We start from the raw sequence: 115,343 nt of genomic DNA on the forward strand, positions 1-115,343 counted from the left end.
GCGACGAGCCCCAGCGAGGAGCGCCCGTCGAGATCCCGGCACCCGAACGCCCCCGGTGCCCCGCGCTGGTTGAGGTGCGAGCGAAGCGAGCCTCGAAACCCCAGACGGCCGAACGCCCTCCGGTGGGAACGGGAGGGCTCCCGGCTCACCGGGTCTCGAGGCTCAGGCCTAGCGGCCTTCGCACCTCGACCAGCGGTGTGCGCTGGTTGAGGTGCGAGCGGAGCGAGCCTCGAAACCCCAGACGGCCGAGCGCCCTCCGGTGGGAACGGAGGGCTCTCGGCTCACCGGGTCTCGACGACGCTCGCTGGCGCTCGCTGCTCGACCAGCGGTGCGCGCCCGACCCACCCGCCGGGGTGCCGCGCCGCCGGCACGGAGGCGGCGGAGCGACGGCGTCGTTCGGCACGTAGACGGCGGCGTGGCGCCGCAGCGAACGCCAGGGCACCGCAGGGCAGAGTCCGGCGACACGGCAACGAGTGCCGAACGACGCCCGGCGCGCAGCAGCCGCAGTGCCCCACACCGCGCGGCACCCCGCACCCCCCACCACCACAGTCAGCACCCCATCGAGCCCCGTCCGCGGAGTCACCACCGACGGCGGGCGTTCGCCCACCGGGTCAGTACGACTTCGGCAACCCCAGGGAGTGCATGGCGACGAAGTTGAGGATCATCTCGCGGGAGACGGGCGCGATCCGGCCGGCGCGGGAGGCGACGAGGAGGCCGGCGACGCCGTACTCCTGGGTGATCCCGTTGCCGCCGTGGGTCTGCACGGCGCGGTCGGCGGCGTCGCAGGCGGCCTCGGCGGCGGCGTACTTCGCCATGTTGGCGGCCGCGCCGGCCCCCAGGTCGTCGCCCGCGTCGTAGAGGGCGGCGGCCTTCTGGGTCATCAGCCGGGCCATCTCGATCTCGATGTGGCTCTGGGCGAGCGGGTGGGCGATGGCCTGGTGGGCGCCGATGGCGTCCTTGAAGACCGTGCGCTCCTTGGCGTACGACGTCGCCTTGCCCAGCGCGTAGCGCGCGAGGCCGGTGGAGAACGACGCCGCCATGATCCGCTCGGGGTTGAGTCCGGCGAACAGCTGCACCAGGCCGCCGTCCTCGTCGCCGACGATCGCGTCGGCGGGCAGCCGGACGTCGTCGATGAAGACCTGGAACTGCAGCTCGGGGCTGACGATCTCCATCGGGATCGGGCGGTACTCGAAGCCGGGCGCGTCGGTCGGCACCACGAACAGCACCGGCTTGACCTTGCCGGTGCGAGCGTCCTCGGCGCGCGCGACGACGAGCACGTTGTCGGCCTCGTCGACGCCGGAGATGTAGATCTTCCGGCCGTTGAGCACCCACTCGTCGCCGTCGCGGCGGGCGGTGGTGGTGATGTTGTGGGTGTTGGTGCCAGCGTCGGGCTCGGTGATCGCGAACGCCATCGTGCCGGTGCCGTCGCAGATGCCGGGCAGCCAGCGCTGCTTCTGCTCCGGGGTGCCGTAGCGGCTGATGATGGTGCCGCAGATCGCGGGGCTCACCACCATGAGCAGCAGCGGGCATCCCTCGGCCGCGAGCTCCTCGCAGACCGCGGCGATGTCGCCGATGCCGCCGCCACCGCCGCCGTACTCCTCGGGGATGTTGATGCCGAGGTAGCCGTTGCGGCCGATCTCGAGCCACAGCTCGGTGGTCTTCTCGCCCGCGCGCGCCTTCTCGGCGAACCACTCGCGGCCGTACTTGCCCGCCAGCCGGGCCACGGCCTTGCGCAGCTCCTGCCGCTCCTCGGACTCCGTGAACGTGCCGCTCATGACTCTGCTCCTTCGACCACTGCGAGAACCTCACCGGACGCGACCTGCGCACCGGGCTGGACGTTGACCACCGCGACCGTGCCCCGGGCGGGCGCGCTCACGGTGTGCTGCATCTTCATCGCCTCGAGCACCAGCACCGGCTGGCCGGCCTCGACCTGCTGGCCGGCCTCGACGGCGACGCTGACGACGGTGCCGGGCATCGGCGCCAGCAGCGAGCCGCTGGCCACCGCGTCCGCCGGGTCCACGAACCGGGGAGCGACGTCGAGGCGTCTATGGCCTCCGGGCCAGTCGACGTCGACGGCCGGGCCCACCACCGCGACGTCGTAGGTCGTGCGCACGCCCTCGCGCTCGAGGACGACCCGGTCGGGGCCGGCCGCGACGACGGTGAACCCGTCGGCGCGGTAGCCGTCGCGGCCGCCCCACCACTCGACGACCGTCTCGGTGTCGTCGCCGTGGAACGTCGTGCGCTGGGGCGCGGAGGCGACGTTGCGCCAGGCGACCGGGGCGCCGTGCTGCACGGTGCGGGCGACCCGGCCGCGCTCGGCCAAGGCCAGCGCGGCGGCCACCGGCGCTCCCGGGTCGTCGGCCGGGGCCGGCGGCGCGAAGTCGTCGAGGAAGGCGGTGCTGACCCGGCCGGCGACGAATCCGGGGTCCTCGAGGATCGCCACCAGGTGGTCGCGGTTGGTGCGCACCCCGTGGATGCGGGCCCGCCGCAGCGCGGTGACCAGCCGGCGCGCGGCCTCGCCGCGGTTGCGGCCGGAGCCGATCACCTTGGCCAGCATGGCGTCGTAGTGGGTGGTGACCTCGTTGCCGGCGGCGAACCCGGTGTCGACGCGCACCCCCTCGCCGACCGGGATCTCGAACGCCGTGAGCACGCCGCTCTGGGGCTGGTAGTCGCGAGCGGGGTCCTCGGCGTAGAGCCGCACCTCGATCGCGTGCCCGTCGGGCCGCTCGGGGTAGCGCACCTCGGAGGTCTCGCCCTCGGCGGCGCGCAGCTGCAGCTCGACCAGGTCGGTGTGGAAGACCAGCTCGGTGACCGGGTGCTCGACCTGGAGCCGGGTGTTCATCTCCAGGAAGAAGAACTCGTCGCGCTCCTCGTCGAGCAGGAACTCCACGGTGCCCGCGCCGACGTAGCCCACCGTCTCGGCGGCGGTCTCGGCGGCCCGGTGGAGCCGGTGTCGCGTCGTTCGGGACAGCCCCGGCGCCGGGGCCTCCTCGACCACCTTCTGGTGGCGGCGCTGCAGCGAGCAGTCGCGCTCGCCGATCACCGCGATCCGGCCCTCGGCGTCGCCCCAGACCTGTACCTCCACGTGGCGACCGCGCTCGACGTAGCGCTCGACGAAGACGGTGCCGTCGCCGAACGCCGACGCCGCCTCGGCCTCCGCGCGCTCGACCTCGCCGGGCAGGGCGGCCAGGTCGCGGACGATCCGCATCCCGCGCCCGCCGCCGCCGGCGGAGGCCTTGACGATGAGCGGGAGGTCGGCCTCGGTGGCGTCCTCGGGGTGGATGCTGCCGAGGACCGGCACCTCGGCGGCCGTCATCAGCCGCTTGGCCTCGACCTTGGAGCCCATCTTCTCGATGGTGCGCGGGTCGGGGCCGACCCAGGTGAGCCCGGCCTCGACGACCGAGCGCGCGAAGTCGGCGTTCTCGGAGAGGAAGCCGTAACCGGGGTGGATCGCGTCGGCGCCGGCCTGGCGGGCGGCGTCGAGCAGCAGGTCGCCGCGCAGGTAGGTGTCAGCCGGCGCGACGCCCGGCAGCCGGACGACGAGGTCGGCCTCGGCGACGTAGGGCAGGTCGGCGTCGGCGTCGGAGTGGACGGCCACGGTCTCGATGCCGAGGTCGCGGCAGGTGCGGAACACCCGCGACGCGATCTCGGCGCGGTTGGCCACGAGGAGCCGCTTGATCATGACGGGCACCTTTCTGCGGGACGGGCTCCGGACGGGCGCCGCGGCACCGGCGGTGGGGGAAGTTGCGCTAGCAACTGTCTCGAGACCCCCGCCGGCCGAACGCCCTCCGGCGCTGGTTGAGGTGCGAGCGGAGCGAGCCTCGAAACCCCCGCCGGCCGAACGCCCTCCGGTGGGAACGGCAGGGCTCCTGCCTCACCGGGTTTCGAGACAGGACTTCGTCCTTCCTCAACCACCGGTGGTTGAGGAAGTTGCGCTAGCAACTGTCTCGAAACCCCCGCCGGCCGAACGCCCTCCGGTCCCCACCGGAGGGCTCTCCCCTCACCGGGTTTCGAGACGGGACTTCGTCCCTCCTCAACCACCGGTGGGTGGCGTTTCGTCCGACCCGACTCCAGCAGCGGAGATCGCGGGCTCACGGGCGGAACACCCCGAACCGGTCGGTGCCGGCGAAGGGCTTGTTCTCGATCACCGACAGGCAGATGCCGAGGATGGTGCGGGTGTCGCGGGGGTCGATGACGCCGTCGTCGTAGAGCATCCCGGAGAGGAAGAACGGGAGCGACTGCTCCTCGACCGACTGCTCGACGAACGCGCGCATCCCGGCGTCCGCCTCCTCGTCGTACTCCTGGCCACGGCCCTCGGCGGCCGCCCGGGCCACGATCGAGAGCACGCCGGCGAGCTGGGCCGGGCCCATCACCGCCGACTTGGCCGAGGGCCAGGTGAACAGGAAGCGGGGGTCGTAGGCGCGCCCGTTCATCCCGTAGTTGCCGGCGCCGTAGGAGGCGCCCATGATCACCGTCAGGTGGGGCACGGTGGAGTTGCTGATCGCGTTGATCATCATCGAGCCGTGCTTGATGATGCCGCCCTGCTCGTACTCCTTGCCCACCATGTAGCCGGTGGTGTTGTGGAGGAACAGCAGCGGCGTGTCGGTCTGGTTGGCGAGCTGGACGAACTGGGTCGCCTTCTGCGCCTCCTCGCTGAACAGCACCCCCTGCGCGTTGGCGAGGACGCCGACCGGTCGGCCGTGGATCCGGGCCCAGCCGGTGACCAGCGAGGTGCCGTAGAGCGGCTTGAACTCGTCGAAGACCTGCCCGTTGCCGGCCGAGACGCCGTCGACGAGGTGGGCGATCACCTCGCGGGGGTCGAACGGCTCCTTGAGGTCGGCCGGCACCAGGTCGAGCAGCGCGTCGGGGTCGGCGTCCGGCTCGGCCCAGCCGGCGGGCTCCGGTACGGCCTTGCGCCAGTTGAGCCGGGCGACGATGCGGCGCCCGATCCGGATCGCGTCGCGCTCGTCCTCGGCGAGGTAGTCGGCGAGCCCGGAGGTGCGGGCGTGCATCTCGGCGCCGCCCAGCGACTCGTCGTCGGACTCCTCGCCGGTGGCCATCTTCACCAGCGGCGGACCGCCGAGGAACACCTTGGCCTGCTCCTTGACCATGACCGTGTAGTCGCTCATGCCCGGCACGTAGGCGCCGCCGGCGGTGGAGTTGCCGAACACCAGCGCCACCGTCGGCAGCTTGGCGGCGCTCGACCGGGTGAGGTCGCGGAACAGCCGGCCGCCGGGGATGAAGATCTCCTTCTGGGTGGGCAGGTCGGCCCCGCCGGACTCGACGAGGGAGATCGTCGGCAACCCGTTCTCCTCGGCGATCTGCGCGGCGCGGAACAGCTTCTTGACCGTCCACGGGTTGCTGGCGCCGCCCTTCACCGACGGGTCGTTGGCGGTGATCATGCACTCGACGCCCTCGACGACGCCGATCCCGGTGACCACGCTGGCACCGACGGTGAAGTCGGAGCCCCAGCCGGCCAACGGCGACAGCTCGAGGAACGCCGAGCCCTCGTCGACCAGCAGCTCGATGCGCTCGCGCGGCATCAGCCGGCCGCGCTCGTGGTGGCGGGCGACGTACTTCTCGCCCCCGCCGGCCACCGCCTTGGCGTGCTCGGCCTCGAGCTCGGCCAGCTTGGCCAGCATGGCTTCGCGGTTGGCGCCGGTCGTCGACGCTGTCGTGGACGCCGCGGTCACTGCTCCACCACCTGCTTCATCCGCTCGAGGGTGGTGCGCATGCCGCGCTCGTTGGTGCGGCCGCGCAACCGGCCGAGCAGCAGCCAGTAGAGGCGGATCGGCAGCGACGGCTCGAGCCGGAAGTACTCGGTGACCCGGGTGCCGCCGTTCTCCGGCTGCAGCCGGTAGCCCCAGTTGTTGACCGCCACCGAGTCGGTGCCGACCGAGAACTCGAAGAGCTCGTTCTCGACGCACCTGGTGACCCTGCACGGCGACCAGTACGTCGGGCCGACGCCGTTGCGCTTCACGTGCCCGGCGAACGTCGCACCCACCTCCGGGCCGGTCGAGCCGCGGGTCCACCGCCCCTCGAAGGTCTCCGGGGAGAACTCGCCGATCCGGGTGACGTCGCTCACCAGCGCCCACACCTGCTCCGGCGAGGCCTTCATGTGCAGCGAGACCTCCCCGCCCAGCGGCCTCATGCGGCGTATCCCAGCAGCTTGGCGGCCAGGTCGTTGAGCACCTCGCTGGCGCCGCCCCCGATCGGGAGGAGCCGCGCGTCGCGGTAGTGGCGCTCGACCTCGGTGCCGTGCATGTAGCCGGTGCCACCGTGCAGCTGCACCGCCTGGTCGCAGACGTACGTCGCGGTGTCGCACGCCGTCTGCTTCGCCAGGCAGGCCTCGGCGATCACGCTCTCGCCGGCGGCGTGGCGCCGGGCCACCTCGCGGGTGTAGGTGCGGGCGACCTCGACCTGGCGTCGCATCTCGACCAGCTTGTGGCGCACGACCTGGTTGGCCGCCAGCGGCCTGCCGAAGGTCTGCCGGTCGCGGCAGTAGGCGGCGGCCAGGGTCAGTGCCCGGGCGGCGATGCCGTAGCCGTGCACCGCGAGCGCCAGCCGCTCGACCACGAACTGCTCGGCGATCTGGTAGAAGCCGGCGTTCTCCTCGCCGACGAGGTTGGCCACCGGCACCCGCACGTCGACGTAGGACAGCTCGGCGGTGTCGGAGCAGTGCCAGCCCATCTTGCGCAGCGACCGGCCGATGGTGAAGCCGGGCGTGCCCCGCTCGACCACCAGCAGGCTGACGCCGGCGTGCCCGGGCTCGCCGGTGCGCACCGCCGTCGTGACGAAGTCGGCGCGGACCCCGCTGGTGATGAAGGTCTTGGCGCCGTTGACGACGTAGTGGTCGCCCTCACGGACGGCGGTGGTGCGGAGGCCGGCGACGTCGGAGCCGCCACCCGGCTCGGTGACCGCGAGCGACCCGATCCTCTCGCCGGCCAGCGTGGGCCGCACGAACCGGTCGACCAGGTCGGCGTCGCCGCTCGCCGCGATGTGGGGCAGGGCGATGCCGCAGGTGAAGAGCCCCGCCATCAGCCCGCTGGAGGCGCCGGCCTCGAACATGCCCTCCTGCAGGTCGACGGTGTCGAGGACGTCGCCGCCGCTCCCGCCGACCTCCTCGGCGAAGCCCACGCCGAGCAGTCCCTGCTTGGCCGCGGCGACGTGGAGCTCGCGCGGGATCGTGCCGGCGTCCTCCCACGCCTGGAGGTGGGGGGCCACCTCGCGGCGCACGAACTCGGCGCCGAGCGCTCGGATGTCTTCCATCTAGAGCAGTCCTTCCTGGATGTGCACGACCCGCGACCGGACCCACTCGCCGAGGCCCTTGGCCTGCGGGTCGAAGCGGGTCGAGGCGGCCACGCCGGCGCCCAGCAGTCCGCGGATGATGACGTTGACGCCGCCCAGGTTGGGCAGCGGGTAGACCTCCACCTCGAGGTCGCGCGCCTCGGGCACCAGCTCGCGCACCTTGCGCGGGCTGATCAGCTTGGTCAGCCAGGTGACCCGCGCGTCGTGCTTGGCGGCGTCGGTGCCGTCGTGGGCGACCCAGAGCCCGAGGTTGGCGTCGCCGCCCTTGTCGCCCGAGCGGGCGTGCACGAAGGTGCCGAGCGGCATCCTGCGGTTGAGCGAGTCCGCCGGGGCGGGGTACGGCGAGGGCCGCAGCCCGGCCCGGTCGTCGACGGTGGACCACTCGGTCGGCTCGGGCACCACCTCGCGCCGTCCGTCGGCGTGCACGACCGTGTGGGTGACCGCCGACCGGTCGACGTACGCCGGCCGGTACACGCCGTAGGGCGTCGGCTGCGCGGGCGGGCCGGTCATCGTGAACCCGGGGTACGACGCCAGCGCCAGCTCGACGGCGGCGGCGGTGAACTCGCGGCCCACCGGACCGGGCTCGGGGTCCATCACCGTGCAGCGCAGCAGCACCGAGGCGCCCTCCTCGCTGTCGGCGTCGGCGGTGGGCGTCGGCAGCTGCGACCAGGTGACCGAGGCGGCGGTGAGCCGGGGGGCGAGCTGCTCGCGCACCCAGTCGGCCTTGGCCTCGACCTCGAGCCCGGTGAGCACCAGCTCGACGCTGTTGCGCCAGCCGCCGAGCTCGTTGACGCAGACCTTGAGCCGCTCCGGCGGCGCCTGGCCGGTGACGCCCGAGACCGCGACCCGGTCGGGGCCGGCCTGCTCCAGCCGCACCGACCTGAGGTCGGTGGTGACGTCGGGGTTGAGGTAGTGGGGGCCCTGGATCTCGTAGACCAGCTGCGCGGTCACGGTGTCGACGGTGACCGCGCCGCCGGTGCCGCGGTGCTTGGTGATCACGCTCGACCCGTCGGCGGCGAGCTCGGCGAGCGGGAAGCCCAGCGGCAGCGAGGGGTCGACGCCGGACCGGAACAGCTCGCGGAAGCCGGAGAAGTTGCCGCCCGTCGCCTGGGTGCCGCACTCGAGCACGTGCCCGGCCACGACCGCGCCGGCCAGCTCGTCGTACGACGTGGGCGTCCAGCCGTGGTGGGCGATGCCGGCCCCCACGACCAGGGAGGCGTCGGTGACCCGGCCGGTCACCACCACGTCGGCTCCCTCGCGCAGGGCCGCGGCGATGCCGAAGCCGCCGAGGTAGGCGTTGGCGGTCAGCGCGGCGTCGCCCAGCCCGAGCTCGGCCCCCTGGGGGCGGACGTCGTCGCCCTCGACGTGCGCGATCCGCACGTCGAGCCCGAGCCCGACGGAGACCTCGCGCAGCCTGTCGGCGAGACCGGCGGGGTTGAGGCCGCCGGCGTTGCTGACGATCCGCACGCCGCGCTCCAGCGCGAGGCCCAGGCAGTCCTCGGCCTGGCGCACGAACGTGCGGGCGTAGCCGAGCGCGGGGTCCTTCATCGCGTCCTTGCCGAGGATCAGCATCGTCAGCTCGGCCAGGTAGTCGCCGGTGAGCACGTCGAGCGGCCCGCCCTCGAGCATCTCGCGCATCGCGGACAGGCGGTCGCCGTAGAAGCCGGAGCAGTTGCCGACGCGCAGGGGCTCGCTCACCGCTTCGCCCGCCCTGGTCCGGGCGGGCCGGCGAAGGCCTGCGCGATCGTCAGCCAGTGCTCGGCGTCGGCGCCGGTGGCGACGAGGTCGGTGTCGTCGCGGTGGACCCGCTGCGTGACCAGGCGGCAGAAGTCGTACGCCGAGCCGGCGACCCGCTGGCCGGCGTCGTCCGGACCCCACGTCCAGGTCTCGCCGGACGGCGCGACCAGCTCGACGCGCACCTCGGCGGCGGGCGGCTCCTCGCCGTGCACGGAGTAGGCGAAGCCGCGGGTGCGCACGCCGAGGTGGGCGACGTGGCGGATCCGGTCGGTGGGCTCGGGCACGGTGCCGAGGGCCTCGTGGACGTCGAGCGCGTGGGCCCAGGTCTCCATGAAGCGGGCGGTCGCCATCGACGCGGCCGCCATCGGCGGACCGAACCACGGCATCCTCGCCCCGAGCGGCAGCTCGCGCAGCGCGGTGCGCAACGCCTCCCGGGCCGCACCCCAGCGCGCCAGCAGCGCCTCGGGGGCCAGGACGGCGACCTCGTGGGCGCCGGCGTCGACGAATCCCTCGGGGTCGTGGAGCGCCTGCGTGACCACGGCGTCCCACGCCTCCTTGCCCTCGGGCGTCACCGCGGCGGCGGCCAGCACGGCCACCTCGTCGGTCCAGAGCAGGTGGGCGACCTGGGTGGCGACCGTCCAGCCGGCGGCCGGGGTGGGTGTGGCCCAGCCGTCGGCGTCGAGCCCCTGGACGGTGGCCCAGAGCTGGTCGCCCTCGGCCGCCAGGTCGGCGAGCAGGTCGTCGAGCAGGGTCATGCGGACTCCTGGGGTGCGTCGCGGAGGGCGGCGTCGAGGGTGGCCGACCACTGGTCGAGGATCCGGGCGCGACGGCGGGCGTCGTCGGTGATGGTGGCCGCCAGGCCGAGGCCGCGCACCAGGTCGAGGGTGGCCTGCACGAGCTCGCGGACACCGGGTCTCGACTCGTCGGCGCCGAGCAGCTCGACGGTGAGCCGGTGCACCTCGCGGCCGACCCGCTGCTCCAGCGGCGCGACCGCGGCGAGCAGCGCCTGGTCCGTGCGGGCCGCGACCCACAGCTCGAGCGCGGCGGTGAAGACCGGGGAGGAGAAGTGGTCGCCCAGCACCTCGAGCACGGCGCGGGTGCGTCGCGGGCCGGTGGGCAGGTCGACGGCGGCCGCCTCGAGCTCGGAGCCGCGCACCCGGGTGAGGTGCTCGACCGCCGCCACGACCAGGGCGTTCTTGCTCGGGAAGTGGTGCAGCTGCGCGCCCCGGCTGACGCCGGCCCGCTCACTGACCAGCGTGGTCGTCGTACCCCCGAAGCCGCGCTCGACCAGCAGCTCGACGGTGGCGTCGAGCAGCCGGGCCCGCATCGCCCGGGTGCGCTCCTCCTGCGGCACGCGCGTCGCCGGGCCGGTGGTCACGGGCCCACCCTGCCCGACCCCTCAACAAACAGTCAAGCCTGACTGTTTCCCCGCCGAGTCGTCGTTACCCGGCACGAGTAACGACGGCTCGGCGGCATGGGGGTCAGCGGAGGCGCGAGACGAGGGGCAGCCGCGGGCGGGACAGCACGCCGACGAGCGCGGCGGTGAGCAGCGGCAGCACGACCACCACGCCCAGCACCATCAGCCACGGCACGTCGAGGAAGTGACCGCCGCCGGGGGCGTACTGACCGGTCAGCGGGTAGGTCACCGCGATGCCCGGCACGAAGCCGACCAGCGCCCCGAGCAGCGCGCCGAGACCCCCCACCACCAGCGCGTACGACGCCGCGACCGCCCGCCGGGTGCGCGGTGAGGCACCGACCGCCGAGAGCGTGGCCAGGTCGGGCCGGGCGTCGGAGAGCGCGAGGAAGGTGGCGGTGAGGGTGCCGCCGAGCATCAGCACCGCGCCGAGCCCGGCGAGCACCAGCTGGATCACCAGGGTCTCGTCGTCGCCCTGGTAGCCGCGCTCGACGTAGAACGACGCGGCGTCGGAGACCGCGGCCACCTGCTCGCCGATCTCCTGCTCCTCGGCCTCCGAGAGGTCACCCTCGACCACCACACCGACCTTGCCGACGGCCACGCCGGCGCGGTCGGCGGCGCCGGGTGACAGCACGGCCAGCGGGCCGGCACCGCGGTGGGCGGCCGGCAGCAGCAGCGCCTCGAGCTCGGTCTCGTCGCGCGCCGTCTCGTTGCCCATCTCGTCCATCGTGACGGTCCGCACCACCACCGGCTCGGTGCCGGTCGCGCCGTCGGTGAAGGCCACCACGCCGCCGGCGGCGAGCACCTCGCCCGCCCGAGCACGGTCGGTCGCCGCGACCCCGGGCAGGGCCGGCGGCACGGCCCGGCCCACCAGCACCGAGGCGCCGAGCGACGAGCCGTACTCGTCGCGGAGCGAGACGCCGTCGGTGTCGGCGACCTCGACGTACGACCACGGGCCGGCGTCCCACGACTCGGGGACGCCGCGCACGGGGGTGGTCGTGACGTCGGGGTCGACCCGCTCGACGGCGCCGACCAGGGCGTCCCAGTCGGGGTCGGCGGCGTAGACCGTCAGCAGCCCGGCACCGGCGGCGAGGCTCGGCCTGTAGGTCTCGCGGTTCTCGGCCTCGTCGCTGGTGATCGAGATGCCGAGTGCCACCACGCCGGTGACGGTGGCGGCCACCGCGGCGACCGCCGGCACCGTGCGGGTGCGGTGGCGCGCGGCGTCGCGCAGGGCGTAGCGCAGCGGGAGCGGGACCGAGCGGCCGAGCCGCCCCACCAGGGCCAGCACGACCGGCACCAGCAGCACCATGCCGAGCACGGTCGGCACCGCGGAGGCGGCGATCAGCATCTCCCCGCCCGAGCCGCGGGTCGCGCCCAGCACCGATCCGAGCACCCCGACACCGAGCAGCGCCGCACCCACCACCGGCGAGCGCAGCGAGGGCCGGGCGTCGGCGCGACGCCCGGCGAGCACCGCGACGACGTCCTGGCGCGAGGCCAGCACCGCCGGCACGACCGCGGCGAGGAAGGCGCTCAGCAGGCCGAACCCCGCCACCCCCGCCAGCTGGAGCCACGGCACCTCGAACGGGCCGAAGCGCGAGGAGTCGAGCCGCTGCACCAGCGGCACCGCGAGCGCCGCGAGTCCGACCCCGAGCAGCACGCCGAGCGCCGCAGCCACCGAGCCGAGCACCACCGCCGAGGCCAGCACCGCCCGGCGGGCCTGCTGGGGGGTGCCGCCCGAGGCGACCAGCAGCGCGAGGCTGCGCTGCATCCGGCGGGCTCCGACCGCGAACGCCGGGCCGGCCAGCAGCACCAGCTCGAGCAGCACCATCACGACCACCAGCGCCAGCACGGCCGTGGTCGCGGAGTCGAGCCCGCTGCCGCCGAGCGCGCCGTCGGGCAGCAGGTCGTCGGACGGCGGGTCGGTGATCACCGCGCGCGAGGCGACCGTGGCGCCGATGCCGTTGAGGGCGCGCACCGTCGTCCAGTCGACCGCCGCGTCGGCCACCAGCCAGCTCGCGACCGACGGCTCCTCCTCCGGCGTGACGAGGCTGCCGGGCGGCCCGGCCGCGACGGGGTACGACGTCGAGGCCGCCGACTCCGCGATGCCCACCACCACCGGCTCCACCGCCGGAGCGGCGGCGTCGGGGGCGCCGGCGGCGTCGGCGGCGTCGTCGTCGAGGTCGAGCACCTCGCCGACGGCGTACCCCTTGTCGGCGAGCGCCCGGTTGACCACGACCTCGTGGGCGGCGTCCGGCCAGGCCCCCGAGGTGAGCGTGAGCAGCCCGGAGGTGGCGTCGTCGGCGAGGTCGGTCTCGAGGACGCCCACGTTGGCGCGGCCGCCGGTCGCGGTGGTCACGAACGTCTCGGCCTCGCGGATCGGCACCAGCCGGGCGCCGTCCGGCAGCAGCGCGGCCACCTCGTCGGCGGTGGCCAGCCCCCGCCCCTGCTCGCTCGCCCAGCCCGAGGAGCCGTGGTCGGGGTCGAAGCCGTGCTCGACGTCGACCGCGTCGCGCTCGGCCGTCACCCGGGCCTCGGCCGCGCCCATCCGGCGCTCGAGCGACTCCACGCCGGTGACCTGCTGGGTGTGGATCACGACGTCGGCGGCGGTGATCGCCAGCACCGGCAGGCCGATCATCACCAGCATCAGCGCGCTGCGACCGCGGGCCCGCAGCGCCTCGCGGCGGGCGAGCCGCAGGGCGACCCGCCAGCCGCGCAGCCAGCCGGCCATCAGGCGCCGGTCTCGACGAGCGACTCGACGGGGTCGCTGGTGGTCTCGTCGACCACCACCCCGTCGCGCAGGAACACCACCCGGTCGGCCCAGGCGGCGTGCCGGGCCTCGTGGGTGACCAGCACGCCCGCCGCGCCGGCGTCGCAGCGTCCGCGCAGCAGCCGCAGCACGTCCTCGCCGGTCTCGGTGTCGAGCGCACCCGTGGGCTCGTCGGCCAGCACCAGCCGCCGGTCGCCCACGACCGCGCGCGCGATCGCCACCCGCTGCTGCTGGCCGCCGGACATGTGGTCGGGGAACCTGTCGGCGAGGTCGGCGATCCCGACCTCCTCCAGCGCGGTGCGTGCCGCCGCACGGGCCGCCGAGGTGCGGACGCCGTCGAGCTCGAGCGGCAGCGCGACGTTCTCGGCAGCGGTGAGGGCGGGGATCAGGTTGAAGTCCTGGAAGACGTAGCCGATCGACGTACGCCGCATCCGGGCCCGGCCGGCCGGGCCGAGGCCGGCCAGGTCGGTGCCCTCGACCCGCACCACGCCGGCGGTGGGGGCGTCGAGCCCGCCGGCGAGCGTGAGGAGGGTGGACTTGCCGGACCCGGACGGCCCCATCACCGCGACCAGCTCGCCCGCGGTGACCCGCAGCGAGACGGTGCGCAGCGCCTGCACGAGGGTCGCGCCCTCGCCGTGCTGGCGGCTGACGGCGTCGAGCTCGAGGACGGGCGCGCTCATCGGGTGGTCTCCTGCTTCTCGTCGGTGCGGCTCGGCTCGGGGGCGGGCGCCTCGGCGGCGGCCCGGCGTACCCGCGCCTCGCAGTGGTCGAGCCAGCGCACCTCGGCCTCGGCGGCGAAGACCAGCGACTCGAGCACCAGCGACCACGCGAGGTCGAGCGGCTCCTGCCGCTTGAGCCGGGTGTAGTCCTGCAGCGCCCGGATGGTGGCCGAGCGCTGCTGCTGGATCACCGTGCCGACGTCGACGCCCGGCACGGTCACGGCCAACGCGAGCTTGATCGCGAGCTCGTCGCGCGGCGGCTGGGTGCGGGCCACGGGGGTGGTGAACCAGGTCGCGACCTCGTCGCGGCCGGCGTCGGTCACCCGGTAGACGACGTGCCCCTGCTCGTCGGAGCCCGCGCCCTCCACCAGGCCGTCGCGCTCCAGCCGGGTCAGGGTCGTGTAGACCTGCCCGACGTTCAGCGGCCAGGTCGAGCCGGTGCGCTGCTCGAACTCGCTGCGCAGCTGGTAGCCGTACTTGGGTCCCTGCTCGAGCAGGGCGAGCAGGGCGAAGCGGACCGACACGGGGACCTCCTGGGGGTGGATACCCGGTATGTATACCACGTATGCACCTAGTCCGCGCGACCCCCGATCCGCAGGTCCATGCCGGCCAGCACGTGGCTGAGGCCGCGGTGCTCGGTGCTGCGCCAGGCCACGAGCAGGGTCAACGCGGCGTACGCCGGGAGCAGCGCGAGGGCCACCGGTCGCGGCACCACCTCGCCGCTCACGCCGAGCAGGAAGAGCGGAGCGATGCCGGTGCCGAGCTTGACCGCCCGCCCGGGCAGCGCCAGCGCCGGCCGCCGCGCGACCGGCCGCACCGAGATGACCGCCTCCCCGACCGTGCGGCCGGCGACCAGCACCATCAGCGCCTCCACCGCGAACGGCACGCCCCACTGCAGCGCGCCCTGGAGGCCGAGGTCGAGGCGGCCGAGGGGGCGGTCGAGCACGTAGAGGTGCACCGCGCGGTAGGCCAGCGCGCAGGTCGCGCCGAGCATCGCGACGAACAGCACGTCGCTGACGAATCCCACCAGCCGCCGGCCCAGGGTGATGCTGGTCGGCAGCGGCGGCGCCTCACCCCGGCGGCGTCGGACGACGAGGGCCGAGAGCAGCGACCCGACCGCCGCCCCGACCGTGTTGACGAGCAGGTCGTCGACGTCGAAGAGACGGTAGGGGCAGTCGTAGAGCCCCCAGACGCCGGTGCGCTGGGTGACCTCGATCAGCAGCGAGGCCGCCAGCCCGAGCACCGTCGCGACGACCACCCCGCGCTTGAGCACGACGCGCACGAACCAGCCGAGAGGCACGAAGAGCAGCACGTTGAGGGCGATCTGCAGGAACGCCGGTTGCCGCAGCACCGACCCCCAGCCCGCCTCCCCCGGCCCGCGCACCAGCCGCAGCGACCCGAGCGGGTCCAGCTGCGCGCCCTGGCACGCGTAGTCGCCGGCCGGCGGCACGGGCAGCAGCGTGTAGGTCCACAGCGCCAGTGCGTAGATCGCCGCGGTCAGCAGCACCGCCAGGTCCGTGGGCCCCAGCCGCCCGTCGAGCCGGTACTGCACGGCCGCGACCGGCACGAGCAGCACCACCGCCAGCACGCTCCCGAGCGCGATCGCGATCAGCGCGTTGGTGGCCTGGTCCGACACCGGGGCAGGCTACCGAAGCGCGCGGACCGCCGGTGGTCGACGAAGCTGCGCCGGCGCCCCTCGGTCGTTGAGGAAGTTGCCTGGCGACCCCCGGTGGTTGAGGAAGTTGCGCTAGCAACTGTCTCGAAACCCCCGCCGGCCGAACGCCCTCCGGTGGGGACGTGAGGGCGTTCGTCCCACCGGGTCTCGAGGCTCAGGCCTAGCGGCCTTCGCACCTCGACCAGCGTTGCCCCGCGCTGGTTGAGGTGCGAGCGAAGCGAGCCTCGAAACCTGCGCACCCGAACGCCGACCGTCCCCACCGGAGGACATCCCTCTCACCGGGTCTCGAGGCTCAGGCCTAGCGGCCTTCGCACCTCGACCAGCGCACGCCGGCGTGCCGCGCCGCCGGCGCGGAGGCGGCGGAGCGACGGGCGGCGTCCGGCACGTAGACGGCGGCGTGGCGCCGCAGCGATGGCCGGGGAACCGCAGGGCAGAGTCCGGTGACACGGCAACGAGTGCCGAACGACGTCCGGCGCGCAGCAGCCGCAGTGCCCACTACGCGCGGCACCCCGCACCCACACCCCAACCACAGCCACCCGCCCCTCGGATCACACCACCCGGAGCCAGCCCCCCGCCCGAACCCCGTCCGCGGAGTCGCCCGCTACCGGGAGAGCGTTCGGCTCGCCGGGTCTCGACGACGCTCGCTGGCGCTCGCTGCTCGACCACCGGTGCCGCCCGACCGCACGCCGGCGTGCCGCGCCGCAGGCACGGAGGCGGCGGAGCGACGGGCGGCGTTCGGCACATAGACGGCGGCGTGGCGCCGACACGAACGCCGGGGAACCGCAGGGCAGAGTCCGGCGACACGGCAACGAGTGCCGAACGACGTCCGGCGCGCAGCAGCCGTAGTGCCCACCCACGCGCGGCACCCCGCACCCCACCCCACCAACCGCCACCCGCTCCCCGAATCACACAACGAGGAGTCAGCCCCCGCCCGAGCCCCGTCCCCGGAGTCGCCCTTACCGGGAGGACATCCGTCGCACCGGGTCTCGAGGCTCAGGCCTAGCGGCCTTCGCACCTCGACCAGCGCCCGGCGGTCGGCTCACCGGGTTTCGAGACACGACTTCGTCGTTCCTCAACCAGCGGTGGTCGCTCGCGCTTCTGCTCGACCCAGCGGTGAGCGGTCAGCGGTAGGTGACCTGCTCCGCCGGGAGGTGCTGGTGCTCGTTGTAGGTCAGCAGCCGGGCGCCGGTCGAGCCCACGACGACCCGGGTGACCGAGGAGTTCACGATCGTGGTGTTCAGGCGCTGCCAGGCGGCGGCGCGGGCGGCCGGGTCGTCCGGGGTCACCAGCGCGGCGCAGGCGGCCGCGATCGGGCCACCGGAGGTCACGGCGACCACGGTGCGTCCCGGGCCGGCGAGGTCGCCGGCGGCGGACAGCGCGGCCCCCACCCGCCCGGTGAACGCCGCGAACGACTCGGGGTAGTCGGCGTCGTGTGCGCCGGTGACCCACCGCCCGGTCGCGAGCTCGAACAGCTGCTGGAAGGCGCGGCGGTCGAGGTCGGGGTCGACGCCGCCCGGGTGGGCGGCGACCACGCCGAGGTGGTCGAACTCGTCCCACCGCGGGTCCTGCGCCGCCTCGAGCCCCCACCCGGCGGCCGCCGTCATCGCCTCCGCGGTCTCGCGCTGGCGCCGCATGCTGCCGTGGACGACGACGTCGGGCCGCAGGCCGCGCTCGGCCAGCCAGGCCCCGAGGAGCCGCGACTGCGCCGCACCGGCCTCGGAGAGGACGTCGTAGTCGTCGCTGCCGAACGAGGCCTGGCCGTGCCGCACCAGGAGGAGGAGGCCCATGGGGCCCGAGACTAGGCGGCGACCGTGGTGACCACGCGCGCGCGTCCGACCGGCTCGAGCCAGGCGTCGCGGGCGTGCAGCAGCCGCACCGCCGACCACAGCACGAACGGCGCTGCGAGCACGATGCTGAGCTCCCACGAAGGGAGCCGAGCCAGGCCCGAAAAGACCAGGCTGGTCAGCGTGGTGGCGACGGCCAGCTTGGTGGAGTAGCCGACCATCGCGGCCGGGGGTGCAGGGGTGGCCCGGGCCGAGCGGAGGTCGACCGAGAACGGGCGCCGCGACGACCACCGCATCGCGGCCGACACCACCTGGAGCACCACGACCACCCAGGTGCACAGCAGCGCGGTCAGCTCGGGAGCCGACGGTACGCCGGCTCGCAGTCCCGCCAGCACCAGCGTGAGCGCCGACGCCACGAGCAGGAACTCGGTGAGCACCCACGTCCGCGCGGCGAAGACCTGGCCGGGCGGGACCGGCAGGCTCTCGCGCCACAGCCCGCCGCGCTCGTCGAGGCACCAGGCGTTGATGCCGAAGAGCAGGGCGCCGCCGGAGGCGACCAGCCCGGGCAGGATCGTCATCTGGCTCCACGACAGGTCGCCCGCGAGTGCCACCACCCCGGGTCCGATCGCGAGCACCAGCATGCCGCGCCGCATCGGCACCGCCCGCCAGACCGAGCCGCGGTCGGTGCGGACCAGGCCCGCGAAGACGCTCGACGGCAGTGCCCGGGCGGGGTGGGTGCCGCTCTCGACCCGCAGCTCGTCGCGCGGCGTACGCCGGGCGGCCAGGTGGGCGGGCACGGCGCCGAGCACGAGCGCCACCAGCAGCACCCAGAGCATCAGCCCGACGGTGGCGAGCCAGGCCGCCCCGAACCCGTCCTGCAGCCCGACCACGACCCGGCGGGTGGGCAGCGCGTCGAGCACCGCGCCGGTGCGGCCGGTGAGCTGGAGGTGGACGAGCACGGCGGCCACGAGCACGCCGAGGGTGCGCACTGTCGCGATGCCGTGGCGGGTGCGTCGCACCGCCTCGATCGCCCAGGCCACGACCTGGGCGACCGCGGTGGCCGCGGCCAGCCAGAGCAGCACGCCGAGCTGCACGGCGGCGAGGTGGCGGCCCTCCACCGCGTACGCGGTCGCGCCGAGCAGCAGCCAACCCTGCAGCAGCCAAGCGATGTTGAGCGGCGCCAGCAGGAGAGCGCCGAGGTGGTCGGTGGTGGGGCTGACGGGGTAGGCGACGGCGTGCTCTCGGGCGAGCAGCTCGCGACCGCCACCGGAGGCGACCGCGGAGACGATCGCCAGCACCAGGAAGCCGGTGAGCGCCGAGGGCAGCAGCAGGAGTGCGTCGAGGGCGTAGCCCTCCGCGCTGCCGGCCCCGGTCGCGAACGCCGGGAGCACGGCCGCACCGGCGGTCAGGCCGAGGAAGGTCGCGACCAGGCCGACGGTGACCGAGCGGCGGCGCACGGTCGCGGCGCGGAAGGCCAGCAGGTGGCCGACGTCGGCGACGGCTCGGCGCTGGCCCCGGAGGAGCTCAGTCCAGGAGGCCGCGGTAGGCACGCGCGCCCTCCTCGCCCGCCATCTCACCGGCGGTCACGGTCGCCACCCGGGCGCCGCCCCGCAGCACCAGCACCGCCGAGCAGGCCTCGATCGCCAGCTCCCGCAGGTGGGTCGACACCAGCACGCACGCACCGCGCGACCGGGCGTCGTTGACCACGTCGAGGGTGGCCTCGACGCCGATCGGGTCGACCCCGTCGAACGGCTCGTCGAGCAGCAGCACCTCGGGCTCGTGGAGCGCGGCCAGCACCACCGAGAGGCGGCGGCCCATGCCGTGGGAGAAGCCGGTGGTGACCCGGTGGGCCACGTCGCCGAGCTCGAAGCGCTCCAGAAGGTCCCGGGCGCGCTCCTCCCAGCCGTCGAGGCGGCGCAGCCGCGCCGAGAGCTGCAGGTGCTCCCACGGCGTCGCGCGCGGCACCAGGCCGCCCACGTCGGGGCAGTAGCCCACCCGGCGCTTGACCTCCAGCGGCGAGGCGCGCACGTCGTGCCCCGCCACCACCACGGTCCCGGCCGTCGGCGGCACCACGCCCGCCAGCACCCGCATGGTCGTCGACTTGCCGGCGCCGTTGCGGCCCAGCAGCGCGGTCGAGTGACCGGCGTACGCCGCCAGGTCGACCCCGGCGACCGCCTCCACCTCTCCGAAGCGCACGTGCAGGCCCTGCACCGCGACGACGGGCTCCCTCTCCCTGGTCACTCGAGCATCCTCGCGACCCGGCGCCGGCCGGGACAGGCGTTCACCCGCATATGGCCCGCGTCCCGCGGCAGGTCTGCCCGAAAGGATGAACGGGCGCCGGTGGATGAGGAGGTTGCGCAGCAACCGTCTCGAATCCCCAGACGGCCGGACGCCCTCCCGTCCCCAGGGGAGGACTCTCGGCTCACCGAAGAACGAGTGAGGACTTCGTCCTTCCTCGACCAGCGGTGCCCCGGCACGCAACGAGCCCCCGGCGACCGGGTCGCCGGGGGCTCGCGGAGCGGGTCAGGCCGGGAACGAGCCACCCGAGGCAGCGAGCTCGCGCAGCCACGGGGTCGGGGCGAACCGATCGCCGTACGCCGCGGCCAGCTCGTCGGCCCGCGCGACGAACGCCGCGAGCCCGACCTCGCCCTCGGCGTTCTCGTAGCCGGTCATGAACTGCGCGGCCCCGCCGGTCATGGGCGGGAAGCCGATGCCCATGATCGAGCCGATGTTGGCCGCGGCCGCGGAGGTGATGACGCCCTCCTCGAAGCACTTGGCGGTCTCGAGCGCCTCGGCGAACAGCATCCGGTCCTTGACGTCCTGGAGCGGGATCTGCTGCTCCGCCACCGGGAACAGCTCGGCCAGGCCCGACCAGATCGACTGCCGCTTGCCGGCCTCGTCGTAGTCGTAGAAGCCGGCCTTGCGCAGCCGGCCGGCGCGACCGGCCTCGAGCATCCGGTCGACGACCGCGGTGCCCGGGTGCTCGGCATACGCCGCGCCGTCGCGCTCCGCCGCCTCGCGGGTGGCCTTGGCGATCTTGGCCATCAGCTCGAGGTTGAGCTCGTCGGAGAGCTGGAGCACCGGGGCGGGGTAGCCGGCCTGGGTGGTGGCCCGCTCGATCGACCAGGGGTGCACGCCCTCGGCCAGCATCGCCATGCCCTCGTTGACCATGAAGCCGATGACCCGCGAGGTGTAGAAGCCGCGGCTGTCGTTGACGACGATCGGCGTCTTGCGGATCTGCTGCACCACGTCGTAGGCCTTGGCCAGCGCCACGTCGGAGGTCTTCTCGCCCTTGATGATCTCGACCAGCGGCATCTTGTCGACGGGGCTGAAGAAGTGCAGGCCGATGAAGTCGTCGGGACGGTCGACGCCCTCGGCGAGCTCGGTGATCGGCAGCGTCGAGGTGTTGGAGCACAGCAGCGCGTCGGGGTTGACGTGCGGCGCCACCTCGGCGAACACCTTGGCCTTCAGCGCCGGGTCCTCGAAGACCGCCTCGATCACCAGGTCGCAGCCGGCCAGGTCGGCCGGGTCGGCCGTCGGGGTGATCCGGGCGAGCAGCTCGTCGGACTTCTCCTGGGTGAGTCGGCCCTTGGCGACGGCCTTCTCGTTGATGGTCGCGGAGTAGGCCTTGCCCTTCTCGGCGTTCTCCTGCGCGACGTCCTTCAGCACGACCTGCATGCCGGCGCGGGCGCAGACGTAGGCGATGCCGGCGCCCATCATGCCGGCGCCGAGCACGCCGACCTTGGTCGCCTGCCACGGCTCGATGCCCTGCGGGCGCAGCGACCCGGAGTTGATCGCCTGCAGGTCGAAGAAGAACGCCTGGATCATGTTCTTCGAGCCCTGGTTGGTGATCAGGTGGGTCAGGTAGCGCGACTCGATGCGCGAGGCCGTGTCGAAGTCGCGGTTGGCGCCCTCGACCGCGGCCGACAGGATCGCCCGCGCGGCGGGGTAGACCGCGCCCTTGGTCTGCTTGCGCAGCAGCGCCGGGAACGCCGGTAGGAAGCCGGCCAGCGCCGGCGACTTCGGCGAGCCGCCGGGCATCTTGTAGCCCGGCGCGTCCCAGGGGTTGAGGCTCGCCTCGGGGTTGGCCTTGATCCAGGCCTTGGCGGCCGGGACCAGGTCGTCGCGGGTGGCGACGACCTCGTCGACCAGACCGGCCTTGAGCGCGGCGTCGGGCTTGAACTGCTTGCCCTCCAGCAGCACGGTCATCAGGCCGTCCTGCAGGCCGAACTTGCGCACGACGCGGGTCACGCCGCCGCCCCCGGGGAGCAGGCCGAGGCTGACCTCGGGCAGTCCCACGACGGCCTTGGGGTCGTCGACGACGATCCGGTGCTGGCAGGCGAGGGTGATCTCGTAGCCGCCGCCCAGCGCGGCGCCGTTGATCGCGGCCACGACGGGCTTGGGGAACAGCTCGAGGCGGCGCAGCGCGGCCTTGACGCCCTCGGCCAGCGCGAACACGTCGGCGGCGTCGTCGCGGCCCGCCTGCACCATGTTCTTGAGGTCGCCGCCGGCGAAGAAGGTCTTCTTCGCGCTCGCGACGACGACGCCGGTGACGCCCTCCTGCTCGGCCTCGAGGCGGTCGACCGCCGCCTTCATCGAGTCGATGTAGAGCTGGTTCATCGTGTTGGCCGACTGGTTCGGGTCGTCCAGCGTGAGGGTGACGATGCCGTCGGCGTCCTGCTCGTAGCGGACGGCGGTCTGCTCGGTGGTGGTGCTCATGGAAGTCCTGTCGTTGATCTGGAGATCTGCGTTCTGGGGGGGTCGGGGTGGTGACCCCGTGGTCGCGGTCGGCTCTCGGCTCACCGGGTCTCGACACGCACGGTCGCGACCTTGTTCCTCGGTCGCGCGTGCTGCTCGACCACCGATGAGCTCAGCTGACCTCGTTCCTCGGTCAGACGAGCTCGACGATCGTGGCGATGCCCATGCCGCCACCGACGCAGAGCGTGGCCAGGCCGCGCTTCTGGTCGCGGCGCTGGAGCTCGTCGATCAGCGTGCCGAGGATCATCGCGCCGGTCGCGCCCAGCGGGTGGCCCATCGCGATCGCGCCGCCGTTGACGTTGGTGATGTCGTGGCCGATGCCCATGTCGCGCATGAACCGCATCGCGACCGCGGCGAACGCCTCGTTGATCTCGAAGAGGTCGATGTCCTTGGTCTCCAGCCCGGCCTTGGCGAGCGCCTTGCGCGCGGCAGGGGCCGGGCCGGTCAGCATGATCGTCGGGTCGGCGCCCGAGACGGCCATCGAGACGATCCGGGCCCGGGGGGTGAGGCCGAGCTCGCGGCCGATCTCCTCGGTGCCGATCGCGACCAGCGCCGAGCCGTCGACGATGCCCGAGGAGTTGCCGGCGTGGTGGACGTGGCCGATCCTCTCGATCCAGTGGTACTTCTCCAGCGCCACGTCGTCGAAGCCCGCGTCGGCGCCGATCTGCGCGAACGACGGCTTCAGGCCGGCGAGGCCCTCCGGGCTGGTGTCGGGACGGATGGTCTCGTCGTGGTCGAGCACGGTGAGGCCGTTGATGTCCTTGACCGGCACCACCGAGTCGGCGAAGTAGCCGTTGGCCCAGGCCTTGGCCGCGCGGTGGTGCGACTCGGCGGCGTAGGCGTCGACGTCGTCGCGGGTCCAGCCCTCGATGGTGGCGATCAGGTCGGCGCCGATGCCCTGCGGCACGAAGCCGGTCTTGAGCGCGGTGGCCGGGTCGGACGCCCAGGCGCCGCCGTCGGAGCCCATCGGCACGTTGCTCATCGACTCCACGCCGCCGGCGAGGATCAGGTCCTCCATGCCGCCGCGGATCCGGCCGGCGGCCTGGTTGACGGCCTCGAGGCCGGAGGCGCAGAAGCGGTTGAGCTGCACGCCGGCGACGGTCTCGGGGTAGCCGGCGGCCAGCGCGGCGGTCTTGGCGATGTCGCCGCCCTGCTCGCCGATCGGCGAGACGACACCGAGCACGACGTCGTCCACGCGGGCGGGGTCGAGGCCGGGGTTGCGCACCTTGATCTCGTCGAGCAGCCCGACGATGAGGTCGACCGGCTTGACCTCGTGGAGGGAGCCGGCGGCCTTGCCCTTGCCGCGCGGCGTCCGGATGTGGTCGTACACGAATGCTTCTGCCATGACCGTCCTTCGAAAGACTGGGGTGGTGACCCGACCGTGACACAATCGGTGTCACGTTATTGTGACACTGTTGCTGTCACGGTCAAGGCGCAGGAGGTGTGACGTGACCGACGAGGGACTGCTGGGGCTCGACGAGCTCTGCGAGCGGGTGGGGATGAGCGTGCGCAACGTGCGCTTCTACACCGCCAAGGGGCTGGTGCCGCCCCCGATCCGGCGCGGCCGCTCCGGCTACTACGACGCCAACCACGTCGCCCGCTTCGAGCTGGTGCAGGAGCTGCAGAGCCACGGGTTCACGCTCGCCGCGATCGAGAAGTACGTCGCCGGCATCCCCGACGACGCGCGCCCCGAGGACATCGCCCTCGCCAGGACCATGCTCGCCCCGTGGCAGGCCGACCTGCCGGTCGACATGGACCACGACCAGCTCGAGAAGCGGGCTGGTCGCGCCCTCGACGCCGAGGACGTCGCGACCCTGCAGGCGCTCGGCATCGTCCGGCTCCGCGACGACCGCTACCTCGTCGCCCGCACCCAGCTCGCCCTCGGCGTCCGCCTCCTCGACCTCGGCTTCCCCAGGGCGGTCGCCCAGGCCGCCGCCAAGGTCTACCAGGACCACGGCCGGCAGATGGCCGAGGAGCTCCACGACGTCGTCTTCACCCAGCTCGCCCCGCTCTACGGCGACCACACCGAGCGGTTCCAGGAGGTCATGGAGCGCCTCAAGCCGCTCTCGGTCGGCGGCCTGGTCACGGCGTACGAGGCGGCGGTCGCGCGGGCCGCCCGCGACTCCCTGCAGCGCTGAGGTCTCGGGGCAGGCCCCGCCCACCACGCGACGCCTAGGGTGGGTCGCATGGCCCTGACCGTGCTCGTCACCGGTGCGACCGGCTTCGTGGGCGGTCGCCTGGTGCCCGCCCTCGTCGACGCCGGGCACCGGGTCAGGGCGATGACCCGCCGTCCCGAGCAGTACGACGGCCCGGGCGAGCCGGTCGGTGGCGACGTCTCCGACCCCGGGAGCCTGGCCGGGGCGCTCGACGGCGTCGACGTGGCGGTCTACCTCGTCCACTCGCTGGGCGACGACGACTTCGAGCGGATGGACGCCGAGGCGGCGCGCGGGTTCGGCCTGGCCGCCGCCGCGGCGGGGGTCGGTCAGATCGTCTACCTCGGCGGCCTGGGGAGCGACGACGACGAGCTCTCACCCCACCTGCGCTCGCGACGCGAGGTGGAGCGGCTGCTCGGGGAGGCCGGCGTGCCGGTCACCGTGCTGCGGGCCGCGATCGTGGTCGGCAAGGACGGCATCTCCTGGGAGCTGACCCGCCAGCTGGTCAAGAACCTGCCGGCGATGGTGGTGCCGAAGTGGGCCGAGACGCTCACCCAGCCGATCGCGCTCGACGACGTGATCCGCTACCTCGCCGGCGTGATCGGCAACGACGCCGCGAAGGGGCGGGTCTTCGACATCGGCGGTCCCGACCGGCTGAGCTACCTCGAGATGCTCCAGCAGGCCTCGGAGGTGATGACCGGTCACCGGGTGCCGATCGTGACCGTGCCCGTGCTCACGCCCAAGCTGTCGTCGCGCTGGATCGCGTTCGTCACCGACGTCGACACCACCACCGCGGCCAACCTCATCGACTCGATGGGCACCGAGGTGGTCTGCCACGACGACTCGATCCGCGAGGTCGTGCCCGGCGAGCCGGTCGGCTACCAGGAGGCGGTCCGGCGAGCGATCGAGGACGCCCGCACGAGCTGACCCGCCGCGCGGGTCGCGCCGCAGCGACTAGAACACCACCGGCAGCACGAGCAGCATGGTGAGCGACCAGGTGCAGTGGGTCAGCACCGGGCCCAGGATGCCGCCGCTCGCCCGACGCTCGAGCCCGACGACGACGCCGAGCAGCACGGCCGCGAACGACAGCATCACGTTGCCGGTGGCGGCGGTGGCGACGGCGTAGGCCAGCGTCGTCCAGGCGACGGGGTGGCGGGTGATCGCGGCGTACGCCGCGCCGCGGAAGAACAGCTCCTCGGCGACGCCGTTGACGGCGGTGACCGCGACCAGCAGCGGCAGCGACCCCTGGTCGGCGTAGTCGACGACGTCGACGACCAGCCCCTCCAGGGGCTCGAGGAGAGCGATCTCGCGCACGAGCAGCGCACCGACGACGAAGACCGCGGCGAGCAGCAGGCCCAGCAGCACCGGCGCGGCGCCCGGGCGCCGCCGCCGGGCGCCGGGGGGGGCCCGGCCCCCGGGGCGCCGCCGCCCCCCCCCCCCCGGCGCGGCGACCGGTCGCCGCTGCCGGTCGCCGTGGAGGACCCGGCCCAGGTGAAGCGGACCCGAGGCGAACGCGCCGACGACCCACACCGCGGCCAGGCCGAGCGTGGCGGGGTAGAACCAGGCGCTGCCCGGCTCGATCCGCAGCGAGAAGCCGAGGACGACCGCACCGACCAGCACGAACGCCGCCGTGACCAGCTGGCGTCGGCGCAGGGCCGGCCCCTCCTGGCGGTGGTCGCGGGGCACGACGTCCCAGAGGGCCCGCCGCACCCAGGCTCGTAGCTCGCTCACCACTCCGAGGCTATCGGCCCCGACCACTCCCGCCCGAGGAGAAGCCCGCGGCGCTGTGGGGGCGGCCGGAGCCGCCCGCCCTGGCGGCACCCTGGCCGCCGCTGCGCCGGCGCGGGGCGCCCGAGCTGGAGGCACCGGAGCCGGACGAGCCGGCCCCGCCGGAGCCACCGGAGCCGCCACCGCCACGACGGCGGTTGCGCCCGCCGCCGTTGCGCGGGGTGGCACCGGACTCGCCGCTGCCGCGACGGCCGCCGCCGCCACCGCTGCGCCGGGGACCGCGAGCCGGCTCGGGCGCCGACTCCAGCACCAGGCCGCCGGCGACCAGCACCCGGTCGCCGGGCGCGAGCTCGGCGAGCACCGGGTGACGCGGCGAGTCGACGCGGGTGACGGTCGGCTTGATCCCGGCCGCGCGGGTCAGCGCCCGGACGTCGTGCACCTGCTCCTCGGTCATCAGCGTGACGACCGTGCCCGCTGCGCCGGCGCGGGCGGTGCGACCCGAGCGGTGGAGGTAGGCCTTGTGCTCGGTGGGCGGGTCGGCGTGCACGACGAGCGCGACGTCGTCGACGTGGATGCCGCGGGCCGCGATGTCGGTGGCGACCAGCGTCGAGGCGGTGCCGGAGTGGAACGCCGCCATGTTGCGGGTGCGGGCGCCCTGGCTGAGGTTGCCGTGCAGCTCCACCGCGGGCACGCCCTGCCGGTTGAGCTGGCGGCTCAGCGCCTTGGCACCGTGCTTGGTGCGGGTGAACACCACCGTGCGGCCGGGGGCCGAGGTGAGGTCGACCAGCACCGGGATCCGCTGCTCGCGCGCGAGGTGGAGCACGTGGTGGTCCATCTTCGCGACCGGCGACTGGGCCGAGTCGGCCTCGTGGGTGCGCGGGTCCGTGAGGAACCGCTTGACCAGCACGGTCACGCCCTTGTCGAGGGTGGCCGAGAACAGCATCCGCTGGCCGCCCTGCGGCGTCCGGTCGAGCAGGCGGCGGACGACGGGCAGGAAGCCCAGGTCGGCCATGTGGTCGGCCTCGTCGAGCACGGTGACCTCGATGTCGGACAGGTCGCAGTGACCCTGGCCGATCAGGTCCTCGAGCCGGCCGGGGCAGGCGAGCACGATGTCGACGCCTCGGCGCAGGCCGGTGACCTGGGGGCCCTGGCCGACGCCGCCGAAGACGGTGCGCGTCGTGAGGCCGGCGGCCTTGGCGAGCGGGGCCAGCGACTGCTCGATCTGGCCGACGAGCTCACGGGTGGGCGCGAGCACCAGCGCCCGCGGGCGCTTGGGTCGCGCGGTGCCGCCGGCCGCCTGGAGGCGGGCGACCAGGGGCAGCAGGAAGGCGTAGGTCTTGCCCGAGCCGGTGCGGCCGCGGCCGAGCACGTCGCGCCCGGCGAGCGAGTCGGGCAGCGTGGCCGCCTGGATCGGGGTGGGGGTGGTGATGCCGAGGTCGGTGAGCACGCGAGCGAGGTCGGTGGGCACGCCGAGGTCGGCGAAGGAACGAGAAGACACGAAGGGTCACATTCTGTGGCGTTGTCCCGCCAGCGATGAGCGCGAGGCCCGGGTGGGACGTCCGGGATCGGACGCCACGCGAGGGCTGCGCGGGCAGACCCGAGGCAAGACTGGACGGGCCGCACTCCAGAGTCTAGGAGTGCGGCCCGCCGAACGCCGCATCCGCGGCACGTGCTCTTCGTCTCGTTGCTGTCTCGTTGCTACTTCTTGAACGCGTCCTTGACGTCGCCCAGGGCGTCCTTGGCCTTCTCGCCGGCGTCCTTGACCTTCGACTCCGCCTGGTCGCCGCGACCCTCGGCCTCGAGCTCGTGGTCGTCGGTCGCGCGGCCGGCGGCCTCCTTGCCCTGGCCGCCGAGGTCCTGCAGCTTGTTCTCGGCCTTGTCCTTGAGACCCATCGGGTCACCTCCGACTCGTCGACTCGTGCATGGACCGCTCCGGTGCCCGGGCCCGACCACGGACAAACCCGAGGCGACGCTCACGAGAACGCCAGCACGCCATCCTCGATCGCGCCGCGCCGGATGGTGCGCAGGTCGGTCAGGTAGTTCTGCTTGAGCTGCCACGGGGCGCGGTCGCCCTGCTTGGGCAGGTCGTCGAGCGCGCGCAGGATGTAGCCCGACGCCAGGTCCATAAACGGCAGCTCGCCCACCGAGTCGTCGCGCACGGGCACCACCGTCCGCAGCCCGCGTTCGTCCATGTGGGTCAGCAGCCGGACGACGTAGTCGCTGACCAGGTCGGCCTTGAGCGTCCACGAGGCGTTGGTGTAGCCGATCGTGTAGGCGAAGTTCGGCACCCCGCTGAGCATCAGGGCCTTGTAGGTCATCGACTCCGACAGGTCGACCTTGCGGCCGTCGACCACCAGGCCGACCCCACCGAAGGCCTTGAGCTTGAGCCCGGTGGCCGTGACCACGACGTCGGCCTCCAGCTCCTCGCCGGAGGTGAGCCGGATGCCCCGCTCGGTGAAGGTCTCGATGGTGTCGGTGACGACCGACGCGGTGCCGGCGCGCAGCGCCTTGAACAGGTCACCGCGCGGCACGACGCACAACCGCTGGTCCCACGGGTCGTAGGACGGGGTGAAGTGCTTGTCGACGTCGATGCCGTACTGCTCGGGCAGCTGCTTCTCGGTGAGGTTGCGGATCACCTTCTTCACCAGCGCCGGCTGCCGGCGGGCGAGCTGGTAGCTGCCGACCAGCTGGAGCACGTTCTTCCAGCGCACCACGGGGTAGCGCACCGCCTCGGGCAGGAACCGCAGCGCGCGGGCCACGGGGTCCTGCGCCGGCTGGCTGAGGATGTACGTCGGCGAGCGCTGCAGCATCGTCACGTGCTCGGCGGTGCCGGCCATGGCGGGCACGAGGGTGATCGCGGTGGCGCCGCTGCCGATCACCACGACCCGCTTGCCGGTGTGGTCGAGGTCCTCGGGCCAGAACTGCGGGTGCACGACCTGGCCGGCGTAGTGCTCGATGCCGGGGAACTGCGGCGCGTGGCCCTCGTCGTAGTCGTAGTAGCCCGAGCAGCCCCACAGGAAGTCGGTGGCCATGGTGGCCGGCTCGCCGTCGACGAGGAGGTCGACGGTCCAGCGGGCGGTGGCGCTGTCGAAGCTGGCGCCGACCACCTTGTGGCGGTAGCGGATCAGCCGGTCGACGCCGTTCTCCTCCGCGACCGTGCGCACGTAGTCGAGGATCAGCCCACCGTCGGCCAGGGCGGTGTCGCTGGGCCACGGCCGCCAGCGGTAGCCGAAGGTGAACATGTCGGAGTCGGAGCGGATGCCGGGGTAGCGGAACAGGTCCCAGGTGCCGCCGGACGCCTCGCGCATCTCCAGCACCGCGACCGACTTCTCCGGCAGCCGCTGCCTCAGCTGGCAGGCCGCGCCGATGCCGGACAGGCCGGCACCGATGACGAGGACGTCGACGTGCTCGGGATTGTTCTCGACCATGCGACGACGGTAGCCGAGATCGCGGCCTATTGACAGATGTTCAACAGTACGACGTGCGTCACTCCGGCTCGGCCTGCACGGCGACGCCGCGCTCGAGCAGGCCGGCGACGTCGGCGATCCCCCACGCGGCCAGCGCCTCGGCGGTGTGCTCGCCGGCGGCGGGGGGCGGCAGCCCCAGGCTCGCCCGGGTGCGGGAGAACCGCGGCGCCGGCGCCGGCTGGGTCATGCCGTGCCGCTCGACGAAGGTCTCGCGGGCCTTGAGGTGCGGGTGCTCGAACGCCTCGCTGATCGGCACGATCCCGGCCACGCAGGCGTCCGTGCCCTCGAACAGCTCCACCCACTCGGCCTGGCTGCGCCCGAGGAACGCCTCGTTGAGGACTCGCCGCATCTCGTCGTACTGCTCGAGGTCGGCCTGCCCGGGGCAGGTCTCCTTCACCCCGAGCAGCGTCACCAGGGTGTCGAAGAACTGGGGCTCCAGCGCCCCCACCGACACGTGCTTGCCGTCGGCGGTCTCGTAGACGTCGTAGAAGGGCACGCCGCCGTCGAGCAGGTTGGCACCCCGCTCCTCCTGGTAGCCGCCCGAGGCGAGGAAGGCCGCGGTCATCGCGTTGAGGTGGGCGGTGCCGTCGACGATCGCGGCGTCGACCACCTGCCCCTCCCCCGAGATCCGCGCCTCCAGCAGGGCGGCCAGGATCCCGATCACCAGGTACGTCGACCCGCCGCCGAAGTCGCCGACCAAGTTGCTCGGGAAGTGCGGACGGGCGGGGTCCTGGCCCATCCCGAACAGCGCGCCGGTGATCGCGATGTAGTTCATGTCGTGACCGGCCGACTGCGCCAGCGGGCCGTCCTGGCCCCACCCCGTCATCCGGCCGTAGACGACCCGCGGGTTGACCGCGAGGCAGTCGGCGGGCCCCAGCCCGAGCCGCTCGGTGACCCCGGGCCGCATCCCCTCGATCACCACGTCGGCGCCGCGCACCAGCTCGAGCACGGTCGCCACCGCCTCGGGCTGCTTGAGGTCGAGCGCCACGCTCGGCCGGCCCCGGTTGAGCAGCATCGTCTTCCCGCCCGCGAGCGCCTGCCCGCCCGGCCGCTCGATCCTGATCACGTCGGCCCCGAGGTCCGCCAGGATCATGCACGCGTGCGGGCCCGGCCCGATCCCCGCGATCTCCACGACCTTCACGCCCCGCAGCGGTCCCGTCCCCTGCCCCAGCTCGATGCTCATGGGCCGATCATGACAGTTCTGGTGTCACGGTGGGAGGTGGTGGTCGTGGGGGTGGGCGTGGTCGCCGCCGGGCGACGGTGAGCAGGCCCCGGTTTCGTGTGGTCGAACGGCGCCTCACGCACCGCTGCCCGGGTCGCCGCCGAGCAGGCCCCGATCTGACGCGATCGAACGACGGCTCACTCACCGCCACCCGGCAGCACCCGGCTCAGGAACTGCCGGGTCCGCTCCTCACGAGGCATGGAGAAGATCTGGGCGGGCGGGCCCTGCTCGAGGATCCGGCCCTCGCTGAGGAAGCAGACGGTGGTGGCGACGTCGCGGGCGAACGACATCTCGTGGGTGGCGAGGATCATCGTGGTGCCCTCGGCGGCGAGCTCGCGCACGATCGCGAGCACGTCGCCGACCAGCTCGGGGTCGAGGGCGGCGGTGATCTCGTCGAGGAGCAGCAGCTCCGGGCGGGCGCACAGGGCCCGCACCAGGGCGACCCGCTGCTGCTGGCCGCCGGAGAGCCGGTCGGGGTGCTTGGCGACGTGCTCACCCAGCCCGAACCGGTCGAGCAGCTCGTGCGCGCGGGTCTCGGCCTGGGCCCGCGAGAGCCCCTGCACCCGGCGCGGCGCGAGGGTGCAGTTGTCGAGGACCGTGAGGTGGGGGAAGAGGTTGTAGGCCTGGAAGACCATCCCGATCCGCTGCCGCACCAGCCGTGGGTCGACGAGCGGGTCGGAGATCTCCTCGCCGTCGAGGCGGATCACGCCGTCGTCGACGTCCTCCAGCAGGTCGATGCAGCGCAGCAGCGTCGACTTGCCCGAGCCCGACGACCCGATCAGGCACACCACGTCGCCGGCGGAGACCGACAGCGAGACGTCGTCGAGGACCACCCGGTCGCCGTAGGTCTTGCGGAGCCCCACCAGCTCCAGCAGCGGCGCGCTCACAGCGCCCCCGCCCGCTCGCGCTCGCGGTAGCGGCGCGAGAGCCAGTCGGTGAACCGCGCGAGCGGCACCGTCATCACGATGAAGAACAGCGCGACCACGACGTACGGCGTGAAGTTGAAGTTGTAGTTGGCGTAGTCGCGCGCGCTGTAGAGCGCGTCGAACAGCGAGACCGAGGCCACGAGCGCGGTGTCCTTCTGCAGCGAGATGAAGTCGTTGAGCAACGGCGGCACCACGCGCCGCACCGCCTGTGGCACCACCACGAACCGCAGCGCCTGGGCCCGGCTCAGGCCGAGCGCCTGCGCGCTGGCGACCTGGGACGGGTGGATCGACTCGATGCCGGAGCGGAACACCTCGGCGACGTACGCCGAGTACGAGATCACCAGCGCCACCGTGGCCCAGAAGAAGATGCCGGTCGGCAGCCCGGACAGCCCGAGCGACGGCATCCCGAACACCAGCAGGAAGACCAGCACCAGCGTGGGGATGCCGCGGAACACGTCAGTCCAGGCGACGGCGAGCGCGCGCACCGGCACCAGCCACGGTGCCCGCGACTGCCGGGCCAGCGCAATGGCCAGGCCGAGCGCGAGGATGATCGGCTGGGCGATCAGGAACATCCGGACGTTCTTCCAGAACCCCTCGAGGATCGAGGGGAACGACTCCCGGGCGTGGTGCCAGTCGAAGAACGTCGCCCGCACGGTCGGCCACCCCGGCGAGGTGACCACCACGGTCACCAGCACCCCGAAGAACACCACCGTCGCGAGCGCCGCGACGAGAAGGCCGCGCCGCCGCAGCCGTTGGCGTACGGCGCGGCGCTCGCGCTCGCGGGCGCTGGGTGACCAGCTCACTGCAGCTCGGGGACGTCCACCACGGTCGAGAGCCACTCGGTCTCGAGCTCCTCGAGGGTGCCGTCCTCGCGCAGCGCGGCCAGCGCCTGGTTGACGCAGCCGACGAGCGGGTTGTCCTTCTCGAACAGCAGCCCGAACTCCTCCTGCTGCCCGACCGCGGGCTGGAACTGGCCGATGATGCTGCTGCCCTCGATCTCGACCGCGGAGATGTAGAACGCGGTAGGCAGGTCGGCGAGGATCGCGTCGACCTGGCCGTTCTGCATGGCCTGCTTGGCGACGTTGGTGTCGTCGAAGACCAGCGGCTCCTCGGCGGGCTTGATGACGTCGCGGATCGCGGTGAGCGACGTGGTGCCGGTCTGGGCGCCGAGCTTGAAGTCGGCGAGCTCGGCGATGCTGGCCACGTCGGCCGCGGGCGACCCCTCGAGGGCGATCACGGCCTGGGCCGCGGAGTAGTAGCCGTCGGAGAAGTCGACGACGCGGGCCCGCTCCGGGGTGATCGAGATCTGGTTGATGTCGAAGTCGAACTCCTTGGGCCCCGGCGCGTAGGAGTTGTTGAACGGCACCGTCACCCAGGTGACGTCGGCCTGCTCGAAGCCGAGCTCCTCGGCGACGGCGTAGGCCACCGCCGACTCGAAGCCCTGCCCGTTGGTCGGGTCGTCGTCGACGAACCAGGGCTCGTACGCCGGCGAGTCGGTGCCGACGGTCAGCGTGCCCGGCTTCTTCGTGGGTAGCGACTCCGTCGCGCACTCCTCGGCGGCGGAGGGGGATGCGCCGCCGCCCGAGTCGGAGGCGGTGTCGTCGTCCTCGGCCGGCGCGCAGCCGACGGCGAGGAGCAGGGCAGGGACGGCCAGGATGGCGCTACGACGCAGACGCATGACCCAAAGCCTAGGGCTCCGGTAGGGAAACACCGGAAATGCAGAGGCCCCCCGCGCACCCGACAGAGCTCGCTTACCCTTGCTGCCTTCCGGCCCTGGGGGAGTTCGGCAAGATGCCGCCACACGGGGGGTTGGTCCCGAGTGTAGGTGAGCGCTCGGGCCGCCACCAATCCCGGTCCTCCCCCGCCGCCCGACCGGCGGCGGGCGATTTCGCCCGGCCCGCCGACCACCGGTAACCTCCTCGGCGGAGGATTCGCCTAGTGGCCTATGGCGCTCGCTTGGAAAGCGGGTTGGGTTAACGCCCTCAGGGGTTCGAATCCCCTATCCTCCGCCGATCCGGACGGCGCCGCACCCTCGTGGGGTACGGCGCCGTCCGCGTCCCCACGGGTCCCGCCGTAGCCTCGTCGGGTGCAGTGCCACCACTTCGACGCCGGCCGCTGCCGCTCGTGCAGCTGGCTGGCGGTGCCGCACGCCGACCAGCTGGTTGCCAAGCAGCAGCACGTTGCCGGGCTGGTCGACACCACCTGGCTGCCGGCGGCGGCCGGGCCCGAGGCGGGCTTCCGCAACAAGGCCAAGATGGTGGTCGCCGGCCCGGTCGACGCACCCACGCTCGGCATCCTCGACCCCCGCGGCGGAGGCGTCGACCTGCGCGACTGCGGGCTGCACACCCCCGGCATCGCGGCGGCGCTGCCGGTGCTCGCCGAGCACGTCACCCGCGCCGGCCTCACGCCGTACGACGTCCCCGGCCGCCGCGGCGAGCTCAAGCACCTGCTGGTCACCGAGTCGCCCGCGGGCGGCCTGTTGGTGCGCTGGGTGCTGCGGTCGCAGGAGCCCGTGGCCCGGCTGCGCAAGCACCTGCCCTGGCTGCACGAGCGGCTGCCGGCCCTGGTCGTCGCCAGCGTCAACCTCCAGCCGGAGCACAAGGCGGTGCTCGAGGGCGAGCGCGAGATCGTGCTGACCGAGCAGGTGTCGCTGCCGATGCGGGTCGCCGGGCTCGACCTCCACCTGCGCCCGCAGAGCTTCTTCCAGACCAACACCGCGATGGCCGAGGTGCTCTACCGCCAGGCGCGCGCCTGGGCCGACGAGCTCGCTCCCAGCACCGTCTGGGACCTCTACTGCGGCGTCGGCGGCTTCGCCCTCCATCTCGCGGCGCCCGAGCGCACCGTGACCGGCGTCGAGGTGAGCGTGGAGGCGGTCGCCAGTGCCCAACAGACCAGCGCCGAGCAGACCCGCGACGCGACCGGCCTGCCCGGGCTCGCCTTCGTCGCCGCCGACGCGACCGGGTGGGCGCTCGCACAGCCGGCCCCGCCCGACCTGGTCGTGGTCAACCCGCCGAGGCGCGGGCTCGGCCCGGCGCTCAGCACCTGGCTCGAGGAGAGCGGCGTGGGCGCGGTCATCTACTCCAGCTGCAACGCCGAGTCGCTCGCCCGCGACCTGGCGCTGATGCCGTCGCTGCGACCGGTGCAGGGGAGGCTGGTCGACATGTTCCCGCAGACCTCGCACTACGAGGTCGTGGTGCGCCTCGAGCGCTGACGGCTCAGCACCGGTCGGAGCACGACGGCCAGCACCAGCGCCGCGCCGCCCAGCAGCCCCCACCACACGGCGTCGTGCCGGGTCTCGGCGAGCACGTCGGGCGGGCGCTGCGGCGCGTCGGCCTTCTGCGGCGCCGGCTCGACGCGCACCTGCTCGGGCGTGCCGTCCTCGTCGATGCGCAGGGGCCGGGTCAGCGCCTCGAGCGGGCGCACCACCCCGGCCCCGGCCAGCGGGTTGGGCACGTCGGGCCGGCCGTCGGCCGTGGCGAGCAGCCGGGCCACCGCGCGCGCGGGCGACTCGTCGTAGACCGACTGGAGCAGCGCCAGCACGCCGCTCACCTCGGCCGCGGCCCAGGACGTCGCGGGCTCGGTGAGCAGGCAGGTGCCGCCGTTGACCGAGAACGACACCCCGCCCGCGGTGGGGGCCGCGAGGTCGGTCGCGGTGTTCCACAGCACCCAGGGAGTCGGGTCGTCGCCTCGGCCGGCCCCGTCGGCGGTGGTGCTCACGGCCACCACGTCGTCGTAGCCGGCCGGGAAGACGACCTCAGCGGCGTTCTCGCCCGGCACGAACTCCGGGAACGTCTCGTAGAACGGGTCGTCGGACCCCTGCGGACGGTTGCCGCTGGGCGCGACCACCACCGCACCGGCACGCCACAGCCGGCGCACCTGCCTCTCGACCCGCGGGTCGTCGGGCAGCGCCAGCGAGACGTTGACGACCCGCAGGTTCATCCCCGCCTTGGCCTTGCGGAGCGCGGAGCGGAGCGCGGCGACCACCGCGGGGGTCCGCACCGGCTCGGTGCCGTTGTCGGTCGAGCCGACAGGGTCGTCGTAGACCTTGAGGTCGAGGATCCGCGCGGCCGGCGCGATGCCGATCCGCTGGTCGCCCTGCGGTCGGCCGGCGATCAGCCCCGCCACGGCGGTGCCGTGGTGGTAGGTCACCTCCGCCGACGGCACGAACGACTCCCGCCCGGCGAACGCCACGTCGGCCGACGGTGCGACGCCGGAGTCGACGACCGCGACCACGACGCCCTGGCCCGGACGGCGGCCGCGGCGCTCGAGCTCGGCGTCGACGTCGTCCATCCCGAGCAGCTCCAGCGGCTCGCTGCGCCGATCGGTGGCCACCGGCTCGGTCGTGGTCGTCACCTCCGTGCAGTCCGCCTCGACCGCCGCCACCGCCGGGGTGGCGGGCGCGGCCACCAGCAGGCCCGCCGCCAGCGAGCCGGCGACCAGCACCCCGGGCCGCGGCGAGGTCACTGGCAGTCCTGGTCGGGCGTCGGCTCGGGGTCCGGGTCGGGCGGGCAGAGCGCGGCCTCGGTCGACAGCGCCACGCCCGGCGTGAACAGGTCGAGCCAGGCGTCGGGCACGACGGGCGCCTCGTCGGCGTCGTAGTCGAGGTTCGCCAGGGTCTCGCCGCCGATCAGGGCGAACACGTCGGCGCGGCTGTCGACCACGAAGAACTGCGAGCTCGTCGTCTCGTCCCAGTCGCCGGCGCGGACGAACGCCCCGCGTCCCGCCTGCACGGTGACGTCGAAGTCGTCGGGGTCGGTGAGGTCCTCGGCCGAGGCGGCGCCGGTGGGGTCGGTGGCCAGACCGACCAGCGGGACGTCGTCGGGCTGCGGGTCGAGCACGGCGCAGTGCTGCCCGCGCACCTCCTGCAGCGTGAACTCCGGCCACAGCGCCTCGTCGTGGACGCCGCCGGTCTGCGTCTGCGCCGGCGGGGTCGCCCCGGCCGGCATCGGCTGCGGCTGCCCGCCGCCCGGGAGCGTGGCGTACTTGTAGACGGTCAGCGCGAACTCGCTGAGCCGCGCCGGGCCGTCGGCGGTCAGCACCAGGCTGGTGCCGCCGGGGCCCTCGAGGTATTGCCCCACCGTCCCGCCCCCGGGCGCGGGCTCGCCGATCCCGGTGAGGTCGAAGCTCTCGAAGCCGAGGGTGCCGCCGAGCGGGAACAGCGAGAGCCACGACTCGGGCACCGGCACCGCGTCGGAGCGCGGCGGCAGCCCGAGCTCACCCAGCATCAGGTCCTGGTTCTCGGCGTCGACCACGGGGTAGCGGTAGGCGCGCCGCGGGCCGAGCCCCTCCTGCACGGTGGCGATCACGTAGTAGTCGCCGGCGTTCTCGACGAGGAAGCCGGCCCGCTCGGGCAGCCGGTCGACCTGGGGCCGGTCGGCCACCCGTGCCGCCACCCCGAGGCCCGGGCCGGTGCAGGCGGTCCACCCGGACGAGACGAACGAGTCGGTGGTCGGCAGCTCCGAGGGGGCACCGAAGATGCCGATGTAGTCGCCGGGGACCTGCTGGTTGATGGTCTCCTGGTCGACGAACGTCGGGTCGGCGTCGGCCCCGAGGATCAGCTGGGCCGAGGTGACGTTGGCCAGCGGGCGCAGCAGCGGCGGGTCCGCCTTCTCCAGGATGATGTACGGCGTCCCCTTGTCGCTGGAGATGATCAGGCCGCGGTCGTTCCAGTCCTCCTCGGTGCGCCCCACCAGCACGGCCGCGATCGCGGCTCCGGCGATGAGCAGCACCGAGAGCGCCAGCCCGCCGACGATCGTCCGCCCCGGGCGCGACGGCTCCACCTCGCGGCCGCCGGGCGCCCCGGAGAGGAACGCCGTGACCAGGCGGCGGCGGCTGAAGGCGTGCGCCTCGACCAGGTCCTTCTTGGTCGCCACGGCGTCAGCCCGCCACCGCGTCGAACACGCCGGTTGCCAGCACCAGCAGCGGCAGCATCGCCAGCAGGGTCACCGACTCGGCCAGGTCGCCGAGCCGGCCGCGCCGCAGCGACGGCGCCGACGGCAGCAGCGTCGCGGCCAGCAGCACGCCGCCCGCCGCGGCCAGCACGACCGCCGCGGTCGGCCGCCACGACGGGTGCATGAAGAGCAGCGACAGCCCCACCGAGACCAGGCCGAGGATGCCGGAGCCGAGCCCGACGAGCACCTCGTTGCCGGTGCGGTACTGGCGGGTGCGCAGCACCACGACCAGGCACGCGACGACGGCGAGCAGCGTGCCCCACAGGCCGAGGTCGACCGCGAGCGGCGCGACCAGCACCAGCAGCAGGCCGACGGTCGCGGTCACCGCCACCAGGATCTCGTGGGCGACCCGCGCGTCGGCCGCGACCCGGTCGGCGTCGATCGCCTCGGGGTCGGCGGTGATGTCGCTGGTCGTGAACAGCTGGTCCACGTCGGTCGAGGTCACGCCGAGGGCGAGCCAGGGGAAGATGCTGCCGGCGAGCACGACCAGCACCAGCGCTGTGGTCAGCACGACGCCCGGGTCGGCGTCGACGACTCGCAGCAGCAGCCCGGCGGCCAGGAACACCGCGCCCACCACCACGGGCGGGATGGCGAGCGCCCGACCCTCGCCCAGGCCGACCGCGCACACCAGCCCGGCGAGCAGGGCGGCGCCGCCGGCGCACGCCACCGGCGCCTCGAAGAACGGGGAGTCGATGCCGCGCATGGCCAGCATCGCGCCGGCCACACCGGCGTACGCCGCGCCCATCCAGGCCACGGCGACCGCCGCCTCGGTCTCGCGCTGCACCCGGCTGAGCACGATGGCGCCCGCGACCAGCGCGAGCGCGACCACCCCGGCCGCGACGCCGGCCAGCAGCGACTCGTGCTGCACGGCGAGGGCCACCGCGCCGAGCGCCATCAACAGTGCGCTCGCCGCGAGGGCGGTGCGCCGGCCGGACGCCGGTGACCAGGGCCGCAGGTCGCGCTCGACGACGTCGGTCATCGCCTCGACGACATCGTCGTAGACGCGCGGCGCGGGCTCGTCGACCCCGGCGGTGACGGTGAGCAGGCCGCCGTCCTCGACGCCCTGGCTGACCAGGCCGCTGTCCGGCACGAGGTGCCGGCCGTCGGAGGTCACGACGCGGTAGCCGCCATGCACGGAGGTGGCGTCGAGCAGCCCCACGCTGCGGGCGAGCTCGGGCAGCAGCTCCGCGACCGGGACCGTGCCGGGGAGCACCAGGTCGACCCGGCGGGTGCCGGAGGCGACGGTCACCTTGACCATGCCCGTGGGGCTGACTGGGGCCTGGGTCACGGCACCTCCCGCTGTGTCGGCTCGGCTCGGCAGCTCGGTCTCGTACGGACCCCGAGGGGGCCGGCGCCAGGCGCCGACCCCCTCGGGTCAGACCACCCTCGCGGGTGGCGTCGTGCTCACATCTGGGTGAACTGGTTCGCACCCCGGACGTCGGCGGCGCGGTACTCCGAGTTCGACTGGTAGACGGTCTGCCCGGTCTCGTCGAGCAGGTTGCGCATCTGCAGGATCGCCCAGTCCCACTTGGCCTTGGCGGCGGTGTAGGCGTTCTGCGCCTCACCGTGCCACTCGTGGCGCAGCGGCTGCAGCTCGCTCTCGAGCCGGTTCATGCGGTCGTCGATGTCCTTGACCATCTGGTGGAGGTCGGCGCCGGCCTGGTCGAGCCCGGCGTGCTGGACGAGGATGCCGTCGAGGGCGTTGAAGTCGGTCATGTCGTGGGTCCCTTCGGTCTACGGCGGTCAGACGGACGTGGAGACGTCGCCGAGACGGGACGCCGTGCGGGTGTAGTAGTCGCCCTGCTGCTCGTCGGTGGCGACGTTGGTGCGCTCGGTGACCTGCAGCGAGTTCTCGAACTCGTTGAGCGCGCCCACGATCATGCGCTGCTTCTCCTGCCAGGCCTCCTGGAGGATCTGGAACGCCCGGCTGCCGGAGCCGCCCCACTTGCCGTGGAGGTTGGCGATGTTGCTCTCGAGGGTGCCGGCGAGGCGGTCGAAGTCGACCTTGGCCTCCGCGACCAGGGCGGCCGCCCGGGTGAGGGTGCCCTCTCCCTGTCCGTAGGTGTTCTCGTGGGCCATGGTGCCCTTCCTTTCCCGAGGCGGCACGTCCGGCCGCTTGAAGTCTGGGGTTGTCTGGCTGGGATGGTGCTGGCGCCCGGTGAGCTCCTGGCCGGACATCCAGCGGTCTACCCGGGCCCCCCACCGCTAAACACGGAACTTGATTTCCCACAGGGTGCGGAACAGGCCGACCGCGACGACGGCGGCGCCGATGGCGAACGCCCCGGCCAGGCCCTCGGCCACCTCGGCCCGGCGCGACCACCACGCCGAGCGCCAGCCGCGGCCGGTCGCGACCGCGACCACCACCAGCAGCGCGGCGAGCAGGATGATCGCGATCGCCGCAGCGGTGCCGCGCCCGGCTCCGACCCGCTCGAGGAGCACCGCCAGCAGCGCCGCCCAGCAGGTCAGCCCCGCGCCGCGGAGCAGCGCGCGGGCGACCGCGTGGCGGTAGCTGCGGGCCGCCAGCAGGAGCGCGGCCCCGGCCAGGAGGACCACCGCCCGCGCGCCGACCCGGTCGACCGGCAGGGTGGCGGTGGCGAGCAGCATCGGCGCGCTGACCGCGGCGACCGCCCACGTGGCCGCGCTCGCCGCCACCACCAGGCGGGTGCCGCGCTCGGCCACCGCGGCGACGGCCTCCGGCGGCACCAGGGTGCGCCCGCGCCGCCCGGAGGGCCGCTCGCGCGCCGACCACGCGGTGACCGCGAGCCGCTCGATGTCGATGAGGTACTGGTCGGGCACGTCGACGGCCAGCGCGGGCACGAACCTGGCCGCCAGCATCGCCGCCAGCAGCAGCACCGCCCACACGACCTGGGGCGCGGTGCCGAGCAGCGCTCCGGCCGCGGAGACGACGAACACCGCGCCGCCCACCACCATCCAGACCCGCAGCGCCTCCTCGGCCCGCCGGTCCAGCGCGCGGGCCACGGCCGCGGTCACCGCGGCGACCAGCGCGGCCACGCCGAGCACGGTGGGCAACCGCTCCGGCCCCGGCCCCCAGGCGACGGCGTACGCCGCCGCGCCGGCCACGGCGGGGGCGACCACCAGCCGGGCCGTGACGTGGCGGCCGACCGGCACCAGGGCGAGCGCCGCGGTGGCGGCGAGGATCGCGACCGCCGCGTCGTGGTGGGTGCCGTCGGCGCGGGCCGCGAACCAGCCGGCGAGCACCGAGAGCGCGGTGGCGACGCAGCACCAGGCCGCCGCACCCGCGCCGGGACCGGCCGCCCGCTCGGGCGCCTCGCGCCGGGGGACGACCGCGGCGGCGCGCACGGCCCCCTCGGCCACCAGCAGGTCGCCGGTGCGGACCCCGGCCCGGCTGAGGGTGTCGTCGGGGGCGAGGGCGGCGCCGCCGGTGCTGCGGAGCGCGGGCGGCGCCGGCAGCCGGCACTGGGCGGCGTACTCGCGGGCGACGTCGGAGAAGCGCGCCTCGCCCGGGACCACCAGGTCGATGACGCCGGCCGGGCCGTGGACGGTCAGGGCCAGGCTGCCGGCGACCCGCCCGCCTGCCTGCATGCCGCCCTCCCGAGTGGTCCACGATGTCGTGCGTCAACCGACGACGATCGGGGTAGTACCCCCGTGGTGGCAGGTTAGTCCGACCGTTCCTGCCTGCCCGACGACGTACGACCGCAGGCCCGGTGCCGCGGACTCCCGGAAGGTGGCACCCAGTGACCAGCACGGCGCTGCGCGGCGGGCGGCTCGACGAGCCCGAGCTCCCCAGCGGTCAGGTCAAGCTCCAGGCACCCCCGCTGATCGAGCAGCACGAGGGTGCCTCCGGCGTGCTGATGAACGCCATCCCGATGCTCGGCAGCCTCGGCTCGATCGTGCTGGTCGCGACCATGGCCGGACGCGACACCGGCGGCCGCCACTACATCGCGGCCGGCATGTTCCTCTTCGCCACGATCGGCTTCATCGTCGTCCAGCTCGACCGGCAGCGGAAGCAGCGCGTGCAGCAGGTCACCGGGTCGCGCACGGAGTACCTGCGCTACCTGGCCAACGTGCGCCAGGTGGCGCGCGAGGCGGCCGAGCAGCAGCGGCGGGCGCTGACCTGGCACCACCCCGACCCGCGCACGCTGCCCGCGCTCGCGGCCGAGCGCTCCCGGCTGTGGGAGCACGGCAGCGCCGACCCGCGCTTCCTCCACGTGCGCTACGGCGTGTGCCACCAGCCGCTCTCGCTCGAGCTGGTGCCGCCCGAGAGCGCGCCGATCGACCAGGTCGACCCGGCCGCCGCGTCGGCGCTGCACCGGCTGCTGCTCGTGCACCGGGTGCAGCCCGACCTCCCGGCGGCGGTCGACCTCCAGGCCTTCGACCGGGTCGAGGTCTGCGGGCCCGAGGAGCCGGCCCGCGCGCTGGCTCGGGCGATGATCTGCTCGGCGACGGCGTTCCACTCCCCCGACCACCTCGTCGTGGCGGTGCTCGCCTCCGACCAGAACCTCGCCCACTGGGACTGGGTGAAGTGGCTGCCCCACGCGCAGAGCCCCCAGGAGTCGGACGCCGTCGGCCCGATGCGGATGGTGTCGACGTCGATCGACGAGCTCGCGACGCTGCTGCCGCCCGACCTCTCCGAGCGACCCCGGTTCGGCGCCGACGAGCGGCCCGCCGCGCCGCACATCCTGCTCGTCGTCGACGGCGGCGAGCTGCCGCCCGGCAACCACGTGGTGCCGCCCGACGGCGTGCACGGCGTGACCGTGCTCGACCTGCCGGCCCGGTGGGACGAGCTCGAGGACGCCAGCCGGCTGCGGCTCCAGCTCACCGGCGAGGAGGTCGAGGAGGGGCGCCAGGCGGTGCAGGCGCTGCGGCTGCGCGAGGAGCCGATCGCGGCGAAGGTCGACCAGTGCGACCTGTCGACGGCCGAGGCGTTCGCGCGTCGGCTGACCCCGCTGCACACCGTGACCACCGGCGTCGTCGAGTCGGCCGCACCCGACCTGACCGCCAGCGCGGACTTCATGGAGCTGCTCGGCCTCGGCGACGTGCGGGCCTTCGACACCGGGACCGCTTGGCGGGCGCGGCCCGCGCGCGACCGGCTGCGGGTGCCGATCGGCACCGGTGACGGCGGGGGGCTGGTGCACCTCGACATCAAGGAGTCGGCCCAGCAGGGCATGGGCCCGCACGGGCTGGTGATCGGCGCCACCGGTTCGGGCAAGTCGGAGTTCCTGCGCACGCTGGTGCTCGGGCTCGCGATGACCCACTCGCCGGAGCAGCTCAACCTCGTGCTCGTCGACTTCAAGGGCGGCGCGACGTTCGCCGGCATGGCCGAGATGCCGCACGTGTCGGCGGTGATCACCAACCTCGCCCAGGAGCTCACGCTCGTCGACCGGATGCAGGACGCCCTCTCGGGCGAGATGGTGCGTCGCCAGGAGCTGCTGCGCGAGGCGGGCAACTTCGCCTCGATCCGCGACTACGAGAAGGCCCGAGCCGCGGGCGAGCCGCTGGCGCCGATGCCGTCGCTGTTCATCGTCGTCGACGAGTTCTCCGAGATGCTCTCGGCCAAGCCCGAGTTCATCGACCTGTTCGTCGCCATCGGCCGGCTCGGCCGCTCGCTGGGCCTGCACCTGCTGCTCGCCTCGCAGCGCCTGGAGGAGGGCCGGCTGCGCGGCCTGGAGTCGCACCTGTCCTACCGGGTCGGCCTGCGCACGTTCTCGGCCCAGGAGTCGCGATCGGTGCTCGGCGTCCCCGACGCCTACGAGCTGCCGGCGGTCCCGGGCCTGGGCTACCTCAAGCCCGACCCGACCACGATGCTGCGGTTCAAGGCGGCGTACGTCTCGGGGCCGCCGTCGGGGCGGGTGCGGGTGCGCCGCGACGAGGGCGGCAAGCTGCAGGGCATCCTGCCGTTCACGATCTCGGAGGTGCAGTCGCTCGAGCTACCCGAGCCCGAGCCGGAAGCGCCGCCGGAGCCGGTGGACGAGCAGGAGCCGCTGCTCGAGGTCGCGGTCGAGCGGATGGCCGGCCACGGCCCGGCCGCCCACCAGGTCTGGCTGCCCCCGCTCGACGTGCCCGACACGCTCGACGAGCTGATGCCCGACCTGGCCGTCGACCCGGCGCTCGGGCTGGTCTCCGCGCAGTGGCGGGCGCTGGGCGGGCTCGTCGTGCCCCTCGGCACCGTCGACCGGCCGCGCGAGCAGCGCCGCGACACCCTCACCATCGACGTCAGCGGCTCGGCCGGTCACGTCGCCGTGGTGGGCGGTCCGCGCAGCGGCAAGAGCACCGCGCTGCGCACGGTCGTGACCAGCATGGCGCTGACCACCACGCCGCTGGAGTCGCAGTTCTTCGTGCTCGACTTCGGCGGCGGCACCTTCGCCCCGCTCGCCCGGCTGCCCCACGTGGCCGGGGTCGGCACCCGCTCCGAGCCCGACGTCGTACGGCGCGTGGTCGCCGAGCTCAAGGGCGTGGTCGACCGCCGCGAGGCCTACTTCCGCAGCAACGGCATCGACTCGATCGAGACCTACCGCACCCGCCGCGCCCAGGGCCGCGCCGACGACGGCTACGGCGACGTGTTCCTCGTCGTCGACGGGTGGGGCACGCTGCGCGCGGAGTTCGACGACCTCGAGCTCGAGCTCCAGCAGCTCTCCACCCGGGGCCTCACCTTCGGCCTTCACATCCTTGCCTCGGCCTCGCGGTGGGCGGACTTCCGCGCCGCGATGCGCGACATGTTCGGCACCAAGCTCGAGCTGCGGCTCGGCGACGCCCTCGACTCCGAGATCGACCGCAAGGTCGCCTCGCTGGTGCCGACCGGCCGACCGGGCCGGGGCCTGATCTCCAGCAAGCTGCACTGGCTGGCGGCCCTCCCGCGCATCGACGGCAACCCCGAGGCCGCCAGCCTGGGCGACGGTGTCGACGACCTGGTCGCCCGGGTGGCGGACGCCTGGACCGGCCCGAGCGGTCCCAAGCTCAGGCTGCTGCCCGACAAGATCTCCCTCGACGAGGTGCGGGCCCAGGCCGCGCGCACCGGGAGCGGGGACGGCGGACCGCTGCTGATCGGCATCAACGAGAAGGAGCTGGCCCCCGTGGGGCTCGACCCCGACTCCGAGCCCCACCTGCTGGTGCTCGGCGACGGCCGGTCCGGCAAGAGCGCGATGCTGCGCGCGCTGGCGCGGGAGATCATGCGCACCCGCAGCCCGCAGGAGGCGCAGCTCGTGGTGGTCGACTACCGCCGCTCGATGCTGGGCGAGGTGCCCGAGGAGTACCTGCTCAACTACCTCACCTCCGCGACCCAGGCCCAGCCCGCGCTGCGCGACCTCGCGGCGTACCTGGAGAACCGGATCCCGGGGCCGGACGTCACCCCCGACCAGCTGCGCAACCGGTCGTGGTGGAGCGGGGCCGAGGTCTTCGTGCTGGTCGACGACTACGACCTGGTCGCCACCCAGCAGGCCTCGCCGGTCGCAGCGCTGCAGCCGCTGCTGGCCCAGGCCCGCGACACCGGCCTGCACGTCGCCGTGGCCCGGCGCGCCGGCGGTGCCTCGCGCGCGCTCTACGAACCGGTCATCCAGACCCTGCGCGACCTGGCGATGCCCGGCCTGCTGCTCTCCGGCAGCGCCGAGGAGGGTCCGCTGATCGGCAACCTCCGCCCGACGCCGCTTCCGCCGGGCCGCGGCCGGCTGGTGACCCGCGACCGCGGCGTGGAGATGGTGCAGCTCGCCTGGACGGAGCCCACCGCCTGACCCGGCTCCTGATTCGGCGCCCGACTCAGGTGTGGGTGTGCACGCCGGGGCCGGAGATCTTCAGCCCCGGCAGGTCGGTGAGGTCGTAGGTCGCCTCGTAGGTGCGGCGGTAGCCGGTGTGGGCCACCCGCCAGCCGTCGGCGGTGCGGACGTAGCGGTCGTCGTAGATCGCGGCGCCCTCGAGCATGAACTTGAAGGCATCGACGATCACCTTGTCCTGCAGGTACCACCGGCCGGTGGCGGTGTCGCCGTCGACCTCGATCTCGGGGTGGTGGGCCTGGTGGAGGGTGAGCAGTCCATCGCCGAGGTTCTCGCGCATGTACGACACCAGCGCGGCCCGGTCGTCGAAGACCAGCCCGTTGTAGTCGCCGGTGGCCTCGGGCACGAAGCAGCCCTCGAACTCGTCCCACTGCTTGGTGTCGAGCGTGCGCAGGTAGCGGTGCTTGAGCCGGCTGATGTCGTGGATGTCGAGCAGCCGCTGGATCGCCTCGGAGTCGGTCACGCGGGCAACCTACCGCGGCGGAACCGACCGCGGGTGGGGCACGTCACACCGTGCTGGCCGGTCGTGAGACGAGCCTGTAACCGGCCGTCAACCTTCCGGCGACCTTTGCCGTCCACTCTGGGAGCACCCGGTGGCCACCGGTCCCACCACCACCGTCAGGAGGCCAGAAGATGGAGAACCCCACCCACGGCGCCGACCGGGACGTCGAGCGCATCATCGAGCAGCGGATGAGCCTCAAGTCCCGGCACTCGCAGGCCCTCTCGCAGCTGATGCTCGAGCGGGACGACCTGCGCGGGGTGCACGCCCTCGCCGACTTCGTCGACGACGGGCTGCGCTGGTCTGCCTGACCACGCGCGCGGCAGTCACGCACTGCCCACATACCGACGCAAGCACCAGCACGGCGGCCGGTCCCCGAGGGGCCGGCCGCCGTTGCGTGCGGGCCGGGGGCGACGACCGGCTCAGCGGCGCCCGGTCTTGAACAGGCCGCGCACGACCTCGCGGGCCGCGGTGCGCAGCACGTCCTTGAACGCGCTCGACTCCACGACGTCGCGGACGATGCTGCCGTCCTTCTTCGCCGGCGACCGCTTCGCCCGGGCCTTGGCCTCGGATGCCTTGGCCGTGGCGGCGTCGGTCGCCGCGGCGTCCTCGGCCTCCTTGGCCGCCCCGGCCTCGAGCTTGGCGGCGAGCAGCTCGCGGGCCGACTCGCGGTCGACGGACTTGGCGTACTTGGCGTGCCGCGGGCTCGAGGTCACCGTCGACTCCATCAGCGCGGGGTCGCTGGGGTCCATGAGCGACTCCGGCGCCCGGAGCCGGGTCCAGGCGACGGGCGTGGGCGCGCCCCGCTCGTTCATCACCGTCACGATCGCCTCGCCGATGCCGAGGCTGGTGATGACCTCGCCCAGGTCGTCGTAGGCCGAGCTGGGGTAGGTGTCGACCGTGGCCCGCAGCGCCTTGGCGTCGTTGGGGGTGTGGGCGCGCAGCTGGTGCTGCACCCGGGAGCCGAGCTGGGCCAGCACCTCGTCGGGCACGTCGGTGGGGCTCTGGGTCACGAAGAAGACGCCGACCGCCTTCGACCGGATCAGCCGCACCGTCTGGGCGACCTGGTCGAGGAACGCCTTGGAGGCGTCGCGGAAGAGCAGGTGGGCCTCGTCGAAGAAGAAGACGAGCTTGGGCTGGTCGGCGTCGCCGACCTCGGGCAGGTCGTGGAACAGGTCGGCGAGCAGCCACATCAGGAACGTCGAGAAGACGGCGGGGCGGTCCTGGAGGCGGGGCAGCTCGACCAGCGAGATCAGCCCGCGGCCGTCGGGGGTGGTCTGCAGCAGGTCGGCGCTCTCGAACTCCGGCTCGCCGAAGAAGGCGTCGGCGCCCTGGTCCTGGAACCCGATCAGCTCGCGCAGGATGACGCCGGCGGTCGCAGCCGAGAGGCCGCCGAGGTCCTTGAGGTCGGCCTTGCCCTCGTCGCTGGTGAGGTGGGCGACCACCGCCCGCAGGTCGGCGAGGTCGAGCAGCGGCAGGCCGGCCTTGTCGGCGTAGTGGAAGACCAGCCCGAGCGAGGACTCCTGGGTGTCGTTGAGCCCGAGCACCTTGCTGAGCAGGGTGGGGCCGAACGCCGACATGGTGACCCGCAGCGGGATGCCGGTGCCCTGGCCGCCGAGCGCGTAGAACTCGACCGGGAAGCCGCGGGCCTCCCACTGCTGGCCCACCGAGGCGGTGCGGGCCGAGAGCTTGTCGCTGGGCTCGCCGGGCGTGGCGAGCCCGGAGAGGTCGCCCTTGACGTCGGCGGCGAACACCGGCACGCCGTTGCTGCTGAGCTGCTCGGCGAGCAGCTGGAGGGTCTTGGTCTTGCCGGTGCCGGTGGCGCCCGCGACCAGGCCGTGGCGGTTGAGCATCGCCAGCGGGATCCGGATCCGGGTGTCGGTGAGGGTCTCGGCGTCGAGCATCAGGCCGCCCAGCTCGAGGGCGGTGCCCTCGAAGGAGTAGCCGGGGGCGACCTGCTGGACGACGGGGCTGTCGGCGTGGGCGCCGGGCGTCTCGCTCATGGCGGCCACCCTAGGGTGCCGGTCCCGGCGGCGGGAGGGCGCGGAGCCGGGCGCTCGTTACACTCGCCGCGTGATCTTCAAGCGCGTGGGCGACGGACGGCCGTACCCCGACCACGGGCTGTCGTCCAGCGCGTGGGCCGCGGTGCCGCCCCGACCGGTGCGCCTGGACCAGCTGATCACCACCAAGGACACGCTGCAGCTCGCGGCGCTCCTCGACGAGGACTCGACGTTCTACGGCGACCTGTTCGCCCACGTCGTGGAGTGGCGGGGCGAGTACTACCTCGAGGACGGCCTGCACCGCGCGCTGCGCGCGGCCCTGCAGCAGCGCAGCGTCCTGCACGCCCGCGTGCACCCGGTGGCGTCGTGAGCCCGAGCGCGCGGACCGCCGCGACCCTCGCGACGCTGGTGGTGCTGCTGGTCGGCGGCGTCGCCTGGGGTTTCTCGGCGATGACCGAGCCGTTCCCGCAGAGCGAGGACCCGCCGTTGTGCGAGGAGAAGGAGGTCACCGCCGGCTCCATGCTCAACCCGACCGAGGTGACCGTCAGCGTCCTCAACGCCAGCAACCGCGAGGGCCTGGCCGGGCGCACGATGTCGCTGCTCGTCGAGGAGGGCTTCGTGCGCGGCGGCGTCGGCAACGTGCCCGGCGACGTGCGCGTGCGGCGGGCCGAGATCCACACGACCGACCGCGACAGCCCCGCCGTGCAGCTGCTGCGCTCGTGGGTGGGCAGCAAGGTCAAGATCGTCGAGGACCCGAACGCCGGGCCGGCGATCGAGGTCTGGGTGGGCGACCGCTTCTCCGACGACCTGCGCAAGGGTGCCCGCAACGTCGCCGTGGAGGAGGACGCGGTCGTCTGCGGCCCCAGCGACCCGACCGCGACCGAGACTCCGCTCTGACCACGCCGGTGACCGGCTAGCGGTCGTCGAGCCACTGGGCCAGCCGGCCCTTCAGGCTGACCTGGCGCAGCCGCTCCTCGGTCTGCACCCGCACCTTGCGCGGCGTGACGACCAGCAGGTCGTCGCCGTGGCGCAGCACGGTCCGGCGCTCGGGCACCAGCGTCTCGCCGTCGCGGATCACCATCGACACCGACGCGCCGCGCGGCAGCCGCAGCTCGCCGACCTCCACGCCGTGCATCCGGGAGGCCGGGCTGATCGTGACCTGGAGCAGGTCGGCGGCCACCCGCTCCAGCGGGGCCGCCTCGATGTCGAGGTCGCGCGGCTCGGAGCGCCGGGCGACCCGCAGCACCCGGGCGACCGTGGGCAGCGTGGGTCCCGTGAGCAGCGTGTAGACGACCACCATCACGAACACGATGTCGAAGAGGCGCTCGGCGTCGTCGACCCCCTCCGCGAGCGGGATGGTCGTGAGCACGATCGGCACGGCGCCGCGCAGCCCCGCCCACGAGACGAAGCCGAGCTCGCGCCAGGGCCGGGGCTGCACCACCGCGCTGAGCACCACCGACAGCGGCCGGGCGACCAGCGTGAGCACCAGCCCCGCGACCAGGGCCAGCCCGACGATGTCGAGGTCGATCCGCCCGGGCGAGAGCAGCAGCCCGAGCATGACGAAGAGACCGATCTGCGCGAGCCACGCGATGCCCTCGCTGAACGAGCGGGTGGCCGCGCGGTGGGGCAGCTCGGAGTTGCCGAGCACCAGCGCGGCGACGTAGATCGCGGCGAAGCCGGAGGCGTGCACGGCCGCGGCGGCGCCGTAGCCGAGGAAGGCCAGGCAGAGCACGGCCAACGGGTAGAGGCCGGAGGAGGGCAGGGCGACCCGGCGCATCACCCAGGCGCCGCCGAAGCCCGCGGCCAGGCCGAAGGCGAGGCCCACGGCCAGCTCGAAGACCACGATGCCGACCGCGCCGAGCACGCCGTTGTCGGCGACCGCGTGGGTGGAGACCAGCGTGACGAGCACGACCGTGGGGGCGTCGTTGAGCCCCGACTCGGCCTCGAGCGGACCGACCACCCGGCGCGGCAGTGGCACGGTGCGCAGCACCGAGAAGACCGCTGCGGCGTCGGTGGGCGAGGTCACCGCCCCGAGCAGCACCGCCAGCTCCCAGGGCAGGCCGAGGACGTAGTGGCCCAGCACCGCGACCACCGCCACCGAGACCGAGACACCGATGGTGGCCAGCGAGGCGCCGAGCCTCATCGACGGCTTGATGTCGGCCCAGCTCGTGGTGAGCCCGCCCTCGGCGAGGATGACCGCCAGCGCCGCGAAGCCGAGCGCGTGGGCGAGCTGGGCGTCCTCGAACTGGATGCCCAGCCCGGACTCCCCCAGCGCGACGCCCATGAGCAGGTAGATCAGGAGGCTCGGCAGCCCGGCGCGCGACGAGACCCGCACCGCGAGGATGGCCAGCAGCGTGACCCCGGACCCCCACAGCACAGCGGTGTCGAGTGCGTGGACGTCGAAGGACATGTCACCTCGCGGGGAGCAGGGGCGGCGAGTCCGCAGTCTATCGGCGCCCCGCCTCCGCCCCGACCGCGCGCGCGACGCCGGACGGCCCTCCAGCTGGCGCTCCAGGTGGCGCTCCAGGTGGCGCTCCAGGTGGCGCTCCAGGTGGCGCTCCAGTTGACCCCCCGGGATGGCCTCCGGGAGGGTGCGAGCTCAGGTGGTGGGCGTGTAGCCGGGACGCCCGGCGGCGTCCCACTCCTCCCAGAACGACGTGAACTCCTCGCCGAGGAACGGGTCGCCGCCGGTCATCGCGATGCCGCCGCGGCGCACGGTCCAGTCCCAGGGGGCGAGCTCCTGGGCGGCCGCGAGGTGGCGCCGGGCGGCGTCGGTGCGACCCGAGCGCTGCAGGTGGGCCGCGACCCGGCGGTGGGCGAGCGCCCGCTGCTCGTCGTCGGTGCGCACCGGTGGCTCGGCGTCCGCGCTCTCGGGCAGCACCCCGTCGCGCGCCCAGGCCCGCAGCAGCTCGTGGTGCTGCTCGGCGGAGATCTTCGTGAAGTCGACGAACTGGTCGTCGCCGGGCGCGATCGTGGGCGGCTTCACGATCCGGTCGTCCTCGTCGACCCACACCACGCTCGGCACGTTGGTGATGCCGTAGCGCTCGGCGGTGACGTGGGCGGTGTCGACCGCGACGGGGTACGACGGCGCGCCGGCCTCGATCCACGGCCGCGAGTCCTCGGGGTCGGCGTCGAGCGCGACCGAGAACAGCTTGAGGCCGGTGTCGGCGAGCTCCTGCTGGAGCCGCTCCCAGCCGGCGAGCTCGTGGCGGCACCCGCACCAGCTGGCCCAGGTGACCAGCACCCGCTTGTGGCCGGACTGCTCGTCGAAGGAGACGGGGTTGCCGTCGACGTCCGTCAGTACCAGGGACGGGGCGCGGCCGTCGGCGGCCTGGCGGGCATGGGTCTCGGCGCTCGGCGCCAGGGCGGCGACCCCCTCGTCGGCGTCGTGGACCAGGAGCAGCCCAAGGGCGGCGGCCCACGCGGCGAGGTCGATGCGGTCGGGACGCTCGGGGACGGCGACCACCCGGCCGAGGAGCGGCACGCAGGTCTCGTCGCGGCACAGCCCCTCGGGCTTGAGCACCCAGCCGGTCGCGGCGGTGAGGTCGGCGGCCGCGACGAGGCCGCCCTCGGCCGCGAGCTCGTGGGCGTGTCCGTCGAGGTCGACCAGGGTCAGGCTCGGCACCGGGTCACCTTCGCACAGAACTGGAACTTGTTCTAGATTTGCGCCCATGACGACCGCGCTTCCCGACGTCCTCCCCGCCTCCGGGTTGCCCGCCGACGCCGAGGAGCACGACGTCGTCGTCATCGGGTTCGGCATCGCCGGCGGCTGCGCGGCGCTGGAGGCGGCGCGGGCCGGTGCGCGGGTGCTGCTGCTCGAGCGTGCCGCCGTGGCGGGCGGGACCACGTGCATGGCCGGCGGCCACTTCTACCTCGGCGGCGGCACCGCCGTGCAGCGCGCCACCGGGCACGACGACTCCGCCGAGGAGATGTACAAGTACCTCGTCGCCAACTCCCTCGACCCCGAGCACGACAAGATCCGCGCCTACTGCGACGGCTCGGTCGAGCACTTCGACTGGCTGGAGGCGCTGGGCTTCGAGTTCGAGCGCTCCTTCTACCCCGAGAAGGCGGTCATCCAGCCCGGCACCCAGGGCCTGATGTACACCGGCAACGAGAAGGTCTTCCCCTACCGCGACCAGGCCGTCCCGGCGCCGCGCGGCCACAAGGTGCCGGTACCGGGCGACACCGAGGGCGCCCGGATCGTGGTCGACCTGCTGCGCCAGCGCTGCGAGGAGGCCGGGGTCGAGGTGCGCTACGAGACCGCCGCCACCAACCTCGTCGCCGACGAGGCCGGCGCCGTGGTGGGCGTGGCCTGGCGGCGCTTCGCCGAGACCGGCCTGGTCCGCGCCCGCGGGGTGGTGGTCGCGGCCGGCGGCTTCGTCGCGAACGCCGAGATGGTCGCCGAGCACACCCCGGCGCTCGGCTCGAAGCTGTTCCCGCTCGCGTCCACCTACGACGACGGGCTCGGCATCCGGCTCGGCGCCTCCGCGGGAGCGGAGCTCAAGCACATGGACGAGCCGTTCATCACCGCGCCGTTCTACCCGCCGTCGTCGCTGGTGAAGGGGCTGATCGTCAACAAGGACGGGCAGCGCTTCGTCGCCGAGGACAGCTACCACGCCCGCACGTCGTACCACGTGATGGCGCAGCGCGACTCCGCGGCGTACCTCATCGCCGACAGCGACCACATGGACGAGCAGACGATGCCGCTGGTGAAGTTCCTCGACGGCTACGAGACCGTGGCCGAGATGGAGGCCGGGATCGGGCTGCCCGCGGGGTCGCTGGTCGCGACCATGGCGCGCTACAACGAGCACGCGGCGCGGGGCGAGGACCCCGACTTCGGCAAGCACCCCGACTGGTTGGCCCCGCAGACCACCGGACCGTGGGGCGTCTACGACCTGTCGCTCGGCGTCGCGCTGTACGCCGGGTTCACGCTCGGCGGCATCCGCACTACGGTCGACGGCGAGGCGGTGCGGCCCGACGGGTCGGTCGTGCCCGGCCTCTACGCCGCCGGCGCGTGCGCCTCCAACATCGCCCAGGACGGTCAGGGCTACTGCTCGGGCACCCAGCTCGGCGAGGGGTCGTTCTTCGGGCGCCGCGCCGGGCGGCACGCCGCGGCGCTGAGCGCACCGGTCTGAGACCCCACCCGGCCGGGTGGGCGCCCGACCTCTCGGCCAGAACCTCGGGTTGTCGGCCAGAACTCCGGCCGACCAGTGCGGGTTTCCCCGGTTCACCGGGGAAACCACTCCCCGCCGTACAGTCGCAGGCGTGAACCGCTTCCAGGTGGCGACCCGGGCGAACGTGCCGCCGTTCCACGTGATGGACCTGCTGGCGGCGGCGACCGAGCGGCAGCGCACCCACGGCGACCTGCTCGACCTGCTGGCCGGCCAGCCGAGCACCGGCGCGCCGCGCAGCGTCGCCGAGGAGGCGGTGCGGCTGCTCGGCAGCGGCGACCCCCTCGGCTACACCCCCGCGCCCGGGATCCGCGAGCTCCGGGAGGCCATCTCCGAGCACCACCGGCGCACCCACGGCATCGAGGTCGCCGCCGAGGAGGTCGTGGTGACCACCGGCAGCAGCGGCGGGTTCCTGCTGGCGTTCCTCGCGGCGTTCGAGGTCGGCGACCGGGTCGCGATGGCCCGGCCCGGCTACCCCTGCTACCGCAACGTCCTCACCGCGCTCGGCTGCGAGGTGGTCGAGATCCCCACCGGCCCGGAGTCGCGATTCCAGCCCACCGTCGAGCAGGTCGCCGCGCTCGACGACGTGCGGGGGCTGGTGATCGCCAGCCCGGCCAACCCCACCGGCACCATGTTGCTCCCCGACGAGCTCGCCGCGCTGGCCCGCCACTGCGAGGATCGCGGCATCCAGCTGATCTCCGACGAGATCTACCACGGCATCGAGTACGCCCCGCTCGACGGCGAGGCACCGCTGGCGCGCAGCGCCTGGGAGACCAGCCGCGAGGCCGTGGTGTTCTGCTCGTTCAGCAAGTACTTCTCGATGACCGGCTGGCGGATCGGCTGGATGCTGGTGCCCGAGCGCCTCCGCCGCGCGGTCGACGTGCTCACCGGCAACTTCACGATCTGCCCGCCGGTGATCGCCCAGCGAGCCTGCCTCGCCGCGTTCGCGCCGGCGTCGTACGCCGAGCTCGACGGCCACGTCCGGCGCTACGCCGGCAACCGCCGGCTGCTGCTCGACGGCCTGCCCCGGCTGGGGATCGAGCGGCTGGCACCGGCCGACGGCGCGTTCTACGTCTACGCCGACGTCGGCCACCTCACCGACGACACGATGGCCTTCACCCACGACCTGCTCGCGCGCACCGGGGTGGCGATGGCCCCCGGTGTCGACTTCGACACCGTCGACGGGCAGCGCTTCGTGCGGATGAGCTTCGCCGGCCCGGGCGCGGTGATCGAGGCGGCGCTCGAGCGGCTCTCCACAGCCCTCTGAGCCCCGGGTTTCCGGCTTCGGGGCCGCGGGGAGGAGCGGCGTGGACCACACGCCTGCTTCCCGGAGGGCTCCCATGTACGGCGACACCACCGTCATCCGTCGGTTGGCCACCGACCTGCGCCACCAGGCCACCGACATCCGCGTCGAGGCCGACCGGCTCGTCGGCCACGCCGAGGCCACCCGCTGGACGGGCCTGGCCGCAGACGCGCTGCGGCGCCGTTCGCGCGAGCGGGCGGCCGACCTGCGGCGCAGCGCCTCGCTCCACGACGACGCGGCCGACGCCCTCGACCGGCACGCCGCCGAGGTCGACCGGCTCAAGGAGCTGATCGCCGCGATCGAGCGGCGGGTGCTGGCGATGGTCGCCGCCGCCCGCGAGCGGCTGGCCTCGCTGGCCGGGCTGCTGCTCGACGGCATCCGCGCGATCGCCCCCGACCCGGTCGACGAGCTGCTCGACCGCTTCGTCCCACCGCCCCACGGGAGCAAGGCCTGGCTCGACGTCGACCTGCCGGGGGTGGCCTGATGCCGGCCCTCGCCCCCGACGGCACCGCCGTCCGCCCGCCGCTGGAGCTGCCGCGGCGCGACCGGCTGCCCCGGACCCTGGTCGAGCGGCAGGCGCTGGCGCTCGACGTGCCGCTGCCCTGGCCGGTGTCCGCCCCGGCCGGTCCGCCGCCCGGGGACCCCGAGCCCTGGCTGGTCGAGGCGCTGCGCCGGCACGCCGCTCCCGAGGTGGTCCTCGACGTCGACGTGGCGGTCATCCGACGGCGGCGCACCCGCCGGGTGCGGGCCTGGCACCGGCTCCGGGGCGACCGGATCGCCACGCTCGCCACGGCCGGCGGGGAGGTCGAGGTGGGCCTGGTGCCGCTGCGCTGGTGGCGGGCCGAGCTGGCCCGGGTCGCCACCGTCGCCCTCGACGGCGCCGACCCCCCGCCGCCGCGGTCTGTCGAGCTGCCCCACGAGCTGCTGCTGGCCGGCGGCCACCCCGACCCACGGGTCCGTGGCGAGCTGCTCGCCCGCCACGGTGCCGCCGTACGGGCTCCGGGCGACCCCGCCGCGGGCGAGGTGGTCGCGCTGCTCCACCGTCCGGTCGCCCGGCTGCAGGCCGTGGTCGCGGCCGGCACGCGGATCGGCTGGACCTCCTGGCTGGGCTACGGCGACGGCTGGCGGCGACTCGTGCCGGTGGTCCGCGACGGGCGGGCCACGGTGCGGGTCGAGCCGATCGGTCCCGGCGACCTCGGCGTCGACGTCGCCCGCCTGGTGGCGCAGGTGCGGCCGTGACCGACGAGCCGACCGTTCTCGGGGTCCGCGGCGGCTCCTCCGGCCTGGCCGCGTCGTACGAGCGTGTCCGGGCGCTGGCCGACACCTACGACGCCGCCGGCGACCGGATGCGCGGCTGGGCCGGGCTCGGCGCCCGCACCATGACCGACGACGACCTGCTGGAGTCGTCGATCCTCTCGCCGCTCACCTTCGCCGAGGCCGAGGCCGCGGTGCTGGCCGCCACGACCGGCCCCGACGGTGTGCTGGTCGAGTCGTGGGGCTGGGAGACCGACGCCGTGCTGATCCGGCTGACGGTCGAGGCCCTGGAGACCACCGACGAGCTGGTGCGCACGTCGTTCGAGGTGCTCGACCACGCCACCGGCCGGGTGCTCGGCTGGTCGGTGACCGCCGGCGCACCGCTGCTGCTCGCCGGCGCGGCCGCGCTCGCGGTCGCCTACGCCGCGCTGCCGCCCGCCGCCCAGGCCGAGGTCCGCGAGCAGGGCGGCCGGGCGCTGCAGGACCTGCTGACCGACCACCCCGAGCTGGTCCAGCACGTCGTCAACGGCGGGGGCGGGCTGCTCGACGGGCTCTGGGACGGCCTCACACCCGGCCCGGTCGGTGGCCCCCTGGGCCTGCCGTCGTTCCACCCCGACACCGGCGCCGCCGCGGGCACGCTGTCCGCGCTGTACCCCGGCCCCGGCGCCGTGGAGGTGCGACCGCTCGACGTCGACGTCCCCGGCAGCGGGCAGCAGCCGGGCAGCCTCCACGACCTCGTCACCCACCTCGCCGAGGTGGCCGGGCTCTCCGACGACCCCGACTCGCCGTACAACGGCACCATCCAGGTCGAGACGGTCACCGGCCCGGACGGCCAGGTCGGCCACATCGTCTACCTGCCCGGCACCGACGACCTGACCACGCTCCCCTGGACCCAGGACGGCGACATCCGCGACCTGGCCACCAACCTCCAGCTCGTCGACGGGGCGGCCAACCCCTACCAGGACGGCATCCTCGAGGCGATGGAGCAGGCCGGCATCGGGCCCGACGAGCCGGTGCTGCTGGCCGGTCACTCCATGGGGGGCATGACCGCGGCCGCGATCCTCGGCCAGGGCAGCCCCTTCGACGTCACCGACGTGGTCACCCTGGGCGCGCCCACCGCCCACGTCGACGGCTTCCCCAGCGGCTCCCACGTGCTGTCGCTGGAGCAGCACGGCGACGTGGTGCCGCTGCTCGACGGCGAGGACAACCCCGACTCCCCCGAGCAGGTGACCGTCACCTTCGACGCCGGCGCGCCGGCCGACGGCGGGCTGGAGGACCACCACGACCACGACACCTACGCCGTCGGCGCCGCCGCGGTCGACGCCTCCGACCACCCGTCGGTGCAGGACGCGCTGGGCTCGCTCACCGGTCACGGCTACCTCGGCGACGGCGACGGGGTCACCGTCACCAGCCAGGTCTTCCAGATCACCCGCGCCCCGCGCGCCGCGGGGCCCGGGGGTGTTTCGTGAGCGGGACCCCCGGGAAGGGGCAGGACATGTACGGCGACCCCGAGCTGATGCGCAGGCACGCCGGGCGGCTGCGCGAGCAGGGCGTCGACCTGCGCGCGCTCGCCGACCAGCTGGTCGGCCAGGCCGAGTCGATCGCCTGGTCGGGCCGCGCCGCCGAGGCGATGCGGGCCCGGATCGCCACCCGCGCCGCCCACCTGCGCGAGTGCGCCGGCCGCCACGAGACCGCGGCGGAGTCGCTCGAGGAGCACCTCGAGGAGGTCGAGGTGCTGCGCGAGGCGATCGCCGACACCGAGCGCCGGGTCGGGGTCCTGGTCGCCGACGCGCGGGCCCGGGTCGCGCGGCTCCGGGACGGCGAGGGCGGGGTCGAGGTCCTGCCCGACCCCGTCGACGAGGAGCTCACCGAGTTCGAGCCGCCGCCCCCGGGGCACAAGGACTGGCTCACCGTCAGCCTTCCGGGCCTGTGACGCGATGAGCGTCGTCGACCTCGGCACCCCGCCACCCCGACCGGCGGGGCTGCTCGACGCCCTGCCGCGGCGGGTCACCCTGACCCTGCCCGAGCTGCGCCTGGTCGCCGAGCGGGCCGGCGGGGCCCCGCTGCCCTTCGACGAGGTCTCCGACGACCCGGCCGGCGCGCCCACGCTCGAGGGCCGGCTCGGCGCGACCCGGTCGTCGACCGACGCCGCCCTCCGGGCCGCCGCGCTCGCGAGCCTGCCCGACCCCGGCACCTCGCTCTCGCGGCGGGGCCTGCTCGTGGGTCCGCCCGGCGACGGCGTCGTCGACGAGGGGCTGCTGGGCGCCGTGGGCCTGCTGGCCACCCCCACCCTCGCGCTCGACCTCGACGTGGCGGTCGCCGGCGCGCAGGCCCGTGCCTGGCACCGGCGCAGCGGCGACGCGGTGGCCGCGCTGTCGACGTCCGACGGGCTGGTCTTCGAGCTGGCCTGGTTCCCGACCACGGCGTGGGCCGGCGAGGTGGCCCGGGTGGCGGTGCTTCCCGAGGACCTTCCCCTGCGCGACTCCGACGTCCCCGACCTCGACCTGCCCTACGAGCTCGCGGACGCCGGGGCCGAGGCGGTGCGCACCCACCGCGCCGACCTGCTGCCGGTGCTGGTGGCGCAGCACGCCGGCGAGGTGGTCACCCCCGACGGCGACCCGGTGCCCGACGCCGAGGCCGCCGCCGCCCTCGGCGCCCTCGCCGAGGAGGCGCAGGGTCGGGTGCGGGCGCTGGTGGCCGACGTCTCGGGCCGCGACACCACCGTGGTGGGCGTCGTGGCCTGGACGCTCCTCGCCGACGGCTGGCGCTCGCTGACGCCCGTGGCCGACGACGACGGGCTGCGGGTGCGGGTGCGGCGGGTCGAGCCCGACCGGCTCGCGGCCGAGCTCGCGCCGGTGATCGCCCTGGTCGAGACCGGGCGGCCGGCATGACCCCGCCCACCCCCGAGACGCGGGCCCAGGCTGCCGACCTCGCCGACCAGTACGAGCAGATGCTCCGCCTGGCCGACTCCTTCGACGCCACCGGCGACGAGCTCCGGGCCCGGGCGGGGCTGGGGGCCGAGATCCTGCGCGACCCCGCGGTCGCCGAGTCCGCCGACCTGTCCCGGGCCACCCACACCCAGGTCGAGGACGACGTCCGCGCGGCGACCACCGGCAAGCACGGACTGCTGACCCGCTCGGTCGAGCTCGACGCCGACGCGCTGGTGGTGCGCGCGACCGTGCTGACCTACCAGTGGATCGACGACCTGCGCAGCGTCGCCACCGAGACCCTGGGCGCGATCGCGGGCCGCGCGGTCGGCTACCTCGCCCCCTCGGTCGCGCTCGGCGGCACCCTGGTGCAGGCGGGCCTGATCGAGACCGACGCCCTCGACCGCGACAGCGTCGCGGCGTACCTCAACGAGCTGGCCGAGGCCCACCCCGAGCTGCTCGAGCACGTCGCCAGCGGCGGCGGGCTGCTCGACGGGCTGCAGATGCGCTCGCTGCTGACCAGCGCCGCGCTCGCCGGCGACGACGGCCGGGCCGCGGCGCGCGGCGGTCTGCGCGCGATCGGCGTCGCCCCGGTGCCGGCAGGGGTCTCCGGGGCGCTCCGCGACGTCGCCGGCGCGCTGCTCGACGAGCCGGGGGAGGTGGTGCCGACCGGCGAGGGCCCGCTCGACGCCCGCCCGGGCTCGGTGCAGGACCTGATGGCCGCGCTCCACCGGACCCGCGGCAGCGTCAGCGTCCAGCCAGCCGCCCCCGGACGCTGGATCGCGTACCTGCCGGGGCCCGGTGCGGGCGAGGGGCGACGGCTGCGCCTGGTCGGCGCCGACACCGCCGGCTACACCGCGCACGCCGTGCGCGCCATCGAGAAAGCGGTCGGCGACGGACACGGCGCCCGGGTGATGCTGGTCGGGTCGGCCGCCGGTGGCGTCAGCGCCGCAGAGATCGCGGCCGCGGGCGGGTCGGCGGCGTTCACCGTCGACCAGGTGGTGACCGCCGGGGCGCCGTCGGCGCACGTGCCGCGGGTGCCCGAGACGACCCACGTGCTCGCGCTCGAGGACCGCGCCGACCCGGTGGCGCTCCTGGGCTCGCTGGTCAACGCCGGGCTGTCCAACCGGCTCACGGTCGTCTTCGACGCCGACGCGGCGTCGTCCGACGAGAGCGTCTACGTCGTGGGCGGGCGGGCCGCCGACCGCGCCGACCACCCCGACGTGCGGGCGGTGGTCGACCGCCTCCACGACCTGGGCTACCTCGCCGGCTGACCCCTCACAGGATGTCGTGGACGAAGTCGCCGAGCTGGGTGAGGTTGCGGCACTCCACCATCGGCACCACCTCGCCGTAGGTGCCGGCCGCGGAGTCGCCGGTGTCCCAGTGGCGGCGGGACTCGGGGTTGAGCCACCACGCGTTGCGGATGCCGTGGGCCATCTCGCGCAGCGCGTCGACGTGGAGGTCGCTGTAGTTGGACCGTGCGTCGCCGAGCACGAGCAGCGACGACTTGGGGCCGAGCGCGTCGGCGTGCTCCTCGGTGAACTTGGTGAAGGCCCGGCCGTAGTTGGTGCGGCCCCACAGCGCGGCGTGCGACGTGCTGGCCGCCAGGTCGGCCATCACGTCGGCGACGTCGGCGCCCGGCCGGAAGTGGTGGGTCACCTCGTGCACGTGGTCGATGAAGGTGAACGCGCGCACCTTCTGGAACTGGTCGCGCAGCGCGAAGACCAGCAGGAGCGTGAACTGGGCGAAGCTCGCCACCGACCCGCTCACGTCGCAGAGCACCACGAGCTCGGTGCGGTGCGGGCGCTTCGGCCGGTGGTGGGTCGTGAGCGGCACGCCGCCCGTCGACATCGAGGCGCGCACGGTGCGCCGGAAGTCCAGCGGCCCGCGGCGGCGGGCGTGGTGCTCCTGGGTCAGCCGGGTCGCGAGCCGGCGGGCCAGCGGGTAGATCTGCCGGCGCATCTCCTCGACGTCGGCCCGCCGGGCGGCGGTGAAGTCGAGCCGGTCGATGCTGGGCCGCAGCGCGACGTTCGCGACGTGCTCGGCCCCCTTCTCCTCGGCGATCCGGCGGCGCGCGTCGGCCTCGACCTGACCGGTGAACCGGCCGATCCGGCGCCCGGCGGTCCGCTCGGCCTCCTCCTCGGTGCGGCCGTCGGCGAGCAGCCCCGCGACCAGCTGGCTGGTCAGCTCGGCGGGCGAGACCCGCTGGAGCGCGGTGTAGGCCGACCAGCTCGACAGGCCGGGCCCGCGGCCGGGCATCGCCCCGAACCGGCCCACCATCTCGGCGGCCAGGCCCAGCAGACGCTCCTGGTCGTCGGCCGCCAGCGCCTCGAGCAGCTCCTCGCGGAACGCCTGCAGGGCCTCGGCGTTGTCGCGCACGCCGGTGGCCTCGCCGTGCGCGGCGTCCGACCGCTCCGCGGCCGCCGCCGCGCCCTCGCCCACCATGCGGGGGTAGTAGACGTCGAAGACCGCGTCGAAGGTCGGCCGCTGCGCCTGCTTCTTCACCAGCGTCGCGGCGTACGCGGTCCGCACGTCCTCGCGACGGTCCCACGGCAGCGCCGACAGGGCGGCGACGGCGTCGAGGTCCTCGGCGAGCGAGACGGCGAGGCCGGCGCCCCGCAGCGCCTCGAGGAAGGCGATGTGGCGGTCGACGAGGCCGGAGCCCGACATGGTGCGCGCCCCGCTCAGCGGCGCAGCCGCAGCTCGCGGACCGCGCGGTCCTGGTCGGACACGTGCTTGAGCACGACGCCGAGGGTGTCGTCGATCGCCTTGTCGTCGAGGTCGCGGATCTCCAGCGCCAGCAGGGTGCGGGCCCAGTCGACCGACTCGGCGATCGAGGGCGCCTTCTTGAGCTCCAGCTCGCGGAGCCGGCCGACGGTGGCGACCAGCTGGCCGGCGACGCGCCGGTCGAGGTCGGGCACCTGGGAGGCGACGATCTCGAGCTCGCGCTCGGCGTCGGGGTAGTCGAGGTGGAGGTAGAGGCAACGCCGCTTCAGCGCCTCGGAGAGCTCGCGGCTGGCGTTGGAGGTGAGCACCACGAACGGGCGACGGGTCGCCTCGATGGTGCCTAGCTCGGGGATGGTCACCTGGAAGTCCGAGAGCACCTCGAGCAGCAGCCCCTCGACCTCGACGTCGGTCTTGTCGACCTCGTCGATGAGCAGCACCGTCGCGCCCGGTCTGCGGATCGCCGTGAGCAGCGGCCGGGTGAGCAGGAACTCCTCGGCGAAGATCTCGTCGTGGGTGTCGGCCCACGACGAGTCGCCGTCCTGGGCGGCCTGGATGCGGAGCAGCTGCTTCTTGTAGTTCCACTCGTACAACGCGCGCGCCTCGTCGAGGCCCTCGTAGCACTGCAGCCGCACCAGCTCGGCGTCCGCGGCGCGGGCGACGGCCTTGGCCAGCTCGGTCTTGCCGACCCCGGCCGGCCCCTCGACGAGCAGTGGCTTCTCCAGGGCACCCGCGAGGTACGTCGTCGTGGCCGTCGCCGGGTCGGCGAGGTAGCCGCCGTCGTGGAGCCGCGCCGCGGCCTCGTCGGGCGAGGAGAACCAGGTCGTCATGCGCCCATCCTCCCCCACGCTGCGCGGCCGGTCCGAACAGGTGCTCAGATCACCCGTCACCTCTGACGCGTCGGCTCGTTGTCCTTTGCAGACAAGGGATCCGTGTGGCTCCCACCCGACCAGCACCGGAGGAGGAGCCATGCGCCGCACGCCCCCGCGCGTCGTCGGGATGGCCCTCACGGCCGTCAAGGCGGCCGGCTTCGGAGCCTTCCTGGCGCTGACGATCGGCGCCGGGCTGCAGGTCACCGGCGACTCCACCGAGCACGCCGAGGCCGTGGCCGACGCCTACGAGCGCGTGGTGGAGCGGGCGATGGACGACCAGCGCTGCTCCACCTCCGGCTTCGACCGGGACGTCGTGCCCGGGTCGGCGTTGATCCGCACGCCGGCCGGCCAGGTGCAGGTCGTGTCGTTCGACCGCGGCTGGGCCGTCTACAACGGGCGGCGGCCCGGCACCCTGATCGCGGTCTGCCTCGAGCGCGAGCCGGTGCGTCCCGCGGCCGGCACCGACTGACGCTCGTCGTTCGGCCGGCTCTCGTCCAGCAGGCTCTCGCTCAGAACGCCCCGTGCCGCCCGGCGCCGCCGGCGAACCGGGCCGCACCGTCCAGGGCCCCGGCCTCCAGCGACGCCAGCCCGTGGCCGTGCTCGACCGCCATCGCCTCCTCGTCGGGCCGGCCGGCCGACTCCAGCAGCGCCAGCCGGTCGTGGCGCAGGCACGCCTGGGGGAACGCCGCCAGCTCGCGGGCCAGCCGCTCCGCCTCCTCGCGGGCCCGACCGGGCTCGACCACCCGGGTGACCAGGCCGATCCGCTCGGCCTCGTCGGCGGCCACCGGCCGGCCGGTGAGCACGAGGTCGAGCGCGCGGCCCTCGCCGACCAGCCGCGCCAGCCGGAACGTCCCGCCGTCGATGAGCGGCACGCCCCAGCGTCGGCAGAACACCCCGAAGGTCGCGTCGGCCGCCGCCACCCGCAGGTCGCACCACGCGGCGAGCTCGAGGCCGCCCGCGACGGCGTACCCCTCGACGGCGGCGACCACCGGCTTCGACAGCCGCATCCGGGTGGGACCCATCGGGCCGTCGCCGTCGGGGGTGACCTGGTTGCCGCGCTCGGTGCCGACGGCCTTGAGGTCGGCGCCCGCGCAGAAGTGGCCGCCGGCACCCCAGAGCACCGCCACGGCCTGGGAGTCGTCGGCGTCGAAGGCGCGGAACGCCTCGGCCAGCGCCGCGGCCGTCGGTCCGTCGACGGCGTTGCGCGCCTCGGGCCGGTCGAGGACGACGGTGGTGACGGCTCCGGAGGTCTCGACGCGCACGCTCATGGCGGGAGCGTACGGCGGACTCAGACCTCGCGGGCGGTGCCGGCGTGCCGCCCGGCGAGCTCGCGGTAGTAGGTGGCGTTGGTCTCGATCCAGAGCTCCGAGCTCGTTCCCTCGATGGGCTTGACCGGCTTGCAGGGGGTGCCGGCCGCGACCATCCCGCCGGGCAGCTCGGTGCCGGGGGTCACGACCGAGCCGGCCGCGACCAGCGTGCGCGGGCCGACGACGGCGTGGTCGAGCAGCGTGCTGCCGTTGCCGACCAGCGCGCTCTCCCCGACCTCGCGGCAGTGCACGACGCAGCCGTGCCCGATCGTCGCGTCGGGGCCGACGGTGAGGGTCTCGCCCGGGGCGGCGTGGAGCACCGAGTTGTCCTGCACGTTGGTGCCCTCGCGCACCACGATCATGCAGACGTCGCCACGCAGCACCGCGCCGTACCAGATGCTCGCGCCGGCCTCGACCGTCACGTCGCCGATCAGCGTCGCGGTGGGGGCCACCCACGCGTCGGGGTGGACGGTGGGCGCCGTGCCCTCGAACTCGATCAGGTGCATGGGTCGAGTATCGGGTGGTCGGTGGCGGCCACGGCCACCGGGCCGGGGCGCTAGAGTGCCGCGGTGCTGAGCCGCGCCGTTCTCGCCCTCGCCGCGCTGGCACTCGCCCTCGTGGTCGCCCCGCCGGTCACGGCCGCACCCCCGACGGTCTCGGTCGCCGGGTCGTCGCTCGCCGTCGCCAACCGCAGCCCCGTCACGCTGCGCGTGACCCTGAGCGCCCCGGGGAGCCTCACGGTCGAGTGGGGCGACGGCACCCGCACCGAGGCCGTCGCCGTCTGCGCCGACGACTGCCCTCCCCTCGCCGTCACGCACCGCTACCCCGCCCGCGGCAGCTACGCCGTCCGCGCATCGCTGGTCACCGGGGACGAGACCGCGACCGCCACGACCACCGCCGTCGTCCGCAACAACCCGCCCCGCTGGGTCACCACCCCCACGCTGCGCTTCATCGTGGGTCGTACCCCCAAGCGGCTGCGCGCCACCGACCTCGACGGCGACCGGGTGCGGTTCGCCGTCGTGCGCGGTCGGCTGCCGCGCGGGCTCAAGCTCCGCAAGGACGGGCGACTGGTCCGGACCGGCCTGGTCAAGGAGGGCACCTACCACCCCACCATCCGCCTCACCGACGGGCACGGCGGCGCCACCGCGCAGCGGTTCACCATCCGCGCGATCCTGTAGCCGCCGTCCGCCCGGCGTTGGATGAGGAAGGCGTGCCACGCCTGTCTCGAAACCCGGTGCGCCGAGGGCCCTCCGGTGGGAACGGGAGGGCTTTCGTCTTCCGGGGTTTCGAGACAGTTGCTAGCGCAACTTCCTCAACCAGCGATCAGTTGCGTCTGTGGAACTGGACCTTGCCCGTCGGTAGGTAGGTCGTCGTGTAGGTCGGGTCGTGGGCGCATTGGTGGTGGGAGGGGCAGAGGAGGACGCCGTCGCGGAGGTCGGTGTTGCCGCCGTCGGTCCAGCGGGTCTTGTGGTGGGCTTCGCAGGTGGAGGCGGGTCGGTCGCAGCCTTCGGACCGGCAGGTCTTCTGCTGGATTCCGAGAGCGATGCGCTGCGGGGTGGTGAACAGTCGTCGGGTGCGGCCGAGGTCGAGAACCTGGGACTGTCCGTCGAGCACGGCGGGGATGAGTCCGGCCTCGCAGGCGAGCCTGCGGGCAGCGCCGGGGCTGATCCGGGTGCCGGTGTCGAGCTCGCAGGCCGCGAGCCGTCCTTCAAGCACGGCGAGCGGGATGGTGACCACGACGGTGGCGTTGACGCCGCCGCGCTGCGGGAGCCGGTCTGCGGGGTACTTGAGGATGTAGTCGCAGAACGCCTGCCCCAGCGACTGCGACGTCACCTTCTCGTGCGTGAGAGCCGCGTGGGCGAAGAGCGCCTTCTTCAGTGCTTCGGCGTGCATGGTCGGGATGACGAACCGGCCGTGGGTCCTGCCCTCGCCGTCGTCGAGCATGGTGAGCTTGCAGGCCTTCTCGGCCTCGCGCTCCTCGCGAGCCAGCGCCTCGGCTTCTGCTGCTTCCCCGACCTCGGGACAGACGATGTCAAGGATCCGGTTGCCGAAGATCGTGAGGTCCTTGGCGTCGTGGTGCTGGGCGAGCTCGACGAGCTCGACCTGTGCCTGGTCGCGGATCTGCGGGTCGGTGTCGTCGGGGAGCTTGGTGATCGCGCGGGCGATGACCTCGGCCTGCTCCAGCAGCAGATCACCCCGTCCAAGCGCCTGCGCGACGACGGGCATGGTGTCGAGCTGCTCGGCCAGCCGCATCGTCCTGGCGGTCTCGCGGCGGGTCGCGCGGGTCGCGGCGGCGAGCCAGGCTGCGGTCGAGGTGGCGCCGGAGGCGGCTTCGACCTTCTGCTGCTTGGCGTGGTGGGCCAGCCGCAGCTTCAGGGCGGCGAGCTGGGACTCCAGGTGGACGACCTCGGTCAACGCGTGGCCTGCTTCGGTGGCGTCCATCGACCACAGCGGGAGCTGACCGACCTCGTCGAGCACACCACGCGCGTCACCGACGGCACGCGTGACGCGGTGCCGGTAGCGGGTGGTGTGCGGGCTTGTCACGTGCCCTACTCAAGCACCGACCACCGACAGTCCCCGGCCGGTTTTCGCGTTGTCCACAACGGGATTCGGGGTTGTGACCCGATCGTTACCTAGGTTCTCGAGCGCTTGGTTTCGAGGCTCGTCGCTAGCGCTCCTCGCACCTCAACCAGCGCCACCCGTGCCCACCGCTGGTTGAGGAAGTCGCGCTGCCGACGTTCTCGAATCCTCCGCCGGCCGACCGCCCTCCCGTCCCCAACGGAGGCCGACTCGGGTTTCGGCCCGCCCGGGGGGATTTGCGACGGGGGCGGGCAAACAGAGTAGCCCCCCCCGGGGTCCGCCCCCGCCGTCGTTATTCGCCCCGCCCCCCCCCGAAACCTGAGTCGCCCCGCAGTGGTTGCTGGAGAACGTTCGTCTCACCGGGCAACGAGTGAGGGACTTCGTCCCTCCTCAACCAGCGATCCGCGAAGCCCGCGCAGTGCTGACGGCGCGAGCTTGCGAGTGCCGGCAGTGCGCCGTCACACCTGGTCGGGAGAGGCTCGGGGTCAAGGGCGCGAAGCGCCGAAGGGAACCCTTGACGCCGAGACCCGACCAGGTAAGCGCGCGGGCAACGAATCAGCCCCGGGGTGAGCACCTCGGCGGTCGCGGGAGGGCGCTCATCTCACCGGGTAACGAGGGAGGGACTTCGTCCCTCCTCGACCAGCGATGGGCAAGGCGTCCGCGCATGCGGGCGCCCCGAGTCAGCCCCGGAGTACCCCCCTCCGCAAACGCGAAGATCCGCCCAGGCGAGCCGGGCGGATCTTCGTGAGCTGGCGGTGGCGGAGGGATTTGAACCCTCGGTGGGCTTGCACCCACAAACGCTTTCGAGGCGTTCTCCTTAGGCCGCTCGGACACGCCACCGCGCCGAACGTTACCGGAGCGCCTCGGGTGCGACGAAATCGATCAGGGGGTCCAGGCCGGGTCGCGGCCGGTGGCGCCCAGGAGGCGGTCGAGGGCGGGCGCGTCGTCGGGTACGGCGACGGGCGGGCCGAACAGGCCGCCGTCGTCCGCGGCGCCGTCCTCGGGAGGCTCGAAGGAGAGGACGAAGCCGAGATTCGCCTCCACCAGACCGGGATCGGCCGAGAACGGCTGGCCGGTGGCGACCGCGAGGTCCCAGCCGTGGACGATCACCTCGTCCAGCGCCACCAGCGCGGCGGCCGACCCCGGCATCTCGACGGGGCCGGCCATCGTGGTGCCGTCGTACGCCGCCGGGTCGAGCCAGGCCGAGCTCAGCTCGTCGAGGTGGGCGGCGAACGCGTCGCGCCAGCCGTCGGGCAGCCGGGAGCCGTCACCGGGCGCGCCGGCGCCGTCGAGCACCTCCTTGCGGGCGGCCGCGGTGAAGGCCAGGGCCAGGCCGCCGACGTGGTCGAGCAGGTCGGCGACGGTGTAGTCGGGGCACGGGGTCGGGCCGCCGAGCTGGTCGTCGCGGACGCCGCGCACCAGGGCGGCGAGGGTCGAGGTGGCGGGACGCAGGTCGAGTGGGGTCTCCATGCCGGTGCAGACCCGGGCAGGGGGCCCGGACTCATCGGTGCTGTCGGCGCCCGCCCCTAGCCTGCGGCCATGACGATCTCAGTTGGCATGGTCACCTTCGACACGACGGACGCCGCCGCGCTGGCGCGCTGGTGGTCCGAGCAGGTGGGCGGGCAGATCGCCGACCCGTTCGGCGACCAGACCTACCTCATGGTCTCCGGCGGGCCGGTGCTGCTCGCCTTCCAGAAGGTCGACGACCCGACGCCGGGCAAGAACCGGCTCCACCTCGACCTGACCGCCGACGACCTCGACGCCGAGGTCGACCGGCTGGTCGCGGTGGGGGCCGGGCTGGTCGAGCGACGCGGCGACGAGCACTTCCGGTGGGTGACCCTCACCGACCCCGACGGCAACGAGTTCTGCGTCTCCGGCACCCACGAGACCGAGGCCGTGCTCGGCCAGTAGCCGCTACCAGCGGGCGTGCACCGCGGCGCGGAACCGCTCGTCGTAGATCCGGCGAACCCCGGCGAGCAGCCCCTCCGACAGCGGCGGCAGGTCGCCGGCGGCGGCGTTCGCGCGCGCCTGCTCGGCGTTGCGCGCGCCGGGGATGACCGTCGTCGAGCCCGGCAGCTGCCAGCACCACGCGAGCGCCGCCTGCGCCGCGGTGGCGCCGTCCGGGCCCTCGGCGGCGACCAGCGCGCTGAACTCCTGGGCGGCCGCGACGCCGGTCTCGTAGTCGACGCCGGAGAAGGTCTCGCCGACGTCGAAGGCGCTGCCGTCGCGGTTGTAGCTGCGGTGGTCGTCGGGGGCGAACGTCGTGGTCGCGTCGTACTTGCCGCTCAGCAGGCCCGAGGCCAGCGGCACCCGGGCGATGATGCCCACGCCGGCGGCCTCGGCGGCGGGGAGCACCTCGTCGAGCGGCTTGAGCCGGAACGCGTTGAGGATGATCTGGATCGACGCCACGCCCGGCCGGGCGATCGCCGACAGCGCCTGGTCGCAGGTCTCGACCGAGACGCCGTACGCGGCGATCGACCCGTCGGCCACCAGCGCGTCGAGGGCGTCGTAGGTCGCGTCGTCGTCGATGGTCGCCGAGGGCGGGCAGTGCAGCTGCACCAGGTCGACGGTGTCGACGCCGAGGTTGCGGCGGGACCGGTCGATCCACTGCCGGAAGTTGTCGGGGTGGTAGTTCTCCGGCAGCTGGTCGACGCGTCGGCCCATCTTGGTGGCTACGGTGAACCCGGCGTCGGGGTGGGCCTTCACGAACGCCCCGACGATCCGCTCGCTGCGGCCGTCGCCGTAGACGTCGGCGGTGTCGTAGAAGGTGACGCCGGCCTCGGCGGAGGCCTCGAGCACCTCGCGGGCGGCCGACTCGGACACGTCGCCCCAGTCGGCGCCGAGCTGCCAGGTGCCGAGGCCGACGACGGAGACGGGTCGGCCGGTGCGGCCCAGGGTGCGCTGCTGCATTCGGAGTCCTTCGGCGAGTCGGGGGGAGGTCATCCGGGGACAGTCTCGCAACCGGGCGAAGCGTCGTGGTCGGCGGACGCGCTGAACAGCCACGCGATCGTGGCCCGGTAGGTCTCGCCCGGCCGGAGTACCGCGGTTGGCCACTCCGGGTGGTTCGGTGAGTCCGGGAAGAGCTGGGGCTCCAGCGCGATGCCGTCGCCCTGCCGGTAGAGCGCGCCCACGGTCGACCGACGGGAGCCGTCGAGGAAGTTGCCGGTGTAGACCTGCAGCCCGGGCTGGTCGGCGCGCAGGTCGAGCCGGGTGCGGGTGCGGCGCGACTCGAGCACCGCGGCGGTGCGCAGGCCCGAGCCCCGGACGACGTAGTTGTGGTCGATGCCGCGGGCCGACTCGACCTGCTCGTGGGCCTGGCGCAGGGCCGGTCCGATCGGGCTGGCGACGCGGAAGTCGAACGGCGTGCCGGCGACCGGCGCGTGCCCGGCCGGCGGGATGCCGGTGGCGTCGATGGGGGTGTAGTCGTCGGCGTCGACCCGGAGCAGGTGGTCGTCGACGGTGCCGGCGCCCTCGCCGTCGAGGTTGAAGTAGGCGTGGTTGGTCAGGTTGACCACGGTCGGCGCGTCGGTGGTGGCCTCGAGGTCCACGTGCACGGTGGTGCCCTCGACCCGGTAGCGCACCCGGGCGGTGACGGTGCCGGGGAAGCCCATGTCGCCGTCCGGGCTGACCAGCTCGAGGGCGAGGCTGTCGTCGCCGTGCTCGGTGACCGTCCACAGCCGACGGTCGAAGCCGTCGGGCCCGCCGTGCAGCGAGTTGCCGCGGTCGTGGGTCTCGACCGCCACCTCGGTGCCGTCGAGCTCGAACCTGCCCTGGGCGATCCGGTTGGCGTAGCGACCGATGGTGCCGCCGATGTAGTCGGTGGAGGCCAGCCGGGTCTCGGGGTCGGGGTGGCCGAGCACGACGTTGCGCCGGGCGCCGTCGCCGCAGGGCACCTCGAGCCGGTGCACGGTGGCCCCCAGGGTGATCACCTCGACGACGGCGCCGGGGACGGAGCCGATCTCCAGGCACCGCACCGGGCGGCCGTCGGGCATGGTGCCGAACTCGGTCACGCGCATGCCGGAACGGTAGCCCTCCGGGGCCGCGGTCAGGAGCCGACGGTGGCCGCGGGCGCCGGCCGCGCGGAGAGCCGCGCGTCGACGGCGGCGGGGCTGAGCACCTGGTCCAGCGCCATCGCGGCGCAGCCGACCAGCCCCGCGCGCTCGCCGTACGTCGAGGGGAGGAACTGCAGGTCGCGGGTGGCCAGGGCCGAGGCGCGGGCGTAGACGCTCTCGCGGACGCCGGCGGTGTAGACGTCGAACGCCGCCGCCATGTCGCCGCCGACCACGACGGCCTGGGGGTTGAGCAGGTTGATCGCCACCGCCAGCACCTCGCCGAGGCGGCGACCGCTCTCGCGCAGCAACGCCTTGGCCTCGGGGTCGCCGGCGACGGCGAGCGCGACGACGTCGCGGACGTGGTCGACGGGGTGGCCGGCCTCGGCCATCCGGGCGACGAGCGACCAGCCGCCGGCGATGGTCTCGAGGCAGCCGGTGTCGCCGCACCGGCAGGGCTTGCCGCTGGCGGCGTCGACCTTGGTGTGGCCGATCTCGCCGGCCGCGCCGAGGTGGCCGGAGACCACCCGGCCCTCGGCGAGGATGCCGAGGCCGAGACCGGTGGAGGCCTTGACCACCACGAGGTCGCGGTGGGTGGCGGCGTGGCCGAGCCGCTCGGAGCGGGCGAGCACGTCGGCGTCGTTGCCGACGAAGATGCCGGCGGCGGCCACCTCGGCGAAGTACGGCGCGAGGTCGGCGCCGTCCCAGCCGCCCATCACCGGGGAGTCGATGCTGACGCCGCGCACCGGGTCGACCGTGCCCGGGAGGCTGACGCCGATGCCGAGCACCGGGGCGTCGACCAGGCCGTGACGGTCGGCGAGCAGCGCGCGCAGGTGGTCGACCACGGGCGGCATCACCGCGTCGGGACCGGCCCCGATCTCGTGGTCGACGGCCGACTCGGAGAGCTGGGCGCCGGCGAGGTCGAAGACGGCGAGCTGGGAGCGGGAGCGGCCGATCGCGGCGGCCAGCACCACGCCGGCCGAGGCGTTGAAGACCAGGCTGCCCGGCGGGCGGCCGCCGGTCGAGGCGAGCTCCTCGCCGAGGAGCAGCAGCCCGGCGTCGGCGAGGGCGGTGACCCGGCTGACCACGGCGGTGCGCGACATGCCGGTGAGCCGACGCAGGTCGGACCGGGTGGCGGCCCGGCCGCTGCGCACGAGGTCGAGCACCTCGCCGGCGGAGTCGGTCATGCGGGCATCCTAAGTGCGGTCCCTTCTGTCAGCAAAAGTCATAAGTAGTGCTTGCCGAGTGCAGACTAACGTCCTACCGTTGTGGAGTGACCCTTCCGACCTCGGAGCTCGCCACCGCGCTCCCCGCCTGCGACGTCGTCGTCTTCGGCGGCACCGGTGACCTCGCGCTCCGCAAGCTCCTGCCCGCGCTCTACCACCGCGACCTCGAGGGGCAGCTGCCCGACGACACCCGCGTCGTGGGCATCTCCCGCTCCGAGATGGGCGACGACGCCTACCGCGCCGTCGTCCGCGACGGCCTCGCCGAGCACGTCGGCGACCTCGACCAGCCCACCGTCGAGCGGCTCCTCGCCCGGGTGCACCACCTGAAGCTCGACGCCCGCAGCGACGACGGCTGGCACCTCCTGCACGGCCTGCTCAAGGACCGTCCCGAGGTCTCGAGCCGGGTGTTCTACCTCGCCGTCGCCCCCGCGCTCTTCGGCCCGATCTGCGAGCGCCTCGAGCAGGCCGGCGTCGTCGACGAGTCGGCACGCGTGGTGCTGGAGAAGCCCATCGGCACCGACCTCGAGTCGGCCCGACGGATCAACGACGCCGTCGGCCGGGTCTTCGAGGAGTCGCAGATCTTCCGCATCGACCACTACCTCGGCAAGGAGAGCGTGCAGAACCTCCTCGTCACCCGGTTCGCCAACACCTTCCTCGAGCCGCTGTGGAACTCGCGGTGGGTCGACCACGTGCAGATCACCGTGGCCGAGTCGCTCGGCGTCGGCGACCGGGGCGGCTACTACGACTCCTCCGGCGCGCTGCGCGACATGGTGCAGAACCACCTGCTCCAGCTCCTCTGCCTGGTCGCGATGGAGCCCCCGACGTACGTCGGCCGCGAGACCGTGCGCGACGAGAAGCTCAAGGTGCTGCAGGCCCTGAAGATCATGAGCCCCGAGGAGGTCGACCGCGACACCGTCCGCGGCCGCTACACCCAGGGGGTCGTCGACGGCGCGGTCGTGCCGTCCTACGACGACGACCTGGGCCACCCGGGCTCGCGCACCGAGACCTTCGTGGCGATCCGCGCCGAGGTGCAGAACTGGCGCTGGGCCGGCGTGCCTTTCTACCTGCGCACCGGCAAGCGGATGGACCAGAAGATCAGCGAGATCGTGGTGGTCTTCAAGGAGCCGCCGCACGCGATGTTCCCCCACAGCGAGGGCGTGACCGGGCCCAACCGGCTGCACATCCAGGTGCAGCCCGAGGAGGGCATGCGGCTCTCGATGACCGCCAAGGAGCCCGGCCCCGGCGGCATCCGGCTGCGGCCGGTCTCGCTCGACCTGAGCTACGCCACGACGTTCAGCGAGCGGTCGCCGGAGGCCTATGAGCGGCTGCTCATGGACGTGATGAAGGGGAACCCGACGCTGTTCATGCGCCGCGACGAGGTCGAGGCCGCGTGGACCTGGGTCGAGCCGATCCTCCAGCGGTGGGCGTCGTCGCCCGACCGCCCGCAGCGCTACCCCGCCGGCACCAGCGGGCCCACCGCCGCCGCCACGCTCCTCGAGCGCGACGGCCGTACCTGGCAGGAGTCCGACCAGTGACCACTCCCGTCCACCCCGTCGTCGCCGCGGTCACCGCGCGGCTGACCGAGCGCAGCGCCGTCACCCGCACGGCGTACCTCGACCGGATCCGTGCCGCCGCCGACCGCGGCCCGGCACGGGGCCGGTTGGCGTGCGCGAACCTCGCGCACGGCTTCGCGGCCGCGGAGCCCGCCGACAAGGCGGCGCTCCGCGGCCGGACCAAGCCCAACCTGGCGATCGTCACGTCCTACAACGACATGCTCTCGGCCCACCAGCCCTACGGCGACTACCCGCCGGTGCTCAAGCAGGCCGCGATCCGGGCCGGCGGGCTGGCCCAGGTCGCCGGCGGCGTGCCGGCCATGTGCGACGGGATCACCCAGGGTCGCGACGGCATGCAGCTCTCGCTCTACAGCCGCGACGTCATCGCGATGTCGGCGGCGATCGCGCTGTCGCACGACATGTTCGACGGCGCCCTGATGCTCGGCGTCTGCGACAAGATCGTGCCGGGGCTGCTGATCGGCGCGCTGTCGTTCGGCCACCTGCCGACCGTGTTCGTGCCCGCCGGGCCGATGGCGTCGGGCCTGCCCAACGGCGAGAAGGCGAAGGTGCGCCAGCTCTACGCCGAGGGCAAGGTCGGCCGCGAGGAGCTGCTCGAGGCCGAGGCGGCGTCGTACCACTCCCGCGGCACCTGCACCTTCTACGGCACCGCCAACTCCAACCAGCTGCTGATGGAGGTGCTGGGCCTCCACCTGCCGGGCTCGTCGTTCGTCAACCCCGGCACCCCGTTGCGCGAGGCGCTGACCCGCGCCGCGGCCGAGCGCGCGGTCGGCATCACCCGCCAGGGTGGCGACCCGACCCCGGTGGGCGAGGTGGTCGACGAGAAGGCGATCGTCAACGCCTGCGTGGCCCTGCTCGCCTCCGGCGGCTCCACCAACCACACGCTGCACCTGGTGGCGATCGCTCGCGCGGCCGGCATCCACCTGACGTGGGACGACCTCTCGGAGCTGTCGGCCGTGGTGCCGCTGCTGTGCCGCATCTACCCCAACGGCTCGGCCGACATCAACCACTTCCAGGCGGCCGGCGGCATCGGCTTCCTGGTGCACACGCTGCTGCGCGCCGGGCTGCTGCACGACGACGTCCGCACCATCGCCGGCCTCGGGCTGCACCACTACACCCGCGAGCCGGTGCTGCGCGGCGAGGACCTCACCTGGGAGGAGGGGCCGAAGACCAGCCTCGACCTCGACGTGCTGCGCCCGGCCGACGACCCGTTCGCGCCCGACGGCGGCGTCAAGGTGCTCACCGGCCCGCTCGGCACCGCGGTGATCAAGACCTCCGCGGTCAAGCCCGAGCACCGGGTCGTGACCGCGCCCGCGATCGTCTTCGACGACCAGCACGACTTCCTCGAGGCGTTCGGCGCCGGGCGGCTCGACGGCGTCGACTTCGTGGCGGTGGTGCGCTACCAGGGGCCGGCCGCCAACGGCATGCCCGAGCTGCACAAGCTGACCCCCGCGCTCGGCGTGCTCCAGGACCGCGGCCAGCGGGTCGCGATCGTCACCGACGGGCGGATGTCGGGCGCGTCGGGCAAGGTGCCGGCCGCCATCCACGTCACCCCCGAGGCCGCCGTCGGCGGCCCGCTGTCGCGGGTGCGCGACGGCGACGTCGTGACCGTCGACGGCGAGCGGGGCGTGCTCACCGTCGACGACGTGTTCGCGCTGCAGTCGCGGGTGCCGACCGGCCGGGCTCCCGAGGGCGAGGAGTGGGCGGGCACGGGCCGCGAGCTGTTCGCCGCGTTCCGCGCCACCGTCGGCCCCGCCGACGCCGGCGCGAGCGTGTTCCCGTCGTACGCCGCCCCGACCGCCACCCAGGAGGCACCCGTTGTCCAGCCCGTCTGAGTCACTGCTGTCCGTCGTACCCGTACTGCCGGTCGTCGTCGTCGACCGGGTCGAGGACGCCGTACCGCTGGCCCGGGCGCTCGTCGCCGGCGGGCTGCCCGCGATCGAGCTGACCCTGCGCACCCCGGTCGCGCTCGACGCGATTCGTGCGGTCGCCGACGAGGTCCCCGAGATCCTGGTGGGCGCCGGCACGATCACGTCGCCCGGCCAGGCGAAGCAGGCGCTCGACGCCGGCGCCCGGTTCCTGGTCTCCCCCGGCTCGACCCCGACCCTGCTGGGCGCGATGGCCGACACCGGCCTGCCGTTCCTGCCCGGCACGTCCACCGTCTCGGAGGTGCTGGCCGTGCTCGAGGCCGGCTTCACCGAGATGAAGTTCTTCCCCGCCGAAGCCGCCGGTGGCGCGACCTACCTGTCCTCGGTCGCGTCCCCGGTGCCCGCCGCCCGGTTCTGCCCGACCGGCGGCATCACCGCCGCGAGCGCCCCGACGTACCTCGCCCTCCCGAACGTGGGGTGCGTCGGGGGCTCGTGGCTCACCCCCAAGGACGCCGTCGCCGCTCAGGACTGGGCGCGCGTCGAGTCCTTGGCGCGGGAGGCCGCCGCCCTGCGCTGACGCACCCGCAGAGCGGTCAGGACAGCGAGCACCAGCAGGCCCGTCGCGGTCAGGACGTAGGCCCAGTTCCACGAGAGCCACCCGGTCGCCGTGCCGAACAGCCAGGTCGAGGGTCCCGCCGTCCGGTTCCCGGCGAGCGCTCCCGGCGTCAGGTGGAAGCAGTGCGGGTCCAACCCCGGTTCGACGACGCTGACCGCCTCACCGGCAAGGCTCACGAGCCCGGCGCCAGGATCTGCGTCCTCCGGGTCGTCCCTCTCCGAGACGGCGAACAGGGGTGCCTCCCCGATCCAGCTGGCGGTGCACAGGCTCGCGCGGTCCGAGGCGTCCCCGCTCGCCACGATCTCGCCCGACGCGAGGTCGAAGACGAATCCTGTCTCCTCGAGGCCGGGGCCCTGCGCGAGCAGCACTACGCGGGTGCCGGCTGGGGACAACGACCCGTTCCACTGGTGGAGCTCCAAGCGGTAGCCGTCTGGGACCGTGAGCGGCATGCGGTCCAGCTCGGCCCCCCGGTCATCGGTGAGGACCAGCAGCGCCTCCCGCCGACTCGTCCCGTCGATGAGCCAGGCGATGGCACCGTCCGGGGTCCAGCCCACCACGTTTCCCGACAGGTCGGGTGCGGGCAGGGGCCGCACACCGCCCTCGAGGTCGAGGACGACGAAGGAGTCCTCCGGGTGCGTCAGCCGCCACGCGCTCAGGACCAGCTGGCGACCGTCCCGTGACCACCAGGCCGGAATCTGTCCCTGCGTCATGAACGGCTGCCGGGCATCGTCTCCTAGGTTGTCGCTCACCGGGTAGGACACCACGGCGCCGGTCACCAGGTCGCGCACCACGTACTCGTCGGGCCCGGCCTGGTAGCCCAGCCGGGTGCCGTCGTCGCTGAGGGCTGGCATGAAGTCGACGTGTCGCTCGCCACGGGGCACGAACCAGGTGCGGCCCGACTTGCTGACGACGTGCAGCTTCTCGAGGTCGTCGTCGACAGGCTCGGACATCACGAAGCCGGCGACCGGGCCCGGCCGGGCGGGCAGCTCCCGCTCCCACAGCTGGGGCCCGACGCGGACTGGGTAACCGTCGACGGAAGGGCGGCCGTCGGGGCTCGGCGCGGGCTCGATGGACCGGTCCTGGTGCCACGTCGTCACCAGGGTCGCGGCGAGGACGACCGCAGCAGTGGCGGCCGCAACGCCGGTGAGCCGTCGTCGGCGCACCCGCCGTCGGCCGGTGGACCAGGCGGCGCCCACATCCGGACGCACATGGTCGGGAACCTGGACGAGCAGGTCGTCAAGGGAGTTGTGGCTCATCGGGCGCTCCCATCCTCGATGGCGTCGGCCAGCAGGTCGGGCGCCACGGCCCGCAGTCGGGTCAGCGCGTCACGGGCCGTGGTCTTGACGGTGCTGACCGAGATTCCGAGCACGTCAGCGGTCTGGACCTCGGTCAGGTCCTCGTAGAAGCGAAGCGACAGCACCGCCCGCTGCTTCGGCGTCAGCCTCGCCAGTGCGTCGCGGAGCACCAGCCGGCGTTCGACGTCCGCTCCGTGACCGCCCAGCTCCGGGTGCTGGTCGCTGAGCACCTCAGCGGGGCGGACGCGGCGGCGGCGCCAGGCGTCGATCGCCAGGCGGTGCATCACGGTGGAGGCGTAGGCAGACGGCGGCCTCGACCGGTCCAGCCGATGCCAGCGTGCGGCGACCCGGGCCAGTGTCTCCTGCAGAAGGTCCTCTGCGAGGTGGAGGTCACCGGTCAAGAGGTACGCCGACCGGGCGAGCGCAGCCTGCCGCGCCCTTACCCAACTCTCGAACTCCTCCACACCCGTATTCACGCACGGTGGGTCCGGTCCGGGTGGGTGCTCGCCGAAGCACCTATTGGCCTCGACGGTGGGGCTGGCAGGAAGACCAGATGAGACCAGCGGCAGTAGCCCGTCGTCCGGAGGTCTGGACACTCGCTACGCAAGTTCCTGAGTCAACGAGGTCTCACGTTCGCCTGTGGAACTGGACCTTGCCGGTCGGTAGGTAGGCGGTCTTGTACGCGGGGTCGTGTGCTCGTTGGTGGTGTGAGGGGCAGAGGAGGACGCCGTCGCGGAGGTCGGTGTTGCCGCCGTCGGTCCAGCGGACTCGGTGGTGGGCCTCGCAGGTGGAGGCGGGGCGGTCGCAGCCCTCGGAGCGGCAGGTCTTCTGCTCGAGGCCGAGGGCGATGCGTTGGGGGGTGGTGAAGAGGCGTCGGGTGCGGCCGAGGTCGAGGACCTGGGACTGGCCGTCGAGCACGGCGGGGATGAGTCCGGCTTCGCAGGCGAGCCTGCGGGCGGCGCCGGGGCTGATCCGGGTGCCGGTGTCGAGCTCGCAGGCCGCGAGCCGTCCTTCGAGCACCGCGAGCGGGATGGTGACCACGACGGTGGCGTTGACGCCGCCGCGCTGCGGGAGCCGGTCTGCGGGGTAGCGGAGGATGTAGTCGCAGAACGCCTGGCCCAGTGTCTGCGAGGTGACCTTGTCGTGGGTGAGCGCGGCGTGCGCGAACAGCGCTTTCTTGAGGGCTTCGGCGTGCAGGGTGGGGATGACGAACCGGCCGTGGGTCCGGCCTTCGCCGTCGTCGAGCATGGTGAGCTTGCACGCCTTCTCGGCCTCGCGCTCCTCGCGCTCCAACGCCTTGGCCTCGGCTGCTTCGCCGACCTCGGGGGAGACGATGTCGAGGATGCGGTTGCCGAAGACGGTCAGGTCCTTGGCGTCGTGGTGCTGGGCGAGGTCGACGAGCTTGGCCTGGGCCTGCTCTCGGATCTGCGGGTCGGTGCCGTCGGGGAGCTTGTCGATCGCGCGGGCGATGACCTCGGCCTGCTCCAGCAACAGGTCGCCCCGTCCAAGCGCCCGGGCGACGACGGGCATGGTGTCCAGCTGCCCGGCCAGCCGCATCGTCCTGGACGCGTCGCGGCGGGTGGCGTGGGTGGCGACGGCGAGCCACGCCGCGGTGCTGGTGGCGCCGGAGGCGGCTTCGACGTGCTGGGTCTGGGCGTGCTTGGCGAGCCGGAGCTCGAGAGCGGCGACCTGGCTCTTGAGCTTCGCGAGCTCGGTGAGGGTCACGGCGGCTTCAGGGGCGGGCATGCTCCACAGCGGCAGCTCCCCGACCTCGGCCAGCGTGGCGCGCACCTCCGCGACAGCCCGCGAGATGCGGTGCCGTCCGTGGGGTGTGGCCTTCGCTGTCATGCCTCTACCCAAGCACCGACCACCGACAGTCCAGGGCCGGTTTTCGCGTTGTCCACAACGGGGATTCGGGGTTGTGACCCGATCGTTACCTGGGTCGTGGGGCTTGGTTTCGAGGCTCGTCGCTAGCGCTCCTCGCACCTCAACCAGCGCCCGGTGGTTGAGGAAGTCGCGCTAGCGACTGTCTCGAAACCCCCGCACCGAACGCCCTCCGTCCCCACCGAATGCGCATCGGGGTATCGCCGACCCGGCGCTTGTTGTCGTCGCGGTGCGCCGAGCCGTCGTTAATTAACGACGGCTCGGCGAAACCTGGGCTGGCTACGGCGGTTGCGGGAGGGCTGTCGTCTCACCGGGCAACGAGTGAGGGACTTCGTCCCTCCTCAACCAGCGATGCGCGAAGCCCGCACCTGCTGGCGGCGCGAGCTTGCGAGCGCCGGCAGTGCGCCGTACCAGCAGGCACTGGCGGCGCGAGCTTGCGAGCGCCGGCAGTGCACCGTGACAGCAGGCACTGGCGGCGCGAGCTTGCGAGCGCCGGCAGTGCACCGTGACAGCAGGCCGACCGAGGCTCGCGGTCAAGGACGCCGAAGGCGCCGCAGGGAATCCTTGACGGCGAGCGTCGGCCTGCTAGGCGCGCGGGCGCCCCGAGTCACCGGCGGGGGGACCCGAATCCCGAGCAAGGGAGGGCGCTCGGCTCACCAGGTTTCGAGGCTCGTCGCTAGCGCTTCTCGCACCTCAACCAACGCCCGGGAGGCGGTCGTCCCACGCGGTTTCGAGACACGCCTTCGTCGTTCCTCAGCCAGCGGAGCGCCGAACTTCCCCAAACCAACCGCCACGCCCTGTCGTATCCGCCCCACCCCGTTCGTGGAGGAAGTGACAGCAACCCACGACAGAGGAGTCACCATGGCCCGCATCATCTCCAGCTTCTTCATCTCCCTCGACGGCGTCGTCGAGGCCCCCGACCAGTGGCACTTCGACTTCTGGAGCGACCAGATGGGGGAGGTCGTCGGGCGGGGGATGGCCACCGCCGGGGCGTTCCTCATGGGACGGCGGCTGCACGACGAGTGGGCGGCGTACTGGCCCACCAGCGAGGACGGCGAGATCGCCGACTTCTTCAACCGCATCGACAAGTACGTGCTCAGCAACACGATCACCGAGTCGGCCTGGGCGGGCACCACCGTGCTCGGCGGGTCGGAGGACGCGGTGGCGGCGCGGCTGCGGGAGGTGCGCGACGCCACCGAGGGCGACATCCAGATGTCCGGCAGCGCGACCACCGTGCGGTGGCTGCTGCGCCACGGGCTGCTCGACCGGCTGCACCTGCTCGTGCACCCGGTCGTGGTCGGCAGCGGGCAGCGGCTCTTCGAGGGGACGCCGAAGCACGTGCTCGACCTCGACCACCACGAGGTGATCGAGAACGGCGTCACCTACCTCGAGTACCGCCCGCGCGGTTGAGGTCAGGCCGGCTCGACCAGCCCCTCGTCGGCGACGACCTGGGACGAGAGCGTGCGGTAGCCGACGTCGTCGAAGAGGACCGTCAGCCGGTCCTCCTCGACGTCGGTGACGGTGCCGACGCCGAACTCGCGGTGACGCAGCACCTCGTGGACGGCGTAGCCGTCGGCGGTCTCGTCGACCCGCTCGGCCGCGACGCCGGCGCGGCAGTTGTCGCAGGTGCCGCAGAGGTCGTCGGGCTGCTCCCCGAAGTAGGCCTCGAGGAACGCCGCCCGGCAGCGGTCGGTCTCGGCGTACTCGCGCATCATGTCGACGCGCGAGCGCTGCAGCGCCCGCACCGCCTCGGCCCGGTCGACCGCGGCGACCACGGCGTCGTCGGCGTCGACGGCGTCGCCGACGAGGTCGAGCAGGTTCAGGATCCGGCCGGTGCGGCGCGGGCCGAGCCCGGTGTCCGCCGCCACCTGGCGGGGGTCGCGGGAGCCGAGCCGCTCGACGGCGTCGAGGACCTCACGGACGTGCTCCTCGCGCGGCACCCCGGAGGAGAAGAACCGTCCCAGCGCGAGATCCTCGGGCCGGTGCACGAGCGTGACGACCGCGGGCTCTCCGTCGCGGCCGGCCCGCCCGGCCTCCTGGTGGTAGGTGTCGGGCGACTCCGGTGCCTGGGCGTGGACGACGAACCGCACGTCGGGCTTGTCGATCCCCATGCCGAACGCCGACGTCGCGACCACCACGTCGACCCGGCCGTCCCCGGCCTGGAAGGCGTCGTGCACCTCGCGGCGCAGGCTCGCCCGCAGCCCCGCGTGGTACGCCGCCGCGGCGACGCCCTGCTCGGCCAGGTCGCCGGCCAGGCGCTCGGTGGCGCGGCGGGTGCGGCAGTAGACGATGCCGCACGTGCCGGGCGGGTGCTCGGTGACGAGCTCGGCGGCCAGCCGGCGCTGCTCGTCGCCGTCCGGGGCCGGGCGCACCACGAGCGAGAGGTTGGGGCGGCGGAAGCCGGTGACGATCCGCACCGGGTCGTCGAGGCGCAGCCGGTCGACCACGTCGTCGCGGACCGGGGCGGCGGCGGTCGCGGTCAGCGCGACGGTCGGAGCGTCGAGGTCGGCGAGCAGCTCGCCGAGGCGGAGGTAGTCGGGGCGGAAGTCGTGGCCCCAGCCCGAGACGCAGTGGGCCTCGTCGACCGCGACCAGCGACAGCGGCAGCGTCGCCAGCTCGGCCCGCACGTCCTCGCGGGCCAGCTGCTCCGGGGCCAGGAACAGGAAGCGCAGCGACCCGTCGCGAGCCGCGTCGAGGACCTCGCGCCGCGCGCCCTCCCCCACGTCGGAGGCCAGCGCCCCGGCGCGGGTGCGTGGGCCGAGCGCGTCGAGCGCCGAGACCTGGTCGCGCTGGAGGGCCAGCAGCGGCGACACCACCAGCGTGCAGCCGCCGAGCAGCACCCCCGGCAGCTGGTAGCACAGCGACTTGCCCGCGCCCGTCGGTGCGACCAGCAGCACGTCACGCCCCTCGAGCAGCGCGGCCACGACCCGCGCCTGCTCCGGGTGGAGGCCGTCGTGGCCGAAGACCTCGTGCGCGACCGCCGTCGCCTCCGCCGCGTCCATGGAGCAGCGGTGACCAGTCGGACGACGCGGCAGACGCGTGGCGGCTGCCACACTGGCCGGCATGGGGCGCGTGGTGGTCGTGGGCGGCATCAACCAGGACCTCGTGGTGCGGGTCTCACGCCGGCCGCGCGCCGGCGAGACGGTGGTCGGCGACGGACCGGTGCGCACAAGCGGCGGCAAGGGCGCCAACATGGCGGTCGCCGCCGCCCGGGCGGGTGCGGACGTCGTGCTCTGCGCAGCCGTGGGCGACGACGACGCCGGCCGCGAGCAGCTCGCCGAGCTGCGCGCCGCGGGGGTCGACCCCGCCCACGTCGCGGTGCGGCCCGACGTCGCCACCGGCGTCGCCCTGATCACCGTCACCCCCGACGGCGAGAACGCCATCGCCGTCGGGGCCGGCGCCAACGCCACCCTCACCGACGCCGAGGTGACCGCCGCGTGCGCGGGCGCGGACGTGGTGCTCGCCCAGACCGAGGTCGGTGCCGGGCCGGTCGAGGCCGCCGCCCGGCAGGCCGGCCGGCTGGTGCTGAGTCCCGCCCCCGTGGTCGCGCTCTCCCCCGCCACCCTGGCCGCCGCCGACCCGCTCGTGGTCAACGAGGAGGAGGCCACCGAGCTGCTGGCCGACACCCCCGTGGCGGACCTGGCCGACGCCGTACGACGCCGCACCGGGGCCCGCTCGGTCGTGGTGACCCTGGGCGCGGACGGAGCGCAGCTGGCCGACGGCACCGGCAGCCGCCACGTCGCGGCCCCCGTCGTGGAGGCGGTCGACACCACGGGCGCGGGCGACGTGCTGGCCGGCACCCTGGCCGCGGCGCTGGCCGCGGGCGCCGACCTGGACGCGGCGGTGCGGGCCGGCACCGCCGCCGCAGCCGAGTGCGTGGGCCGGGTGGGCGCACGGGGTACCGGGCGCGGGTGAGCCGCGACTCCGACCTCGAACGCGCCATCCTCGCCCTGCTCGCGCAGCGGGCCGACGAGGCGACCATCTGCCCCTCGGAGGCCGCCCGGGCGGTCGGCGGCGACGACTGGCGGTTCCTGATGGAGCCGGCCCGGGCCGCGGCCCGGCGCCTGGTCGCCGCCGGGCTCGTCGTCGTCACGCAGGGCGGCGAGGTGGTCGACCCGGCCACCGCCACCGGGCCGATCCGGGTCCGTCGGGCCTGACCACCCCGCAGGTGGGCAGGGCCGGGCGGACGACCCGGCCGCGGCCCCTCGGGACAAGGGAGCCGCGGCCGGGCCGGGGGGTGGTGCGGTCAGCCGGTCAGGTGCCCCGGACCTTCCGCACCGGTGCGGCCGAGGCGGCGACCGAGGCGGACCCGAGGTAGCGCACCACCACCGAGTGCGTGCCCTTGCGGATCTTGACCTTGGTCGACGCCTTGCCCGACCTCAGCACCAGCGTCCGCACCACCTTGCCGTCGACGACGACCTGGACCTTCCCGGTGACCGGGACGCCCACGGCGGTCACGGTCGCGGTGACCTTGACCTTCTTGCCCGCCTTGACCTTGCCCTTGCTCACCGTGGAGCGCGTGGTCGACGCGGCCTTCGCGACCGGGGCGGTCGGCGCCGAGGTCGCGGCCCCGGGCGCCAGCCCGTCCTTGGTGGCAGTGACCCGCACCGAGAGCCGGGTGCCGGCGTCGGCCGCGACGACCCGGTAGGTCTCGCCGGTCGCGCCCGCGATGGCGACGCCGTTGCGCAACCACTGCCGGGCGTAGGTCAGGCCCTTGGTGTTCCACGTGCCCGTCGTGGAGGTCAGCGTGCCCCCGATCCGGGTGGCGCCGCCGACCTGCGGCAGCGTCACCGCCGCGACCGTCTCGACGTCGGCGAGGCTGATCGTGGTCTGCCTGACCACCTCGGCGTTGCCGGCGACGTCGGTCGAGGTGAGCTCGACGGCGTGGTCGCCGTAGCCCTCCACCACGACCGGCGCGGCGCCGACCTGCTGCCACGGCCCGCCGTCGATGCGGTACGACGTCGCGGCCACGCCGCTGAGCGCGTCGCTGGCCGTGAAGGTCAGCGTGGCCCGGTCGGAGGAGTCGACCCCGGTGCCGCGCTTCACCGCGACCTGGGTGGTCGGCGCCGTGGCGTCGATCCACACCGGCAGGGTGCGGGTCCCGGACGTGTTGCCCGAGGCGTCGGTGGCCCGGTACGAGAGCGTGTGCTTGCCCTCGCCGGTCACCGCCACCGGACCGGTGTAGTCCTGCCAGCCGGCCGACTCGCCGGTCTGCACCGCCGGGGCGGCGTCGCGGTTGTCGGCCGCGGTGACCGTGACCTCGACGTCGGAGCGGTGCCAGCCCCCGTCGCCGGCGACGCCGGCGGTGACCGCCGCGGTCACGTCGGGCGCCTGCTCGTCGTCGGGCACGGCGATCACCCAGGTGTCGGCCAGCGAGGGGTCGAAGAAGCCGCTGGCGTCGGTCGGGAACTCGAACTTCACCCGCACCTCGCCGTCGGCCGCCGCAGCCAGCGCCGCCGGGGTGTCGACGAGGATGTCGTGCACCTTGGTGCCGACCCCGGGCTCGGAGCGCGGCACGACCTGGGTCTGCTCGAGCACGTCGTCGATCCAGACGTGGTACTTCTTCGTGCGGGGCATGTCGAAGGTCTCGATGCTCCGCAGCACGAACGGCTCGCCCGCCGGGACGTCGAGCAGCACCGAGTACCACGACCCCGGGTGGGACGAGTGGGCGTAGCGCCGGGTCAGGCCGGCCTCCACGTTGGTGCCGCTGTTGGGTGCGGCCATCAGCGCGTGCGCGGTCTCCGAGGCGCCGTTGCCGAAGTCGACGTGGTCGACGACCGCGGCGGTCGGCGGCGCGGTGACCGGGAACGACACCGAGGCGTCCTTGGTCGCCAGGGTGGCGCCGCCGCGGACGACGGCGACCGACACCGCGGTGGGGCCGCCGACCCGGTCGAGCCCGACGACCACCGGCACGGTCGCGGTCACGCTGCCGCCGGCCGGCACCACGACCTCGTCGGAGGGCACCGACCGCCAGCCGGCGGGCAGGGTGGCGACCACGCGGGCCCGCACGGGGCGGCTGCCCTCGTTGGTCACCGGCACCGACAGCGTCGCGTGCTCGGCGGGGTCGCCGGCGTCGAGGGCGCCGGTGACGGCACCCACGACCAGGCCGGAGGTGACGGTGACCCAGTCGGCCGAGGTGTCGCTCAGCTCGTAGTCCTCGTCGCCGATCGTGAGCGACAGGCTCAGCCCAGCGTCGTACGACGCCGGGTCGGCGTCCTGCGGCACGGCCAGGGCCACCGGTAGCTGCGCCGAGGCGCCCGCCGCGACCGTGACGGGCTCGAGCGTGACGGGCTCCCAGCCCGCCACGGTGACCGAGCCGGCCGACACGGTGACGGCGGTGTCGCCGTCGTTGGTCACCGTGACGGCGCCCTGCGCCGTAGTGCCGGGCAGCACCGCCCCGACGACCGGGGGCAGCGAGATCGAGACGCCGAGCGCGGTCGCGGTCGAGCGGGTCAGCGCGGTCTCGATCTCCGACAGCCGGCGGTCGAGGCTGCCGCGCACCGGTGCGTCGACCGACGAGCCGGCGAGCCAGGTGCGGGCCTCGCGGATGCGTCCGAGCGCCGACCGGAGCTCGTCGGCGACGACCGCGTCGTCGTCGTCGAGCGTGGCCAGCAGGGCGGCGGTGACGTCGTCGTGGGTGGCGACGAGGCGTCCGTCGAGCTCGTCGGCGTCGCCGCCGGCGAGGTCGCCCTCGGCGGCCAGCCCGTCGACGTGGTCGCGCAGGTCGACCAGGAGGTCGAGCACGCCGCCGAGCGCCTCGTTGGCCGCGGTGACCGCGAAGTCGTAGCTGCCGGAGCCGATGGTGATGGTGACGGTGCCGTCGCCGTCCACGACGTCGTGGACGCCCTCGACGCCGTCGAGCAGCGCGCCGCCCTCGGTGACCGCCCACGCGTTGTCGGCGGGCAGCACGACCTCGGCGGTCGTGTTGACCGGCACGTCGACCGCGAGCGCGAGGTCACCGCCGTCGAGCTGCCAGTCGGTGGCGATGGTGCCGTAGACCGAGCGGAACTCACCGGCTCCGCTGGTGACCCCGCCACCGGGCACCGGGGCGACCCGGATCTTCTTGTAGCCGGGGTCGAGCGGGGCGATCGCCCCGATGTTGCGGTACATCCAGTCGCCGACCGCGCCGTAGGCGTAGTGGTTGAAGGAGTTCATGCCCACGTCGCCGAAGGTGCCGTCGGGCTTGATCGAGTCCCAGCGCTCCCACATCGTGGTGGCGCCGTTCTCGACCTCGTAGCCCCAGGAGGGGAAGTCCTTGTGGGTGAGCATGGTCCAGGCGAGGTCCTCGCGGCCGATGCTGCTCAGCGCCGGCAGCAGCCACGGGGTGCCGAGGAAGCCGGTGGAGAGGTGGTTGTTGCGCGAGGCGAGCTTGGCGACGAACCTCGCCGCGACCTTCTCGCGCAGCGCCGCGTCGGTGACGAGGTCCATGCCGAGCGCCATCGCGTACGCCGTCTGGCTGTTGCCCGACACGGTGCCGTCGGCCGCGACCAGCTGCTCGGTGAACGCGACGCGCACGTCGTCGGACAGCTCGGCGTACTCGGCGGCGTCGGCGTCCTCGCCGAGCGCGGCGGCCATCTCGCTGAGCATCCGGGTGTTCTCGGCGTAGTAGGCGGTGCCCAGCACGCTGGTGGGCGTCGGGTCGTCGAGGTTCAGCCAGTCGTCCCAGTGGCCGCGGGCGGAGTCGATCAGGTCCTCGCCGGCGCCGGTGCGGACGAACTCCACGAACGTGCGCATGGCCGCGTAGTTCTGCCGCAGGATCGCGGTGTCGCCGTGGGCGCGCCACACGGCGTAGGGCACGGTGACGATCGCGTCGGACCAGCCGAGGCCGGTGCCGAGGTCGTTGCCCGGCGGCACCGGCGCGATGCCGGGCATGTCGCCGTTGGGCCGGGCCTCGTCGCGCAGGTCGGTGAGCCACTTGGCCAGGAAGGCGCGGGTGTCGGTGAGGTAGCTCGCGGTGGGCGCGAACACGTTGATGTCACCGGTCCAGCCGAGCCGCTCGTCGCGGGCCGGGGTGTCGGTGGGGATCGACAGGAAGTTGCCGCGCTGGCCCCACGAGATGTTGCTGGCCAGCTGGTTGAGCATCGGGTCGGAGGTCTCGAGCCGGCCGGTCGGGGCGAGGTCGGAGCCCCACACCACACCGGTGACGTCCGTGGCGGCCGGCGGCGTCGCGGTGCCGACGATCTCCACGTAGCGGAAGCCGTGCTGGGTGAACGTCGGCTCGTAGGTGACGGTGCCGTCGGCTGCGAAGGTGTAGTGGTCGGTGACCTTCGCGGCCCGCAGGTTGGCGGTGTAGAGGGTGCCGTCGGGGTTGAGCTCCTCGCCGTAGCGGATCCGCACGGTCTGGCCGGCCTGGCCGGTGAGGGTCATCCGCGCGACGCCGACCATGTTCTGGCCGAGGTCGTAGACCCACGCACCGGGCGAGGGCTCGGTGCGCACGACGGTGTCGAGCTCCTCGGTGGTGCGCACCGGCTCGTCGGGCTGCGGCACCACGGGTGCCGCGGGCGCGGGCCGGACGACGGCGGCGGCCCAGCCGCTGTCGTCGTAGCCGGGCTGCTCCCAGCCGGCCTTGGCGCGCCGGGCGTCGTAGGTCTCGCCGTCGATGTTGTCGGTGAAGGTCCACGGGCCGGGGCTGGTGGACCAGCCGGTGTCGGTGTCGACCCACTCGCTGGTGCCGTCGGTGTAGTCGATGCGCAGCCGGGCCAGCAGCGAGGTCTGGGTGCCGTAGACGCCGGGGCCCCACATGCCGACCTTGCCGGCCCACCAGCCCTTGGCCAGCATCGCGCCGAAGGCGTTGTCGCCCGTGCGGACCTGGTCGGTCACGTCGTAGGTCTGGTGCTGGAAGCGCGCGAGGTAGTCGGTCCAGCCGGGGGCGAGGTGCTGGTCGCCGACCTTCTCGCCGTTGAGCTCGAGCTCGTAGATGCCGCGCGCGGTGGCGTAGACGCGGGCCCGCTCGACGGTCTTGCCGGCCGCGGTCGAGAAGTCGGTGCGCAGCAGCGGCAGGTGCTCGTCGGGCGAGACCCAGAGCGCGTCCTGACGGCCGGAGTAGCGCAGCGCGCCGTCGACGACGGTGCCCCCGCTGAACGGGTTGCCCTCGGTCGCGAAGTCGGTGTCGAGCAGCACCGTGCCGTTCTTCGCCACCACGCGGACGTCGTGGACCGTCTGGGCCTCGGTGCCCTGGGTGGCCTGGTCGGTGCGGAACCCGACGAAGCCCCGGTCGAACGACGCGTCGTTGCGGGTGTCGATCACGTCGCCGTCGAGGGTCGTGGTGATCGTGGGCCCGTCGAAGGTGACGCTCATCGTGTGCTGCCCGGTGAGCAGCTCCTGGGTGCTGACGAACGCCGAGATGTCCTTGTTGTCCAGCAGCGAGAAGTTGCCGTTGACCTTCTTGTGCGGCCGCAGCCGCGGCGTGCCGTCGGCGACGCTGACCTGCCACATGTAGCCGTTGCTGAGGTTGGGCGCGCGCAGGTAGGTGCCGAAGAGCAGGTTGTCGATGCTGAAGTCGAAGGTGACGGTGTAGTCGGTCCAGCGGTTCAGCTCGGTGCCTGCCGGGGCGCCGATCCATGCGGCGTCGCCCCAGTCGGCGGAGTCGAGCAGGCCGGTCTCGAACGACGCGGGCTCGCTCCACGCCGACGCCTGGTCGGCGCCGTCCCAGGTGCGCACCTGCCACACGTAGCGGGCCTGCGACTCCAGCGCCGGTCCCGCGTAGGTCACGTCGGCCTGGCGGTCGGAGACGACCTTGCCGGTGTCCCACAGCGGCGCCGACCCCAGGTCGTCCTCGCTGGTGGCGACCCGCACCTGGTAGGCCGACTGCACGACGTCGCGCCCGGTCGACTCGCCGCGCCAGCCCAGCATCGGCGGCTCGCCGGGGATGCCGAGCGGCTCGGTGCGGCCGTTGGTCTGCAGTCCGGTGACGGTGACCGGCGTGGGGTCGGCCGCGGTGGCCGGGGCGGCCAGGGTGAGCGGCGCGACCGAGGCGGCGGTGGCGGTGGCGAGGGCGGCGACCAGGAGTCGCCAGCGCCGGGGTCGAGGAGACATGCGGTGGTCCTTGCGCTGAGGTCGGCTGGGCGCAACGTCGACCCGAGGTTGAAACGTTGCAAAGGCAACCTAGAACGACGGTGACGCCGGTCACAAGGTGGCTGGCGTGGCCGGATCCGGTCAGCGGGGTGAACCGGGTTCGGTCAGATGTAACCCCGGCGCACCGCGTGCACGACCGCCTCGATCGTGGAGTCGACGCCGATCGCGTCGCAGGTGCCGCGCAGCCGCCGCCGCACGGTGCGCTCGGAGACGCCGAGGGCCCGCGCGACGTACTCGACCGTGCGGCCCTCGGCCAGGTGGCCGAGGATCCGCAGGTCGACGTGGTCGGGCGTCCACCCAGCGTCGGGCACGGTCAGGTCCGCGGGCCGAGCCGCTCGAGCATGGTGACGTGGCCCGGCTCGAGCTCGTCGAGGCTGCGCACCCCGAGCAGTCGCATGGTGCGCTCGACCTGGCCGGTGAGGATCTCGATGGCGCGGTCGACGCCCTCGCGCCCGCCGGCCATCAGCCCGTAGAGGTAGGCGCGGCCGATCAGCGTGAAGTGGGCGCCGTGCGCCACGGCGGCGACGATGTCCTGGCCCGACATGATGCCGGTGTCGAGGTGCACCTCGACGTCCGCGCCGACCTCCTTGACGACCTGCGGAAGCAGGTGGAACGGGATCGGCGCCCGGTCGAGCTGGCGACCGCCGTGGTTGGAGAGCAGCACGGCGTCGACGCCCGCGTCGGCGAGGCGGCGCGCGTCGGCGACGTTCTGCACGCCCTTGACCACGACCTTGCCGGGCCACTGCTGGCGGATCCAGGCCAGGTCGTCGAAGGTGACCGTGGGGTCGAACATCGTGTCGAGCAGGTCGGCCACCGTGCCCGACCACGAGTCGAGCGAGGCGAAGGCGAGCGGCTCGGTGGTGAGGAAGTTGATCCACCACGCCGGGCGTGGGATCGCGTTGACCACCGTGCGCGGGGTCAGGGTGGGCGGGATCGTCATGCCGTTGCGGACGTCGCGCAACCGGGCGCCGGCGACCGGCACGTCGACGGTGACCAGCAGCGTGTCGTAGCCCGCCGCGGCCGCCCGGTCGACCAGCGCCATCGAGCGCTCCCGGTCCTTCCACATGTACAGCTGGAACCAGTTGCGGCCGGCGGGCGCCGCAGCGGCGACGTCCTCGATCGAGGTGGTGCCCATGGTGGAGAGCGCGAACGGGATGCCCGCGGCGGCCGCGGCGGTGGCGCCCGCGATCTCGCCCTCGGTCTGCATCATCCGGGTGAAGCCGGTGGGGGCGATGCCGAACGGCAGCGCGCTCACCCGGCCCAGCACCTCGCGGGAGGTGTCGACCTCCGAGACGTCGCGCAGGATCGACGGCACGAACTCCACGTCGCCGAACGCCTGCCGGGCCCGGGCCAGCGACACCTCGCCGTCGGCGGCGCCGTCGGTGTAGTCGAAGGCGGCCTTGGGCGTGCGGCGCTTGGCGACCCGGCGCAGGTCCTCGATGGTGAGCGCCTTCTCGAGCCGGCGCCGCTTGGGCGAGAGCTCCGGCTTCTTGAACTTCAGCAGCGGGGCCAGGTCGTGGCGCTTGGGCAGCTGCCGCTTCATGGGGTGACTCCTTCGAGACGTCTCTGGGCGGCGTCCCAGTCGACCCCGGTCCGGGGCTCGTGGCGACGCAGGTCGTGGGTGCGGCGCACGAGCGCGCGCATCGCGGGGAGGTCGGGCAGGTCGGCGCCGAGCGCCCGTGCCTGCACCAGCACGTTGCCCAGCGCCGCGGCCTCGGCCGGCCCGGCCAGCACCGGCAGCCCGCAGGCGTCGGCGGTGAGCTGGCAGAGCAGCCGGTTCTGCGAGCCGCCGCCGACCACGTGCACGACCGACGGGCTGCGGCCGGCGAGCTCGGCCGCCGTCCGCAGGTGGCGGCGGTAGGCGAGCGCCAGCGAGTCGAGCACGCACCGCACCAGGCCGAGCCGGGTGTCGGGCTCGGGCTGGCCGCTGCGCGCGGCGAGCGCGACGACCCGCTCCGGCATCGGGTCGGTCGCGGTGCTCGGGGCGAGCAGCACCGGGTCGTTGATGTCGACGACGCTGCGCAGCGCCGGCACGTCGGCCGCCCCCGCCAGCAGCGACGGCAGGCCGATGCCCGGCAGGCCCCGGTCGCGCCAGGAGCGCAGGCACTCCGAGAGCACCCACAGCCCCATCACGTTCTTGAGGAACCGGATGGTGCCGTCGACGCCGCCCTCGTTGGTGAAGTCGGCGAGCCGGGCCGCCTCGGTGAGCACCGGCTGGTCGAGCTCGAGCCCGACCAGCGACCAGGTGCCCGAGGAGATGTAGGCGACGTCGCCGTCCTCGGCCGGCACGCCGACCACGGCGGACGCCGTGTCGTGCGAGCCCACCGCGATCACCGGCACGTCCTGGGCGAGGTCGAGGTCGGCGGCCACCTCCGGCAGCACCCACCCCACCCGGTCACCCGGGTCGCGCAGCGGCGGCAGGATCGCCCACGGCACCCCGACCCGCTTGGCGAGGTCGACCGACCACTCGCGGCGGCGGACGTCGTAGAGCTGGGTGGTCGAGGCGTTGGTGCGCTCGGCACCGATCGACCCCGTCAGCCAGTAGCCGAACAGGTCCGGCAGCAGCAGCAGCGTCTCGGCCGACTCCAGCGCCGCGGTGCCGAGCGAGGCGACGAGCTGGTAGATGGTGTTGAACGGCAGCTGCTGGAGCCCGGTGACGGCGTAGAGCTCCTCGGCCGGCACCTTGAGCAGCACCTGTTCGGCGATCCCCTCGGTGCGGCGGTCGCGGTGGGAGTACGGGGTGCCGAGCAGCGTCCCGTCGCGGTCGAGCAGCCCGTAGTCGACGGCCCAGGAGTCGATGCCGATGCCGTGCAGCGGTCCGCGCGCGGCGACCGTGCGCAGCCCGGCCAGCACCTCGCGGTGGATGCCGACGACGTCCCAGAGCAGCGAGGGGCCCACCCGCACGCCCCCGTTGGGGAACCGGTGCACCTCCTCGAGGTGCAGGGTGTCGGGCCCCACGGCCGCCGCCATCACCCGGCCGCTGGTGGCGCCCAGGTCGACGGCGGCGACGCGCAGGAGTCCGCTCATCGCAGGAAGGCCGCCGCGACGCCCGCGTCGACGGGCACGTGCAGGCCCGTGGTGTGGGTCATGTCCGGGCCGCACAGCACGAAGACCGCGTTGGCGATGTGCTCGGGCAGCACCTCGCGCTTGAGGATCGTCCGCTGGGCGTAGAACTTGCCGAGGTCCTGCTCCTCCACGCCGTAGACCGCGGCGCGGTTGGCGCCCCAGCCGCTGGCGAAGATCCCGGAGCCCTGCACCACGCCGTCGGGGTTGACGCCGTTGACCTTGATGCCGTGCTCGCCGAGCTCGGCGGCGAGCAGCCGCACCTGGTGGGCCTGGTCGGCCTTGGCGGCGCCGTAGGCGACGTTGTTGGGACCCGCGAAGATCGAGTTCTTGCTGGAGATGTAGACGACGTCGCCGCCCATCTCCTGCTCGATCATCACCTTCGCGGTGGCCTTGGCGACGAGGAAGGACCCCTTGGCCATCACGTCGTGCTGGAGGTCCCAGTCCTTCTCGGTGGTCTCGAGCAGCGAGCGCGAGAGCGAGAGGCCGGCGTTGTTGACCACCAGGTCGAGGCCGCCGAAGGCCAGGACGGCGGCGTCGACCGCGGCCTGGACCGCCGCCTCGTCGCTCACGTCGACCTGCACGCCGACGGCGACGTCGCTGGAGCCGATCTCGGCCGCGGCGGCCTGGGCCTTCGCGAGGTCGAGGTCGGCGATCACGACGCACGCGCCCTCGGCGGCCAGCTTCTGGGCCGTGGCCCGGCCGATGCCCGAGGCGGCGCCGGTGACCAGCGCGACCCGGGTGGCGAGGGGCTTGGGCTTCGGCATCCGCTGGAGCTTGGCCTCCTCCAGCGCCCAGTACTCGATGCGGAACTTCTCCGACTCGTCGATGGGCGCGTAGCTGGAGAGGCCCTCGGCACCCCGCATCACGTTGATGGCGTTGACGTAGAACTCACCGGCGACCCGCGCGGTCTGCTTGTCCTTGCCGAACGAGAACATGCCGACGCCCGGCACCAGCACGATGAGCGGGTCCTTGCCGCGGATCGCCGGGCTGTCGGGGGTCGCGTGCCGGTCGTAGTAGGCCTGGTAGTCCTCGCGGTAGCTCACCGCGAGCTCCTTGAGCCGGGCGATGCTCTCCTCGACGGTCGCCGACGCGGGCAGGTCGAGCACCAGCGGCTTGACCTTGGTGCGCAGGAAGTGGTCGGGGCAGGAGGTGCCCAGCTCGCCCAGCCGCGGGTGCTCGGCGTGCGCGAGGAACTCCAGCACGACGTCGGAGTCGGTGAAGTGGCCGACCATCGGGCGGTCGGCGGAGGCGATGCCGCGGATCGTCGGCGCGAGCGCGGCGGCCTTGGCCCGGCGCTCGGCCTCGGGGAGGGCGGCGTAGCCGTCGAGGGCCGGGCCGAACGGCTCGGCCTTGCTGTGCTCCGCGATGTACGACGCCGCGGTGTCGATGATCCACAGCGAGTTCTGCTCGGCCTCGTCGCTGGTGGCCCCCCACGCGGTGATGCCGTGGCCGCCCAGGATGCAGCCGATCGCCTGGGGGTTCTTCTCCTTGATCTCGGCGATGTCGAGGCCGAGCTGGAAGCCGGGACGGCGCCACGGCACCCAGACGACCTTGTCGCCGAAGATGGTGGCGGTCAGCTCCTGGCCGTCCTTGGACGTCGCGATCGCGATGCCCGAGTCGGGGTGGAGGTGGTCGACGTGCGCGGCGTCGACGAGGCCGTGCATGGCGGTGTCGATCGACGGCGCGGCGCCGCCCTTGCCGTGCAGGCAGTAGTCGAACGCGGCGACCATCTCGTCCTCGCGCTCGATGCCGGGGTAGACGTCGACCAGGGCGCGCATCCGGTCCAGGCGCAGCACGGCCAGGCCCGACTCCTTGAGGGTGCCGAGGTCGCCGCCGGAGCCCTTGACCCAGACGAGCTCGACGGGCTCACCGGTGACGGGGTCGGTCTCGGTGCCCTTCGCCGAGGTGTTGCCGCCCGCGTAGTTGGTGTTCTTGGGGTCGGCGCCGAGGCGGTTGGACCGGGCGATCAGCTCGGCCGCTGCGGGGTTCGTCATCTTCTCTTTCCCTGTGGGGTGTGGGTGGTCAGGTCCAGCTGAGCTGGGTGCCGCCGACGCGGGTCGACTCGATCTCCTGCTGGTAGCCGGACGCGGCGTACGCCGCCATCGGGTCACTCGGGAGACCGTTCTCCTCGCGCCAGGCGGCGAGGTCGGCGCGGACGTCGGTGTAGAAGGCGTCCATGAGCACGGCGTTGGCGCCGAGCACGTCGCCGGCCGCCTGCGCGGCGGTGAGCGCCTCCCGGTCGACGAGCAGCGCCCGGGCGGTCATCTCCTGGACGTTGAGCACCGAGCGGATCTGGCCGGGGATCTTGTCCTCGACGTTGTGGCACTGGTCGAGCATGAACGCCACGTCGCTGTGGCCGGACTCGTTGGCCGGGCCGTACCCGCCGCCCCGGACCACCTCGACGAGGATGCGGAACAGCTGGAACGGGTCGGCCGCGCCGACGATCAGGTCGTCGTCGGCGTAGAAGCGGGAGTTGAAGTCGAAGGAGCCGAGCTTCCCGAGCCGCAGCAGCTGCATGACGATGAACTCGATGTTGGTGCCGGGCGCGTGGTGGCCGGTGTCGAGGCAGACCATCGCGCGGTCGCCGAGCGCGGCGACCTGGGCGTAGGAGGTGCCCCAGTCGGGGACGTCGGTGTGGTAGAACGCCGGCTCGAAGAACTTGTACTCGAGCACCAGGCGCTGCTCGCCGGAGAGCCGCTCGTAGATGGTCGCCAGCGACTCGGCGAGACGGTCCTGGCGGCCGCGCAGGTCGCCCTGGCCGGGGTAGTTGGTGCCCTCGGCGAGCCAGATCTTGAGGTCGCGCGAGCCGGTCGCGTCCATCACGTCGATGCACTCGAAGTGGTGGTCGATGGCCTTCTGCCGGACCTTCGGGTCCACGTGGGTCAGGGCGCCGTACTTGTAGTCGTCGTCCTGGAAGGTGTTGGAGTTGATGGTGCCGAGCGCGATGCCGAGGTCCTCGGCGTGGCGCCGCAGCGCGGTGTAGTCGTCGACCAGGTCCCAGGGGATGTGGAGGGCGACGGTGGGCGCGAGGCCGGTGAACCGGTGGACGGTCGCGGCGTCCGCGATCTTCTCCTCGACCGAGCGCGGGGTGCCCGGGGTGCCGAAGACCTTGAACCGGGTCCCGGAGTTGCCGAAGGCCCAGGAGGGGAGCTCGATCGCCTGGCCCGAGAGCATGGGGGCGATCTGGCTGAACGTGGTCATCTCAATCACTTCTCGAATGCCTGGTCGGGGGCCGCGGCGGTGGCCGCGGTCTGGTCGGTGGTGGCAGTGGCGAGCTGGTCCTCGAGGTGGAAGACCTCCTCGAGCACGAGGAAGCCCTCGTCGGGACGGCGTCCCTCGAGCTCCTCGAAGAACTCGGCCATCTCCGCCTGCCAGCGGGCGTTGACCTCGGTGCGGGCCATGCCCTCCTGCGCCGCGTCGAGCGACGGTGTCTCGACGTAGCCGATGAGCAACCCGTCCTCCCGGAGGAAGAGCGAGTAGTTGTGCCAGCCGTTGTCGGCCAGCGCGTGGAGCATCTCGGGCCACACCGCGGCGTGGCGCTGCTTGTACTCCGCGATCCGGTCCGGCTTCACCTGGAGCTGGAAGCAGACGCGCATGTCGTGTCCTTCCCTGGTGCGGTGCTCGTGGGTCGGCCGGGCAGGTCCGGGCCGCCCCGCCGGGGGCCGCGGGGGCGGACCCCGGCCGGTCGGGCGCGGGGGTGGGCCGTCACGCAGGCGGTGCCGACGGCCCGGGCGCTTCGAGCTCTGGCCGAATCAGAAGTCGAAGTCGTCGATGTTCTCGGCGTCGAAGACGAACGGGTCGCCGAGCAGCACGGTGTTGTCCGCACCCACGGTGTACTCGCCGAGGCGGCCGGCCTCGAAGGAGTCGCCCTCGCCCTCGATGTCGCCGTCGACCAGGGCCTTGGCGGCGTAGGCGGCCAGGTAGCCCAGGTCGGCCGGGTTCCACAGCGCGAACGCGGTGACGGTGCCGTCCTTGACGTACTCGCGCATCTGGTTCGGGGTGCCGAGACCGGTCAGCGCGACCTTGCCCTTGGCGTCCGAGGTGGAGAGGTAGCGGGCCGCAGCGGCGATGCCGACGGTGGTCGGCGAGATGATGCCCTTGAGGTTCGGGTGCTTCTGCAGCAGCGCGGCGGTGGCGTCGAACGACTTCTGGTCGTCGTCGTCACCGTAGACCGTCTCGACGAGCTCGATGTCGGGGTGGTTCGCCGCGAGCTCCTCCTCCATGAGGCCGATCCACTCGTTCTGGTTGGTCGCGTTGGCCGCGGCCGACAGGATCGCGACCTCGCCGGCGCCGCCGATCTGCTCGGCGATCAGGTCGACCTGGACCTTGGCGATGCCGGCCGAGTCGGCCTGGTTGATGAAGATGTCGCGGCAGTCGGGGTTGGTGTCGGCGTCGTAGGTCACGACGGCGATGTCGGCGTCGCGGGCCTCACCGATCGCGTCGCACAGCGCGTCGGGGTCGTTGGCCGAGATCACCAGGGCGTTGCGGCCCTGCTGGGTCGCGGTGTTGATGTACTGCACCTGGCCGTCGGGCGAGGCCTCGGCCGGGCCGACCTCCTCGTACTCGCCGCCGAACTCCTCGACGGCCTCCGCGCCACCGGCGTTGCTGGTGTCGAAGTAGGGGTTGCCGAGGTTCTTCGGGATGAAGGTGACGCTGGTGGCGTCACCGCCACCGCCGCCGCCACCGCTGCTGTTGTTGTCGTCGCCGCCATCGTCGTCGCCACCGCAAGCGCTCAGGGCCAGGCTGGCAACCAGCGCCACGGCCGCGAGGCCGCTCAGACGTCGGTTCTGGAACTTCATGTTGTTACCTTTCGGATTCCATCCGGCGGGTGCCGGATCAGCTCAGCGACCGCTTGCCGGCGCTGTCTGAGGAGCGACCCGAGGAGCGCGCCCCCTTGCTCGCCGAGACCACGTTCCGGCCAAGGGCGAGAAGACTGGTGGACATCACCGAGAGCACGAGGAGCACCCCGATGACGATGTTGATGACGTTGATCGTCTGACCGTTGAGCAGCATCGCCCGCTGGATCACGCCGATCAGCAGCACGCCGGCGATCACGCCGGGCAGGGCACCGCGGCCGCCGAAGATCGAGACCCCGCCCAGCAGCACGGCGGCGATCACCTGGAGCTCGAGGCCGACCGAGTTCTCGGCCCGGGCCACGCCGGTGACCAGCGTCGTGTAGATGCCGACGAAGCCCGCGACGGTGCCGGCGAGGACGAACAGGATCGCCTTGGTGCGGGCGACGTCGACGCCGGTGAAGTGGGCCGCCTCGTCGTTGAGGCCGATCTCGTAGACGCCCCGGCCGAACGGCGAGAAGTGCAGGAGCAGCGCGAACAGGACGGCCAGCACGACGAACGGGATCAGGATCATCGGGTAGGGCTGGTCCTCGATGATCCGCTCCTTGGCGAGGTCGGTCCAGGAGTCGGGGAAGTCGGTGCGCGACTCGGTGCCGAGCAGGCCCGCGGCGATGCCACGGAACAGGGCGAGGGTGCCGATCGTCACCGCGATCGAGGGCAGCCCGACGTAGGCGACGAGGAAGCCGTTGAACGCCCCGCACAACGCACCGATCGCGATCGCGACCAGGGCGGCGACCACCACCGAGAGCCCCGCGTCGACGTGGAGCATGCCGAAGGCGACGCTGGTCAGGCCCACCGTGCTGGCGACCGAGAGGTCGATCTCGCCGGTGACGATGATCGCCGTCATCGGCAGCGCCAGCAGCAGGATCGAGGCGGAGTCGCGGAACAGGTAGTACATCGTCTGCGGGCCGCTGAAGTAGTCGACCTGCGAGCGGGAGTAGACGATGGCGGCGATGAGCAGCGCGATCACCGCGAACTCGCGGCTGAGGACGACGCGCTGCCAGAACGGCCGCGAGTAGTCGGCGTAGGTACGGGGCCCGGGCGTGGGGGTGCCGGTGCCGCCGGGGGTCTGGGTCAGCGTGGTCATCGGGTCCCCTCCTGGGCGTCGCCGGCGACCACCGGCGCCAGCGTAGGCGCGCCGGGACTGGTCGAGCCGGCACTGGTGTCTCGGGCGGCGACGAGGGCGCGCTCCTGCCGGGTGACCAGCACCCGGTCGAGGACGATCGCCCCGATGATCAGGGCACCCACGACGGCCTGCTGCCAGAAGTCGGAGATGCCGAGCACCGGCAGCGAGCGGTAGATGGTGACGAGGAGCATCGCGCCGAGCGCCGCGCCCCACACCGTCCCGCTGCCGCCGAAGATCGCGACCCCGCCGATCACGGCGGCGCCGACGGCCTCGAGCTCGATGCCCGAGCCGACGCTGGAGCTGACGGTGCCGAAGCGGGCGGCCGAGACCACCCCGGCGAGGCCGGCGAGCGCGCCGCTGAGCACGAACGCCGAGAAGATCCGGCGCCGGACCTGGAGGCCGTAGAGCTCGGCGGCGTCGGGGTCGGAGCCGATGGCGTAGAGCTCGCGGCCGCCGCGCGCCGTGCGCAGGTAGTAGCCGACGGCGGCCAGCACGACCGCGGCGACGATCGTCAGCACCGGGATGCCGAGGATGGAGTCGGTGCCGAGGTCGCGGAAGGTGCGCGGCATGTCGTCGGCGTTGATCCGGTCGCTGCCTGCCCAGGTGAGGAAGGCGCCGCGGTAGATGTACATGGTGCCGAGCGTGATCACCAGGGCCGGCACCCGGCCGAAGGCGACCAGCACGCCGTTGATCGCGCCGAGCGCCGCGCCCATGAGGATGCCGGCGAGGACCACCGCGATGATGGGCAGGCCGGTGTCGATGAACAGGCGGCCGGTGAGGTAGGCGGTGAGGCCGAGCGTCGAGCCGACCGACAGGTCGACGTTGCGGGTGATGATCACCGCGGTCTGCCCGACCGCGAGCAGCACCAGCATCGAGGGCGTCAGCAGCAGGTCGCGCCAGCCGGTGGAGGAGAACAGGAACGCGTTGCTCTTCAGGGTGGTGACGGCGATCAGCAGCAGCAGCACGACGCCGACCGCGAGCTCGCGGGAGCGGAGCAGGTCGCGGACCGCGCGAGCGGTCGGGGAGGCCGCGCTGGGCTGGACGAGGGTGTCGGTCATGCCGGGACCTCCGCGCCGGTCGTGGTCGGGTTGGGGTCGGTGCCGGCGGCGTTGGTCGCGGCCCGCATGACGTTCTCGGGGGTCGCGTCGTCGCGGGCGATGTCGGCGGTGATCCGGCCCTCGCACACCACGAGCACGCGGTCGGCCATGCCGAGCACCTCGGGGAGCTCGGAGGAGATCATCAGGATCGCGAGGCCCTGGCCGGCGAGGTCCGAGAGCAGGCGGTGCACCTCGGACTTGGTGCCGACGTCGATGCCGCGGGTGGGCTCGTCGATGATCAGCAGCGTCGGCTCGGTGGCCAGCCACTTGGCGATGACGACCTTCTGCTGGTTGCCGCCGCTCATGGTGGCGGCGTTCATGTCGAGCGCGCTGGTCTTGACCTCGAGCCGTCCGGCCCACGGGCGGGCGGCACGGTTCTCCGCCCGGCCCGTGAGCAGGCCCGCCGTCGTCAGGCCCCGGCGGATCACGCCGGCGACGTTGCGGGCCACGGACGCCTCGGTGACGAGACCCTGCTTGCGTCGGTCCTCGGGGACGAAGGCCATGCCGGCGCGGATCGCCGCGCGGGGGTTGCGCGGGGGCACTCGCTTGCCGAGCAGCTCGACGCTGCCGTCGTCGTAGGCGTCGACGCCGAAGACCGCGCGTGCGATCTCGGAGCGGCCGGCGCCCACCAGGCCCGCGAGCGCGACGATCTCGCCGGCGCGCACCTGGAAGCTGACGTCGTGGAAGACGCCCGCGGTGCTCAGGCCGCGCACGTCGAGCACGACGTCGCCGATCTCGGCCGGGGTCTTGGGGAACAGCTCGCTGACCTCGCGGCCGACCATCTCGGCGACCAGCTGGTCGACGGTGGTCTCGGCGATCGCCTTGGTGGAGACGTAGGAGCCGTCGCGCATCACCGTGACGGTGTCGCAGAGGTCGAAGACCTCCTCGAAGCGGTGGGAGATGAAGACCAGGGCGCGGCCCTCGTCACGCAGGCTGCGCGCGACCGCGAACAGGCGCTCGACCTCGACGCCGCTGAGGGCGGCGGTCGGCTCGTCCATGATGAGCAGGCTCGCGTCGAGCGAGATGGCCTTGGCGATCTCGATGATCTGCTGGTCGGCGATCGAGAGGCCGCGGGCGGGACGGCGCGGGTCGATGTGGACGCCGAGGCGCGCGAAGAGGCCCTCGGCCTCGGCGTGCATCCGGGCCCGGTCGATCCGGCGGCCGCTGCCCAGGGGCTGGCGGCCCATGAAGATGTTCTCGGTGACCGAGAGGTCCGGGAACAGGGTGGGCTCCTGGTAGATGACCGCGATGCCGGCGGCCTTGGACTCGGCGGTCGACCCGAAGTCGACCGGCTGGCCCTGGAACAGGAACTCGCCGGAGTCGCGGCGGTAGACGCCGGCGACGATCTTGACGAGCGTGGACTTGCCGGCGCCGTTCTCGCCCACGAGGGCGTGGATCGAGCCGGGTCGCACCCGCAGGCTGCCCGAGCGCAGCGCCGCCACGGCCCCGAAGGACTTGGTGACGTCGTCGAGCACCAGGGTCTCCGCCTGGGCCGCGTGGTCGGTCATGCGTTGGTCTCCATCTGGTCGTCGGAGGATTTGAAAGGTTTCAACCCGACGGCGTCACGGTAGGTGACCGCGATCACAGCCGTCAAGTAACGATTCCGAAATCTTGCCTCGGCGTCCACCCAGCGACGCTCCCACCCGCCCACCCGGACGTGCCCTACGCTGTGTGCGACGTTTCACACGACCCGCAGACCCGCAGGTCAGAGAGGGGGTTCCCGTGATGGTCGACGGTGCCCGGGCGTCCGTGAAGGACGTCGCAGCAGCAGCAGGGGTCTCCCTCGGCACGGTCTCGAACGTCCTCAACCGCCCCGACCGGGTCAGCGCCTCGACCCGGGCCCGGGTCGAGCAGGCGATGCGCGACCTGGGCTTCGTGCGCAACGAGTCGGCGCGCCAGCTGCGCGCCGGCAGCAGCCGGCTGCTGGCCTACGTGATGCTCGACGTCTCGAACCCGTTCTTCACCGACGTCGCCCGGGGCATCGAGCAGGCGACGTCCGACCGCGACCTGTCGCTGTTCCTCTGCACCAGCGACAACGACGCCGCGCGCGAGGCCGGGCACCTCTCCCGTCTGCAGCAGCAGCGGGTGCAGGGCATCCTCGTCACGCCGGTCGACCCGTGGTCGCCGCTGCTCGACGAGATCCAGCGCAACACCCCGCTGGTGATCGTCGACCGCACCCGCGGCGACCAGAGCTTCTGCTCCGCGGCCGCCGACGACGTCGAGGGCGGCCGGCTCGCCGTCGAGCACCTCATCGACCGCGGCCACTCCCGGGTCGCCTACGTCGGCGGGCCCGACACCCTCGGCCAGGTGCGCGAGCGGCTGGAGGGCGGCCGCCGGGCCTGGGCCGACGCCGGGCTCGACCCCGACGCCCTGGTGCACGTCAGCACCGCCGGGCTCAACTTCGCCGACGGCCGCGCCGCCGGGGAGCGGCTGGCCGGGATGCCGTCGCGCACCCGCCCGACCGCGGCGTACTGCGCCAACGACCTGATCGCGCTCGGCCTGCTGCAGCAGGCGATCCTCTCCGGCCAACGGGTGCCCGAGGACCTCGCGATCGTCGGCTTCGACGACATCGACTTCGCCGCCGCGGCCGCCGTACCGCTCACCTCGGTGCGCCAGCCCCGACGCGAGCTCGGCCGGGCCGCCGCCCGCCTGCTCGTCGACGAGGCCACCAACCCCGAGCACGTCCACGAGCAGCTCACCTTCACCCCCGAGCTGGTCGCCCGCGCCTCCACGCGCTGACCCGTCCGCGCCGAGTCAGAGACCCCGGGACCGTGAGCTCGGAGGGGTGCTTCGGGCCGGTGTGGACGGTCAGCACGCTGAGCATCCCGGCGGCGAGCGCGAGGTTGGGCAGCAGGTGGGGGACGTCGAAGGCCTGGATCGAGACGCGCAGCCGGTGGCCGCGCTTGATCTTGGCGGCGGTCGGGAAGATCTCGACGTCGACCGGTGCGATCTCGCCGCGCCGGAGCTTCTTCTGCGCGGCCCGGGTGAACGGGTGGAAGGGCTGGAGCACCTTGCCGTCGAGGTAGCGGGTGCGGCGCTTGTCGAGGGCCCGGTGCGAGAGCACCTGCCACCCGCCGGTGATCCGGTCGACGGTGCCGTCGGGCGCGACGTCGGACACCGAGACCGACAACATCCCGTCGCCCCCGGCGCTGGAGGTGTAGAGCCGGGCGTTGATCGGGCCCTGGAAGCGCAGCGGCTTGCGCAGCGGCTCGGTCTGGAAGACCACGCCGAGGCGGTCGTTGACCGCGTTGTCCTTGAAGCAGGGCAGCTGCGGGAGCACCGCGTTGGGCAGCCCGGCGGTCCACTGGTTGGTCGAGCGGGTGCACAGGCCCTGCACCGGGATCGGCAGCACCTTGGCGGTGCCGGCGGAGGTGCGGCCCTCGGTGAGCAGGCCCTTCGCGCCGCCGGTCGTCGACCGGCCGGAGAGCCGGAACGAGCGGGCGCGCTGCTTGCCGATCCACCGGTGCGAGGTGCGCCACCGGCCGGTGCCGATCTCGTGGTAGGTCAGCGGCTTGATGTCGCGGTGGAGGGTGGGGTCCTTGACGCCGCGCACGTAGCGGTCGAACCAGCGCAGCTGCACCTCGCTGAGCGACCCGAGCCCGGCGCGGCCGAACTCCGCGCCGCCGCTCGCCTGCAGGTGGTCCCACGGGCCGACCACCAGCTTCACCGGCACCTTGCGGTTGCGGAGGTTCTCGAAGATCAGCGGGGTGCCGCGCTGGAACAGGTCGTACTCGCCGCTGACCAGGAACGTCGGCACCGTGATCCGCCGGGCGAACCGCATCGGCGTCCGCTCGGCGTAGAACGGGCCGTCGTAGGCGGTCTTGCCGCCGAGCACCGCGTCGACGAGCAGCGCGGCCGTTACCGTGCCGGCCGAGACCAGGTGGGCGAGCAGCGCCCCGAGGCCGGAGGCGGGGTTGCTGGCGGTGACCGCCGGCGGGATCAGCCCGGCACCGGTGACCAGCCCCAACCAGAGCGGCATGAACCCGACGTCGAGCTGGCCGCCCGACGCGACGACGTCGCGGTAGACGTCGGCGCCCGGGACCTGCGGGAAGATCGCACGCAGTCCCCTCGGGTGCTGGCCGGCGGCCAGCACCTGGCTGATCCCCATGTAGGACGGGCCGTTCATCCCGACCCGGCCGTTGCTCCACGGCCGCGCCGACGACGAGGCCCACTCCACGACCTCCTTGGCGTCCTTGGCCTCGCGGGGACCGAGCACGTCCCAGGTGCCCTCGGAGCTGCCGGTGCCGCGCGCGTCGACCGTGAGGTGGGCGTAGCCGCGGCGCACCAGGTACGCCGAGTCGGCGCCGCCGAGGCCGCCCGCGCGGCCCAGCAGCGACTTGTTGTAGGCGGTGATGGTGATGATCACCGGGTGCCGTCCCGGCACCGGCTTGCCGTCCGCCCCGGCCGGCAGCCGGAGGTCGGCGCGCAGGAGCTTGCCGTCGGAGGTGGGGATCGCCAGGTCGGACTGGGTGGCCACCCCGGCGTACGTCGCCGGGCGGGGTCGCCAGGTGCGGGCGGGGGCCGCGGGCGCCGCGGCGCGGCTCGGGCCGGCGGTCGCTGCGGTGGGGGCCGTCGCGCTCGCGGTCGGCGCGGTGAGGGCCAGTCCGCTCGCCGCGAGGGCGAGCACGGTGGAGACGGCTGCGAGGCGGGCGCGGGTCACGGGCGGTCCTTCCGGAGGGGATCACCCGTCCAACGGCCACCCGGCGGCCGAGGTCACCGTGGTGTGACCCACGCCACAGGGGTCACTCCCCTGCGCCGGACTCCGGGCTCGACGGCGGACCGGCCGCGGGGGACGACGCGGGCGGCGAGGACGGCGGCGAGGAGGGGGTCGCCGGCGCTGAGGGCCGGACCGGGGGGCTCGAGGGCTGCGTCGGCGGCTGGCCCGACGACTGGCCCGACGGACTGGACGGCTGGGGCGGCGTCGCCGGCGGCGTCGACGGGGTGGACGGCGGGGACGGCGGCGGCGAGGACGGCGTCACGGGCGGTGTGGTCGCCCCGTCGCCCGCAGCGAGCGGCGCGGACGCCCCCGCCAGGTTGCCGTCGCCCGCCGGCACGTGCACCCGGTAGGTGCCCCGGGCCGGCGCCGGGACGTCGAGGGCGAACCGACCCTCGGCGTCGGTGACCGTGGTGGCGACCGGTTGCCAGGCGCCGCTGCGGTGCAGCCGCACCGGGACCCCCGCCCGGGCGGGTGCGACGGTGCCGGTGATCCGGCCGTCGGCCCACGTCGCCTCCACCCGCCGGGCGACGTCGACGACCAGCGGCGCCGACGTGCTGCCCTCGGCGAGCGGCCGGTCGACGAAGCGCCACCGGTACTCGGTGCGCCGGGGCGGCTGCACGTGCACCGACGGGACCACGCCGACGGCGTCCGCCACCCGGATCGGCGTCCAGGCGGTCTCGCCCCAGGCCCGGCGCTCGAGGATGACGGTGGCGAACGGCAGCGAGCCGCCGTGGACCTCCAGCCCGCCGTCGACCCGCACCTCCTCGCCCGCGGTCACGGCGGCCCGGGTGCTGGCGATGCCGAGGGTGGTGCGCAGGCCCTCGAGGTCGTAGGTGGTGCCGTCGAGCGTGAACGCGTCGACGTTGAACGGGCGACCGTCGCAGCCGAAGCCGATCGTCCACATGCCCGGCCCGTCGCCGCCGCGCAGCGCCGTGAACGTCGCGACGGCGAGCGGCGTGTCGGGGCCGGCGGCGAGGACCCGGCCGGTGCCGACGTCGTAGAGGGTCCAGCGGTAGGCCAGCGCGCCGGCGTCGACCCGCTGCCAGGCACCGGCGCCGACCGCGAGGTCGGCCCGGCCGAACCAGACCCTGTCGGTGCCGCGGTCGGCGGGCGCCTGGTAGCCGACGTAGGCGACGCCGGTGGTGCCCTGCTCGGCGTGCACCGAGAGGCTCGCGCCCGGGCCGCGCACCGAGGAGACGTAGCTGAGCGCGCCCATCGCGCTGCCGCCGGCGAGGTCGTACTTCAGGCTGCGCGCCCCCAGGGGCGGCGTGCCGGGACCCTGCGAGACGTACGGCTGCACGACCTCGGTGCCGCGGTCGTGCAGCGAGGCGCAGCCGACGTGGGAGAGGCCCGCGGTCAGCGGCGAGGGGAACGCCGTGCCGCGCACGACGACCGGCCCCTCGGCCCCGGCGGGCGCGGTCAGGGAGAGGACCACGGCGGCCCCCAGGGTGGCCGCCGTGGCGGCCCAGCTGCGCTGCATCGTTCCTGCCATCCATGCGCTCCCCGGCAGGGGAGACGTCCACGAGGTATGAGGCTCCATCCCACACCGGGTGGCCGGGTGGATCAAGAGGGCCGGGCCGCGTTCACCTGAGGTTCTGCTAAGGATTGCTGGGGTTCCGCCACCGGCAGCGTCAGGGCTGTCACGTCAGCGGCGTCAGCGGTGCCGGCGTCCTCGGCGTCCTCGGCGTCCTCGGGCCGGCGCTCGAGGTGGCGCACGTCGTGGTTGAGCAGCGAGGCGAGCACGCTGGCCGCGATCACCGCCGCCACCACGGCGAGCCAGGCGCGGTAGCCGACCACCTCGGCGACCGGACCGGTGAGCGCCAGGCCGACCGGCCGGGCGACGTAGGAGCCGACCATGTCGAAGGAGTAGACCCGGGCCAGCTTGTCGGGCCGCACGTTCTCCTGGATCGAGAGGTCCCAGCCCACGCTGAAGATCTCCAGCCCGAACCCGTGCAGGAAGGCCCCGAGGAGCACCAAGGTCAGGGAGTCGGACACCGCGATCGCGAGCGGGAACGCCGCGGTCAGCGCCAGGAACCAGGTGCCGACGTGGAGCGCGCGCCGGGGTCGCCAGCGCACGGTGACCAGTCCGCCGACGACGAACCCGGTCATCATCGCGGCCAGCGCGTAGCCCCAGGCCGCTCGCCCGATCTCGTCGCCGACCACGATCGGGCCCAGCACGCCCTGGGCCCCGCCGTAGAAGAGGTGGTAGAGCATCGCCTGGAGGAGGAGCAGCCACAGCCAGGTGTGCCGGACGACCTCGCGGAAGCCCTCCGCCACGTCGCGGCGCAGCGAGCCGCCGGCGACGGGCTCGGTCGCCGCCGGCACCCGCACCCGTCCGAACGCCACGGCCGCGGCCAGGAAGGTCGCCGCGTCCACCGCGAGCGCCCAGCCGCTGCCGACGCCCACGACGAGCAGCCCGGCCGCGCCGGAGCCGAGGATGACGGCGGTGTTCTGGGCCAGCCGCCGCCAGACCACGGCCTGGCGGAGCAGACCCGGTGGCACGGTCTGGGGCGTGATCGCGGCCGAGCTCGGGCCGCCGAGGGCGCCGAGCGCCCCGATCAGCATGCCGACCCCGGCGAGCAGCCAGACCGTGGCGGCGTCGGTCACCAGGAGGAACGCCGCGGTGCCCTGCGCCAGCCCCGCCCCCACCATCGACAGCTGCATCACCGTGCGCCGCTCGAACCGGTCGCCCAGCACGCCGCCGAAGAGCACCATCAGCACGTCGGCCAGCGCGTAGAGACCCACCACCACGCCGAGGTCGGTGGCGTCGCCGCCGAGGTCGAGCACCGCGAAGGCCAGGGCGACCGGGGCGATGCCGTTGCCGAGGCTGTTGACGGCGGCGCCGGCGACCAGCCAGCGGAACGGCGCGTGGCGCAGGGCGCTGTCGGGCCGGGTGGGCGCGACGGACGTCGGTGTCGGGCTCGGCATGGCTTGGAAGATACTTCGTCGCCTAATTATTAGCAAGCCGAAATGTCAGGGCGGCGTAGGGTCTGCCTCGTGAGCCCGCAGCCGGAGGACTTCGCCGACCGCCACGTCGCGCGCTGGCGCGACCACTGGATCGACATCCCGTTCGAGGACGACGTCGAGGCCATGGTGGTGCGGATCAACCAGGTGCACCGCTACCTCAAGGCCAACACGCAGAAGGCGCTCGCCGAGCTGGGCCTGCAGGACTCGGAGTACGACACCCTGCACCACCTGATGATCCGCGACACCCCCGGTCGCGCCGCACCCACCGAGCTGGCGCGCGTCCTCGGCGTCACCGGGGCCGGCATGACCAGCCGGCTCGACGCCCTGGAGCGACGGGGCTGGGTGCAGCGCACCCCGGCGGTCGACGACCGCCGACGGGTCGACATCGAGGTGACCAAGGCGGGGGTGGAGATCTGGCGGCGGGCGATGCGCCGCCGAGGCGACTCCGAGGACGAGCTCGCCACCGCGCTCTCGGCCGCCGAGCTGCGCTCGGTCAACAAGCTGCTCAAGAAGCTCACGCTGCGGATCGAGGCGCAGCAGGACTGAGCGGCCGAGACGGTCCGGCGGCGCTGCGCCGGCCGGACGCCCTCCCTCTCACCGCAGGACGTCCGACCGGCGCGTTCCTCAGCGCACCCTCACCTTGACCACCGAGGACCGGGACGGCAGGGCCGTGGCCGAGCCGGCGTAGACGGCACGGATCCGGTGGACCCCCTTGCCGCGCAGCCGCACCGAGACCTCCACCCACTGGCCGGTGGCCCGCACGGTGCGCACCGTGCGGCCGTCGACCACCACCGCGACCTGGCCGCCGGGCACCAGCGGCGCGGCGGTGACCCGCACCCGCACGGTGACGGCGCGGCCCGGTCGCACCTGCTGCTTCGCGGCCCTGACCGCCGACGTCGAGGCGACCTTGGCGACCACGGCGGTCGGCGCCGAGGTGGCCGTCGCCGGCGCCCGGCCGGTCTTGCTCGCCGTGACCCGGACCGCGAGGCGGGCGCCGATGTCCGCCGCACCCACGCGGTACGTCGCCGCGGTGGCTCCCGCGACTGGTGCGCCGTTGCGCAGCCACTGCCGGGTGACCGTGACGCCACCGGTGTTCCAGGTGCCGTCGGTCGCGGTCAGCGTGGCGCCGACCCGCGCGGCCCCGCGCACCTCGGGACCGGCCAGCGGCTCCAGCGCGGCCACGTCGGACAGGGTGACCGTCAGCGTGCGCACGACCTCGGTGTTGCCGGCGACGTCGGTCGACCAGGCCTCCACGACGTGCTCGCCGAACCCGGTCACCACGACCGAGTCGCCGAGCAGGGGCTGCCAGGGCCCGCCGTCGACGCGGTGCAGCGTGCCCGCGACGCCGGACGTCGCGTCGGTCGCGGCGATCCGCACCGTGGCCCGGGCGTCGCCCTCGGCCGTCGCACCGACCGACAGCGAGGTGGTCGGCGCGGTGGCGTCGATGCGCACCAGCGTGGAGCGCAGCCCGGTGCCGTTGCCGGCGGCGTCCTCGGCGCGCCAGTCGACGCGGTGCTCGCCGTCGCCGGAGACCTCGACGGGTCCGGTGTAGGGCTGCCAGCCGTCGCCGCCGACCTCGACGGTGGTCGCCCCCGGGCGGTCGTCGACCGCGACGACCTTGACCGAGGCCGGGCCGCGCTGCCAGCCGTGCCGGCCGGGCCGGGTGGCCAGCACCCGTGCCGAGGCGAGCGGGGCCAGGTCGTCCGCCGCGACCGGGAGGGTCCAGGCGTCCGCGATCGAGGGATCGTAGCCCGCGGCGTCGGTGGGGAACTCGAACTTCAGCCGCACCTCGCCGTCCGCGGTCTGGGCCACGGCGGCCGCCGCGTCGACCACGAGCTCGTGGGCCATCCAGCCGACGCTGTTCTGGGTGCGGGTGACCGTGTGGCGACCCACCGGCACGTCGTCGACGTAGAGGTTGAACTCCTTGGTCGTCGCCTTGTCGAACGTCTCGATCATCCGCAGCGCGAACGGCTCACCCGGTCGCACGTCGAGCAGCGCTGAGTACCACGAGCCCGGGAACAGCGAGTGCGCGTAGCGGCGGGTCAGGCCGGCCTCGCTGCTGGTGCCGCTGTTGGGCCCTGCCTGCACCGCGTGCGCGGTCTCCGACCCCGGCTCGCCGAAGTCGACGTGGTCGAGCGCGTCGGTGGGCGGCGTGGCGAGGGCGACCGCCAGCGTGGTGCCGCCCTCGGCGACCACCTCGCCGTTGCGGACCAGCCGCGCCTGCACCGGGTGGCTGGTGGCCACCACGCGGCGCGGGACCCACAGGGGGACCTCGACGTCGAGGGTGCCGCCGGCCGGGACGCTGACCGGACCCGAGGGGACGGTCGGACCCCAGCCGTCGGGGACGACGAGCTCGACGTGGCCGTCGACCGGGAGGTCGCCGACGTTGGCGAGCGTGACCACGGCGCGCGCCCGGCGCGGCTGCGCGGGATCGGGCACGGTGGCGACGACGCCGGTGACCGAGACGCCGGCGACCACGCGCACCCAGGGGCCGCTGCCGGTGACGGTGTAGGAGTCGTCGCCGCTGCTGTAGGCGAGCGTGACCGCAGCCGTGCGCTGGCCCGTCGTGGCGCCGACCGGCACCGTGGCGGTGAACGGCAGGGTCGCCGTCGCACCGGGGGCCAGGGAGTCGAGCGTCAGCCCGGAGGCGTCGACGTCCCAGTCGTCGACGGCCACCGTCGCGGCGAGGTCGGTGAGCGTGGTGTCGCCGCTGTTGGTGACGGTGACCGTGCCCGGCACGACGTCGCCCGGCAGCACGTCGCCCTCGACCTCGACCACCGCGACCTCGACCCCGAGGCGGGTGGAGACGACGGCCTCGAGGGCCGCCACGACCCGGTCGAGGCGCAGCACCAGGTCGCCGCGCACCGGTGCGTCGACCGAGGAGGCCTCCGTGGCGTCGCGCAGGGCGCGGGCCGCGGCCAGGGCCGCAGCCAGCGCGCTGTCGACGGCGGTCTGGTCTCCGGCCAGCACGCCGCCGACCGCGTCGTCGACGTCGTCGGCCAGGCCGGCCAGCCCGGCGGTGAGCGAGGCGTGGTCGGCGTCGGCGAGGTCGCCGGCCGCGTGGTGGGCGTCGGCCCGGCCCTGGGCCTCGGCGATCCGGTCGAGCACCCGGCCGAAGACCGCCAGGTCCTGGTCGACGCGCAGCTCGTAGTGGCCCGAGCCGACCCGCAGCGTGACCGCGCCGTCGGCGTACGACGCCGCGGTGACGCCCTCGGCCCGCGAGGCCAGGCCGTCGCCCTCGACCACCGAGGCGAGGTTCTCGGCCGGCACCACGACCGTGGCGGTGGAGCCCACCGGGACGGTGACGTCGAGGAGGAGGTCGCCGTTCTCGTGGCGCCAGTCGGAGGTGACCGGGCCGTACGGCGTGTCGGTGGTGGTGCGGGCCCAGTCGAGCCGGTCGGTGACGGCGGGCGCGACCGTGACGTCGCGGTAGCCCGTGGTGGCCGAGGCCCGGATGCCACCGACGTACTTGAAGAACCAGTCGTCGACGGTGCCGAGGAAGTAGTGGCCCCGCGAGCGGGCGGCCAGGGCCCAGTGCTCCCACATCGAGGTGGCGCCCTGCTCGATCATGTAGCCCCAGCTGGGGTAGGTCTTCTGCACCGCGAGCTCGTAGGCGAGGTCGGCGTGCCCGCTGTCGGTGAGCACCGGCAGCAGGTACTTGGTGCCGAGGACGCCGGTGTTGAGGTGCACGCCCTTGGCCCGCACGTCGGCGACGATGCTGTCGGCGACCCGGTCGGCCGTGGCCGCGTCGGGCGTGAGCCCGAAGGCGAGCGCCAGCACGTTGTGGGTCTGGCGGTAGCCGTTGTCGCCGTTGCCGCGGTAGAGGCCGCGCGCGGTGTCGAGGAAGCTGTCGTTGAACGCCTCCTTCACGACGGCCGCCTGCTCGGCGAAGTGCGCCGCGTCGGCCGGGCGGCCGAGGTGCTCGGCGCTGCCCTGCATCGAGGTCAGCATCGCGTAGAGGTACGCCGTGCCCGAGAGCCGCGCGTCCTCCGGGGCGTTGCCGCCCGCCGGGCTGGCCTCGGGGCTGACCCAGTCGCCGAGGCGGTTGCTGACGACCAGGCCGTCGTCGCTGCGGCCGAACTCGAGCTCGGTGTAGGCCTTCATGCCGTCGTACTGCTCGCGCAGCACCCGGTCGTCACCGCCGTACTGGAACAGCCACCACGGGATCATCACGTACGCCGAGTGCCACGGCGGGGCGACGCCCCACTCGCCCCAGTCTCCCGAGCTGGGGGCGATCACCATGGGGGCGCCCTCCTCGTCGCGGGTCTCGTGGAGGTCGCGCATCCACTTCGCGAACAGCTCGTGGACGTCGAGGTTGAGCATGAACATCTCGGCACCGACCGCGGCGTCACCGGTCCAGCCGTTCTTCTCGAACATGGGGGTGTCGGTCGGGATGCCGTGGAGGTTGTTGAGCATCGTGTCGACGACGGCCTCGTGGGTGGCGTTCATCGTCGGGTCCGAGCTCTCGAACGAGCCGGTGCGCGGCGCGTCGGTGTGCACCGCCTTGGCGGTGAACGCGCTCAGCGGCGGGGCCTCGGTGCCGGGCCAGCCGGTCACCTGGATGTACTGGAAGCCCTTGTAGGAGAAGCTCGGCTCGAAGGTCTCGGGCGCACCGGTGCCGGCGAGCACGAAGCGGTCGGTCTGGAAGCCCGCCTGGAAGCCGCCGTTGTTGGAGAAGTTCACCAACCCGGAGTCGAGCAGCTTCTCGCCGTGCTGGTAGCGGATCGTGGTGCCGGCCGGACCCTCGGCCGTGACCTCCACCCAGCCGGCGAGCACCCGCGGGAACTTCACCACGTAGGTGTCGTCGGCCGGCTCGGTGATCTCGACCGCCGGCAGCTCCTCGGTCACCCGGATCGGCTGCTGGCGCATGTTGACCAGCTCGCCCTTCGGGCCGACCACCTCGCTGGCGGCCGCCCAGCGGGAGTCGTCGAAGCCGGTGGTGTCGTAGCCCGGCTGCACCCGCGCGGCGTCGTAGAGCTCGCCGCCGTAGAGGTCGTCGAAGCGGGTGGGGCCGTCGTGGATGGTCCAGGAGTCGTCGGTGACGACGCGCTCGGTGCGGCCGTCGGCGTACTCGACCTCGAGGACGGCGCGGACCACGGGCTCGTCGTGCCACGGCGGCGCCTCCCAGCGCCACACGTTGCCGCCGGTCATGCCGTAGAAGCCGCGGCCGAGCTCCATGCCCAGGGCGTTGGCGCCCTGGGTGAGCTGGTCGGTGACGTCGGTGGCGGCGTACTGCACGGTGTCGTCGTAGTCGGTGAAGCCCGGGCTCAGCACCTCGTCGCTGATCGGCGCTCCGTTGAGCGAGACGTCGGCGTAGCCGCCCGCGGCGTAGTAGATCGTCGCGTCGGCGACCTCGCCGTCGACCTCGAACTCCTTGCGCAGCAGGGGTGCGGGGTCGACGGGGTCCTTGGGCGGCTTGACCTGGCTGCCCCACGGTGCGCCGCCGTAGGCCGCCTGGACGACGGCCTGCGACCAGCCGCTGTCGTCGAGCGACGGCGTCGGGTAGTCGGCCGGGATCTGCTTGGTGACCTTCCACGAGGTGTCGGTGCGCACGACCTCGCTGCTGCCGTCGGCGTAGTGCACGCGCACGGCGGCGACCAGGCCGGCGAACGACCCCGGCCCGTTGGTGGTGCGCACGGCGACCAGGTTGCGGTCGGGCTCGAGGTCGACCTCGTAGAGGTGCGACTGCTGCCACTCGTTGACCGCGCCCTCGGTGGCGCCGAGGAAGGTGCCGTTGACGTAGAGGCGGAAGGAGTCGTCGGCGGTGATGAGCACGTCGGCTCGCACCGCCTCCTTGCCCTCCGGGGTGACCAGCGTGCGGCGGAAGGCGCGGTCCTCGCCCGGGGGCTGGCTCTGGTTGGCCTCGGGCGCCCAGATCCAGCTCGCGCCCAGGAAGCTCAGGCTCTCCGCGCCGTTGGGCAGCTGGGGCACGGTGACGCGGTCGCCGTAGACGCCACCGCGGTAGAGGTAGCGGGCCCGGGCGGCCGGCCACGCGGAGTCGTCGAAGCCGACGGTGCTCCAGCCCTCCGGCGGGGCGGCGCTGCCGTGGGCGAGGGCCTTGAACGTGGAGTCGGTGACGACGTCCTCGGAGGTGCCGTCGGTGTAGCCGATCCGCACCCGGGCGAGCACGCCGCTGTTGGCGCTGGCGGCCGGGGTCGTGAGCTGGAGGCCGAGCACGTTGGCGCCCGGCGTCGTCACGAGGTTGACCGTGCGGGCGACCTGCCACTCGTTGTTGGCGCCGGTGTTGAAGGCCACCTGCTGGCCGTTCCAGAACGCCTTGAAGATCTGGTCGCCGGTGACCGAGAGCTGGGCCCAGGCGACCTCCTTGGCGGGGTCGACGGTGACGGTGCGGCGGAAGACGGTGGACGGGATCGGGTTGGCCGAGGACGGCTCGCCGACGACGGGCGGGATGATCCACGACGCGGTGTCGACGTTCATCGACACGTCGGGCGTCGCCACCGCCGGCACCGAGACCTGGTTGCCCCACGGCGAGCCGCCGTAGACGGCCCGGGCCGAGGCGGCCACCCACCCGGTGGTCGGGTAGCCGGCGCGGTCCCACCCGGGGGTGGGCACCGCGGTGGTGGAGAGCCAGGTGCCGTCGGTGACCACGGTCTGGTCGGTGCCGTCGGTGTAGGAGATGACGAGCTTGCCGACCACGGCGCCGTAGGCCTTGGCGGTGTTGTTGAGCCGGACGGCGAGGACGTTGCTCCCGGCGGCGGGGCGCACGTCGACGCGGACCGCCTGCTTCCAGCGGTCGTCGACGGAGGCGCCGGAGGCGACCTGGGTGCCGTTGAGGAACGCGGAGAAGCCGCGGTCGCCGGTCATCACCAGCTGTGCGGTCTCGATGGTCTTGCCGGCCGGCACCTCGAAGGTGCGCCGGAACCACCCGGGGGGCGTGTTGGCACCGGTGTAGGGCGGGTGGATCCACGAGGCACCGGCGAGGGTCAGGTCACCGGTACGCGCCGGCCGGTCGTTGCCGATCCAGGCGCTGCCGTCCCAGTCGGCCTCGCGCAGGCCGGTGCGGAACGACGACTCGGCGGAGGCGGTGCCGGCCGAGGTGACGACGTCGACGCGCCAGACGTAGCCCGTAGCCGAGGCCAGCGCCGGGCCGTCGTAGGCGACGTTGGCCGACTCCGGCGAGTCGACCTCGCCGCTGTCCCACGTGAGCTCGCCGTCGAGGCCCTCGCCCGCGGTCGCGACCCGCAGCCGGTAGCCCTCCTGCACGACACCGCGCGCGCTCGCCTCGACCACCCACGAGAACCGGGGCACCGCCACGTCGATGCCGATCGGGCGGACCTTCTTCTCCACCTCGAGCGAGGTGAGCGACACCGCGTCGGCGGCGACGGCGGCGGACGCCGGGGCGGGTGCGAGCGCCACCGCGACGGTGGTGAGCACCGAGGAGAGGAGCACGGCGAGGGCCGTGAGGGCCCCCACGAGGGGACGGGAGGGAGAGGCGGACCGCGGCACGTTCTGTCCTGTCTGGCCTGAATCGTTTCAAGGAGCGTGACGCAGCGGACGCTAGGGGAGTGACCGGGGTCACGTCAACGCCGTGGCCGGGTCCGGCCGCGACCCCGTGCGGCTCAGGCGCCGCTGGCCGGACCGCGGTGACCGCGGAAGAACTCCGCGAGAAGGGCCGAGGACTCCTCGGCCAGCACGCCGGCGCGCACCTCGGGGCGGTGGTTGAGCCGACGGTCGCGCACCACGTCCCAGAGGCTGCCGACCGCGCCGGCCTTGTCGTCGTGGGCGCCGAACACCACCCGGTCGACCCGGCTCAGCACCGCCGCACCGGCGCACATCGTGCACGGCTCGAGGGTCACGACCAGCGTGCACCCCTCCAGCCGCCACTCCCCCAGCGTCCGAGCCGCGGCGCGCAGCGCGACCACCTCGGCGTGCCCGGTGGGGTCGTGCTCGGCCTCGCGGACGTTGCGGCCGGTGGCGAGCACCGCGCCGCCGGCGTCGAGCACCACGGCGCCGATCGGCACGTCGCCGGTGGCCAGCGCCGCGCGCGCCTCGTCGAGGGCAGCGCGCATCGGCGCGTCCCAGGTGCCCGCCACGTCGGTCAGGCCGAGGCGAGGCCGACGGCGGCGTCGAACTGCTCGCCGAAGCCGAGGCGCCGGGCGACGTCGGAGAGCATCTCGTCGGGGTAGAGGTCGAGGTCGTCGAGGAGCATGCCCATGTCCATCGCGCCCATGCCGAGGTCGCCGAGGAGGTCGAGGTCGCCCGCGGGCTCCTGCTCGTCGTCGTCCTCGGGCAGGGGCAGGCCGAGGAACTCCACCGCCGAGGCCGGCAGCTCCCACTCGTCGGCGGCGGTGACGTCGGAGAGCAGCACCCGGGTGGTCGCGCCGGCGACCCGCACCACGAGGAAGAAGTCCTCGTCGATCGCGACCAGGCCCACCGCCCCGCCGTCGCCCGGGAACCGGCGCAGCGCGCCGGAGAGGGTCTCGATGTCGGCGAGCACGTCGTGGGCCAGCTCCTGGACCTGCCAGACGCCCTCCTCGCGGAAGGCTGCGAGCGCGAAGTCGACGGGGTCGTCCTGGCCGTCAGCCGGGTCGCTCATCGTCGTCACGCTCCTCTCCGCCCTGACCGTGCTCCGTCCTGCGCCGCTCACCCCGCCGCAGGGGCCTCTCCAGAGTGGCAGAGAGGCGCGACCGGGCCAACCCCTCCGGGGGTCCGGACCACTAGTGTTCGCCCATGCGCACCCATGTCGTCGACCACCCGCTCGTGGCCCACAAGCTGACCGCGCTGCGCGACGTGAACACCGACTCGCCGACGTTCCGCAGCCTCGCCGACGAGCTGGTCACGCTCCTGGCCTACGAGGCGACGCGCGAGGTGCGGGTCGACCCCCACGACATCGTGACGCCGGTCGCCCCGACCACCGGCGTGCGGCTCTCGACCCCGCGCCCGCTCGTGGTGCCGATCCTGCGGGCCGGCCTCGGCATGCTC

General features: G+C 73.8%; 92 protein-coding genes, 2 tRNA genes and 1 other RNA gene (1 of these 95 running past the window's edge). 28 read left to right on the forward strand and 67 right to left on the reverse strand.

What is annotated here, in order from left to right:
- Positions 1-611: 611 nt before the first annotated feature.
- The 17 genes from JT721_RS08680 to JT721_RS08760 form a co-directional block, all read right to left on the reverse strand.
- Complete coding sequence (locus JT721_RS08680; protein ID WP_205472620.1) at positions 612-1,775, reverse strand: acyl-CoA dehydrogenase family protein; 1,164 nt, start codon at positions 1,773-1,775, stop codon at positions 612-614.
- A complete protein-coding gene (locus tag JT721_RS08685; RefSeq protein ID WP_205472621.1) occupies positions 1,772-3,682 on the reverse strand; it encodes a biotin carboxylase N-terminal domain-containing protein in 1,911 nt (636 codons plus the stop codon). The genes JT721_RS08680 and JT721_RS08685 overlap by 4 nt, the downstream gene beginning before the upstream one ends.
- 409 nt (positions 3,683-4,091) lie before the next feature.
- Positions 4,092-5,642 (reverse strand): acyl-CoA carboxylase subunit beta, encoded by a 1,551-nt coding sequence (locus JT721_RS08690; protein ID WP_205473087.1) that lies wholly within the window; start codon positions 5,640-5,642, stop codon positions 4,092-4,094.
- A gap of 47 nt (positions 5,643-5,689) precedes the next feature.
- Complete coding sequence (locus tag JT721_RS08695) at positions 5,690-6,151, reverse strand: SRPBCC family protein (RefSeq protein WP_205472622.1); 462 nt, start codon at positions 6,149-6,151, stop codon at positions 5,690-5,692.
- Complete coding sequence (locus JT721_RS08700) at positions 6,148-7,269, reverse strand: acyl-CoA dehydrogenase family protein (RefSeq protein ID WP_205472623.1); 1,122 nt, start codon at positions 7,267-7,269, stop codon at positions 6,148-6,150. Before JT721_RS08700 ends, JT721_RS08695 begins: the two co-directional genes overlap by 4 nt.
- On the reverse strand, positions 7,270-8,946 hold the full coding sequence (locus JT721_RS08705) for an acyclic terpene utilization AtuA family protein (protein WP_240340432.1): 1,677 nt from the start codon (positions 8,944-8,946) through the stop codon (positions 7,270-7,272).
- 56 nt (positions 8,947-9,002) lie between these two features.
- A complete protein-coding gene (locus JT721_RS08710; RefSeq protein ID WP_205472625.1) occupies positions 9,003-9,800 on the reverse strand; it encodes a TIGR03084 family metal-binding protein in 798 nt (265 codons plus the stop codon).
- Positions 9,797-10,423, reverse strand: a complete 627-nt coding sequence (locus JT721_RS08715) for a TetR/AcrR family transcriptional regulator (protein WP_307827959.1) — start codon at positions 10,421-10,423, stop codon at positions 9,797-9,799. The genes JT721_RS08710 and JT721_RS08715 overlap by 4 nt, the downstream gene beginning before the upstream one ends.
- Positions 10,424-10,526: 103 nt before the next feature.
- On the reverse strand, positions 10,527-13,187 hold the full coding sequence (locus tag JT721_RS08720) for an FtsX-like permease family protein (protein WP_205472626.1): 2,661 nt from the start codon (positions 13,185-13,187) through the stop codon (positions 10,527-10,529).
- The gene (locus JT721_RS08725) at positions 13,187-13,906 is read right to left on the reverse strand and encodes an ABC transporter ATP-binding protein (protein ID WP_205472627.1); all 720 of its coding nucleotides are present in this window, start codon (positions 13,904-13,906) and stop codon (positions 13,187-13,189) included. Before JT721_RS08725 ends, JT721_RS08720 begins: the two co-directional genes overlap by 1 nt.
- Positions 13,903-14,469 carry a PadR family transcriptional regulator gene (locus JT721_RS08730; protein WP_205472629.1) on the reverse strand — a complete coding sequence of 189 codons (567 nt, stop codon included), beginning with the start codon at positions 14,467-14,469 and terminating at the stop codon, positions 13,903-13,905. The genes JT721_RS08725 and JT721_RS08730 overlap by 4 nt, the downstream gene beginning before the upstream one ends.
- A gap of 47 nt (positions 14,470-14,516) precedes the next feature.
- Complete coding sequence (locus JT721_RS08735) at positions 14,517-15,581, reverse strand: VanZ family protein (protein ID WP_205472631.1); 1,065 nt, start codon at positions 15,579-15,581, stop codon at positions 14,517-14,519.
- Between the two features lie 1,160 nt (positions 15,582-16,741).
- Positions 16,742-17,407: a histidine phosphatase family protein gene (locus JT721_RS08740; RefSeq protein WP_205472633.1), complete on the reverse strand. Its 666-nt coding sequence runs from the start codon at positions 17,405-17,407 to the stop codon at positions 16,742-16,744.
- Positions 17,408-17,418: 11 nt separating this feature from the next.
- Positions 17,419-18,954: a hypothetical protein gene (locus JT721_RS08745; RefSeq protein WP_205472634.1), complete on the reverse strand. Its 1,536-nt coding sequence runs from the start codon at positions 18,952-18,954 to the stop codon at positions 17,419-17,421.
- On the reverse strand, positions 18,929-19,645 hold the full coding sequence (locus JT721_RS08750; RefSeq protein ID WP_205472635.1) for an ABC transporter ATP-binding protein: 717 nt from the start codon (positions 19,643-19,645) through the stop codon (positions 18,929-18,931). The genes JT721_RS08745 and JT721_RS08750 overlap by 26 nt, the downstream gene beginning before the upstream one ends.
- A gap of 282 nt (positions 19,646-19,927) precedes the next feature.
- On the reverse strand, positions 19,928-22,123 hold the full coding sequence (locus tag JT721_RS08755) for a 3-hydroxyacyl-CoA dehydrogenase NAD-binding domain-containing protein (protein WP_205472636.1): 2,196 nt from the start codon (positions 22,121-22,123) through the stop codon (positions 19,928-19,930).
- Positions 22,124-22,295: 172 nt separating this feature from the next.
- Entirely contained in the window at positions 22,296-23,507 is a 1,212-nt protein-coding gene (locus JT721_RS08760) for an acetyl-CoA C-acetyltransferase (RefSeq protein WP_205472637.1), read from the reverse strand.
- Positions 23,508-23,610: 103 nt separating this feature from the next.
- On the opposite strand from JT721_RS08760, the gene JT721_RS08765 reads away from it, so the two are divergent.
- The gene (locus JT721_RS08765) at positions 23,611-24,300 is read left to right on the forward strand and encodes a MerR family transcriptional regulator (RefSeq protein ID WP_307827960.1); all 690 of its coding nucleotides are present in this window, start codon (positions 23,611-23,613) and stop codon (positions 24,298-24,300) included.
- 48 nt (positions 24,301-24,348) lie between these two features.
- The gene (locus JT721_RS08770; RefSeq protein ID WP_205472638.1) at positions 24,349-25,242 is read left to right on the forward strand and encodes an NAD(P)H-binding protein; all 894 of its coding nucleotides are present in this window, start codon (positions 24,349-24,351) and stop codon (positions 25,240-25,242) included.
- A 27-nt stretch (positions 25,243-25,269) separates the two neighbouring features.
- Here the strand turns inward: JT721_RS08770 and JT721_RS21685 are convergent, their stop codons facing one another.
- From JT721_RS21685 to ffs, 9 genes are all read right to left on the reverse strand, one after another.
- Positions 25,270-26,046 carry a CPBP family intramembrane glutamic endopeptidase gene (locus JT721_RS21685; protein ID WP_205472639.1) on the reverse strand — a complete coding sequence of 259 codons (777 nt, stop codon included), beginning with the start codon at positions 26,044-26,046 and terminating at the stop codon, positions 25,270-25,272.
- A 10-nt stretch (positions 26,047-26,056) separates the two neighbouring features.
- A complete protein-coding gene (locus JT721_RS21690) occupies positions 26,057-27,541 on the reverse strand; it encodes a DEAD/DEAH box helicase (protein ID WP_205472641.1) in 1,485 nt (494 codons plus the stop codon).
- A 200-nt stretch (positions 27,542-27,741) separates the two neighbouring features.
- A complete protein-coding gene (locus tag JT721_RS08785) occupies positions 27,742-27,936 on the reverse strand; it encodes a CsbD family protein (protein WP_205472642.1) in 195 nt (64 codons plus the stop codon).
- A gap of 80 nt (positions 27,937-28,016) precedes the next feature.
- Positions 28,017-29,471: an NAD(P)/FAD-dependent oxidoreductase gene (locus tag JT721_RS08790; protein WP_205472643.1), complete on the reverse strand. Its 1,455-nt coding sequence runs from the start codon at positions 29,469-29,471 to the stop codon at positions 28,017-28,019.
- 58 nt (positions 29,472-29,529) lie between these two features.
- Positions 29,530-30,693: a CaiB/BaiF CoA-transferase family protein gene (locus tag JT721_RS08795; RefSeq protein WP_275898782.1), complete on the reverse strand. Its 1,164-nt coding sequence runs from the start codon at positions 30,691-30,693 to the stop codon at positions 29,530-29,532.
- Positions 30,694-30,869: 176 nt separating this feature from the next.
- Entirely contained in the window at positions 30,870-31,619 is a 750-nt protein-coding gene (locus JT721_RS08800; RefSeq protein ID WP_205472644.1) for an amino acid ABC transporter ATP-binding protein, read from the reverse strand.
- Positions 31,616-32,461, reverse strand: a complete 846-nt coding sequence (locus JT721_RS08805; protein ID WP_205472645.1) for an amino acid ABC transporter permease — start codon at positions 32,459-32,461, stop codon at positions 31,616-31,618. The genes JT721_RS08800 and JT721_RS08805 overlap by 4 nt, the downstream gene beginning before the upstream one ends.
- The gene (locus JT721_RS08810) at positions 32,458-33,336 is read right to left on the reverse strand and encodes an ABC transporter substrate-binding protein (protein ID WP_205472646.1); all 879 of its coding nucleotides are present in this window, start codon (positions 33,334-33,336) and stop codon (positions 32,458-32,460) included. Before JT721_RS08810 ends, JT721_RS08805 begins: the two co-directional genes overlap by 4 nt.
- Positions 33,337-33,378: 42 nt before the next feature.
- Positions 33,379-33,469, reverse strand: an RNA gene (gene ffs / locus JT721_RS08815) — signal recognition particle sRNA small type.
- Positions 33,470-33,582: 113 nt separating this feature from the next.
- Between ffs and JT721_RS08820 the strand changes: the two genes are divergently transcribed.
- Together JT721_RS08820 and rlmC are read left to right on the forward strand one after the other, a co-directional pair.
- A tRNA-Ser gene (locus JT721_RS08820) sits at positions 33,583-33,667 on the forward strand.
- Positions 33,668-33,744: 77 nt separating this feature from the next.
- Positions 33,745-34,869 (forward strand): 23S rRNA (uracil(747)-C(5))-methyltransferase RlmC, encoded by a 1,125-nt coding sequence (rlmC, locus tag JT721_RS08825; protein WP_205472648.1) that lies wholly within the window; start codon positions 33,745-33,747, stop codon positions 34,867-34,869.
- Here rlmC and JT721_RS08830 read toward each other — a convergent pair.
- From JT721_RS08830 to JT721_RS08855, 6 genes are all read right to left on the reverse strand, one after another.
- Positions 34,839-36,122, reverse strand: a complete 1,284-nt coding sequence (locus JT721_RS08830) for a S8 family serine peptidase (RefSeq protein ID WP_205472650.1) — start codon at positions 36,120-36,122, stop codon at positions 34,839-34,841. The two genes, rlmC and JT721_RS08830, sit on opposite strands and share 31 nt — an antisense overlap.
- On the reverse strand, positions 36,119-37,531 hold the full coding sequence (locus JT721_RS08835) for a type VII secretion protein EccB (protein WP_205472652.1): 1,413 nt from the start codon (positions 37,529-37,531) through the stop codon (positions 36,119-36,121). Before JT721_RS08835 ends, JT721_RS08830 begins: the two co-directional genes overlap by 4 nt.
- A 4-nt stretch (positions 37,532-37,535) precedes the next feature.
- Complete coding sequence (gene eccD, locus JT721_RS08840) at positions 37,536-38,897, reverse strand: type VII secretion integral membrane protein EccD (RefSeq protein ID WP_205472653.1); 1,362 nt, start codon at positions 38,895-38,897, stop codon at positions 37,536-37,538.
- Between the two features lie 116 nt (positions 38,898-39,013).
- On the reverse strand, positions 39,014-39,325 hold the full coding sequence (locus JT721_RS08845) for a WXG100 family type VII secretion target (RefSeq protein ID WP_205472654.1): 312 nt from the start codon (positions 39,323-39,325) through the stop codon (positions 39,014-39,016).
- Between the two features lie 27 nt (positions 39,326-39,352).
- Positions 39,353-39,688 (reverse strand): WXG100 family type VII secretion target, encoded by a 336-nt coding sequence (locus tag JT721_RS08850; RefSeq protein ID WP_205472655.1) that lies wholly within the window; start codon positions 39,686-39,688, stop codon positions 39,353-39,355.
- A gap of 126 nt (positions 39,689-39,814) precedes the next feature.
- Positions 39,815-41,173 (reverse strand): EsaB/YukD family protein, encoded by a 1,359-nt coding sequence (locus JT721_RS08855; RefSeq protein WP_205472656.1) that lies wholly within the window; start codon positions 41,171-41,173, stop codon positions 39,815-39,817.
- 152 nt (positions 41,174-41,325) lie between these two features.
- Here JT721_RS08855 and eccCa point away from each other — a divergent pair, with 152 nt between their 5' ends.
- Positions 41,326-45,315 (forward strand): type VII secretion protein EccCa, encoded by a 3,990-nt coding sequence (gene eccCa / locus JT721_RS08860; protein WP_205472657.1) that lies wholly within the window; start codon positions 41,326-41,328, stop codon positions 45,313-45,315.
- Between the two features lie 25 nt (positions 45,316-45,340).
- Here eccCa and JT721_RS08865 read toward each other — a convergent pair whose 3' ends face one another.
- A complete protein-coding gene (locus JT721_RS08865) occupies positions 45,341-45,817 on the reverse strand; it encodes a nuclear transport factor 2 family protein (protein WP_307827961.1) in 477 nt (158 codons plus the stop codon).
- A 170-nt stretch (positions 45,818-45,987) separates the two neighbouring features.
- Here JT721_RS08865 and JT721_RS08870 point away from each other — a divergent pair, with 170 nt between their 5' ends.
- Positions 45,988-46,164: a hypothetical protein gene (locus tag JT721_RS08870; RefSeq protein ID WP_205472658.1), complete on the forward strand. Its 177-nt coding sequence runs from the start codon at positions 45,988-45,990 to the stop codon at positions 46,162-46,164.
- A gap of 111 nt (positions 46,165-46,275) precedes the next feature.
- Here JT721_RS08870 and JT721_RS08875 read toward each other — a convergent pair whose 3' ends face one another.
- Complete coding sequence (locus JT721_RS08875; protein ID WP_205472660.1) at positions 46,276-47,856, reverse strand: helicase HerA-like domain-containing protein; 1,581 nt, start codon at positions 47,854-47,856, stop codon at positions 46,276-46,278.
- Positions 47,857-47,926: 70 nt separating this feature from the next.
- Between JT721_RS08875 and JT721_RS08880 the strand changes: the two genes are divergently transcribed.
- Together JT721_RS08880 and JT721_RS20785 are read left to right on the forward strand one after the other, a co-directional pair.
- A complete protein-coding gene (locus tag JT721_RS08880) occupies positions 47,927-48,223 on the forward strand; it encodes a type II toxin-antitoxin system VapB family antitoxin (RefSeq protein ID WP_205472661.1) in 297 nt (98 codons plus the stop codon).
- Positions 48,220-48,750, forward strand: coding sequence for a LytR C-terminal domain-containing protein (locus tag JT721_RS20785; protein WP_205472662.1), 531 nt, complete (start codon positions 48,220-48,222; stop codon positions 48,748-48,750). Before JT721_RS08880 ends, JT721_RS20785 begins: the two co-directional genes overlap by 4 nt.
- Positions 48,751-48,766: 16 nt before the next feature.
- On the opposite strand, the gene JT721_RS08890 is transcribed toward JT721_RS20785, so the two are convergent.
- Together JT721_RS08890 and JT721_RS08895 are read right to left on the reverse strand one after the other, a co-directional pair.
- Positions 48,767-50,263 carry a potassium/proton antiporter gene (locus JT721_RS08890; protein ID WP_205472663.1) on the reverse strand — a complete coding sequence of 499 codons (1,497 nt, stop codon included), beginning with the start codon at positions 50,261-50,263 and terminating at the stop codon, positions 48,767-48,769.
- Between the two features lie 189 nt (positions 50,264-50,452).
- Positions 50,453-51,478 (reverse strand): TlpA disulfide reductase family protein, encoded by a 1,026-nt coding sequence (locus JT721_RS08895; protein WP_205472664.1) that lies wholly within the window; start codon positions 51,476-51,478, stop codon positions 50,453-50,455.
- A gap of 46 nt (positions 51,479-51,524) precedes the next feature.
- Here JT721_RS08895 and JT721_RS08900 point away from each other — a divergent pair, with 46 nt between their 5' ends.
- The 8 genes from JT721_RS08900 to JT721_RS08935 all read left to right on the forward strand — a co-directional run bounded on the left by JT721_RS08900 (position 51,525) and on the right by JT721_RS08935 (position 59,782).
- On the forward strand, positions 51,525-52,988 hold the full coding sequence (locus tag JT721_RS08900; RefSeq protein WP_205472665.1) for an FAD-binding protein: 1,464 nt from the start codon (positions 51,525-51,527) through the stop codon (positions 52,986-52,988).
- Positions 52,989-53,118: 130 nt separating this feature from the next.
- Positions 53,119-54,291: a pyridoxal phosphate-dependent aminotransferase gene (locus JT721_RS08905; RefSeq protein ID WP_307827962.1), complete on the forward strand. Its 1,173-nt coding sequence runs from the start codon at positions 53,119-53,121 to the stop codon at positions 54,289-54,291.
- Positions 54,292-54,364: 73 nt separating this feature from the next.
- Entirely contained in the window at positions 54,365-54,811 is a 447-nt protein-coding gene (locus tag JT721_RS08910) for a hypothetical protein (protein WP_205472666.1), read from the forward strand.
- Positions 54,811-55,566: a hypothetical protein gene (locus JT721_RS08915; protein ID WP_205472667.1), complete on the forward strand. Its 756-nt coding sequence runs from the start codon at positions 54,811-54,813 to the stop codon at positions 55,564-55,566. Before JT721_RS08910 ends, JT721_RS08915 begins: the two co-directional genes overlap by 1 nt.
- On the forward strand, positions 55,563-57,050 hold the full coding sequence (locus tag JT721_RS08920) for a hypothetical protein (protein WP_205472668.1): 1,488 nt from the start codon (positions 55,563-55,565) through the stop codon (positions 57,048-57,050). Before JT721_RS08915 ends, JT721_RS08920 begins: the two co-directional genes overlap by 4 nt.
- Positions 57,047-57,514, forward strand: coding sequence for a hypothetical protein (locus tag JT721_RS08925; RefSeq protein WP_307827963.1), 468 nt, complete (start codon positions 57,047-57,049; stop codon positions 57,512-57,514). Before JT721_RS08920 ends, JT721_RS08925 begins: the two co-directional genes overlap by 4 nt.
- A gap of 4 nt (positions 57,515-57,518) precedes the next feature.
- Positions 57,519-58,472, forward strand: coding sequence for a hypothetical protein (locus JT721_RS08930; protein ID WP_205472669.1), 954 nt, complete (start codon positions 57,519-57,521; stop codon positions 58,470-58,472).
- Entirely contained in the window at positions 58,469-59,782 is a 1,314-nt protein-coding gene (locus JT721_RS08935) for a hypothetical protein (RefSeq protein WP_205472670.1), read from the forward strand. Before JT721_RS08930 ends, JT721_RS08935 begins: the two co-directional genes overlap by 4 nt.
- Positions 59,783-59,786: 4 nt before the next feature.
- On the opposite strand, the gene JT721_RS08940 is transcribed toward JT721_RS08935, so the two are convergent.
- Both JT721_RS08940 and JT721_RS08945 read right to left on the reverse strand, forming a co-directional pair.
- Entirely contained in the window at positions 59,787-61,178 is a 1,392-nt protein-coding gene (locus tag JT721_RS08940) for a VWA domain-containing protein (RefSeq protein WP_205472671.1), read from the reverse strand.
- Positions 61,179-61,192: 14 nt separating this feature from the next.
- A complete protein-coding gene (locus tag JT721_RS08945; RefSeq protein WP_205472672.1) occupies positions 61,193-62,062 on the reverse strand; it encodes a MoxR family ATPase in 870 nt (289 codons plus the stop codon).
- A gap of 139 nt (positions 62,063-62,201) precedes the next feature.
- Between JT721_RS08945 and JT721_RS08950 the strand changes: the two genes are divergently transcribed.
- Positions 62,202-62,573 (forward strand): hypothetical protein, encoded by a 372-nt coding sequence (locus JT721_RS08950; protein WP_205472673.1) that lies wholly within the window; start codon positions 62,202-62,204, stop codon positions 62,571-62,573.
- A 40-nt stretch (positions 62,574-62,613) separates the two neighbouring features.
- Here the strand turns inward: JT721_RS08950 and JT721_RS08955 are convergent, their stop codons facing one another.
- Together JT721_RS08955 and JT721_RS08960 are read right to left on the reverse strand one after the other, a co-directional pair.
- Complete coding sequence (locus tag JT721_RS08955; protein ID WP_205472675.1) at positions 62,614-63,372, reverse strand: crotonase/enoyl-CoA hydratase family protein; 759 nt, start codon at positions 63,370-63,372, stop codon at positions 62,614-62,616.
- Positions 63,373-63,392: 20 nt separating this feature from the next.
- Positions 63,393-63,917, reverse strand: a complete 525-nt coding sequence (locus JT721_RS08960; protein ID WP_205472677.1) for a gamma carbonic anhydrase family protein — start codon at positions 63,915-63,917, stop codon at positions 63,393-63,395.
- Between the two features lie 63 nt (positions 63,918-63,980).
- On the opposite strand from JT721_RS08960, the gene JT721_RS21355 reads away from it, so the two are divergent.
- Entirely contained in the window at positions 63,981-64,589 is a 609-nt protein-coding gene (locus JT721_RS21355; protein WP_205472679.1) for a PKD domain-containing protein, read from the forward strand.
- A gap of 145 nt (positions 64,590-64,734) precedes the next feature.
- Here JT721_RS21355 and JT721_RS08970 read toward each other — a convergent pair whose 3' ends face one another.
- From JT721_RS08970 to JT721_RS08980, 3 genes are all read right to left on the reverse strand, one after another.
- Positions 64,735-65,955, reverse strand: coding sequence for an HNH endonuclease signature motif containing protein (locus JT721_RS08970; protein WP_205472680.1), 1,221 nt, complete (start codon positions 65,953-65,955; stop codon positions 64,735-64,737).
- A gap of 786 nt (positions 65,956-66,741) precedes the next feature.
- Positions 66,742-66,831 (reverse strand) — tRNA-Ser (locus JT721_RS08975).
- Between the two features lie 42 nt (positions 66,832-66,873).
- Complete coding sequence (locus tag JT721_RS08980) at positions 66,874-67,461, reverse strand: TIGR03086 family metal-binding protein (protein ID WP_205472681.1); 588 nt, start codon at positions 67,459-67,461, stop codon at positions 66,874-66,876.
- A 69-nt stretch (positions 67,462-67,530) separates the two neighbouring features.
- On the opposite strand from JT721_RS08980, the gene JT721_RS08985 reads away from it, so the two are divergent.
- On the forward strand, positions 67,531-67,902 hold the full coding sequence (locus tag JT721_RS08985) for a VOC family protein (protein WP_205472682.1): 372 nt from the start codon (positions 67,531-67,533) through the stop codon (positions 67,900-67,902).
- Positions 67,903-67,905: 3 nt separating this feature from the next.
- On the opposite strand, the gene JT721_RS08990 is transcribed toward JT721_RS08985, so the two are convergent.
- From JT721_RS08990 to JT721_RS09000, 3 genes are read right to left on the reverse strand one after another with little or no spacing between them, the layout of a single operon-like run.
- Positions 67,906-68,901, reverse strand: a complete 996-nt coding sequence (locus JT721_RS08990; RefSeq protein WP_205472683.1) for an aldo/keto reductase — start codon at positions 68,899-68,901, stop codon at positions 67,906-67,908.
- Between the two features lie 29 nt (positions 68,902-68,930).
- Positions 68,931-70,007, reverse strand: a complete 1,077-nt coding sequence (locus JT721_RS08995) for an aldose epimerase family protein (RefSeq protein ID WP_205472684.1) — start codon at positions 70,005-70,007, stop codon at positions 68,931-68,933.
- Between the two features lie 29 nt (positions 70,008-70,036).
- Positions 70,037-71,227, reverse strand: a complete 1,191-nt coding sequence (locus JT721_RS09000; protein WP_205472685.1) for an ROK family protein — start codon at positions 71,225-71,227, stop codon at positions 70,037-70,039.
- An 86-nt stretch (positions 71,228-71,313) separates the two neighbouring features.
- Between JT721_RS09000 and zwf the strand changes: the two genes are divergently transcribed.
- The 3 genes from zwf to eda are packed head-to-tail and all read left to right on the forward strand — an operon-like array spanning position 71,314 to position 75,282.
- Complete coding sequence (gene zwf / locus JT721_RS09005) at positions 71,314-72,801, forward strand: glucose-6-phosphate dehydrogenase (protein WP_205472686.1); 1,488 nt, start codon at positions 71,314-71,316, stop codon at positions 72,799-72,801.
- Positions 72,798-74,672 (forward strand): phosphogluconate dehydratase, encoded by a 1,875-nt coding sequence (gene edd / locus JT721_RS09010; RefSeq protein ID WP_205472688.1) that lies wholly within the window; start codon positions 72,798-72,800, stop codon positions 74,670-74,672. The genes zwf and edd overlap by 4 nt, the downstream gene beginning before the upstream one ends.
- Positions 74,656-75,282, forward strand: coding sequence for a bifunctional 4-hydroxy-2-oxoglutarate aldolase/2-dehydro-3-deoxy-phosphogluconate aldolase (gene eda / locus JT721_RS09015; RefSeq protein WP_240340416.1), 627 nt, complete (start codon positions 74,656-74,658; stop codon positions 75,280-75,282). Before edd ends, eda begins: the two co-directional genes overlap by 17 nt.
- On the opposite strand, the gene JT721_RS09020 is transcribed toward eda, so the two are convergent.
- From JT721_RS09020 to JT721_RS09030, 3 genes are all read right to left on the reverse strand, one after another.
- Positions 75,228-76,577, reverse strand: coding sequence for a hypothetical protein (locus JT721_RS09020; protein WP_205472690.1), 1,350 nt, complete (start codon positions 76,575-76,577; stop codon positions 75,228-75,230). The two genes, eda and JT721_RS09020, sit on opposite strands and share 55 nt — an antisense overlap.
- Positions 76,574-77,080, reverse strand: coding sequence for a SigE family RNA polymerase sigma factor (locus JT721_RS09025; protein WP_307827964.1), 507 nt, complete (start codon positions 77,078-77,080; stop codon positions 76,574-76,576). Before JT721_RS09025 ends, JT721_RS09020 begins: the two co-directional genes overlap by 4 nt.
- A gap of 163 nt (positions 77,081-77,243) precedes the next feature.
- Positions 77,244-78,464, reverse strand: a complete 1,221-nt coding sequence (locus tag JT721_RS09030) for an HNH endonuclease signature motif containing protein (protein ID WP_205472692.1) — start codon at positions 78,462-78,464, stop codon at positions 77,244-77,246.
- Positions 78,465-79,361: 897 nt separating this feature from the next.
- Here JT721_RS09030 and JT721_RS09035 point away from each other — a divergent pair.
- Entirely contained in the window at positions 79,362-79,910 is a 549-nt protein-coding gene (locus JT721_RS09035; RefSeq protein ID WP_205472693.1) for a dihydrofolate reductase family protein, read from the forward strand.
- Positions 79,911-79,912: 2 nt separating this feature from the next.
- Here JT721_RS09035 and JT721_RS09040 read toward each other — a convergent pair whose 3' ends face one another.
- Positions 79,913-81,502 (reverse strand): ATP-dependent DNA helicase RecQ, encoded by a 1,590-nt coding sequence (locus JT721_RS09040; protein ID WP_205472695.1) that lies wholly within the window; start codon positions 81,500-81,502, stop codon positions 79,913-79,915.
- A gap of 61 nt (positions 81,503-81,563) precedes the next feature.
- Here JT721_RS09040 and JT721_RS09045 point away from each other — a divergent pair, with 61 nt between their 5' ends.
- Both JT721_RS09045 and JT721_RS09050 read left to right on the forward strand, forming a co-directional pair.
- Positions 81,564-82,415, forward strand: coding sequence for a PfkB family carbohydrate kinase (locus JT721_RS09045; RefSeq protein WP_205472697.1), 852 nt, complete (start codon positions 81,564-81,566; stop codon positions 82,413-82,415).
- Positions 82,412-82,657, forward strand: coding sequence for a DUF3253 domain-containing protein (locus tag JT721_RS09050; RefSeq protein WP_205472698.1), 246 nt, complete (start codon positions 82,412-82,414; stop codon positions 82,655-82,657). The genes JT721_RS09045 and JT721_RS09050 overlap by 4 nt, the downstream gene beginning before the upstream one ends.
- A 97-nt stretch (positions 82,658-82,754) precedes the next feature.
- Here JT721_RS09050 and JT721_RS09055 read toward each other — a convergent pair whose 3' ends face one another.
- The 11 genes from JT721_RS09055 to JT721_RS09105 form a co-directional block, all read right to left on the reverse strand.
- Positions 82,755-88,535, reverse strand: a complete 5,781-nt coding sequence (locus JT721_RS09055; protein ID WP_205472699.1) for a family 78 glycoside hydrolase catalytic domain — start codon at positions 88,533-88,535, stop codon at positions 82,755-82,757.
- 143 nt (positions 88,536-88,678) lie between these two features.
- Positions 88,679-88,885 (reverse strand): helix-turn-helix domain-containing protein, encoded by a 207-nt coding sequence (locus JT721_RS09060; RefSeq protein WP_205472700.1) that lies wholly within the window; start codon positions 88,883-88,885, stop codon positions 88,679-88,681.
- A gap of 2 nt (positions 88,886-88,887) precedes the next feature.
- Positions 88,888-90,117, reverse strand: coding sequence for an alpha-hydroxy acid oxidase (locus JT721_RS09065; RefSeq protein WP_205472701.1), 1,230 nt, complete (start codon positions 90,115-90,117; stop codon positions 88,888-88,890).
- Positions 90,114-91,601: a rhamnulokinase family protein gene (locus JT721_RS09070; RefSeq protein ID WP_205472702.1), complete on the reverse strand. Its 1,488-nt coding sequence runs from the start codon at positions 91,599-91,601 to the stop codon at positions 90,114-90,116. The genes JT721_RS09065 and JT721_RS09070 overlap by 4 nt, the downstream gene beginning before the upstream one ends.
- Complete coding sequence (locus JT721_RS09075; RefSeq protein WP_205472703.1) at positions 91,598-93,634, reverse strand: bifunctional aldolase/short-chain dehydrogenase; 2,037 nt, start codon at positions 93,632-93,634, stop codon at positions 91,598-91,600. The genes JT721_RS09070 and JT721_RS09075 overlap by 4 nt, the downstream gene beginning before the upstream one ends.
- A gap of 28 nt (positions 93,635-93,662) precedes the next feature.
- Positions 93,663-94,841, reverse strand: a complete 1,179-nt coding sequence (rhaI, locus tag JT721_RS09080; RefSeq protein ID WP_205472704.1) for an L-rhamnose isomerase — start codon at positions 94,839-94,841, stop codon at positions 93,663-93,665.
- A 5-nt stretch (positions 94,842-94,846) separates the two neighbouring features.
- Positions 94,847-95,236 (reverse strand): L-rhamnose mutarotase, encoded by a 390-nt coding sequence (locus tag JT721_RS09085; protein ID WP_205472705.1) that lies wholly within the window; start codon positions 95,234-95,236, stop codon positions 94,847-94,849.
- Positions 95,237-95,392: 156 nt separating this feature from the next.
- Complete coding sequence (gene rhaS, locus JT721_RS09090) at positions 95,393-96,439, reverse strand: rhamnose ABC transporter substrate-binding protein (RefSeq protein WP_205472707.1); 1,047 nt, start codon at positions 96,437-96,439, stop codon at positions 95,393-95,395.
- A 37-nt stretch (positions 96,440-96,476) separates the two neighbouring features.
- Positions 96,477-97,580, reverse strand: coding sequence for an ABC transporter permease (locus JT721_RS09095; RefSeq protein ID WP_205472709.1), 1,104 nt, complete (start codon positions 97,578-97,580; stop codon positions 96,477-96,479).
- Positions 97,577-98,677, reverse strand: a complete 1,101-nt coding sequence (locus JT721_RS09100; RefSeq protein ID WP_205472711.1) for an ABC transporter permease — start codon at positions 98,675-98,677, stop codon at positions 97,577-97,579. The genes JT721_RS09095 and JT721_RS09100 overlap by 4 nt, the downstream gene beginning before the upstream one ends.
- Positions 98,674-100,224: a sugar ABC transporter ATP-binding protein gene (locus JT721_RS09105; protein WP_205472712.1), complete on the reverse strand. Its 1,551-nt coding sequence runs from the start codon at positions 100,222-100,224 to the stop codon at positions 98,674-98,676. The genes JT721_RS09100 and JT721_RS09105 overlap by 4 nt, the downstream gene beginning before the upstream one ends.
- Positions 100,225-100,441: 217 nt before the next feature.
- Here JT721_RS09105 and JT721_RS09110 point away from each other — a divergent pair, with 217 nt between their 5' ends.
- A complete protein-coding gene (locus tag JT721_RS09110; protein ID WP_205473096.1) occupies positions 100,442-101,455 on the forward strand; it encodes a LacI family DNA-binding transcriptional regulator in 1,014 nt (337 codons plus the stop codon).
- Here JT721_RS09110 and JT721_RS09115 read toward each other — a convergent pair.
- The 3 genes from JT721_RS09115 to JT721_RS09125 form a co-directional block, all read right to left on the reverse strand.
- Positions 101,418-103,376, reverse strand: a complete 1,959-nt coding sequence (locus JT721_RS09115) for a CocE/NonD family hydrolase (RefSeq protein ID WP_205472713.1) — start codon at positions 103,374-103,376, stop codon at positions 101,418-101,420. The genes JT721_RS09110 and JT721_RS09115 overlap by 38 nt on opposite strands.
- Positions 103,377-103,458: 82 nt before the next feature.
- Complete coding sequence (locus tag JT721_RS09120; RefSeq protein ID WP_205472714.1) at positions 103,459-104,925, reverse strand: hypothetical protein; 1,467 nt, start codon at positions 104,923-104,925, stop codon at positions 103,459-103,461.
- A 71-nt stretch (positions 104,926-104,996) separates the two neighbouring features.
- Positions 104,997-106,361 (reverse strand): MFS transporter, encoded by a 1,365-nt coding sequence (locus JT721_RS09125; protein ID WP_205472715.1) that lies wholly within the window; start codon positions 106,359-106,361, stop codon positions 104,997-104,999.
- Between the two features lie 69 nt (positions 106,362-106,430).
- Between JT721_RS09125 and JT721_RS20795 the strand changes: the two genes are divergently transcribed.
- Complete coding sequence (locus tag JT721_RS20795) at positions 106,431-106,946, forward strand: MarR family transcriptional regulator (RefSeq protein WP_307827965.1); 516 nt, start codon at positions 106,431-106,433, stop codon at positions 106,944-106,946.
- 78 nt (positions 106,947-107,024) lie between these two features.
- On the opposite strand, the gene JT721_RS09135 is transcribed toward JT721_RS20795, so the two are convergent.
- From JT721_RS09135 to JT721_RS09145, 3 genes are all read right to left on the reverse strand, one after another.
- Positions 107,025-113,834, reverse strand: a complete 6,810-nt coding sequence (locus JT721_RS09135; protein ID WP_205472717.1) for a family 78 glycoside hydrolase catalytic domain — start codon at positions 113,832-113,834, stop codon at positions 107,025-107,027.
- A gap of 146 nt (positions 113,835-113,980) precedes the next feature.
- Positions 113,981-114,430, reverse strand: a complete 450-nt coding sequence (tadA, locus tag JT721_RS09140) for a tRNA adenosine(34) deaminase TadA (protein ID WP_205473097.1) — start codon at positions 114,428-114,430, stop codon at positions 113,981-113,983.
- A gap of 29 nt (positions 114,431-114,459) precedes the next feature.
- The gene (locus tag JT721_RS09145) at positions 114,460-114,957 is read right to left on the reverse strand and encodes a tRNA adenosine deaminase-associated protein (RefSeq protein WP_205472718.1); all 498 of its coding nucleotides are present in this window, start codon (positions 114,955-114,957) and stop codon (positions 114,460-114,462) included.
- A 134-nt stretch (positions 114,958-115,091) separates the two neighbouring features.
- On the opposite strand from JT721_RS09145, the gene upp reads away from it, so the two are divergent.
- Positions 115,092-115,343, forward strand: partial view of a uracil phosphoribosyltransferase gene (gene upp, locus JT721_RS09150; RefSeq protein WP_205472719.1) — the beginning only. Its footprint extends 390 nt past the window's final position; the window shows 252 of its 642 coding nt (coding positions 1-252); its start codon is at positions 115,092-115,094; the stop codon falls past the right edge of the window.

The organism is Nocardioides sp. SYSU D00038 (genome assembly GCF_016924665.1).
Classification (GTDB): domain Bacteria; phylum Actinomycetota; class Actinomycetes; order Propionibacteriales; family Nocardioidaceae; genus Nocardioides.

Coding starts and splice junctions, on each gene's coding strand:
- JT721_RS09040 (WP_205472695.1), bottom strand. CDS start 81,502: ATGGACGCGGCGGAGGCGACGGCGGTCGCGCACGAGGTCTTCGGCCAC.
- JT721_RS08915 (WP_205472667.1), top strand. CDS start 54,811: ATGCCGGCCCTCGCCCCCGACGGCACCGCCGTCCGCCCGCCGCTGGAG.
- JT721_RS08985 (WP_205472682.1), top strand. CDS start 67,531: ATGACGATCTCAGTTGGCATGGTCACCTTCGACACGACGGACGCCGCC.
- JT721_RS08930 (WP_205472669.1), top strand. CDS start 57,519: ATGAGCGTCGTCGACCTCGGCACCCCGCCACCCCGACCGGCGGGGCTG.
- JT721_RS09065 (WP_205472701.1), bottom strand. CDS start 90,117: ATGAAGCGGCAGCTGCCCAAGCGCCACGACCTGGCCCCGCTGCTGAAG.
- JT721_RS08870 (WP_205472658.1), top strand. CDS start 45,988: ATGGAGAACCCCACCCACGGCGCCGACCGGGACGTCGAGCGCATCATC.
- JT721_RS08700 (WP_205472623.1), bottom strand. CDS start 7,269: ATGGAAGACATCCGAGCGCTCGGCGCCGAGTTCGTGCGCCGCGAGGTG.
- JT721_RS09075 (WP_205472703.1), bottom strand. CDS start 93,634: ATGACGAACCCCGCAGCGGCCGAGCTGATCGCCCGGTCCAACCGCCTC.
- JT721_RS08725 (WP_205472627.1), bottom strand. CDS start 13,906: ATGAGCGCGCCCGTCCTCGAGCTCGACGCCGTCAGCCGCCAGCACGGC.
- JT721_RS09020 (WP_205472690.1), bottom strand. CDS start 76,577: ATGAGCCACAACTCCCTTGACGACCTGCTCGTCCAGGTTCCCGACCAT.
- JT721_RS09045 (WP_205472697.1), top strand. CDS start 81,564: ATGGGGCGCGTGGTGGTCGTGGGCGGCATCAACCAGGACCTCGTGGTG.
- JT721_RS08790 (WP_205472643.1), bottom strand. CDS start 29,471: ATGGTCGAGAACAATCCCGAGCACGTCGACGTCCTCGTCATCGGTGCC.
- JT721_RS08945 (WP_205472672.1), bottom strand. CDS start 62,062: ATGACGACCTGGTTCTCCTCGCCCGACGAGGCCGCGGCGCGGCTCCAC.
- JT721_RS08770 (WP_205472638.1), top strand. CDS start 24,349: ATGGCCCTGACCGTGCTCGTCACCGGTGCGACCGGCTTCGTGGGCGGT.
- JT721_RS08785 (WP_205472642.1), bottom strand. CDS start 27,936: ATGGGTCTCAAGGACAAGGCCGAGAACAAGCTGCAGGACCTCGGCGGC.
- JT721_RS08810 (WP_205472646.1), bottom strand. CDS start 33,336: ATGCGTCTGCGTCGTAGCGCCATCCTGGCCGTCCCTGCCCTGCTCCTC.
- JT721_RS08900 (WP_205472665.1), top strand. CDS start 51,525: ATGACGACCGCGCTTCCCGACGTCCTCCCCGCCTCCGGGTTGCCCGCC.
- JT721_RS08720 (WP_205472626.1), bottom strand. CDS start 13,187: ATGGCCGGCTGGCTGCGCGGCTGGCGGGTCGCCCTGCGGCTCGCCCGC.
- JT721_RS08685 (WP_205472621.1), bottom strand. CDS start 3,682: ATGATCAAGCGGCTCCTCGTGGCCAACCGCGCCGAGATCGCGTCGCGG.
- JT721_RS09070 (WP_205472702.1), bottom strand. CDS start 91,601: ATGAGCGGACTCCTGCGCGTCGCCGCCGTCGACCTGGGCGCCACCAGC.
- JT721_RS09145 (WP_205472718.1), bottom strand. CDS start 114,957: ATGAGCGACCCGGCTGACGGCCAGGACGACCCCGTCGACTTCGCGCTC.
- JT721_RS08950 (WP_205472673.1), top strand. CDS start 62,202: ATGCGCCGCACGCCCCCGCGCGTCGTCGGGATGGCCCTCACGGCCGTC.
- JT721_RS08710 (WP_205472625.1), bottom strand. CDS start 9,800: ATGACCCTGCTCGACGACCTGCTCGCCGACCTGGCGGCCGAGGGCGAC.
- JT721_RS09085 (WP_205472705.1), bottom strand. CDS start 95,236: ATGCGCGTCTGCTTCCAGCTCCAGGTGAAGCCGGACCGGATCGCGGAG.
- JT721_RS08890 (WP_205472663.1), bottom strand. CDS start 50,263: ATGTCCTTCGACGTCCACGCACTCGACACCGCTGTGCTGTGGGGGTCC.
- JT721_RS09030 (WP_205472692.1), bottom strand. CDS start 78,464: ATGACAGCGAAGGCCACACCCCACGGACGGCACCGCATCTCGCGGGCT.
- JT721_RS09125 (WP_205472715.1), bottom strand. CDS start 106,361: ATGCCGAGCCCGACACCGACGTCCGTCGCGCCCACCCGGCCCGACAGC.
- JT721_RS09110 (WP_205473096.1), top strand. CDS start 100,442: ATGGTCGACGGTGCCCGGGCGTCCGTGAAGGACGTCGCAGCAGCAGCA.
- JT721_RS08755 (WP_205472636.1), bottom strand. CDS start 22,123: ATGAGCACCACCACCGAGCAGACCGCCGTCCGCTACGAGCAGGACGCC.
- JT721_RS09100 (WP_205472711.1), bottom strand. CDS start 98,677: ATGACCGACACCCTCGTCCAGCCCAGCGCGGCCTCCCCGACCGCTCGC.
- JT721_RS08680 (WP_205472620.1), bottom strand. CDS start 1,775: ATGAGCGGCACGTTCACGGAGTCCGAGGAGCGGCAGGAGCTGCGCAAG.
- JT721_RS08795 (WP_275898782.1), bottom strand. CDS start 30,693: ATGAGCATCGAGCTGGGGCAGGGGACGGGACCGCTGCGGGGCGTGAAG.
- JT721_RS09000 (WP_205472685.1), bottom strand. CDS start 71,227: ATGACCGACTCCGCCGGCGAGGTGCTCGACCTCGTGCGCAGCGGCCGG.
- JT721_RS09120 (WP_205472714.1), bottom strand. CDS start 104,925: ATGGCAGGAACGATGCAGCGCAGCTGGGCCGCCACGGCGGCCACCCTG.
- JT721_RS08875 (WP_205472660.1), bottom strand. CDS start 47,856: ATGAGCGAGACGCCCGGCGCCCACGCCGACAGCCCCGTCGTCCAGCAG.
- JT721_RS08935 (WP_205472670.1), top strand. CDS start 58,469: ATGACCCCGCCCACCCCCGAGACGCGGGCCCAGGCTGCCGACCTCGCC.
- rhaS (WP_205472707.1), bottom strand. CDS start 96,439: ATGAAGTTCCAGAACCGACGTCTGAGCGGCCTCGCGGCCGTGGCGCTG.
- JT721_RS08740 (WP_205472633.1), bottom strand. CDS start 17,407: ATGGGCCTCCTCCTCCTGGTGCGGCACGGCCAGGCCTCGTTCGGCAGC.
- JT721_RS08695 (WP_205472622.1), bottom strand. CDS start 6,151: ATGAGGCCGCTGGGCGGGGAGGTCTCGCTGCACATGAAGGCCTCGCCG.
- JT721_RS08855 (WP_205472656.1), bottom strand. CDS start 41,173: ATGCAGGCAGGCGGGCGGGTCGCCGGCAGCCTGGCCCTGACCGTCCAC.
- JT721_RS08845 (WP_205472654.1), bottom strand. CDS start 39,325: ATGACCGACTTCAACGCCCTCGACGGCATCCTCGTCCAGCACGCCGGG.
- JT721_RS08980 (WP_205472681.1), bottom strand. CDS start 67,461: ATGGAGACCCCACTCGACCTGCGTCCCGCCACCTCGACCCTCGCCGCC.
- JT721_RS08990 (WP_205472683.1), bottom strand. CDS start 68,901: ATGCAGCAGCGCACCCTGGGCCGCACCGGCCGACCCGTCTCCGTCGTC.
- JT721_RS09095 (WP_205472709.1), bottom strand. CDS start 97,580: ATGACCACGCTGACCCAGACCCCCGGCGGCACCGGCACCCCCACGCCC.
- JT721_RS09105 (WP_205472712.1), bottom strand. CDS start 100,224: ATGACCGACCACGCGGCCCAGGCGGAGACCCTGGTGCTCGACGACGTC.
- JT721_RS08705 (WP_240340432.1), bottom strand. CDS start 8,946: ATGCGCGAGATGCTCGAGGGCGGGCCGCTCGACGTGCTCACCGGCGAC.
- JT721_RS08955 (WP_205472675.1), bottom strand. CDS start 63,372: ATGAGCGTGCGCGTCGAGACCTCCGGAGCCGTCACCACCGTCGTCCTC.
- JT721_RS08910 (WP_205472666.1), top strand. CDS start 54,365: ATGTACGGCGACACCACCGTCATCCGTCGGTTGGCCACCGACCTGCGC.
- JT721_RS09055 (WP_205472699.1), bottom strand. CDS start 88,535: ATGTCTCCTCGACCCCGGCGCTGGCGACTCCTGGTCGCCGCCCTCGCC.
- rhaI (WP_205472704.1), bottom strand. CDS start 94,841: ATGACCACGTTCAGCCAGATCGCCCCCATGCTCTCGGGCCAGGCGATC.
- JT721_RS08850 (WP_205472655.1), bottom strand. CDS start 39,688: ATGGCCCACGAGAACACCTACGGACAGGGAGAGGGCACCCTCACCCGG.
- JT721_RS08940 (WP_205472671.1), bottom strand. CDS start 61,178: ATGTCGGGCTCCGGCCTCGTCGACCGCCACATCGCCTTCCTCGAGGCG.
- tadA (WP_205473097.1), bottom strand. CDS start 114,430: ATGCGCGCTGCCCTCGACGAGGCGCGCGCGGCGCTGGCCACCGGCGAC.
- JT721_RS09035 (WP_205472693.1), top strand. CDS start 79,362: ATGGCCCGCATCATCTCCAGCTTCTTCATCTCCCTCGACGGCGTCGTC.
- JT721_RS08995 (WP_205472684.1), bottom strand. CDS start 70,007: ATGCGCGTGACCGAGTTCGGCACCATGCCCGACGGCCGCCCGGTGCGG.
- JT721_RS08760 (WP_205472637.1), bottom strand. CDS start 23,507: ATGGCAGAAGCATTCGTGTACGACCACATCCGGACGCCGCGCGGCAAG.
- JT721_RS08690 (WP_205473087.1), bottom strand. CDS start 5,642: ATGCTGGCCAAGCTGGCCGAGCTCGAGGCCGAGCACGCCAAGGCGGTG.
- JT721_RS08960 (WP_205472677.1), bottom strand. CDS start 63,917: ATGCACCTGATCGAGTTCGAGGGCACGGCGCCCACCGTCCACCCCGAC.